The sequence below is a fragment of the Serratia sp. root2 genome (assembly GCF_031931805.1).
GTDB classification, from domain to species: Bacteria; Pseudomonadota; Gammaproteobacteria; order Enterobacterales; family Enterobacteriaceae; genus Serratia; species Serratia inhibens.
Map to the genome: position 1 here is coordinate 114,249 of NZ_JAUJXB010000004.1, position 113,487 is coordinate 227,735.

Annotated in this window: 109 protein-coding genes, 1 tRNA gene and 1 other RNA gene (1 of these 111 cut by a window edge); 60 read left to right on the plus strand and 51 right to left on the minus strand. The window is 56.9% G+C overall.

Features of this window, described 5'->3' with window-relative positions; translation table 11 throughout:
* A protein-coding gene (gene msrP / locus QZQ97_RS18365; protein WP_311994620.1) for a protein-methionine-sulfoxide reductase catalytic subunit MsrP crosses the window boundary here: on the minus strand, positions 1-356 show its 5' portion. 646 nt of this gene lie to the left of the window's left edge; the window shows 356 of its 1,002 coding nt (coding positions 1-356); the start codon lies at positions 354-356; its stop codon lies off the left edge, out of view.
* A 250-nt stretch (positions 357-606) separates the two neighbouring features.
* Positions 607-1,584 carry an acrylyl-CoA reductase (NADPH) gene (acuI, locus tag QZQ97_RS18370; RefSeq protein WP_311994621.1) on the minus strand — a complete coding sequence of 326 codons (978 nt, stop codon included), beginning with the start codon at positions 1,582-1,584 and terminating at the stop codon, positions 607-609.
* A gap of 306 nt (positions 1,585-1,890) precedes the next feature.
* On the opposite strand from acuI, the gene csrD reads away from it, so the two are divergent.
* The 9 genes from csrD (at position 1,891) to tldD (ending at position 15,181) form a co-directional block, all read left to right on the plus strand.
* A complete protein-coding gene (gene csrD, locus QZQ97_RS18375) occupies positions 1,891-3,822 on the plus strand; it encodes an RNase E specificity factor CsrD (RefSeq protein WP_311994622.1) in 1,932 nt (643 codons plus the stop codon).
* A gap of 412 nt (positions 3,823-4,234) precedes the next feature.
* A complete protein-coding gene (gene mreB, locus QZQ97_RS18380) occupies positions 4,235-5,278 on the plus strand; it encodes a rod shape-determining protein MreB (RefSeq protein ID WP_126485560.1) in 1,044 nt (347 codons plus the stop codon).
* A 94-nt stretch (positions 5,279-5,372) separates the two neighbouring features.
* A complete protein-coding gene (gene mreC / locus QZQ97_RS18385; protein WP_311994623.1) occupies positions 5,373-6,377 on the plus strand; it encodes a rod shape-determining protein MreC in 1,005 nt (334 codons plus the stop codon).
* Complete coding sequence (mreD, locus tag QZQ97_RS18390) at positions 6,374-6,862, plus strand: rod shape-determining protein MreD (RefSeq protein ID WP_065506653.1); 489 nt, start codon at positions 6,374-6,376, stop codon at positions 6,860-6,862. Before mreC ends, mreD begins: the two co-directional genes overlap by 4 nt.
* An 8-nt stretch (positions 6,863-6,870) precedes the next feature.
* Positions 6,871-7,455 (plus strand): Maf family protein, encoded by a 585-nt coding sequence (locus QZQ97_RS18395; RefSeq protein WP_311994624.1) that lies wholly within the window; start codon positions 6,871-6,873, stop codon positions 7,453-7,455.
* Between the two features lie 38 nt (positions 7,456-7,493).
* Positions 7,494-8,963: a ribonuclease G gene (gene rng / locus QZQ97_RS18400; protein ID WP_311994625.1), complete on the plus strand. Its 1,470-nt coding sequence runs from the start codon at positions 7,494-7,496 to the stop codon at positions 8,961-8,963.
* Positions 8,964-9,058: 95 nt separating this feature from the next.
* Positions 9,059-12,871: an AsmA2 domain-containing protein YhdP gene (gene yhdP / locus QZQ97_RS18405; RefSeq protein WP_311994626.1), complete on the plus strand. Its 3,813-nt coding sequence runs from the start codon at positions 9,059-9,061 to the stop codon at positions 12,869-12,871.
* Positions 12,868-13,728 (plus strand): deaminated glutathione amidase, encoded by an 861-nt coding sequence (gene nit1, locus QZQ97_RS18410; protein WP_311994627.1) that lies wholly within the window; start codon positions 12,868-12,870, stop codon positions 13,726-13,728. The genes yhdP and nit1 overlap by 4 nt, the downstream gene beginning before the upstream one ends.
* Positions 13,729-13,735: 7 nt before the next feature.
* Complete coding sequence (gene tldD / locus QZQ97_RS18415; protein WP_311994628.1) at positions 13,736-15,181, plus strand: metalloprotease TldD; 1,446 nt, start codon at positions 13,736-13,738, stop codon at positions 15,179-15,181.
* A 385-nt stretch (positions 15,182-15,566) separates the two neighbouring features.
* Here tldD and uriH read toward each other — a convergent pair whose 3' ends face one another.
* The gene (gene uriH / locus QZQ97_RS18420; RefSeq protein ID WP_311994629.1) at positions 15,567-16,511 is read right to left on the minus strand and encodes a uridine-preferring nucleoside hydrolase UriH; all 945 of its coding nucleotides are present in this window, start codon (positions 16,509-16,511) and stop codon (positions 15,567-15,569) included.
* Between the two features lie 205 nt (positions 16,512-16,716).
* Here uriH and QZQ97_RS18425 point away from each other — a divergent pair, with 205 nt between their 5' ends.
* Positions 16,717-17,094, plus strand: coding sequence for a hypothetical protein (locus QZQ97_RS18425; protein ID WP_311994630.1), 378 nt, complete (start codon positions 16,717-16,719; stop codon positions 17,092-17,094).
* Here QZQ97_RS18425 and aaeR read toward each other — a convergent pair.
* On the minus strand, positions 17,057-17,968 hold the full coding sequence (aaeR, locus tag QZQ97_RS18430) for an HTH-type transcriptional activator AaeR (RefSeq protein WP_311994631.1): 912 nt from the start codon (positions 17,966-17,968) through the stop codon (positions 17,057-17,059). The genes QZQ97_RS18425 and aaeR overlap by 38 nt on opposite strands.
* 308 nt (positions 17,969-18,276) lie before the next feature.
* On the opposite strand from aaeR, the gene aaeX reads away from it, so the two are divergent.
* The 5 genes from aaeX to QZQ97_RS18455 all read left to right on the plus strand — a co-directional run bounded on the left by aaeX (position 18,277) and on the right by QZQ97_RS18455 (position 22,398).
* A complete protein-coding gene (gene aaeX, locus QZQ97_RS18435) occupies positions 18,277-18,480 on the plus strand; it encodes a p-hydroxybenzoic acid efflux pump operon protein AaeX (RefSeq protein ID WP_004948617.1) in 204 nt (67 codons plus the stop codon).
* Between the two features lie 7 nt (positions 18,481-18,487).
* Positions 18,488-19,423 (plus strand): p-hydroxybenzoic acid efflux pump subunit AaeA, encoded by a 936-nt coding sequence (gene aaeA / locus QZQ97_RS18440; protein WP_311994632.1) that lies wholly within the window; start codon positions 18,488-18,490, stop codon positions 19,421-19,423.
* Positions 19,423-21,390, plus strand: a complete 1,968-nt coding sequence (gene aaeB / locus QZQ97_RS18445) for a p-hydroxybenzoic acid efflux pump subunit AaeB (RefSeq protein WP_311994633.1) — start codon at positions 19,423-19,425, stop codon at positions 21,388-21,390. The genes aaeA and aaeB overlap by 1 nt, the downstream gene beginning before the upstream one ends.
* Before the next feature lie 253 nt (positions 21,391-21,643).
* Positions 21,644-22,093 carry a ribonuclease gene (locus QZQ97_RS18450; RefSeq protein WP_311994634.1) on the plus strand — a complete coding sequence of 150 codons (450 nt, stop codon included), beginning with the start codon at positions 21,644-21,646 and terminating at the stop codon, positions 22,091-22,093.
* Positions 22,094-22,098: 5 nt separating this feature from the next.
* Positions 22,099-22,398 carry a barstar family protein gene (locus QZQ97_RS18455; RefSeq protein ID WP_311994635.1) on the plus strand — a complete coding sequence of 100 codons (300 nt, stop codon included), beginning with the start codon at positions 22,099-22,101 and terminating at the stop codon, positions 22,396-22,398.
* Positions 22,399-22,428: 30 nt separating this feature from the next.
* On the opposite strand, the gene yjgA is transcribed toward QZQ97_RS18455, so the two are convergent.
* Complete coding sequence (yjgA, locus tag QZQ97_RS18460) at positions 22,429-22,977, minus strand: ribosome biogenesis factor YjgA (protein ID WP_004948607.1); 549 nt, start codon at positions 22,975-22,977, stop codon at positions 22,429-22,431.
* Positions 22,978-23,154: 177 nt separating this feature from the next.
* Between yjgA and pmbA the strand changes: the two genes are divergently transcribed.
* Together pmbA and cybC are read left to right on the plus strand one after the other, a co-directional pair.
* Complete coding sequence (gene pmbA / locus QZQ97_RS18465) at positions 23,155-24,495, plus strand: metalloprotease PmbA (protein WP_126485530.1); 1,341 nt, start codon at positions 23,155-23,157, stop codon at positions 24,493-24,495.
* Between the two features lie 211 nt (positions 24,496-24,706).
* Positions 24,707-25,093 (plus strand): cytochrome b562, encoded by a 387-nt coding sequence (gene cybC, locus QZQ97_RS18470; protein ID WP_311994636.1) that lies wholly within the window; start codon positions 24,707-24,709, stop codon positions 25,091-25,093.
* Here the strand turns inward: cybC and QZQ97_RS18475 are convergent.
* Positions 25,090-25,875, minus strand: a complete 786-nt coding sequence (locus QZQ97_RS18475; protein ID WP_311994637.1) for an AraC family transcriptional regulator — start codon at positions 25,873-25,875, stop codon at positions 25,090-25,092. The two genes, cybC and QZQ97_RS18475, sit on opposite strands and share 4 nt — an antisense overlap.
* Before the next feature lie 275 nt (positions 25,876-26,150).
* Here QZQ97_RS18475 and QZQ97_RS18480 point away from each other — a divergent pair, with 275 nt between their 5' ends.
* Genes QZQ97_RS18480 through QZQ97_RS18490 form a run of 3 tightly spaced genes read left to right on the plus strand, consistent with a single transcriptional unit; the run spans position 26,151 to position 29,264 of the window.
* A complete protein-coding gene (locus QZQ97_RS18480) occupies positions 26,151-27,605 on the plus strand; it encodes an FAD/NAD(P)-binding protein (RefSeq protein ID WP_311994638.1) in 1,455 nt (484 codons plus the stop codon).
* Complete coding sequence (locus QZQ97_RS18485; RefSeq protein WP_311994639.1) at positions 27,602-28,483, plus strand: formyltransferase family protein; 882 nt, start codon at positions 27,602-27,604, stop codon at positions 28,481-28,483. The genes QZQ97_RS18480 and QZQ97_RS18485 overlap by 4 nt, the downstream gene beginning before the upstream one ends.
* Positions 28,476-29,264 (plus strand): sulfite exporter TauE/SafE family protein, encoded by a 789-nt coding sequence (locus tag QZQ97_RS18490; RefSeq protein ID WP_311994640.1) that lies wholly within the window; start codon positions 28,476-28,478, stop codon positions 29,262-29,264. Before QZQ97_RS18485 ends, QZQ97_RS18490 begins: the two co-directional genes overlap by 8 nt.
* A gap of 41 nt (positions 29,265-29,305) precedes the next feature.
* On the opposite strand, the gene rnk is transcribed toward QZQ97_RS18490, so the two are convergent.
* The gene (gene rnk / locus QZQ97_RS18495; RefSeq protein WP_004948590.1) at positions 29,306-29,716 is read right to left on the minus strand and encodes a nucleoside diphosphate kinase regulator; all 411 of its coding nucleotides are present in this window, start codon (positions 29,714-29,716) and stop codon (positions 29,306-29,308) included.
* A 502-nt stretch (positions 29,717-30,218) separates the two neighbouring features.
* Here rnk and QZQ97_RS18500 point away from each other — a divergent pair.
* From QZQ97_RS18500 to QZQ97_RS18545, 10 genes are all read left to right on the plus strand, one after another.
* Positions 30,219-30,545, plus strand: a complete 327-nt coding sequence (locus QZQ97_RS18500) for a glycine dehydrogenase (RefSeq protein ID WP_442995296.1) — start codon at positions 30,219-30,221, stop codon at positions 30,543-30,545.
* Between the two features lie 35 nt (positions 30,546-30,580).
* The gene (locus QZQ97_RS18505) at positions 30,581-30,946 is read left to right on the plus strand and encodes a glycine-rich SFCGS family protein (protein ID WP_006317119.1); all 366 of its coding nucleotides are present in this window, start codon (positions 30,581-30,583) and stop codon (positions 30,944-30,946) included.
* Positions 30,946-31,242, plus strand: a complete 297-nt coding sequence (locus QZQ97_RS18510; RefSeq protein ID WP_311994642.1) for a DUF4312 family protein — start codon at positions 30,946-30,948, stop codon at positions 31,240-31,242. The genes QZQ97_RS18505 and QZQ97_RS18510 overlap by 1 nt, the downstream gene beginning before the upstream one ends.
* Before the next feature lie 30 nt (positions 31,243-31,272).
* The gene (locus QZQ97_RS18515) at positions 31,273-32,049 is read left to right on the plus strand and encodes a DUF4311 domain-containing protein (protein ID WP_006317117.1); all 777 of its coding nucleotides are present in this window, start codon (positions 31,273-31,275) and stop codon (positions 32,047-32,049) included.
* An 11-nt stretch (positions 32,050-32,060) separates the two neighbouring features.
* Entirely contained in the window at positions 32,061-32,711 is a 651-nt protein-coding gene (locus tag QZQ97_RS18520; RefSeq protein ID WP_311994643.1) for a DUF4310 family protein, read from the plus strand.
* 69 nt (positions 32,712-32,780) lie between these two features.
* Complete coding sequence (locus QZQ97_RS18525) at positions 32,781-33,920, plus strand: amidohydrolase/deacetylase family metallohydrolase (RefSeq protein ID WP_311994644.1); 1,140 nt, start codon at positions 32,781-32,783, stop codon at positions 33,918-33,920.
* The gene (locus QZQ97_RS18530) at positions 33,904-35,022 is read left to right on the plus strand and encodes a DgaE family pyridoxal phosphate-dependent ammonia lyase (RefSeq protein WP_311994645.1); all 1,119 of its coding nucleotides are present in this window, start codon (positions 33,904-33,906) and stop codon (positions 35,020-35,022) included. Before QZQ97_RS18525 ends, QZQ97_RS18530 begins: the two co-directional genes overlap by 17 nt.
* Positions 35,019-35,759 carry a 2-dehydro-3-deoxy-phosphogluconate aldolase gene (gene dagF / locus QZQ97_RS18535; protein WP_311994646.1) on the plus strand — a complete coding sequence of 247 codons (741 nt, stop codon included), beginning with the start codon at positions 35,019-35,021 and terminating at the stop codon, positions 35,757-35,759. Before QZQ97_RS18530 ends, dagF begins: the two co-directional genes overlap by 4 nt.
* Before the next feature lie 147 nt (positions 35,760-35,906).
* Complete coding sequence (locus tag QZQ97_RS18540) at positions 35,907-37,121, plus strand: lactonase family protein (RefSeq protein ID WP_311994647.1); 1,215 nt, start codon at positions 35,907-35,909, stop codon at positions 37,119-37,121.
* Positions 37,122-37,173: 52 nt separating this feature from the next.
* Positions 37,174-39,090, plus strand: coding sequence for a BglG family transcription antiterminator (locus QZQ97_RS18545; RefSeq protein WP_311994648.1), 1,917 nt, complete (start codon positions 37,174-37,176; stop codon positions 39,088-39,090).
* 185 nt (positions 39,091-39,275) lie between these two features.
* Here QZQ97_RS18545 and npr read toward each other — a convergent pair whose 3' ends face one another.
* The 11 genes from npr to QZQ97_RS18600 all read right to left on the minus strand — a co-directional run bounded on the left by npr (position 39,276) and on the right by QZQ97_RS18600 (position 47,637).
* Positions 39,276-39,548, minus strand: a complete 273-nt coding sequence (gene npr / locus QZQ97_RS18550; protein ID WP_004948556.1) for a PTS phosphocarrier protein NPr — start codon at positions 39,546-39,548, stop codon at positions 39,276-39,278.
* Positions 39,545-40,399, minus strand: coding sequence for an RNase adapter RapZ (gene rapZ, locus QZQ97_RS18555; RefSeq protein WP_004948553.1), 855 nt, complete (start codon positions 40,397-40,399; stop codon positions 39,545-39,547). Before rapZ ends, npr begins: the two co-directional genes overlap by 4 nt.
* 131 nt (positions 40,400-40,530) lie before the next feature.
* The gene (gene ptsN, locus QZQ97_RS18560) at positions 40,531-40,992 is read right to left on the minus strand and encodes a PTS IIA-like nitrogen regulatory protein PtsN (protein ID WP_004948550.1); all 462 of its coding nucleotides are present in this window, start codon (positions 40,990-40,992) and stop codon (positions 40,531-40,533) included.
* 282 nt (positions 40,993-41,274) lie between these two features.
* Positions 41,275-41,562, minus strand: a complete 288-nt coding sequence (gene hpf, locus QZQ97_RS18565; protein ID WP_004948547.1) for a ribosome hibernation promoting factor — start codon at positions 41,560-41,562, stop codon at positions 41,275-41,277.
* Between the two features lie 23 nt (positions 41,563-41,585).
* Positions 41,586-43,019: an RNA polymerase factor sigma-54 gene (gene rpoN, locus QZQ97_RS18570; protein WP_311994649.1), complete on the minus strand. Its 1,434-nt coding sequence runs from the start codon at positions 43,017-43,019 to the stop codon at positions 41,586-41,588.
* Positions 43,020-43,069: 50 nt separating this feature from the next.
* Positions 43,070-43,795 carry an LPS export ABC transporter ATP-binding protein gene (lptB, locus tag QZQ97_RS18575; RefSeq protein WP_006317106.1) on the minus strand — a complete coding sequence of 242 codons (726 nt, stop codon included), beginning with the start codon at positions 43,793-43,795 and terminating at the stop codon, positions 43,070-43,072.
* Between the two features lie 6 nt (positions 43,796-43,801).
* Positions 43,802-44,341 (minus strand): lipopolysaccharide ABC transporter substrate-binding protein LptA, encoded by a 540-nt coding sequence (lptA, locus tag QZQ97_RS18580; RefSeq protein WP_311994650.1) that lies wholly within the window; start codon positions 44,339-44,341, stop codon positions 43,802-43,804.
* Positions 44,310-44,888 (minus strand): LPS export ABC transporter periplasmic protein LptC, encoded by a 579-nt coding sequence (lptC, locus tag QZQ97_RS18585; protein WP_311994651.1) that lies wholly within the window; start codon positions 44,886-44,888, stop codon positions 44,310-44,312. Before lptC ends, lptA begins: the two co-directional genes overlap by 32 nt.
* A complete protein-coding gene (kdsC, locus tag QZQ97_RS18590; protein WP_311994652.1) occupies positions 44,885-45,439 on the minus strand; it encodes a 3-deoxy-manno-octulosonate-8-phosphatase KdsC in 555 nt (184 codons plus the stop codon). The genes lptC and kdsC overlap by 4 nt, the downstream gene beginning before the upstream one ends.
* Positions 45,440-45,456: 17 nt before the next feature.
* Positions 45,457-46,443 carry an arabinose-5-phosphate isomerase KdsD gene (kdsD, locus tag QZQ97_RS18595; RefSeq protein WP_311994653.1) on the minus strand — a complete coding sequence of 329 codons (987 nt, stop codon included), beginning with the start codon at positions 46,441-46,443 and terminating at the stop codon, positions 45,457-45,459.
* 207 nt (positions 46,444-46,650) lie between these two features.
* Positions 46,651-47,637 (minus strand): calcium/sodium antiporter, encoded by a 987-nt coding sequence (locus tag QZQ97_RS18600; RefSeq protein ID WP_311994654.1) that lies wholly within the window; start codon positions 47,635-47,637, stop codon positions 46,651-46,653.
* Between the two features lie 302 nt (positions 47,638-47,939).
* On the opposite strand from QZQ97_RS18600, the gene mlaF reads away from it, so the two are divergent.
* From mlaF to murA, 7 genes are all read left to right on the plus strand, one after another.
* Positions 47,940-48,755 carry a phospholipid ABC transporter ATP-binding protein MlaF gene (gene mlaF, locus QZQ97_RS18605; protein ID WP_311994655.1) on the plus strand — a complete coding sequence of 272 codons (816 nt, stop codon included), beginning with the start codon at positions 47,940-47,942 and terminating at the stop codon, positions 48,753-48,755.
* A 4-nt stretch (positions 48,756-48,759) separates the two neighbouring features.
* Positions 48,760-49,542, plus strand: a complete 783-nt coding sequence (gene mlaE / locus QZQ97_RS18610) for a lipid asymmetry maintenance ABC transporter permease subunit MlaE (RefSeq protein ID WP_311994656.1) — start codon at positions 48,760-48,762, stop codon at positions 49,540-49,542.
* Between the two features lie 4 nt (positions 49,543-49,546).
* Positions 49,547-50,098 carry an outer membrane lipid asymmetry maintenance protein MlaD gene (gene mlaD, locus QZQ97_RS18615; RefSeq protein WP_006317101.1) on the plus strand — a complete coding sequence of 184 codons (552 nt, stop codon included), beginning with the start codon at positions 49,547-49,549 and terminating at the stop codon, positions 50,096-50,098.
* Positions 50,099-50,112: 14 nt separating this feature from the next.
* Positions 50,113-50,742, plus strand: coding sequence for a phospholipid-binding protein MlaC (gene mlaC, locus QZQ97_RS18620; RefSeq protein WP_311994657.1), 630 nt, complete (start codon positions 50,113-50,115; stop codon positions 50,740-50,742).
* Complete coding sequence (gene mlaB / locus QZQ97_RS18625) at positions 50,742-51,044, plus strand: lipid asymmetry maintenance protein MlaB (protein ID WP_311994658.1); 303 nt, start codon at positions 50,742-50,744, stop codon at positions 51,042-51,044. The genes mlaC and mlaB overlap by 1 nt, the downstream gene beginning before the upstream one ends.
* A gap of 140 nt (positions 51,045-51,184) precedes the next feature.
* On the plus strand, positions 51,185-51,439 hold the full coding sequence (ibaG, locus tag QZQ97_RS18630; protein WP_126485490.1) for a BolA family iron metabolism protein IbaG: 255 nt from the start codon (positions 51,185-51,187) through the stop codon (positions 51,437-51,439).
* A gap of 55 nt (positions 51,440-51,494) precedes the next feature.
* Positions 51,495-52,754, plus strand: a complete 1,260-nt coding sequence (murA, locus tag QZQ97_RS18635; protein WP_006317097.1) for a UDP-N-acetylglucosamine 1-carboxyvinyltransferase — start codon at positions 51,495-51,497, stop codon at positions 52,752-52,754.
* Between the two features lie 74 nt (positions 52,755-52,828).
* Here the strand turns inward: murA and degS are convergent, their stop codons facing one another.
* From degS to zapG, 3 genes are all read right to left on the minus strand, one after another.
* A complete protein-coding gene (gene degS, locus QZQ97_RS18640; protein ID WP_311994659.1) occupies positions 52,829-53,887 on the minus strand; it encodes an outer membrane-stress sensor serine endopeptidase DegS in 1,059 nt (352 codons plus the stop codon).
* 89 nt (positions 53,888-53,976) lie between these two features.
* Positions 53,977-55,347: a serine endoprotease DegQ gene (gene degQ, locus QZQ97_RS18645; RefSeq protein ID WP_311994660.1), complete on the minus strand. Its 1,371-nt coding sequence runs from the start codon at positions 55,345-55,347 to the stop codon at positions 53,977-53,979.
* Between the two features lie 191 nt (positions 55,348-55,538).
* A complete protein-coding gene (gene zapG / locus QZQ97_RS18650; protein WP_006317094.1) occupies positions 55,539-55,940 on the minus strand; it encodes a Z-ring associated protein ZapG in 402 nt (133 codons plus the stop codon).
* Positions 55,941-56,172: 232 nt separating this feature from the next.
* On the opposite strand from zapG, the gene zapE reads away from it, so the two are divergent.
* From zapE to sspB, 5 genes are all read left to right on the plus strand, one after another.
* Positions 56,173-57,300: a cell division protein ZapE gene (gene zapE, locus QZQ97_RS18655; protein WP_311994661.1), complete on the plus strand. Its 1,128-nt coding sequence runs from the start codon at positions 56,173-56,175 to the stop codon at positions 57,298-57,300.
* 275 nt (positions 57,301-57,575) lie between these two features.
* Complete coding sequence (gene rplM, locus QZQ97_RS18660; RefSeq protein WP_004948491.1) at positions 57,576-58,004, plus strand: 50S ribosomal protein L13; 429 nt, start codon at positions 57,576-57,578, stop codon at positions 58,002-58,004.
* Between the two features lie 15 nt (positions 58,005-58,019).
* Positions 58,020-58,412 carry a 30S ribosomal protein S9 gene (gene rpsI / locus QZQ97_RS18665; RefSeq protein ID WP_006317091.1) on the plus strand — a complete coding sequence of 131 codons (393 nt, stop codon included), beginning with the start codon at positions 58,020-58,022 and terminating at the stop codon, positions 58,410-58,412.
* Between the two features lie 335 nt (positions 58,413-58,747).
* Positions 58,748-59,389 (plus strand): stringent starvation protein SspA, encoded by a 642-nt coding sequence (gene sspA / locus QZQ97_RS18670; protein WP_006317088.1) that lies wholly within the window; start codon positions 58,748-58,750, stop codon positions 59,387-59,389.
* Positions 59,390-59,394: 5 nt separating this feature from the next.
* The gene (gene sspB / locus QZQ97_RS18675) at positions 59,395-59,892 is read left to right on the plus strand and encodes a ClpXP protease specificity-enhancing factor (protein WP_126485480.1); all 498 of its coding nucleotides are present in this window, start codon (positions 59,395-59,397) and stop codon (positions 59,890-59,892) included.
* 191 nt (positions 59,893-60,083) lie between these two features.
* Here sspB and QZQ97_RS18680 read toward each other — a convergent pair whose 3' ends face one another.
* Both QZQ97_RS18680 and gltB read right to left on the minus strand, forming a co-directional pair.
* Entirely contained in the window at positions 60,084-61,502 is a 1,419-nt protein-coding gene (locus QZQ97_RS18680; RefSeq protein ID WP_311994662.1) for a glutamate synthase small subunit, read from the minus strand.
* A gap of 10 nt (positions 61,503-61,512) precedes the next feature.
* Positions 61,513-65,973, minus strand: a complete 4,461-nt coding sequence (gltB, locus tag QZQ97_RS18685) for a glutamate synthase large subunit (protein ID WP_311994663.1) — start codon at positions 65,971-65,973, stop codon at positions 61,513-61,515.
* A 694-nt stretch (positions 65,974-66,667) separates the two neighbouring features.
* Between gltB and QZQ97_RS18690 the strand changes: the two genes are divergently transcribed.
* The 4 genes from QZQ97_RS18690 to mtgA all read left to right on the plus strand — a co-directional run bounded on the left by QZQ97_RS18690 (position 66,668) and on the right by mtgA (position 71,658).
* Positions 66,668-67,594: a TIGR01212 family radical SAM protein gene (locus tag QZQ97_RS18690; RefSeq protein WP_311994664.1), complete on the plus strand. Its 927-nt coding sequence runs from the start codon at positions 66,668-66,670 to the stop codon at positions 67,592-67,594.
* A 104-nt stretch (positions 67,595-67,698) separates the two neighbouring features.
* Positions 67,699-70,038, plus strand: coding sequence for an aerobic respiration two-component sensor histidine kinase ArcB (arcB, locus tag QZQ97_RS18695; RefSeq protein WP_311994665.1), 2,340 nt, complete (start codon positions 67,699-67,701; stop codon positions 70,036-70,038).
* A gap of 238 nt (positions 70,039-70,276) precedes the next feature.
* Entirely contained in the window at positions 70,277-70,930 is a 654-nt protein-coding gene (gene elbB, locus QZQ97_RS18700; protein ID WP_311994666.1) for an isoprenoid biosynthesis glyoxalase ElbB, read from the plus strand.
* Positions 70,927-71,658 (plus strand): monofunctional biosynthetic peptidoglycan transglycosylase, encoded by a 732-nt coding sequence (mtgA, locus tag QZQ97_RS18705; protein ID WP_311994667.1) that lies wholly within the window; start codon positions 70,927-70,929, stop codon positions 71,656-71,658. The genes elbB and mtgA overlap by 4 nt, the downstream gene beginning before the upstream one ends.
* A gap of 42 nt (positions 71,659-71,700) precedes the next feature.
* Here mtgA and dolP read toward each other — a convergent pair whose 3' ends face one another.
* From dolP to QZQ97_RS18725, 4 genes are read right to left on the minus strand one after another with little or no spacing between them, the layout of a single operon-like run.
* Positions 71,701-72,276: a division/outer membrane stress-associated lipid-binding lipoprotein gene (gene dolP / locus QZQ97_RS18710; RefSeq protein WP_311994668.1), complete on the minus strand. Its 576-nt coding sequence runs from the start codon at positions 72,274-72,276 to the stop codon at positions 71,701-71,703.
* 9 nt (positions 72,277-72,285) lie between these two features.
* On the minus strand, positions 72,286-72,876 hold the full coding sequence (gene diaA / locus QZQ97_RS18715) for a DnaA initiator-associating protein DiaA (protein ID WP_020831820.1): 591 nt from the start codon (positions 72,874-72,876) through the stop codon (positions 72,286-72,288).
* A gap of 51 nt (positions 72,877-72,927) precedes the next feature.
* Positions 72,928-73,281 carry a YraN family protein gene (locus tag QZQ97_RS18720; RefSeq protein WP_193395162.1) on the minus strand — a complete coding sequence of 118 codons (354 nt, stop codon included), beginning with the start codon at positions 73,279-73,281 and terminating at the stop codon, positions 72,928-72,930.
* Positions 73,278-75,308 (minus strand): penicillin-binding protein activator, encoded by a 2,031-nt coding sequence (locus QZQ97_RS18725; protein WP_311994669.1) that lies wholly within the window; start codon positions 75,306-75,308, stop codon positions 73,278-73,280. The genes QZQ97_RS18720 and QZQ97_RS18725 overlap by 4 nt, the downstream gene beginning before the upstream one ends.
* Before the next feature lie 62 nt (positions 75,309-75,370).
* On the opposite strand from QZQ97_RS18725, the gene rsmI reads away from it, so the two are divergent.
* Both rsmI and rnpB read left to right on the plus strand, forming a co-directional pair.
* Entirely contained in the window at positions 75,371-76,234 is an 864-nt protein-coding gene (gene rsmI, locus QZQ97_RS18730) for a 16S rRNA (cytidine(1402)-2'-O)-methyltransferase (protein ID WP_065506634.1), read from the plus strand.
* Between the two features lie 41 nt (positions 76,235-76,275).
* An RNA gene (rnpB, locus tag QZQ97_RS18735) (RNase P RNA component class A) lies at positions 76,276-76,654 on the plus strand.
* An 84-nt stretch (positions 76,655-76,738) separates the two neighbouring features.
* On the opposite strand, the gene QZQ97_RS18740 is transcribed toward rnpB, so the two are convergent.
* The gene (locus QZQ97_RS18740) at positions 76,739-77,440 is read right to left on the minus strand and encodes a pirin family protein (RefSeq protein ID WP_065506633.1); all 702 of its coding nucleotides are present in this window, start codon (positions 77,438-77,440) and stop codon (positions 76,739-76,741) included.
* Between the two features lie 107 nt (positions 77,441-77,547).
* On the opposite strand from QZQ97_RS18740, the gene QZQ97_RS18745 reads away from it, so the two are divergent.
* Complete coding sequence (locus QZQ97_RS18745) at positions 77,548-78,453, plus strand: LysR family transcriptional regulator (RefSeq protein ID WP_065506632.1); 906 nt, start codon at positions 77,548-77,550, stop codon at positions 78,451-78,453.
* Positions 78,454-78,550: 97 nt separating this feature from the next.
* Here QZQ97_RS18745 and QZQ97_RS18750 read toward each other — a convergent pair whose 3' ends face one another.
* The 11 genes from QZQ97_RS18750 to QZQ97_RS18800 form a co-directional block, all read right to left on the minus strand.
* A complete protein-coding gene (locus tag QZQ97_RS18750; protein WP_311994670.1) occupies positions 78,551-79,537 on the minus strand; it encodes a glutathione S-transferase family protein in 987 nt (328 codons plus the stop codon).
* A 73-nt stretch (positions 79,538-79,610) separates the two neighbouring features.
* Positions 79,611-80,006 carry a DoxX family protein gene (locus QZQ97_RS18755; protein WP_311994793.1) on the minus strand — a complete coding sequence of 132 codons (396 nt, stop codon included), beginning with the start codon at positions 80,004-80,006 and terminating at the stop codon, positions 79,611-79,613.
* A 297-nt stretch (positions 80,007-80,303) separates the two neighbouring features.
* Positions 80,304-80,591, minus strand: coding sequence for a YqjK-like family protein (locus QZQ97_RS18760; protein WP_311994671.1), 288 nt, complete (start codon positions 80,589-80,591; stop codon positions 80,304-80,306).
* Positions 80,588-80,989, minus strand: a complete 402-nt coding sequence (locus QZQ97_RS18765; protein WP_311994672.1) for a phage holin family protein — start codon at positions 80,987-80,989, stop codon at positions 80,588-80,590. The genes QZQ97_RS18760 and QZQ97_RS18765 overlap by 4 nt, the downstream gene beginning before the upstream one ends.
* Positions 80,990-80,991: 2 nt before the next feature.
* Positions 80,992-81,297: a DUF883 family protein gene (locus tag QZQ97_RS18770; protein ID WP_004948431.1), complete on the minus strand. Its 306-nt coding sequence runs from the start codon at positions 81,295-81,297 to the stop codon at positions 80,992-80,994.
* Positions 81,298-81,461: 164 nt separating this feature from the next.
* The gene (locus QZQ97_RS18775) at positions 81,462-81,833 is read right to left on the minus strand and encodes a DUF1090 domain-containing protein (RefSeq protein ID WP_311994673.1); all 372 of its coding nucleotides are present in this window, start codon (positions 81,831-81,833) and stop codon (positions 81,462-81,464) included.
* 212 nt (positions 81,834-82,045) lie between these two features.
* On the minus strand, positions 82,046-82,417 hold the full coding sequence (gene mzrA, locus QZQ97_RS18780) for an EnvZ/OmpR regulon moderator MzrA (RefSeq protein WP_006320501.1): 372 nt from the start codon (positions 82,415-82,417) through the stop codon (positions 82,046-82,048).
* Entirely contained in the window at positions 82,417-83,097 is a 681-nt protein-coding gene (locus QZQ97_RS18785) for a DedA family protein (protein WP_004948426.1), read from the minus strand. The genes mzrA and QZQ97_RS18785 overlap by 1 nt, the downstream gene beginning before the upstream one ends.
* Positions 83,098-83,237: 140 nt before the next feature.
* A complete protein-coding gene (locus tag QZQ97_RS18790; RefSeq protein WP_311994674.1) occupies positions 83,238-83,684 on the minus strand; it encodes a hypothetical protein in 447 nt (148 codons plus the stop codon).
* A gap of 186 nt (positions 83,685-83,870) precedes the next feature.
* Complete coding sequence (exuR, locus tag QZQ97_RS18795; RefSeq protein WP_311994675.1) at positions 83,871-84,647, minus strand: transcriptional regulator ExuR; 777 nt, start codon at positions 84,645-84,647, stop codon at positions 83,871-83,873.
* A 111-nt stretch (positions 84,648-84,758) separates the two neighbouring features.
* Positions 84,759-86,057: an MFS transporter gene (locus QZQ97_RS18800; protein WP_311994676.1), complete on the minus strand. Its 1,299-nt coding sequence runs from the start codon at positions 86,055-86,057 to the stop codon at positions 84,759-84,761.
* A gap of 385 nt (positions 86,058-86,442) precedes the next feature.
* Between QZQ97_RS18800 and uxaC the strand changes: the two genes are divergently transcribed.
* The 3 genes from uxaC to QZQ97_RS18815 all read left to right on the plus strand — a co-directional run bounded on the left by uxaC (position 86,443) and on the right by QZQ97_RS18815 (position 89,998).
* Entirely contained in the window at positions 86,443-87,855 is a 1,413-nt protein-coding gene (gene uxaC / locus QZQ97_RS18805; RefSeq protein WP_311994677.1) for a glucuronate isomerase, read from the plus strand.
* 20 nt (positions 87,856-87,875) lie between these two features.
* The gene (locus QZQ97_RS18810; RefSeq protein WP_311994678.1) at positions 87,876-89,366 is read left to right on the plus strand and encodes a UxaA family hydrolase; all 1,491 of its coding nucleotides are present in this window, start codon (positions 87,876-87,878) and stop codon (positions 89,364-89,366) included.
* A 74-nt stretch (positions 89,367-89,440) separates the two neighbouring features.
* Entirely contained in the window at positions 89,441-89,998 is a 558-nt protein-coding gene (locus tag QZQ97_RS18815) for a YgjV family protein (RefSeq protein WP_311994679.1), read from the plus strand.
* 4 nt (positions 89,999-90,002) lie between these two features.
* Here the strand turns inward: QZQ97_RS18815 and sstT are convergent, their stop codons facing one another.
* The 5 genes from sstT to QZQ97_RS18840 form a co-directional block, all read right to left on the minus strand.
* Entirely contained in the window at positions 90,003-91,238 is a 1,236-nt protein-coding gene (sstT, locus tag QZQ97_RS18820; protein ID WP_311994680.1) for a serine/threonine transporter SstT, read from the minus strand.
* 268 nt (positions 91,239-91,506) lie between these two features.
* Entirely contained in the window at positions 91,507-92,481 is a 975-nt protein-coding gene (locus QZQ97_RS18825) for a TerC family protein (RefSeq protein WP_006320513.1), read from the minus strand.
* A 257-nt stretch (positions 92,482-92,738) separates the two neighbouring features.
* Complete coding sequence (locus tag QZQ97_RS18830; RefSeq protein WP_311994681.1) at positions 92,739-93,470, minus strand: glutamine amidotransferase; 732 nt, start codon at positions 93,468-93,470, stop codon at positions 92,739-92,741.
* A 1-nt stretch (position 93,471) separates the two neighbouring features.
* Entirely contained in the window at positions 93,472-94,452 is a 981-nt protein-coding gene (locus QZQ97_RS18835; RefSeq protein WP_311994682.1) for a Gfo/Idh/MocA family protein, read from the minus strand.
* A gap of 100 nt (positions 94,453-94,552) precedes the next feature.
* Complete coding sequence (locus QZQ97_RS18840; protein WP_004948389.1) at positions 94,553-95,059, minus strand: M48 metallopeptidase family protein; 507 nt, start codon at positions 95,057-95,059, stop codon at positions 94,553-94,555.
* 149 nt (positions 95,060-95,208) lie between these two features.
* Between QZQ97_RS18840 and rlmG the strand changes: the two genes are divergently transcribed.
* Positions 95,209-96,348 (plus strand): 23S rRNA (guanine(1835)-N(2))-methyltransferase RlmG, encoded by a 1,140-nt coding sequence (gene rlmG / locus QZQ97_RS18845; protein ID WP_311994683.1) that lies wholly within the window; start codon positions 95,209-95,211, stop codon positions 96,346-96,348.
* A gap of 42 nt (positions 96,349-96,390) precedes the next feature.
* Here rlmG and QZQ97_RS18850 read toward each other — a convergent pair whose 3' ends face one another.
* Positions 96,391-98,412 carry an NADPH-dependent 2,4-dienoyl-CoA reductase gene (locus QZQ97_RS18850; protein ID WP_311994684.1) on the minus strand — a complete coding sequence of 674 codons (2,022 nt, stop codon included), beginning with the start codon at positions 98,410-98,412 and terminating at the stop codon, positions 96,391-96,393.
* A gap of 427 nt (positions 98,413-98,839) precedes the next feature.
* Between QZQ97_RS18850 and QZQ97_RS18855 the strand changes: the two genes are divergently transcribed.
* The gene (locus QZQ97_RS18855) at positions 98,840-100,459 is read left to right on the plus strand and encodes an ABC-F family ATP-binding cassette domain-containing protein (protein WP_311994685.1); all 1,620 of its coding nucleotides are present in this window, start codon (positions 98,840-98,842) and stop codon (positions 100,457-100,459) included.
* Here the strand turns inward: QZQ97_RS18855 and pdxR are convergent.
* Positions 100,446-101,915: a MocR-like pyridoxine biosynthesis transcription factor PdxR gene (gene pdxR / locus QZQ97_RS18860; protein WP_311994686.1), complete on the minus strand. Its 1,470-nt coding sequence runs from the start codon at positions 101,913-101,915 to the stop codon at positions 100,446-100,448. The two genes, QZQ97_RS18855 and pdxR, sit on opposite strands and share 14 nt — an antisense overlap.
* Before the next feature lie 121 nt (positions 101,916-102,036).
* Between pdxR and QZQ97_RS18865 the strand changes: the two genes are divergently transcribed.
* From QZQ97_RS18865 to QZQ97_RS18875, 3 genes are read left to right on the plus strand one after another with little or no spacing between them, the layout of a single operon-like run.
* Positions 102,037-103,302: a 4-aminobutyrate--2-oxoglutarate transaminase gene (locus QZQ97_RS18865; protein ID WP_311994687.1), complete on the plus strand. Its 1,266-nt coding sequence runs from the start codon at positions 102,037-102,039 to the stop codon at positions 103,300-103,302.
* A 13-nt stretch (positions 103,303-103,315) separates the two neighbouring features.
* On the plus strand, positions 103,316-104,770 hold the full coding sequence (locus tag QZQ97_RS18870) for an NAD-dependent succinate-semialdehyde dehydrogenase (protein WP_311994688.1): 1,455 nt from the start codon (positions 103,316-103,318) through the stop codon (positions 104,768-104,770).
* A gap of 58 nt (positions 104,771-104,828) precedes the next feature.
* Positions 104,829-106,073, plus strand: a complete 1,245-nt coding sequence (locus tag QZQ97_RS18875; protein ID WP_311994689.1) for an amino acid permease — start codon at positions 104,829-104,831, stop codon at positions 106,071-106,073.
* A 69-nt stretch (positions 106,074-106,142) separates the two neighbouring features.
* Here the strand turns inward: QZQ97_RS18875 and yfcF are convergent, their stop codons facing one another.
* A complete protein-coding gene (gene yfcF / locus QZQ97_RS18880) occupies positions 106,143-106,778 on the minus strand; it encodes a glutathione transferase (RefSeq protein WP_311994690.1) in 636 nt (211 codons plus the stop codon).
* A 173-nt stretch (positions 106,779-106,951) separates the two neighbouring features.
* On the opposite strand from yfcF, the gene QZQ97_RS18885 reads away from it, so the two are divergent.
* Both QZQ97_RS18885 and QZQ97_RS18890 read left to right on the plus strand, forming a co-directional pair.
* Complete coding sequence (locus QZQ97_RS18885) at positions 106,952-107,668, plus strand: HPP family protein (RefSeq protein WP_311994691.1); 717 nt, start codon at positions 106,952-106,954, stop codon at positions 107,666-107,668.
* A 348-nt stretch (positions 107,669-108,016) separates the two neighbouring features.
* On the plus strand, positions 108,017-108,481 hold the full coding sequence (locus QZQ97_RS18890; protein WP_311994692.1) for a Fic/DOC family protein: 465 nt from the start codon (positions 108,017-108,019) through the stop codon (positions 108,479-108,481).
* Here QZQ97_RS18890 and QZQ97_RS18895 read toward each other — a convergent pair.
* Both QZQ97_RS18895 and QZQ97_RS18900 read right to left on the minus strand, forming a co-directional pair.
* Entirely contained in the window at positions 108,478-108,636 is a 159-nt protein-coding gene (locus QZQ97_RS18895) for a hypothetical protein (protein ID WP_311994693.1), read from the minus strand. The two genes, QZQ97_RS18890 and QZQ97_RS18895, sit on opposite strands and share 4 nt — an antisense overlap.
* Positions 108,637-108,943: 307 nt before the next feature.
* Positions 108,944-109,020 (minus strand) — tRNA-Ile (locus tag QZQ97_RS18900).
* A 148-nt stretch (positions 109,021-109,168) separates the two neighbouring features.
* Here QZQ97_RS18900 and mug point away from each other — a divergent pair.
* Positions 109,169-109,657: a G/U mismatch-specific DNA glycosylase gene (mug, locus tag QZQ97_RS18905; protein WP_311994694.1), complete on the plus strand. Its 489-nt coding sequence runs from the start codon at positions 109,169-109,171 to the stop codon at positions 109,655-109,657.
* A 68-nt stretch (positions 109,658-109,725) separates the two neighbouring features.
* Here mug and rpoD read toward each other — a convergent pair whose 3' ends face one another.
* A complete protein-coding gene (gene rpoD, locus QZQ97_RS18910) occupies positions 109,726-111,564 on the minus strand; it encodes an RNA polymerase sigma factor RpoD (RefSeq protein ID WP_311994695.1) in 1,839 nt (612 codons plus the stop codon).
* Positions 111,565-111,721: 157 nt separating this feature from the next.
* A complete protein-coding gene (gene dnaG / locus QZQ97_RS18915; RefSeq protein ID WP_311994696.1) occupies positions 111,722-113,470 on the minus strand; it encodes a DNA primase in 1,749 nt (582 codons plus the stop codon).
* Positions 113,471-113,487 lie beyond the last annotated feature (17 nt).

The following is a 113,487-nucleotide window of genomic DNA, read 5'->3' on the forward strand; positions in this document are numbered from 1 at the left end:
ACTTCACCGTCGATGCGTACCTTCCAGCCTTCGGTTTTCAATCCCCCGGCATTGGCGGCGGGATCGGCCTTATCGAGGCCGAATTCGTAGAAATTGTTGTAACCGGAAACCTTGTCTTCGGGTGTCATGGCCAGTTGCGCCTGCCAGGCGGCCGGCTTGCTGAATTCCAGCGGCTTGCCGGCCGGGGCTTTGGGCCGATCGTTACCTTTGAACCATGACAGCACATCGGCCTGCGCGTTGAGCGGCAGGGCCAGCGACGCGGCGGTGATGCCCAACGCCTGCAGCACTTTGCGCCGCTGATGAAATACGCTCTCGGGCGTGACATCGGCCTCGGTCAGTTTAGGGAATTTGCTCATGGTGTTTTTCTCCGCATTTTTACCCGTCGCCTTGCAAAATAGGGTGTTCAAATCGGCTCCGGTCAGACTGACCGGAGTGGGCGAACATATTCGCCCCCGATTAACGCGGGCGCAGCATGCTGTGCCCCTGCAACGCTCTGAGGTATATAGATGTAAGCATGGCGTGAAAGCAGGGCTTATGCGAGAGGTGGCAGGAAAATATGAAATTTCGTAGAGCGGGTTTCCCCCCGTTGCCAGGGGGCGAGCAGATTTAGCGGATTTTCACCAGCGTGCGGCCGGTGACCCGGTTATCCAGTAGCGCCGCGGCAGTGGCCGGCGCCTGTTCCAGCGTAATTTCCTGCGTGGCCTGCTGGTAGAAGCTGTCCGGCAGAATACCGGCCAGGCGTTCCCAGGCGGTTTGGCGGCGGTGCAGCGGGGTATGCACCGAGTCCACTCCCTGTAGGCGCACGTTGCGCAGAATAAACGGCATCACCGTGGTTGGCAGGTGGTAACCACCGGCCAGTCCGCAGGCGGCGACGACGCCGTTATAGTTCATCTGCGCCAGTACTCGCGCCAGCAAGGTGTCGCCAACGGTATCAACCGCGCCGGCCCACAGCTGTTTCTCCAGCGGACGCGGCGCCTCCAGATAACCGCTGCGCGACAGCACCTCTTTGGCCCCCAGCGCTTTCAGGTAGTCGGTGTTGCTTTCGCGGCCGCTGATCGCGGTCACGTGATAGCCCAACGCCGTCAGAATGGCGATCGCTGCGCTGCCAACGCCGCCGCTGGCGCCGGTCACCAGAATGTCGCCGTCATCCGGTCGTACGCCGCCTTCTTCCAGCGCCATCACGCATAACATGGCGGTAAACCCCGCAGTGCCGAGGATCATCGCTTTGCGTTCATCCAACCCATGCGGCAGCGGCACCAGCCATTCTCCGGATACCCGCGCCTGCTCTGCCAGGCCGCCCCAGTGATTTTCGCCGACGCCCCAGCCGGTGAGCACCACGCTCTGGCCTTCCTTAAAGCGCGGGTCTCTGCTGTCACGTACCGTGCCGGCGAAGTCGATGCCGGGTACCATAGGGAATTGGCGGATGATCTTGCCTTTGCCGGTGATCGCCAGTGCATCTTTATAGTTAAGGCTGGACCAGTTGACGTCGATCGTCACATCGCCATCGGGCAGTTGATCGCTGCTGATGTCTTTGATGTGAGCCAGAGTTTGATCGTCTTGTTGTTCCAATAACAGTGCGCGCATGTCACTCTTCCTCGCGTTTTCATTTTTGCCATAGATGGCTGAATCAGATTTATTTGACTATATGCATAATAAGAAATTTATGTCCTGATAAAGGACAAATAATGACGTTTTAAGGTTTTCTTCGTTGGCTATGCTTGATAGGTTGATCGGCATGGTTTGCTGCTTTACGTTGGCGGAATGAGCGAAGCAAAAGGTTAGTTATTAATTAAAAATCAAGGTATTGAGTTGCATTCATTTGAGCGGATTAGGGGCCTTTATACCTCCAAAGGTGAAAATTTACGTAACCATAACGGACAGGGCACAGGGATGCGATTTACCACGAAGCTGTCTACGTTGATCACCCTGCTTGTTGCACTGGCGATGTTTTTGATGCTGATGGGGTGTTCATACAGTTTTTTCTACGTTACTCAGGATCGCCTGGAGCGCCGCTTCGATTCGCTGGTGACGTCGCTCGATCAGTCAATGCTGCAGGGACCCCCAGATGAACAGCAACAATGGTTGCCGCTGGTGATGCGTCCGCTCGGTATCGTGGCCGTCAGCGTCGATAGCGGCCGCACCAATCTCCTCACCTATAAACTGCCGACTTTGAAGCTGCCCTGGGATTCGCTGAACGGCTACCGTCAGGTCTCCCGGCCTCTGCTGCAGCACCCCGGCAGTTCGCTTAACATCACCTATATCGATCCGTTCGCCAGCGACGTGCGTTCGTTGCAGTCCACCGGCGTCGTCACGCTGTCGATCGTCGTGATGCTGGTGATTTTGCTGTTCAGCCTGCGCTGGCTGCGTGAACAGGCCGAGGGAGAGGATCGGCTGGAACGCCGTGCGCGGCGCATTCTGAACGGCGAACGAGAGAGTGTGATGCAGGGCGATGTGCGCGAATGGCCGGCGAACGTCAGCGGTGCGCTTGATCGCCTGCTGGCGGATCTGGCGGAAGCGCGCGAAGAGCGTAGCCGGGTCGATACGCTGATCCGTGCCTTTGCCGCGCAGGACGCCAAAACCGGGCTGAACAACCGATTGTTTTTTGATAACCAACTGGCGACTCAGTTGGAGGAGGAAGGCTCGCACGGTATTGTCATGATGGTGCGGTTACCCGACTTCGATACGCTGCGGGAAACCCACGGCAACAACGCGGTGCAGGAACTGATGTACTCGCTGGTCAATCTGCTGTCGACTTTCGTGATGCGCTATCCGGCAGCGTTGCTGGCGCGTTATTTCCACAGCGACTTCACCGTATTGTTGCCGCACCGTACGCTGAAAGAGGCGGACGGCATCGCCACGCAGCTGGTGAATGCCATTGACGCACTGCCTTCAACGGCGCTAATCGATCGCGAGGCGTTCTTGCATATCGGCATCGTGGCGTATCGCAGCGGACAAACCCCGGAACAGGTGATTGATTACGCGGAGCAGGCAACGCGACACGCCACGTTACAGGGAGGAAACGGCTGGTACGTTTACGACAGCCAGGTGCCTGAAAAGGGGCGCGGCAGCGTCAAATGGCGCACCCTGCTGGAGCAGGTGCTGGTGCGGGGTGGTCCGCGCCTGTATCAAAAACCGGCGGTAACGGTGGAGGGGGATGTTCATCACCGTGAGATCATGAGTCGGATTTATGATGGAACCCAAGAGCTGTTGCCATCTGAATATATGCCGCTGGTACAGCAGTTGGGGCTGGCTGAAAGTTACGATCGCCAGCATATCAGCCGTATCCTTCCCCTGCTGGCGCTGTGGCCGGAAGAGACGCTGGCATTTACGCTGTGTGTAGATTCATTATTGCAGCGCAGTTTCCAGCGCTGGTTGCGCGATACCCTGCTCCAATGTGAAAAAAGTCACCGTCGACGAATTCTGATTGAACTTGCAGAGGCAGATGTGTGTCAACATATCGACCGTTTGCGCCCGGTGCTGAGATTGCTTTCAGGATTGGGGTGCCGTCTTGCCGTTTCTCAGGCGGGATTAACCGTGGTCAGTGCCTCCTATATCAAGTCCTTACCGGTGGAGATCGTCAAACTCCACCCTGGTTTAGTGCGTGGGATTGATAAGCGTGATGAAAATCAGCTGTTCGTGCAGAGCCTGACCGGCGCCTGCGAAGGCACCAGCGCCAAGGTGTTTGCCGCCAGCGTGCGGACGAACAACGAATGGCAGACGCTGAAAGAACGTGGGATTCTTGGCGGGCAGGGCGACTTTTTTGCGCCGCCGGAGCCGATAGACGTGGGGCGTAAAAAATATTCGCGCCGTTATCGTGTTTAACCTGAATGCCGGGCAAAAATTGACGTAGAATGAGCGCCAATTCATCTGGGCTATTTTATCTGTCATTTTGGGATTATCCTCAAACTGCCTGCGACAAGAACGCCTATTTGATATAGGCTCTTGTCAGCCCTTTTCTGTTGTACGTTGGTGGGTGCTTACCACCCGCGTCAATCAGGGAATATGTTAGATTTTATGAGCTGTGTTACGCCGTTTCGTGCGCTGACAGGGTGGTAAACTGAGCCTTTGTTCAGGGAATTCAGGCCTCATCCAATTTTCGTGCATTCGAGCAGAAACAATACAGACTATTTTTCACCGAAGTAGAACATTTTTGCGCCTTGTCGCTGCTTCGTGTGGTTGGTAAAGTAGGCGGATTTTATTTTCCGCCCCCAGCTTGCAGGATTATCCTTTAGTTATGTTTAAGAAATTTCGTGGCATGTTTTCCAATGACTTGTCCATCGACTTGGGTACCGCCAATACCCTGATTTATGTTAAAGGGCAAGGCATTGTACTGAACGAACCGTCGGTGGTTGCCATTCGCCAGGATCGTGCCGGTTCACCCAAGAGCGTTGCGGCCGTGGGTCATGACGCCAAACAGATGCTGGGCCGTACGCCTGGCAATATCGCGGCTATTCGCCCGATGAAAGACGGCGTGATCGCCGATTTCTTCGTGACCGAAAAAATGCTGCAGCACTTTATCAAACAGGTTCACAGCAACAGCTTCATGCGACCAAGTCCGCGTGTGCTGGTGTGCGTACCGGTTGGCGCAACTCAGGTTGAACGCCGCGCCATTCGCGAATCCGCCCAAGGGGCCGGTGCGCGTGAGGTGTTTCTGATTGAAGAACCGATGGCTGCGGCAATCGGTGCAGGCTTGCCGGTATCGGAAGCGACCGGTTCAATGGTTGTGGATATCGGTGGCGGTACTACTGAAGTGGCGGTGATCTCACTGAACGGTGTGGTGTACTCCTCTTCCGTACGTATCGGTGGCGATCGTTTCGACGAAGCCATCATTAATTATGTGCGTCGTAACTATGGCTCGCTGATTGGTGAAGCCACTGCTGAACGCATCAAGCACGAAATCGGCTCAGCTTATCCAGGCGATGAAGTGCTGGAAATCGAAGTTCGCGGCCGTAATCTGGCTGAGGGCGTGCCACGCGGCTTTACCCTGAACTCCAATGAAATCCTCGAAGCGCTGCAGGAGCCGTTGACCGGCATCGTCAGCGCGGTGATGGTGGCGCTGGAACAGTGTCCGCCGGAGCTGGCCTCTGACATTTCCGAACGCGGCATGGTGTTGACCGGTGGTGGCGCACTGCTGCGCAATCTGGATCGCCTGCTGATGGAAGAAACCGGCATTCCGGTAGTCGTGGCAGAAGATCCGCTGACCTGCGTAGCCCGCGGCGGCGGCAAGGCGTTGGAAATGATCGACATGCATGGCGGCGATTTGTTCAGCGAAGAATAGTCAGCCCCAGGAAGGAGGAATCGTATCGGATGACTGCGCAAAGCGAAAATCAGGTACGGTTCCTCTTTCTGTTGTCGAGGAACTCGCATAATTTATGAAGCCGATTTTTAGCAGGGGGCCTTCCCTGCAACTCCGACTTTTTTTGGCGGTGATTGCGGCCATTGGCCTGATCGTTGCCGATAGCCGTCTCGGTACGTTCGTGAAAATTCGCACCTACATGGACACGGCCGTCAGCCCTTTCTATTTTTTGGCCAATGGGCCACGTAAAGTTTTGGACGGCGTTTCAGAAACGCTGGCTACCCGCCAACAGCTGGAGCTGGAAAACCGAGCTCTGCGGCAGGAACTGCTGCTGAAAAACAGCGATATTCTTCTTCTTGGCCAATTCAAGCAGGAAAACGCCCGCTTGCGTGAGCTGTTAGGCTCGCCGCTGCGCCAGGATGAACACAAAATGGTCACCCAGGTGATCTCCACCGGCTCCGACCCTTATAGCGATCAAGTGGTGATCGACAAAGGCTCGGACAACGGGGTTTATGAAGGCCAGCCGGTGATCAGCGATAAAGGCGTGGTCGGCCAGGTGGTGGCGGTGGCGAAGGTCACCAGCCGCGTGCTGCTGATTTGCGACGCCTCTCACGCGCTGCCGATTCAGGTGCTGCGCAACGATATCCGCGTGATTGCCGCAGGCAGCGGTTGCGCCGACGATTTACAGCTCGAGCATCTGCCGAACAATACCGACATCCGCGCAGGGGACGTGCTGGTGACTTCAGGCCTGGGCGGCCGTTTCCCGGAAGGGTATCCGGTAGCGGTGGTCTCCTCGGTTAAAGTGGATAACCAGCGCGCCTATACCGTGATCCAGGCGCGGCCAACCGCGGGTCTGCAACGTTTGCGCTACCTGCTGCTGCTTTGGGGCGCCGATCGCAATGGCGATATGCCGCTGCCGCCCGATGAAGTTCACCGTGTCGCCAATGAGCGCCTGATGCAGATGATGCCGCAGGTGCTGCCGCCGGCAGACGCCATGGGGCCGCAACCGTCGCTGCCTGCAGCGGCAACCGGCGCCGCTGCGCCGCAGGCCACCGCACCGGCTGCGGGAGTCGCACAATGAACCGCTACCGCAGCAACGGGCGCTGGATAATCTGGCTATCATTTTTGGTGGCGCTGGTGCTGCAAATCATGCCGTGGCCGGAGCAAATTTATATGTTCCGGCCGTCCTGGCTGGCGTTGATCCTGATTTACTGGGTGATGGCGTTGCCACACCGGGTGAACGTCGGCACCGGCTTCGTGCTGGGGCTGGTTATGGATCTGATCCTCGGCTCCACGCTGGGCGTGCGCGCGCTGGCGTTGGGCATCATCGCCTACCTGGTGGCGTTCAAATTCCAGCTGTTCCGCAACATGGCGCTATGGCAACAGGCGCTGATCGTCGTGCTGTTATCCCTGGCGATGGACGTTGTGGTGTTCTGGGCCGAGTTTTTAGTGATCAACGTCTCTTTCCGCCCAGAGGTGTTCTGGAGTAGTGTGGTTAACGGCATTCTGTGGCCGTGGTTGTTCCTGCTGATGCGCAAAATCCGCCGTCAGTTCGCCGTACAATGAGGATTGCAATGACTTCGCTTTATCTGGCCTCCGGCTCTCCGCGTCGACGTGAATTACTGACCCTGCTGGGCGTTCCGTTTGAAATTATCCTGACGGATACCGAAGAGCAGCGTCAGGAAGGGGAAGCCGCAGAAGCCTATGTGCGCCGTCTGGCGCAGGACAAGGCCAAAGCCGGCGTGGCGCTGGCGCAGCAGGATTGGCCGGTGCTGGGCGCGGATACCATTGTGGTACTCAATGGCCGAGTGTTGGAAAAACCGCGCGACGCAGCGCATGCGGCAGAAATGCTGGCGGTGCTTTCGGGCAAGCAGCATCAGGTGATGACCGCAGTGGCGATCGCCGATAGCCAGGACGTTTTGTGCCAGCTGGTGGTGACAGACGTGACGTTCCGCAACCTGTCACACCAGGATATCTGCGACTATATTGCAACGGGCGAGCCGATGGATAAAGCGGGCGCCTACGGAATTCAAGGAAAGGGTGGTTGTTTCGTCAGAACGATAACCGGGAGTTATCACGCGGTGATGGGCTTGCCGCTGGTCGAAACACATGAGCTGCTCAGTCATTTTGTCGCATTACGTGATGTAAGAACCGGTTGATGGGCGCTGCCATTATCGACCGGCTCTGAGGAGAAGGCATGACAGCTGAGCTACTGGTTAATATCACACCGTCTGAAACGCGGGTTGCCTATATTGATGGCGGCATCCTGCAAGAGATCCACATCGAGCGCGAATCCAAACGCGGCATCGTCGGCAATATTTATAAAGGGCGCGTAAGCCGCGTCTTGCCCGGCATGCAGGCAGCATTCGTCGATATCGGCCTGGACAAGGCCGCCTTCCTGCACGCCTCCGATATCATGCCGCACACCGAATGCGTCGCCGGTGACGAGCAGAAGAATTTCCACGTGCGCGATATCGCCGAACTGGTGCGCCAGGGGCAGGATCTGATGGTGCAGGTGGTGAAAGATCCCCTTGGCACCAAAGGCGCGCGCCTGACCACCGATATTACCCTGCCTTCGCGTTATCTGGTGTTCATGCCGGGGGCGGCGCACGTTGGCGTTTCACAGCGCATTGAAAGCGAAGCCGAGCGCGAGCGGTTGAAAAAGGCCGTAGCCGCCTACTGCGACGAGCTGGGCGGTTTTATCATCCGCACGGCGGCGGAAGGCATCGGCGAAGAAGAGCTGTCGCAAGACGCCGCATTCCTCAAGCGCCTGTGGATCAAGGTCATGGAGCGCAAAAAGCGCAATCAGACCAAATACAAATTGTACGGTGAACTGGCGTTGGCGCACCGCATTCTGCGCGATTTCGCCGGTGCGGCGTTGGATCGGATCCGCATTGATTCGCGCCAGACTCACGATCAACTGGTGGAATTTACCGGCGAATACATTCCGGACATCACCGACAAGCTGGAGTTGTACACCGGCAGCCAACCGATCTTCGACCTGTACGATGTCGAAAACGAAGTCCAGCGGGCGCTGGAGCGCAAGGTGGAGCTGAAATCCGGCGGTTACCTGATCATCGATCAGACCGAGGCGATGACCACAGTGGATATCAACACCGGCGCCTTTGTCGGCCACCGCAACCTCGACGAAACCATTTTCAATACCAATGTCGAAGCGACGCAGGCCATTGCCCGCCAGCTGCGGTTGCGCAACCTGGGCGGTATTATCATCATTGACTTCATCGACATGAACAATGACGAGCATCGCCGCCGGGTACTGCATTCGCTGGAGCAGGCGTTGAGTAAAGATCGGGTAAAAACCACGATCAACGGCTTCTCTCAGCTAGGCTTAGTGGAAATGACGCGTAAACGCACGCGCGAAAGCATTGAACATGTGCTGTGTCACGATTGTCCTACCTGTAATGGGCGCGGCACCGTGAAAACGGTGGAAACCGTCTGCTACGAAATTTTGCGTGAAATTGTGCGTGTACACCATGCTTACGATTCCGATCGTTTCCTGGTATACGCCTCTGCGGCGGTTGGCGAAGCGCTGAAAAGCGAAGAATCGCATGCGCTGGCCGAAGTGGAAATCTTCGTTGGCAAACAAGTCAAGGTGCAGATCGAACCCTTGTACAGCCAGGAACAGTTTGACGTTGTCATGATGTGATCGTTGGCCCTCACTCCATACCTCACCCCGAGGTAGGGTGAGGACGAACAGTCGAGATATTCCCGTTGCCAGGCAGCGGAAGCAAGGAGAACTGCGTGAGGCGACTGCCTGGGATTTTGTTAGCAACAGGCGCCACTCTGGTTGTTGTTGTGGCGTTACTGATCAGCGGGCTGCGTCTGGCACTGCCTGAGCTGAACAAGTACCGCCCTCAAGTGCTGGAAAAAGTGGCAAGCCTCACCGGCGTGCCTGTCCAGGTCGATTTCATGCAAGGGAGTTGGGAAACCTTCGGCCCGCAGCTTGAAATGCGTAACGTGCGCGCCACTCTGCCCAAGAGCAATTTGCACATCGAACGCGTTACGCTGGCGCTGGACGTGTGGCAGTCGTTGCTGCATTGGCGCTGGCAGTTTCGCGATCTCACCTTTTATCAATTCCAGCTCGATATGAACACCACGCTGGGTGGCGATGATCATAAGGGCAACACCATCGAACCGGGCAAAATCAGCGATCTGATGCTGCACCAACTCGATCATTTTGATCTGCGCGACAGCCGGGTCTCTTTTCTCACGCCTTCCGGCGCACGCGCCGAATTCGAAATCCCACAGCTCACCTGGCTTAATGGCCGCGATCGCCACCGTGCCGAAGGGCAACTTAGCCTGTCGACGCTGAATGGCCAGCACGGTGTGGTGCAGCTGCGTATGGATCTGCGCGATAACCAGGGGTTATTAAATACCGGTACGATCTATATGCAGGCCGACAACATTGACATGAAGCCGTGGTTTACCCGCTGGCTGCGCGCCAATACCGGCCTGGAGAGCGCGGATTTCAGCCTGGCGGCCTGGCTGCAGATTAAAAACGGCGATATAGCCGGCGGCAACGCATTGCTGAAACAAGGCGCGGCTAACTGGAACGTGGGAACAGAACAGCACCGGTTGGACGTGGATAACCTGGCACTGGCGCTCAACCGTCAGGGCAATGGCTGGCGGGTTGACGTGCCACAGCTCAGGTTGCAAACCGACGGCAAGGTCTGGCCGCAGGGCAGGCTTTCTGCGCTGTGGTTGCCGGAAAATACCGAATTTATGGGGCCGGGGCAGAACGAAGAATTGCGCGTTCGCGCCACCGATATTCAGCTTGAGCGGCTGGCGGCGTTGTTGCCCACGTTCTCATTCCTCAGCCCGGACGTATTGGAGCGCTGGAACGATTTACAGCCGCAGGGCAAACTCAATGCGCTGGCGCTCGACATCCCGCTGAAGCAACCGGAAAAAACCCGCTTCCAGGCCCGCTGGCAGGATGTCAGTTGGCAACACTGGAAACTGTTGCCGGGGGTTAATCACTTCTCCGGTGCGCTGAGCGGCGGCGTGGAGAATGGCCGCCTGACATTGGGTCTCAACGACAGCACCTTGCCTTACGGCGACATGTTCCGCGCACCGCTGGAAGTCAGCAGCGCACGCGGGGCCCTGACTTGGCTTTACAACGATCAGGGCTGGGAATTGGCCAGCAAGAACCTGGATGTGAAGGCAAAATCGCTGTGGGTTAACGGCGATTTCCGCTACCAGCAGCCGGCGAAAGGCGACCCCTGGCTGAGCATTTTGGCCGGTATTCGTTTGTATGATGGGGCGGACGCCTGGCGTTACTTCCCCGAACCGCTGATGGGCAAGCACCTGGTGGATTATCTTGGCGGTGCCATTCAGGGCGGCCAGGTGGATAACGCCACGCTGATTTACGCCGGCGATCCGCAACATTTCCCTTATCGCAAGAACGAAGGGCAGTTTGAAGTGTTTGTGCCGCTGCGTCATTCTACCTTCCAGTTCCAGCCAGGCTGGCCGGCGCTGACCGATCTGGCGATTGATCTCGACTTTGCCAACCAGGGGTTGTGGATGAATGCTCCGCAAACCAAATTGGGCAAGGTGGACGGCAAGAATATTACGGCGGTCATTCCGGACTACCTGAAAGAACGCTTGCTGATTGACGCCGACGTGGCGGGCGAAGGCGCAGAGATCCATAACTATTTTAACCAGACTCCGTTGCATGATTCGCTCGGTTCCGCCCTGGATGAGCTGCAGATTGGCGGCAATGTCAGTGGGCGCTTACATCTCGATATTCCCTTGAACGGCGAGCAGGTGCGTGCGCAGGGTGAGGTCGCGCTGAACAACAATTCGCTGCTGGTGAAGCCGATTGAAAGCGAACTGAAGAAGGTCAGCGGCAAATTCCGCTTCGATAACGGCAACCTGACAAGCGACACGCTGTCGGCTAACTGGTTCGGGCAGCCAGTGGCGGTGAATTTCACCACCCAAGAGGGCAAAAGTGACTATAAGGTCAATGTTGGTCTGAAAGCTGATTGGTTGCCGGCCAAATTCCCCGGCATACCGCAGGAAGTGAGTGACGCGCTGAGCGGCAGCGCGCCCTGGCAGAGCCAGATTGCGATCGTCCTGCCACATCAGGGCGCGGCCAGCTATGACATCGGGCTCGATGCCGACCTCAGAAAAGTAAGCAGTCACTTACCGTCACCGCTGGATAAACCGGCGGGTGAGCCTTTGCCATTGAGCGTTAAGGTGAAGGGCGGCCTGAATGGCTTCATGTTGACCGGTAGCGCAGGCAAGCAAAACCGGTTCAACAGCGAATGGATCTTTGCCAAAAAGCAGGTGACGCTGGCGCGCGCCGCATGGCAAACCGACGCCGGCGCTACGCCGCCGTTGCCGGGCAGCCCCTCGTTGACGCTGAACCTGCCGCCGTTGGACGGTGAGAAATGGCTGGCGCTGTTGGCGCCTGCGATAAAACAAGGCGGTGGTTCAGGCCAGGTGGGCGGTTTTAATTTCCCGACCACCGTGGCGCTGAAAACGCCGCAATTGATGTTGGGCGGCCAGGCATGGCACAAGCTGCAACTGACGGCGGAGAAACAGCTGGGTGGCACGCTGGTCAGCGCCAAGGGCGATGAAGTTGACGGCAGCCTGCGGGTCGCGGATCGCGGACCATGGCGTGCGGACATCAACTACCTCTATTACAACCCGCAGTTTGGCGCGGACAAGAGCGCCCCGGCGGCGACCAACCCGTTGGCCGCTGCGGATAAAGTGTCCTTCCGTGACTGGCCGTCGTTGATGTTGCGCTGCAAGTCGTGTTGGGTGATGGGGCAGAACCTCGGCAAGGTCGAAGCCGATCTGGCCAATCAGGGCGATACCCTTCTGCTTACGCATGGGCTGATCGATACCGGCAAAGGGCGCATGACCGCCAGCGGCCTGTGGAAGCAAAACGCGCAGGAAGAGCGCAGTTCGCTGAAAGGCAAGTTGCTGGGCGGCAAAATCGACGAAACCGCCGCCTTCTTTGGTATCACCACCCCGCTGAAGGGAGCGCCTTACGATGTCGATTTCGACCTGTACTGGCGTGGCCAGCCGTGGAAACCTCAGGTGGACACGCTCAGCGGTGCGTTGACGATTAAAATGGGCAAGGGTGAGATCGACAGCATCGGCGGCGGTCGTGCCGGCCAGTTGCTGCGTTTGGTGAGTTTCGATGCGCTGTTACGCAAGCTGCAGTTTGATTTCAGTGATACCTTCGGTAAGGGCTTCTACTTTGACTCCATCCGCAGTACCGCGTGGATGAAAGATGGCATAATGCATACCGACAATCTTTTGGTTGACGGGCTGGCGGCGGACATCGCCATGAATGGCCAGATTGATCTGGCGCGTCGGCGTATTGATATGGAAGCGGTGGTGGCGCCGGAGATCTCAGCCACGGTCGGCGTGGCGACGGCGTTCGTGATCAACCCGATCGTCGGTGCGGCGGTATTTGCCGCCTCCAAAGTGTTGGCGCCGCTGTGGAACAAGATCTCGCTGATTCGCTATCACATCAGCGGCAGCCTGGATCAGCCGAAAATTAACGAGGTGTTGCGTAAGCCAAAGGAGAATAAGGCGTCATGAGAAATGCTAACGTTGCGTTGTTACAGTTGTGCAGTGGCGATCGGGTGCGCGATAACCTGGCCCAGATTGAACAGCAGATCAAGCAGCTCAATGCCGGGGTAAAACTGGTCATGACACCGGAGAACGCGCTGCTGTTCGCCAACTCTGCCGCTTATCGCCAGCATGCGGAAGCGCAGGGCGATGGCCCGTTGCAGCAGGCGGTGCGTGAGCTGGCGCGGCGCTATGGCGTATGGTTGCTGGTCGGCTCGATGCCGTTGATCAGCCGCGAAAATCCTGCGCTGATCACCACCAGCAGCCTGCTGTTTGACGACCAGGGTGAAATCCGGGCGCGCTACGACAAGCTGCATATGTTCGACGTGGACATTAACGACTCCCACGGCCATTATCGGGAATCAGACACTTACCAACATGGCCAGCAGTTGACCGTGGTGGATACGCCGGTCGGCCGTCTTGGCATGACGATATGCTACGATCTGCGCTTCCCGGCCCTGTACCAGGCGCTGCGCGCACAGGGTGCGGAACTGATTTCCGTGCCGGCCGCCTTTACCCGCGTGACCGGCGAGGCGCATTGGGAAATTCTGCTGCGCGCAAGGGCGATTGAAAACCAGTGCGTGATCCTGGCGCCGGCGCAGGTTGGCAGCCACGGCCCGACCCGCCGCACCTGGGGCCACTCGTTGGCGGTGGACGGTTGGGGTAAGGTGCTGGCCGAAAACCCGGATGCGGTTTCGGCGTTGAAAGTACGGGTCGACACTGCCGGCCTCAACACCATTCGTGCGCAAATGCCGGTATTGCAACACAACAGATTCCAGACGTCGCTGACGGCGCCGTTTGAAAAAACCTCCTCCAATAAAGAGTGAAAAAATTATGAGCCTGACGTTTGTCAGTGAGCAGTTACTTGCTGCGAATAAGTTGAACCACCAGGACTTGTTCTCTGTCTTGGGGCAACTGGCCGAACGCCGCCTCGATTACGCCGATCTCTATTTTCAGTCCAGCTACCACGAAGCCTGGGTGATTGAAGACAGCATCATCAAGGACGGTTCTTATAATATCGACCAGGGCGTTGGGGTGCGCGCCGTCAGCGGCGAGAAAACCGGTTTCGCCTATGCCGATCAGATAACCCTGAACGCCCTGCATCAAAGCGCCCAGGCGGCGCGCAGCATCGTGCGCGACAGCGGTGACGGCCGGGTGCATACGCTTGGTGAAATCAGCCACAAGGCGCTGTATCCGCTGCTCGATCCGCTGCAAAGCCTGCCGCGCGAAGAGAAAATTGCCCTGCTGCACCGCGTCGACAAGGTTGCCCGTGCGGCCGATAAGCGGGTGCAGGAAGTGAGCGCCAGCATCACCGGCGTGTATGAACAAATCCTGGTGGCCGCGACCGACGGCACCCTGGCGGCGGACGTTCGCCCGCTGGTGCGTCTTTCCGTCAGCGTGCTGGTGGAAGAGGACGGCAAGCGTGAACGCGGCTCCAGCGGCGGCGGCGGCCGTTTCGGTTATGACTATTTCCTGGAAATCGTCGATGGCGACGTTCGCGCGGACGCCTACGCCAAAGAAGCGGTGCGCATGGCGTTGATTAACCTTTCCGCCGTAGCGGCTCCGGCCGGCAATATGCCGGTAGTGCTGGGGGCCGGCTGGCCTGGCGTGCTGCTGCATGAAGCGGTAGGTCACGGCCTGGAAGGCGATTTCAACCGTCGCGGTACTTCGGTGTTCAGCGGCCAGATGGGCCAACTGGTGGCTTCCGAGCTTTGCACCGTGGTGGATGACGGCACCCTGCAGGGGCGCCGCGGTTCGCTGGCCATCGATGATGAAGGCGTGCCGGGCCAGTACAATGTGCTGATCGAAAACGGCATCCTGAAAGGCTACATGCAGGACAAGCTGAATGCGCGCCTGATGGGCGTTGCGCCGACCGGCAACGGCCGTCGCGAGTCCTATGCGCATCTGCCGATGCCACGCATGACCAACACTTACATGCTGGCGGGCCAGTCTACGCCGGAAGAGATCATCGCCAGTGTGGAGTACGGTCTGTATGCGCCGAACTTTGGCGGCGGCCAGGTGGACATCACCTCCGGCAAGTTTGTGTTCTCCACCACCGAAGCCTATCTGATCGAAAAAGGCCGCATCACCAAGCCGGTGAAGGGCGCGACGCTGATCGGCTCCGGCATTGAGGCGATGCAGCAGATTTCGATGGTCGGCAACGATCTGGCGTTGGATAAAGGCGTGGGCGTCTGCGGCAAAGAAGGGCAAAGCCTGCCGGTGGGCGTCGGCCAGCCGACCCTGAAACTGGATATGCTGACCGTTGGCGGTACCGCCTAGTCCTTTTCTGGGGCCGGTTCACGGCCCCAATAAATCCGTTTTTTGTGGCGCTTATCGCATTAGCCATAATTAATACGGATTCGCTGCTTTTTCCGATTAGAGAAAACCAATAAGCCATTTTTAAGTGTAAAAACCGAGCTTATGGGGTTTTTGTTTGAGATTTTTCTTGTTGGTTAGGCTGTCTAACGTTTACCCGCTAATTATGCCTTGTTACTTGCCCTCGCGTAGCCTTTAGAATGCCGAAAAATCATACGGGCGGCCTTCTGAATGGATTCAGTAACCCGGCGGTTCTCAGCCGCTTTACTCTGTATTTTCTTTTCCACCACCGCTGGTGCTGGCCTGCTTAGCCCGGCGGATCGCGACAGTATTCAACAAGCTCTGCACTCTAAACCCGCACTTCCCCAATCCTCTCCAGCGCATCCACCACCAAATCCCAGAACCTGTCTTGATCCAGCGTTACCGCCACCTGCGTATGGCAGTCCGGCGGCGGCGGGGCGCGAAAATCGGCCACCGTCATGCCCAGCGTCAGGGTACCGGTCAGTTCGATATCCACCGGCGCCTTACGCACCGTCATCACTTCGGGATCGATCACGTAGGCCACCGCGCAAGGGTCATGTACCGGCGGTGCGCTAAAGCCCTGCGCCTGTTGGTACATCTTGCCGAAGAATTCGAGCAGTTCGCCGACGAAGTGCGCCGGCCCGGTGCCGATGGCGGCAATGCGTTCGCACACCTCCGGCGTGGCGAGCGCCTGATGGGTCAAATCCAACCCGACCATGGTCAGCGGCCACTTTTCATTAAATACGATGTGCGCCGCTTCGGGGTCTATCTTGATATTGAATTCCGCCACCGCGCTCCAGTTGCCTATGTGATAGCCGCCACCCATCAGCACCACTTCCTTTACCCGCTCGGCGATGCGCGGTTCTTTGCGCACCGCCATGGCAATATTGGTCAGGCCGCCGGTCGGCACCAGCGTCACGCTGCCCGGCGGATGCGCCATCAGTGTATCGATGATCAAGTCCACCGCATGGCGAGGTTCCAGCGTCAGGGTCGGCTCCGGCAGCGCCGGGCCGTCAATGCCGGACTCGCCGTGAATATCGGGCGCCACCTCAATCTGCCGCACCAACGGGCGCGGGCAGCCGGCGGCAAAGGGGACGCCGGTAATATTGGCGATACGCGCGACGGCCAGCGCGTTGCGGGTGACCTTATCCAGCGTCTGGTTACCGACCACGGTGGTCACCGCCAGCAGGTCGATCTGCGGGTTGCCCCAGGCCAGCAGCAAGGCAATGGCGTCGTCATGCCCAGGGTCGCAATCCAGTATGATTTTTTTCATTTTATTCCCGATGCAGAGGAGAGGTGCTCGCAGCATAGCGCAGCGGTGCAGAGCGGAGTAATGCCAATGGTGCTTTTGTTAATTGCATCAAAGCATTGCCAATGTCGCGGTGTAATTAAACGTAAATCCCCATGCTGGCGCTTTACCCTGGAGTGGAGTCCATGGTTTACATTGCTGCTTAGTGCAACACAGAAAGGAGCGGATCATGACAAAGAACGGATGGGCGCTGGCAGCCGTGCTGGCGGCAATGGGGTTATGGACGCTGCTGGCCTGGGGCGTCTCCGGTGTGCTGGGCTGGTTACCTGCACTGGTGGGCCTGGCGGAAAACGGCTCGGCGCAGCTGGCGCCCCAGTTTACCGGCTTGCTCAGCTTGGTACCGCAGACGTTGCTGGAGGGCTGGTTGCCGATGCTGCAACAACTGGGGCGTTGGCTGGCCGGCTCTTTCCCGCTGTTGCTCACCTGGGCGGGTTACGCCGTTTGGTTAATCTGGGGGCTGGGCATGCTGGCGCTGTTGCTGCTTGGTGCCCTGGCGCGCCGTTTTTTGCTCAGCGGTAGCCCTGATAGACTTCCGCCACGCGCTTGAAGTACTCGGTCAGGTAGTTGATGCACACCTGCACCTTAAGCGGCAGTTTGTCTTTCTCGGTGTACAGGGCGTACACCGGGCGAGGATCCGAGTGATAGCTTTTGAACAGGATCTCGATCTCGCCGCGTTTGATCTCTTCGATCACCCACATCAGCGGTGCATAGGCGATGCCTGCCCCGGCTTTCAGCCAGCGGATCATGGTTTGCGAATCGTTGGTGACAAAGCGCCCTTGCGGCGAGATGCGTGTGGTGATGCCTTCGGGGGCTATCAATTCGAATTCGCTGTCCGGCCGCACGCTGTATTCCAGCCAGGAAAAGTTGACCATGTCGCTGGGTTTTTGCGGCGTGCCGTGCTGGCTGAGGTAACTTTTAGCAGCGCACACCACCATAGGCATTGAACCGAGGCGTTTGGAGAACAGGCTGGAATCTTGCAGCGCGCCGGTGCGGATCACCACATCCAGTCCGTCGGCAATCAGATCCGGCGCCGGAATACCGGTCACCAGGTTTACCGTCAGGCCGGGATATTCCTTCAACATGTCGGCAGTCATGATCGCCAGCACGTTTTGCGCCATGGTGGACGAACTGCCGATACGCAGCGTGCCGGTCGGCGTATTGTTAAACGCGTACAGCTGCTCGTGCACTTCGCTCACTTCCTGCAGCATGCGCCGGCAACCCTGATAGTAAATTTTCCCGGCTTCCGTCAGGCCAATGCGGCGCGTGCTGCGGTTGAGCAACTTGACCTGCAATTCATTCTCCAGTTTGGAGACGGTCTGGCTGATAGACGAAACGCTCATATCAAGCTGGCGCGCAGCCGCCGTAAACGACCCGCATTCAACGACTTTAGCGAATACCGACATCCGTTTTAGTCTTTCCATTATTCACTCTGGCTTAAAAGTGATTTAGATCACAGATTGTTGATGAGTTGATAGTAAGCACGCTAATATAAACCGGTCGGGTGGAAAGACCTTCCCAACGCGTGAGTGCAATCGGCAATGCAGCCTTGGCCGATCCCTCCGGTATCCTCGCAATCCCTATCGCGGATGTATGCCCCTGAGTTTATCCTTTTTTCAGGTTCCTGACCTGTCTGGGCCTAAATTTGTGGTGCGCGTCAGCTAACATGTAAAGAGAATGTGAATGAGAAGAAAGGGTAACACCCGGTGCAGTAAACAATAAGGAAAAATGGATGAGTTTGCTTCCGGTTATGGTCATCTTTGGACTTTCGTTTCCCCCGGTATTTTTTGAATTGCTGGTTTCGCTGGCGCTGTTTTTTTTGCTGCGCCGCCTGTTGCAGCCTACCGGGATTTACGATTTTGTCTGGCATCCGGCGTTGTTTAATACTGCGCTGTATTGCTGTCTGTTCTATCTGATTTCACGTCTTTTCGTTTGAGGTCGCTGTGAAAAATTTCTCAATAAAAATAGTTCGAATCGCGATCACTTTGTTTCTGGTCCTGTTAGCGATCGTCGCCATATTCAAAGCCTGGGTGTTCTACACCGAATCCCCCTGGACGCGTGATGCCAAGTTTACCGCTGACGTCGTGGCGATAGCGCCGGACGTCACCGGCCTGTTGACCGACGTGCCGGTGGTGGATAACCAACTGGTGCAGAAAGGGCAGGTGTTATTTGTTATCGACCGGCCGCGCTACCAGCAGGCTCTGGCGGAAGCCAGCGCCGACGTCGCCTATTATCAGACGCTGGCGGCGGAGAAAAAACGTGAAGCCGGCCGCCGGGTACGTTTGGGTGTGCAGGCGATGTCGCAAGAAGAGATCGACCAGGCGAACAACGTGCTGCAAACCGTGCAGCATCAGTTGGCAAAAGCCGTGGCGACCCGAGAACTGGCGCAGCTGGATCTGGAACGCACCACGGTGCGTGCACCGGCCGACGGCTGGGTTACCAACCTGAATGTCCACAGCGGCGAATACATCACCCGCGGTTCAGTCGCCGTGGCGCTGGTGAAGAAAAATACCTTCTACATTCTGGCCTATCTGGAAGAAACCAAGCTGAATGGCCTGAACAAGGGCGACCGTGTGGAAATCACCCCACTGGGCAGCAACCGCATCATGCACGGCACCGTCGATAGCGTGGCTGCCGCCGTCAACAACAGTAGCAGCACCGTGAACAGCAAAGGGTTGGCGTCTATCGACAGTAACCTGGAGTGGGTGCGTCTGGCGCAGCGCGTACCGGTTAAAATCCTATTGGACGACAAAGACCAGTTGCATCCGTACCCGGCTGGTACCACCGCGACCGTGGTGATCACCGGCAAGAACGATCGCAAGGCCGACAGCGGTTCGCCTTTTGTTCGCCTGATGCATCGGCTACGTGAGTTTGGCTAATGAATAGCCCAACGTTTATTCGGCTGAGATTTGCTTTCAAGCTCAGCTTCGCGATTGTGTTTGCTCTGTTTGTCGGTTTCCATCTCAATTTGGAAACCCCGCGCTGGTCGGCGATGACCGCCGCCATCGTGGCCGCCGGCCCGGCTTTTGCGGCGGGTGGCGAGCCGTTCTCCGGCGCTATTCGTCACCGCGGCTGGTTGCGCATTATCGGTACCTTTATCGGCTGCTTCGTCGGCTTGGTGATTATCGTCTCCACCGCACGCGCACCGGTGGTGATGCTGCTGTTGTGCTGCATCTGGGCCGGATTTTGTACCTGGCTCTCTTCACTGATCAAGGTTGAAAACTCTTACGCCTGGGGCCTGGCCGGGTATACCGCGCTGATCATCATCGTGACGACCTCCACCAGTGAAACCAACTTGCTGGAAGCGCCGCAATTCGCCGTGGAGCGTTGCAGCGAGATTGTGCTGGGGATCGTCAGCGCGGTGCTGGCGGATCTGCTGTTCTCGCCGCGTTCGATCAAAATGGATATCGATCGGGCGGTGGACAAATTGTTGGTGGATCAGTACCTGCTGATGCAGATGTGCGTCAGTAACGCCGAGAAAGAAGACATCGATCGCGCCTGGAGCAACCTGGTCAAGAGCACCACCGCGCTGAACGGCATGCGCAGCAACCTGATGATGGAGTCATCGCGCTGGCAAAAGGTCAACCGGCGCGTTCGGGCGCTGCACACCCTGTCGCTGACGCTGATTACCCAGTCTTGCGAAACGTATCTGATCCTGCTGAATCATCCGGATGCGGTGAAGGAAAATATTCGTGAACTGCTGATGGTGCCGGCGGAAACGCCGCAGGAGATCCACAAGCGCATGAAGCTGCTGCGCCAGGTGCTGACCACCAACCGCACCGACGAGACGCTGTTGACCATCACCAGTTGGGTGGGCGCGGCCACGCGTTACCTGCTGTTGGCCAAAGGCGTGCATACCAACAGCAGCATCAGCGCAGTGGAAGAAGATGTGCTGAGCAGTGAAGTGGTGGTCAAACCAGTCTCGGCGGAAGGGCATCACGCCATGATTAACGGCCTGCGCACCTTTGTGGCGACGGCGTTTGGCAGCCTGCTGTGGCTGTGGACCGGCTGGACGTCCGGCAGCGGTTTTATGGTGATCATCGCGGTGATCACTTCGCTGGCGATGCGCACCCCGGCGCCGCGCATGGTGGCGATGGACTTTGTGCTGGGTATGCTGGCGGCGATCCCGGTCGGTTCGCTGTTCTTTATGGTGATCTTGCCGGCGACCCAGCAGAGCATTTTATTGTTGTGCCTCAGCCTTGGCCTGCTGGCGTTTTTCATCGGCATCGAGGTGCAAAAGCGGCGGCTGGGTTCGCTCGGTCTGCTGGCGGGGACCATCAATATTCTGGTGTTGAGCAACCCGATGACCTTTAACGTCACGCAGTTTCTCGATGGTGCGCTCGGCCAGTTCCTTGGCAGCTGCGTGGGGTTGATGGTGCTGCTGTTGATCCGTGACAACTCGCGTGAGCGCACCGGTCGCACGCTGCTGAACCAGTTTGTCGGCAGCGCGGTTTCGGCGTTGACCACCAAGGCGTCGCGCCGTCGGCAGAACCACCTGCCGGCGCTTTATCAGCAGCTTAATCAGCTGTTGATGATGTTCCCGAACGACATTGCCAAGTACCGGCTGGCGCTGAACCTGATCATCGCTCACCAGCGCATGCAGCGGGCGGAAATTCCGGCCAGCGAGGAGCTTTCTGCCTTCCATAAGCAGATCCGCAATACTGCCGACCACGTGGTTTCAGCCAAGAATGACGTGAAACGCGCCTATTATTACGATCGGCTGCTGAGCGAGATGAACGACTATCAGCAGAAGTTGGTGGACTATCAGGCACCGCTCAGCGTCACCGGCCCGGTAAAACGCCTGGCCGACATGCTGCACCGCTATCGCCATGCGTTGATCGACTGATGCGCTGAGGCTCCTGATGCGGTCATCCGGGGCTATACTTGCCTGAGACAGCCTTGTTTCAGAGTTGCACTGAGTGTCAGGCTCACGGGAAAATGGCATGATAAGCATGAATGGGTGATGCAGATTGTTAAGGCATGGGTTCCCTGAAGTGAAAATGTTACCTGCCGGTCATCTTTGATTCATTCTTTTCATCTATAAATCCAACGGGCATGGGTGCTGATGCGCCCCTGCCGGCACTCAGTCAGGGACAGTAATGAACAAGCGGATCCTCGTGGCGATCGTCATCGCCGTTGTGATAGCCGGTTTTAGCGCTTTGCGCGGTAACGATCGGGTGATTGCCAACGTACCTGCGGTGGCCGAAGGCCAGAGCATCGACCAACTGACGCAGCAAAAAAGGGTGGTGAGCTACCTGCAGCAGCATCAGCGGTTGCCGGACTATTACATCACCAAAAAGCAGGCGCGTGAGCAGGGGTGGGATGCGCGCAACGGCAACCTGTGTTCGGTTCTGCCGGGCAAAGCGATTGGCGGCGATCGTTTCTCGAACCGTGAAGGGCAACTGCCTACCGCACGCAGCCGGGTATGGCGCGAGGCGGACATTAATTATCAATGCGGCCGGCGCGGGGCCGATCGCCTGTTGTATTCCAGCGACGGCCTGATTTTTATCACGCGTGACCATTATAAAAACTTCATTCGGGTGGAGTGAGTTTGATGGCAAAAGTAGAGTTCGATTTTAATCAGATCCACGATTTGCCGGCGTTCTATCGCGATTTTGCGCGTAAGTTTGCGCTCGGTGAAGCCTTCGGCGCCAATCTGGACGCGTTGTGGGATGTGGTGACCGTCGATATCGGGTTACCGGTCGAGATTGAGTTTACCCATCTCGACGCCCGTAGCAAACGCCGTTTCGGCGCGATTATCCTGCTGTTTGAAGAGGCGGAGGAAGAGCTGGAAGGCAGCCTGCGTTTCAATATTCGTGAAAGCAGCGGTGAACCTGCACATCACCGGGGATGAAACGGGTTCATCCCATGGTGACGGCGGCGATCATTCGGCGGTCTCGGCCAGATCGCGCAGGTACTGGAAGATTTGACGGTAGGCTTTCGGCGGCTTGTTAGCGGCCTTTTCTTTCTGCGCGTTACGCACCAGTGCGCGCAACTGCTGGCGATCGGCTTCCGGGTACAGGGCCAGGATAGACGGGATCGCGTCATCGCCTTCTTCCACCAAACGGTCACGCAGCGCTTCCAGCTTGTGGAACAGCGAAACCTGCTGGTTGTGGCGGTTCTTCAGCTTGTCGAGCGCGGTTTGAATCGGCTCTACGTCGCGGGCGCGCAGCATCTTGCCAATCAGTTGCAACTGACGGCGGCGGCCTTCTTTCTTGATCTTCTGCGCCAGTTCAATGGCGGCACGCAAATCTTCGTCCAGCGGGATACGTTCCAGCGCGTTCTTACCCAGTTCGACCAGTTCGGTCCCCAGGTCTTTCAGTGCTTCGGCATCACGTTTAATTTCACTTTTACTGACCCAGATAATCTCGTCATCGTCCTCGTCTTTGTTTTCCGGGACATCGTCGAGCCAGTCTTCAGGCTGTTTGTTCATGGTAGGCTCCGTTAAAAAGAGGCTAATCCTAACAGGTTGCCGGCTTTATGCGAAATTCCACGCGGTTCCTGTTAGACTCAAAAGCATAAATCACATGATTTTTGCGCGTGACTCCGCGCGCAACCACGCCGCCACGGCACTTTTCTCAACGATTTTCTGATTAATTATGGCAGATTGATGAAAGTAGTCACTCAAGTTGCAGAACAGCGCAAGGCGCTGGAACAGGCCGTTTCACAGGCTCTGGAGCTGGCGCGCGCCGGTTCCGATGCGGCAGAAGTTGCCGTAACCAAATCTACCGGTATCAGCGTCAGCACCCGCTTTGGCGAGGTGGAAAACGTCGAGTTCAACAGCGATGGCGCGTTGGGCATTACCGTGTATCACCAGCAGCGTAAAGGCAGCGCATCTTCCACCGATCTCAGCCCGGACGCCATTGCTCGCACCGTGCAGGCGGCGCTGGATATCGCCCGTTATACCTCTGCGGATCCGAACGCCGGCCCGGCGGAAAAAGACCTGCTGGCGTTTGAAGCGCCGGATCTTGATCTGTTCCACCCGGCGGAACTGGACGCGGAGCGGGGCATCGAACTGGCGGCCCGCGCCGAGCAGGCATCGCTGGCGGCGGACAAACGCATCACCAATACCGAAGGCGGCAGCTTTAACAGCCACTACGGCATCAAGGTTTTCGGCAACAGCCACGGCATGTTGCAAAGCTACTGTTCAAGCCGTCATTCTCTGTCGAGCTGCGTGATCGCCGAACACAATGGCGATATGGAGCGTGATTACGCCTATACCATTGGCCGCGCCATGGGTGATTTGGCAAGCCCTGAATGGGTGGGCGAGGAATGTGCCCGCCGCACGTTGTCGCGCCTGGGGCCGCGCAAGCTGTCAACCATGACTGCCCCGGTGCTGTTTGCCTCTGAAGTGGCGACCGGTCTGTTCGGGCACCTGGTTGGCGCCATCAGCGGCAGCAGCGTCTACCGTAAATCCACCTTCCTGCTGGACTCTCTGGGCAAGCAGATCCTGCCGGACTGGCTGACCATCGAAGAGCACCCGCACCTGTTGAAAGGGCTGGCTTCCACGCCGTTCGACAGCGAAGGCGTACGTACCCAGCGGCGTGACATTGTTAAAGATGGCGTGCTGCAAACCTGGCTGCTGACCAGCTACTCGGCGCGCAAGCTCGGAATGCACAGCACCGGCCATGCGGGCGGCATCCACAACTGGCGCATTGCCGGGCAGGGCCATGATTTTGCCGGCATGCTTAAGCAACTGGGTACCGGCCTGGTAGTGACTGAGTTGATGGGCCAGGGCGTTAGCGGCATTACCGGCGACTACTCGCGCGGCGCCGCCGGTTTCTGGGTAGAAAATGGCGAGATCCAGTATCCGGTCAGCGAGATCACCATCGCCGGCAACCTGAAAGACATGCTGCGCAATATTGTCAGCGTGGGCAGCGATATCGAAACCCGCAGCAATATCCAGTGCGGTTCCGTACTGCTGCCGGACATGAAAATCGCCGGCCAGTAATACCGCCAAGGCTGGCCGCTTCGGCTGCCAGCCTCTCTCCTTTCCCCCCGCTATAACCTTGCTTACAAATCTCTTGTTCCGGTTTTCAGCGCCCTTGCCTATGTTTAGGTTGAACAAAAGCTTATACCCTATGAATGTCGAGTGGCAGCCAACAATGCTGCAGCTTGAAAGGCGACGGGTAGATAAAATAATAACTGGAAGGTGAGCAAGCATGTCGAACAAACTGAAAGCATTGATGGCGTTGGCGCTGCTGGGTGCCAGTTCATTGGCGATCGCAGCCGATCTGGCCGATGATATGGACACTATCGCCGGCAATTACAAAACGGTGCTGAATACTGACTCAACGGATACTCTGAAGCAGAGCCTGCAGAACATGCGCGCCGCCGCGCTGGATGCGAAGCAATCCACGCCACCGAAGCTGGAGGATAAAGCGGCCGACAGCCCGGAGATAAAAGATTTTCAGCATGGGCTGGATACGCTTATCGGCCAGATAGACCAATCGCTGGCGTTGGCCAATCAGGGCAAGCTGGCCGAAGCCAAGCAGGTTGCACAGAGTTTCAAGCAAACTCGCGACGTTAACCACAAGAAGTTCCGCTAAGCCTTTTCGCGCCGTTCCGATCCCAGATAGCAGGACGGCGCCTGCCCCAACACGCGGCGAAACATGGTGGCAAAAGCCGCGCTGCTTTCATACCCCAACTCCAGAGCGACCTGCGTTACGCTGCTGCCTTCCGTCAACTGAGCCAGCGCCAGCACTACGCAGGCCCGTTGCCGCCATTGTGAAAATGACATACCCGTTTGCGCGCGAAAGAACCGGCTGAAGGTGCGGATGCTCATATACAGGCGCGTCGCCCATATCTGCGGCGAGTCGTGTGCATCCGGCTGGCGCAGGAACAGCTGGCATAACTCGCCCAATCGCCGATCGGCGGGCAGGGGGATGTGCAGCGGCAGGGATTGCAGTTGGGCAAGCTCATGCAGCAGCAGGAAAACCAGCGCCCCGTCCCGGCCGTCCGGATCGTACTCCAGCGGCATATCTACCGCCGCCATCAAGAGTTGGCGCATCAGCGGCGTAACGCTGACCACCTGACAAACCTGCGGCTGAGAGGCCAGCAGCGCGGCCGGTTCAATGTACAGGCTGCGGGTGGTGACGCCGACCATTCTCACTTCGTGCGGCATCTGCGGCGGCAACCACACCGCTCTCTGCGGCGGCACAATCCAGTTCCCCTGCCGGGTAAATACGTGCATTACGCCAGTGGCCCCATAGAGCAGCTGAGCGCGGCGGTGGCTGTGCATGGGCAGTAAATGGCCCGACGGGTAGTCGGTGCCGATGGCAATCACCGACCTTGGCACATTGTCGATGTCATCAATGCGTACGTTGCGCATAATCCTTATCACTGAGCAATTTGGCCGAAATGCAATGATAGTTGGCCTTTCATATAAAGCAAGCCACTGGTCATAGCTCTACTATCAGGGCAGAAAAATAACGCTGCTCTGGCAGCGAGGTATTTTATTTTTATTTAAACCCTCTTGAATTTAAACGCCGGGGCGGAGCGAGCTATCTCGCCTGCATCATACAAGAAGTTTATAAGGAATTATTTTATTCCAACACCTGAAGCAATAGTTCTTCTTTTAATGCTGTGACTATAAGGTGATATTTCATGTATAAGATCGGTGTGATTGGTGGTGGGGCGGCAGGTATTTCTTTCGCTTATAACTTTATCAAGAATAAGTCTGTTAATAATTGCAATAAGCATCTGTCCCTGAAGGTGTTTGACAAGCAGGGTTTCAATGGCGGTATGGCCTACAGCAGCGATTTTGACAGCCATATTTTAAATATGGCGCCAGAGAACATGTCGGCGGATATTTTTGACGGCGCACATTTTTCCGATTGGATCACGACGCATTTTCGGCGATACAGTAAAGACCGCTACCCACCCCGCTGGCTTTATAAAGAGTATCTCGATTTTATTCGCGACAGGGCGGTGCTTATGGCGGCTGATAGCAACGTCACGTTGAATTTCGTGACTGCCGAAGTTGAGGAGATAGGTTCGCATCCTGGAGGATATTGGCTGACAACGGCCTGTGGGGCCGCGGAGCAGATGAATGCGGTAGTGCTGTGCTCGGGGCATAATGAGCCGGCGAGCCTCTATCCGGTTGACGGGGTGATTGCCTATCAGGCCAATCGGGATCTTCCCGCCATCAACCCGGCATCGGCAGTCGGCGTGATTGGCTGCAGTCTGACGGCGATCGACGCCATCATTGAGCTGATCGAGCGGGTGGGGGCGAGCAATATTTCCGCCCTGTCGCGTTCCGGGTTGTTCCCCAGCGTACAGCCTGCTCTGATGCGCGCACCACCGTCAGAATTCAGGCAACGGCTGAGCCGCTTTGTCGCCGACAATCATTATATTGATGCGCACCAACTGGTTCATGTGATTAACGCGGCACTCGAGGAATATTACCCAGGGCAGGAGCGGATAACGGTGCTGTCTGCAATGGGGGCCGAAAGGGATTGCTATCGTGACCTGGCCGAAAGCCTTGATCGGGCACGCTTTGCCCGTGAGCATATCTGTAGCTATCTGGCAGCGATTCACCCGGCCGTATGTGAAGCCTGGGTAAAAATGGATGAAAACAACAGACAGATCTTTATGCGCTTCTATAATTCCTCCTGGATGCGCAATCGGCACGCCATGCCATTAAAAAATGCTTATAAAATTATTACGGCGCTAGAAAGCCAACGCCTGCGCGCTTTTGGTGGCGTGGTAAATATTGAGAAAGAGGGGCAGGGTTTTAAAACTATTTGCCACAATGTGGAAGTGTATAGCCAATATTTGCTTAATTGCACCACCCCTTCATATCAACTGAAGCCAAGTCGGCTAAATACAAAGATGCTGCAGGGAGGTCTGGTGCAGGAAAATATATTCGGCGGCGTAAAATGCAATCCATTTACGTTAAAAGTGTCGGATGAACAAGGTAAGGAGCAGGATCTTTATTCTCTTGGCGCACCTGCCAAAGGCGAGCTTTTTTATACGTCAGCGATGGAGTCCATTACCCGAGATATCAGCAAAATAGTTTTCAATAACAGTCTGTTTAATGTAAAGAAGGCGGAAGCATGAAGAACGTAGCGCTATTTGTTGGCAACGATATTTTTTCCTGGCTGGCATGTCAGGATGTTATTAGCGCCTTAAACAAGGAATGCTCCTTTACGGTTTACTTTCCACTGGCGAAAGCCGGCGGTCGTCAGCAGGAGCCGGAGGTTCGGCAGCTTGCCTTGTATGAGCGTGAAGTGCTGAATGACTTCGTTTTCCCCTTTGTCAGCAGAAATGCCGATACCTGCGAGGGCGCTTATCAAGCGCCACAGGTTTTCCTGGCCGGCGCAGGCGTCACGGCGCACCGTATTGCAGACATCAATGACGCCACGTTTATCAGCAGTCTGGGTAATATGGACGCGGTAGTCTCTTTGCGTTGCTACCAGAAGTTTTCCGCTGATTACGTCCGGGCCTTCAGCCAGCGCGGCAAGCTGCTGTGGAACCTGCACCCGGGCGACTTACCGCATTACCGTGGCGTGATGACGCTGTTTCGCGCCATGATGAACGGCGAGAAAAACGGCGCGTTGACGTTGCATGAGATGGATGAGCACTGGGATGCCGGGCCGGTGCTTGCCCGCTTGCCGGTCGAATTGCGTTACGAGCTGTCGTTTTTGGAAAACATGATGCTGGCGGGCATGCGGTCCGGTGCATTTTTAGCGGGGCAGCTAATGCGTGCGGGCGAACGCAAGTCTCTTGTTGTCGAGCGGCAGGGCAACTATCGGTATTGGGGATTTCCGGATGCGCTGACTCTGGCGCAGGCGGCGGAAGCCGGGATTGAGCTTATCGATCATGATGCCATTCGCCGGCATTATCTGGCGCTGTTTGTCGGCGACGAGTTCCATCCACTTGCCGGCCAGTTTTCTGCCGGTTTCGACGATTTCATCCGGGCACATAGCCATGATTGAAACGTTGATTGTTCTCGGTGCCGGTTTTATTACCGGCATCACCACCATTTTGTTTGGCTTTGGCGGCGGCTTTGTGGTGGTGCCCTTTGTCTATCATCTGGTGTCTTCCTCTGGCGAACAGCCGGGACAGGCGATGCATATCGCCGTAGCGACCTCGACGGCGGTGATGATCCTCAATTCGGGTTACGCCACCCTAACCAACTGGCGCAGCGGCAACCTGCTGCGTGAAACCATCATCCCGCTGATCTTTTTTATCAGCATTGGCGCGGCATTGGGCGCTTTTGCCTCGACGCTGTTGGCGGACAATGTGGTCAGGCTGCTGTTTGTGATTTATATGCTGGTGACGATTGCGGATTGCCTGTTCAGACAGGGATTTTTGGTCAAACCGGCACGCGCGGCGCTGTCAAAGATGACGTTGTGGGTCGGTGGCCCGCTGATTGGGGTGATAGCCACCCTGCTCGGGGTGGGGGGGAGCGTGATGACGGTGCCTTTATTGCGTCGGCATGGCTATGAAATGAAGCACTGCGTCAGCGCGGCCAATCCCTTGTCGATTCCGGTCGCTGTCATCGGCGCACTGATGTATATCGGTTTGGGCTGGCAGGAAATGAGCGGACCGCACTATCTTGGCTACGTTAATTTGACCATTCTTGGGCTGCTGGTGGCTGCCGGCATTGCAGGAATCGTCTTTGCCAAAAGGGCCTTGCCGAAGGTTAATGACAAGCTGCACGCCAGAGTTTACGTGCTGCTGCTGGTGGTGGTACTGATCGCCATCAGCCTGTAAGGCTCAGAAAGGGCGGCATGAACACCGCCCTGAATTACCGCTTAGCGGTGGTATTCACCCGCCGCTTCCGGCTGGTACAGCAGTTCCAGCACTTCGATCCGCGCTTCTTCACCGTTCGGCAACTGCCAGGTAATCTGGTTGCCTACATGCATGCCCAGCAGCGCTGCGCCCAGCGGCGCCATCACCGACAGCTGTTCGTGGCTGTCCTTCAGCGAGGCCGGGTACACCAGCGTGCGCACGTGCTCTTCTGCGGTATGCAGATCGCGAAAACGCACGCGGCTGTTCATGGTCACCACGTTGGCCGGGATTTGGGCCGGCGGCAGGATTTCGGCGCGATCCAGTTCGTCGTTCAGCGCGATGGCGACGTCGGTGTTGGCAAAGGCCGGTTGTTCCAATAGCGCATCCAGGCGTTCCGCATCCAGCTCATTAATAGTAATGGTTGGTTTGGTCATTCCACTCTCCAGTCAAATCAAAGGGCGCCCGTTTTCGCGCCCATAAATTCGGAAAAACAGCACAAAAGCAACGCCCCCGCGCCAGAGGAGCGGGGGCGTTGCAGATGTCGAATTGTCTTACCGATAGTAGGCGGTTAAGCGGTGAAAAGAAAGAGATCCCGATCACGAAGCTTTTCACCGCCCCAGGGAGAAAGGGAACCCCGTTGTGGCATTATCTTTTTGTAATTTAATTAAATTATCTTAATCGCGCTTATTTTGCGAAATGGATCCCTGCCAATCATTGAATTTCCACTTTAAACTGGAAAAAAAACGGCTACACAGAAATTCTCCCCGGGGTTAGGGTAAGACATCAAAGAAAGCGGGTAATACCCGTCGCCTTTCAAGCCGCAGCACTGTTGCCTGCAACTTGAAATTCATAGGGTATATTCAAATGATGCATTGTGCGACTTACGAATAATGTTGGAAGCAGGGGTATTGAAAAGTGAATGAAGGATCTGTTGCGATGGAAAAAAATGAAGGGTCTGACATCAGCGAGGCTGGGGCGATCACCGATCAGGTGCTGGCCGATATTACCGCTATGCTGAATGCAGAAGGCATTTATACCAATGCGGTGCAGCAACAGATGCTGGAATCGCATATTCGCGCCATGGTACTGCGTTCAATCACCGGCGAGCCATTGCCGGAAGTCGATAAATCGCTGTTTGACGAGATTTCAGAAGAGTCGATGAAAATGGCGGAGCGGGTGGTCGATACGTTTTCGACGTTACCTATCGAAGAAGCTTATTTGCTTTCTGTGCACTTTGAAGTGGCAAAAGATAATAACCAATAGCGTTTAACGCATTCATATCATCAGGAGAAAATACCATGGGTCAAATTACCGTAGTGATTGGCGATCGTTTGGGGAAAGGCCAGAAAGTCGGCCAGGGCATTGAAACAGCAGGCGGAAAAGCCATCGTTATCCCTGGCGTAGCGGCGGATATGAAGCTGGGTGACGTAATGAAAGCCGAAGGTGCGCAGTTGGGTATTTCCTTCTGCGGTAGCGGCGGCGCCGGGGCAATTACCGCGCAAACCAAATATGGCTACAAAGCAAAATACGGCATGCGCTCCATTGATGAAGGCGTGACGGCAATCAATGAAGGTTATACCGTGCTAGGTTTTGGCTTTATGGATAAAGAAGAACTGGGCCAAAGACTGGTGGAAGCTTACATCAAAAAACACGGCAATCCGTAATGAAAGAACAATATACCACATCGGTAAAGGTGGAGGGCAAAGGGGATAGCAAAGCGAAAGCTTTTGCTTCCGCTTTGGCTAATGTGCAGGGCACGGTATTAAAATCCACCAGCAATATTCTGCTGCGCATTGAACCCCAGGATGTCAGCATATTAAAAGCGGAAGAGAAAATAACAAAAGAGAAATTTCTTTTTTTCTTTTTACCGCGAGAAAGAAAAGTCTACACCGTGACTCTGGAAATAACCGTGAGCGTGACAATGATCAATACAGAAAAGGTTGTCTTCGTCACGAAATAAAAACGTTAGCATAAATCAAAGGGTATACTGATGTTTTTAATCATCTTATTTAAGTCGCTTATTATTGGCGGACTGGTGGGGGTTGGCGTAGGGGCCGGCGCTGCACGCATGTTCCATGCTCCGACGACGCAAGGCATGGGGGCTTTCCGCACCCTGGGCGAGCTGAACTCCTGCGAAGGCGATCCGGCATCCCACTTCTCATTCGGCCTGGGTTTCTTCTTCAACGCCTGGGCGTCTTCCGTGGCGGCGGGCGCCTTCACGCAGGACGTTGACCACCGCATCATCCCTCATTGGGGCGCAGCAGCCTTGATGGTCAAGAACCGCAACCTGGCGCAAACGCTGCACGACCCGAAAAAAATGGCCATCGCATGCGGCGTTATCGGCATGCTGGTGGTGGCGTTCCTCAATACCACCGCTTCCGCAGTGCCCGCTGCGTTGCAGGTTACCGCAATCAAAGTGCTGGTGCCGGCGGCCAACCTGCTGGTGAACACCGTGATGCCGGTGATCTTCTGGCTGGCGGCGATCGACGCCGGGCGTCGCTCAGGTTTCTGGGGCACCATTTTCGGCGGCCTGGCGCAGCTGATCATGGGTAACGCCGTACCGGGTTTGGTACTGGGTATCCTGATCGGTAAAGGCGTGGAAGAGAGCGGTTGGAACAAAATCACCAAGATCATGATGGCGGTGATCGTGCTGCTGTTCGTGCTGAGCGGTTTCTTCCGTGGCTTCGATATGAAAGTCCTCGAGTCCTTCAGCCTCGGCGTGCCGGGCTGGCTGGACACCATTCACAACACCCTGAGCGGTAAATAAGGAGCGGGATAATGGAAGAACAAACCCAAAAAGGCTTCTGGTACGCCGACTGGTCATTCCCGATTTTTGTCGGCCTGCTCTCGTCCGGCGTGTTCGCCGGGACGCACATGTACTACCTGTATGGCATCGGTGCGTTTAACGAAGTGGCCTTCGTTTCCATGCTCCGCGCCGGGATGGACACCGGTGTTTACGGTGCGGTGGCGGCATTCGGCGCCAGCTTCCTGTTTGCGCGCATCATTGAAGGTTCGCTGGTGGGTATCCTGGATATCGGCGGCGCGATCCAGACCGGTGTGGGGTTGGGCGTCCCGGCGCTGTTGCTGGGCGCGGGGATTGTCTTCCCGGTCGCCAATTTTGCCGCCTCGCTGGTGACCGGCCTGGTGATTGGCCTGGCGATTGGCTACCTGATTATTCTGGCGCGTAAATTTACCATCAACCAGAGCAACTCCACTTACGGCGCAGACGTGATGATGGGGGCAGGTAACTCCTCCGGCCGTTTCCTGGGGCCATTGATCATCCTGTCGGCGATGACCGCATCCATTCCGATTGGCATAGGTTCGCTGCTTGGCGCGCTGTTGTTCTATATCTGGGGCAAGCCAATCACGGGCGGAGCGATCCTTGGCGCAATGCTGTTAGGGGCCATTTTCCCGGTAGCCATTGCTTAATCACTGTTCCAGAGCTGTGTGAGAGTGGGGGCGGTGCGCCGCCCCCTGCTGGAAAAGGAGTAGCGCAGTATGTATGACTTAGTAATCCGACGCGCCAGGTTGGCGGATGACCGGTTGGTCGATCTGGCGGTTCAGGACGGCAAGATTGTCGTCGTTGGGCAGTTGGCCGATGACGTCAACGCCCGCAGGCAGCTGGATCTGGCGGGCAACTGCCGCCTGAGTGCCGGCTGGATAGACTCCCACGTGCATTGTTATCCCTCTTCGCCAATTTACTATGACGAACCGGATTTGGTTGGCGTAGCCAGCGGCGTGACCTCGGTCGTTGACGCCGGCAGCACCGGCACCGACGATGTTGACGAATTCTATGCTCTGACGCGCCGCGCCAAAACCAACGTGTTCGCTTTCCTGAATATCTCGCGTATCGGGCTATTACGCCAAAATGAGCTGGCCGATCTGGCGGACATCGACCCGCCGACGGTGAAAAAATCCATCGATGCGTACCCCGGTTTTATCATCGGCATCAAGGCGCGCATGAGCAGCAGCGTGGTGGGGCAAAATGGCATTGTGCCGCTGGTGCGCGCCAAGCAGATCCAGCAGGAAAACAACCGCTTGCCGCTGATGGTGCATATCGGCAATAACCCGCCGAATCTGGACGACATCGCCGATCTGCTGACCCGCGGCGATATTATTACCCACTGCTATAACGGCAAGCCGAACCGCATTCTGACCCCGGCGGGTACGCTGCGCGAGTCTATCCAGCGAGCGCTGAAACGCGGCGTGTTGCTCGACGTGGGCCACGGTACCGCCAGTTTCAGCTTTGACGTGGCGCGCCAGGCGATCGGGCTGGGCATTCTCCCGCACACCATCAGTTCCGATATCTACTGCCGCAACCGCATGGCCGGGCCGGTACACAGCCTGGCGACGGTGATGTCCAAATTCTTCAGCATCGGCCTGTCGCTGCCGCAGGTGATTGCCTGCGTGACGGAAAATGCCGCTTCGGCGCTGTACCTGACCAATAAAGGCCGGCTGGAGCCGGGTTATGACGCCGATTTCACCCTGTTCGATCTCCGTCAGGGGCCGCAGGTATTTGCCGACTCGGAAGGGCAATCGGTCGGCGGCGAACAGTTGTTGGTTCCGTTGGCTGCAGTGGTAGCCGGGGAAATTCTATTAACCGACGAAGGGAAAGCCCATCATGTCTTCGATTTATGAAAAATATAATTTAAAGCAGGTTATTAATACTTCCGGCCGCATGACTCTGCTCGGCGTGTCCACGCCGCGTCAGGACGTGATTGACGCCGTTGACTACGGCCTGAATCACTACTTTGAAATCAAGGATCTGGTTAACAAGACCGGCGCTTATATCGCCGAACTGTTGAATGTGGAAGATGCCGTGATCGTGTCCTGCGCCTCGGCGGGTATAGCCCAGTCGGTGGCGGCGGTGATCGTCAAAGACAACGCCAACCTGCTGGTGAACCTGCATTCGGCCCCGATCACCGTACCGCGCGAGATTGTGTTGCCGCGCGGTCACAACGTGAACTTCGGCGCCCCGGTCGACACCATGGTTGCCCTCGGCGGTGGCAAGGTGGTTGAGGCGGGTTATGCCAACGAATGCTCAGCGGAGCAGCTGGAGGCCTGCATCACGCCGCAAACGGCGGCGATCCTCTACATCAAATCGCACCACTGCGTGCAGAAAAGCATTCTTTCGGTCGAGCAAGCGGTGGTGGTGGCGCGTAAGCATAATCTGCCGCTGATCGTCGACGCCGCGGCAGAAGAAGACCTGATGTGCTACTACCAGATGGGGGCCGACCTGGTTATCTACAGCGGTGCCAAGGCCATCGAAGGCCCAACCAGCGGCCTGGTGGTGGGCAAGCGGCAATACGTTGAGTGGGTGAAGCTGCAATCCGGCGGTATTGGCCGGGCTATGAAAGTCGGCAAAGAGGGTATCCTCGGCCTGACGCAGGCGATTGAAAGCTACCTGAAGCTGGAAAAAACCACCGGTGAGCAGATGGTGGCACGAATGACGCCGTTTATCACCAACCTGAACTCGCTGACCGGTATCAGCGCCAAAACCGTCTGGGACAGCGCCGGCCGTGATATCGCCCGTGCTGAAATCACCTTTGACGAAGCGGTGCTGGGGCGCTCTACCACCGACATCGTCCAGGCGCTGAAAACCGGCGAGATCGCCATCTACTTCCGGGGTTATAAGGCCAATGAAGGCAAGATCGAAGTGGATGTGCGTAGCGTCGACGAGCAGCAACTGATGACCGTCTTTACCTGTATTAAAAATCTGTTCACGGAGAAACAAGCATGAAGCTGCAGCCAAATTATTATCGCGACCGTCTGTGCCTCAACGTACTGGCCGGCTCAAAAGACAATGCGCAGGCTATTTATGCGGCGGCGGAAGGGCATGTGCTGGTTGGCGTTCTCTCCAAGAACTATCCGGATGTCGACAGCGCGGTGGCGGATATGCAGCACTATGCGCAGCTGATCGAGAATGCGCTGTCGGTGGGCCTGGGGGCGGGCGATCCCAAACAATCCGCTATGGTCAGCCTGATCGCCCAGCGCGTTCAGCCGCAGCACGTCAATCAGGTGTTTACCGGCGTGGGCGCCAGCCGTGCGTTGTTAGGCCAGAGTGACAGCGTGGTGAACGGCCTGGTTTCTCCGACCGGTCGCGTCGGCTTTGTGAAGATCTCAACCGGCCCGCTGAGTGCTGCCGCGCCAGACGGCATCGTACCGGTCGAAACGGCCATCGCCCTGTTGAAAGATATGGGCGGCAGCTCCATCAAGTATTTCCCGATGGGCGGGTTGGCTTGTAAAGAAGAATACCAGTATGTGGCTAAAGCCTGCGCCGAGCATGATTTTATGCTGGAGCCGACTGGCGGTATCGATCTGGAAAACTTCGAACAGATCGTTGAGATCGCGTTGGCCGCCGGCGTGAAGCGGATTATTCCCCATATCTACAGTTCCATTATTGATTCTGCCACCGGTGATACCCGCCCGCAGGATGTGAAAACCCTGCTGGCGATGAGCAAAAAGCTGGTGGGCTAAGCGCAATACCCAAATTAATTGAAGCTGCAGCCAACAACGCTGCAGCTTCAAGTAAGAAAGGTATACCGGATGACGCAAGGCAGGGAGGCTACAGGTTTTGTCTTTACGGGCGCGGCATGCCGCGCCGTTACCTCTCTAAGGATAATTATGCGAAACTGGCAAACTTCCCCCTTACGTACTGCGTTAACTCTGGCGCTGCTGGCTATCGCCAGCCCGGCGCTGCATGCTGAGGATGCAATGAACTCCACGTCATCTCATTTTGCTTATATCGGTACTTACAACCCTAACGGCGAAGGCGTTTACCGGGTGCAGGTTGATCCGGCCAGCGGCGCGCTGAGCGCTAAAACGCTGGTCAGCAACCAGCCTAATCCGGCGCAGCTTACCCTGGATGCCCAGGGCCGGACACTGTATGTCGCCAGCGAAGTGGCCGATTTTAACGGCAGCAAGCACGGCGGTATCATCGCTTATCGCATCAACCCGGTTGATGGCGGGCTGACGCAGCTGAATCAGGTTGATTCGCAGGGCGCGGGGCCGGTTTATCTTTCCCTGACGCCGGACGGCCGCCATCTGCTGGTGGCGAACTACGTCAGCGGCTCCGTGGCGGTGTTCCCGGTTGAAAATGACGGTAAATTGGGTAACGCCAGTTCAGTGCAACAGGATCAGGGACCGGCAGGTGCGGGTAAACCTGCGGGGGCGGTGGCAGGCAGTTTTGCCGTCAGCGACCATAATGGCCCGCACGCGCATATGATCGCCAGCGATCCGAGCGGCAAGTTTGTGTTTTCTACCGATCTGGGGCTGGATCGCCTCTACCAGTGGCGCTTTGACGGCGCAAGCGGCCAACTGTCGCCGAACGATCCGCCGTGGATCGCCGCCTCTTCCGCCGGTGCCGGCCCGCGTCACTTCGTGTTCCATCCGGATGGCAAGACGGTGCTGTTGGTGAACGAAGAGGCTTCTACGCTGACCAGCTACCGTTTCGACAACCAAAAAGGTACTCTGAAACAGTTACATGCCGTCTCTTCGCTGCCAGCCGATTATAAGGGCACCAGCTTTGCCTCGGGGCTGCTCCTGAGCGAGGACGGGAAGAATCTGTACGTCGCCAACCGGCTGCATAACAGCATCGCGCAGTTTAGCGTAGGCGCCGACGGCGAACTGAAGCCGGTGGCGGAGATCTGGACGCGCGGTGACTATCCGCGGTCGTTGACGTTGAGCCCGGACGGGCATTATCTCTATGCGATGAATCAGCGCAGCGATAATGTCACCCGTTTCAGCCTGGACAAGGCCACCGGCAAACTCAGCTTTGTTGAAGGGTATACGCCGGTGGGCAGCCCCTCGCAAATGGTGTTCCTGCCGGTAGCGAAGTAACTCGTTGCCCGCCTGATTTCCCCTGGCGGGCACCTTAATTGACGGAAAGAGAATGGTACGATTTCCCTACCCGCGTTTGGCCTATCTGTTCGACGCTTTGCAGTCCGAAACTTTGCCGCAGGATGAGCTGGCGAAGCGCTTTGCGGTATCCACCCGTACCGTACGTGCCGACATCACCGCGTTGAACGATATTCTGGAAAAATACGGCGCTCGTTTTGTGCATAGCCGTGGGGCGGGCTATCGCCTGCAGGTGGACGATGCCGTGCTGTTCAGCGCTCTGCAGCACCGGGAGCGCAAAAAGCACGCTACGCCACGCAGTGCGCAGGAGCGGGTACACTATCTGCTGATTCGTTTTTTGACCTCAGCTTTTTCCCTGAAATTGGAAGATTTGGCCGATGAATGGTTTGTCAGCCGCGGAACGCTGCAAAACGACATGGCTGAGGTGAGAGAGCGCCTGGCGAACTACCAGTTAACCATTGAAACCAAACCGCGCTACGGCATGAAGCTGTTCGGCTCGGAGATGGCGATCCGCGCTTGCCTGACCGATCTGTTATTCCAACTGCATCTGGCCGATGCCGAAAACCCGTTGCTCAGCAATGAAATCCTGCTACAACCGCAGGTGGCGACTTTCGCCGGGCTGCTGCATCCGCTGCTGTCGCAATACGCCATCCGCCTGACGGACGAAGGTGAACAGTATTTGATTTTCTACTGTGCGGTGGCGCTACGGCGCATCAGCGATGGCTACCCGCTGTCTGACTTTGACGTTGAAGACGGCGATGACGCGGTGCGCAAGGTCTCCACCTGGCTGTCGGGGGAACTGCGCAAGGCCAGCGGCAAAGAGGTGTCGATGGCGGAAGAGGCTTATTTAAGGGTGAATATTGCCGCGCGCCGGGTACAGGACGTGCAACCGACCAAGATCAACGCCGACGACGAAGAAGCGCTGGTGGACTACATCCTGTCGTACATCAACGCACACTATAACTACAACCTGCAGGGTGACCGCCAACTGCGGGCCGATTTGCTCACCCATATCAAGACCATGATTACGCGGGTGAAATACCAGATTAATATTCCCAACCCGCTGTTGGCCAATATCAAACAACACTATCCGATGGCTTATGACGTGACGCTGGCGGCGGTATCGAGCTGGGGAAAATACACGCCTTATACCCTGAGCGAAAACGAAATCGGCTATCTGGTGCTGCATATAGGCGTTGGGCTGGAACGGCACTACAACATCGGTTACGAGCGTCATCCGCAGGTGATGCTGGTGTGCGATACCGGTAATTCAACGGTACGCATGATCCAGGCTCAGATTGCACGCAAGTATCCACAGCTGGTGATGACGCGCATTGTGTCGCTGCGCGATTATGAGGTGCTTACTCATATCGACGAAGATTTTGTCATTTCCAACGCGCGGGTCAGCGAAAAGAACAAGCCGGTGGTGGTGATGTCACCGTTTCCTACCGAATACCAGTTGGAACAGCTGGGTAAACTGGTGCTGGTGGATCGTACCAAGCCCTACATGCTGGAGAAGTTCTTCGACGCCGCGCATTTCAGGGTGGTGAACGAGCCGCTGACGCAGGCGGAGCTGTTCAGGAAAGTGTGCGTTCAACTGGAGCAGGAAGGGTATGTCGGGGACGATTTTTACCCATCGGTAGTGGAGCGCGAAGCTATAGTATCGACCATGCTGGGCGAGGGGATTGCATTGCCGCATTCGTTGGGATTGCTGGCGAAAAAAACCGTGGTGATGACGCTGTTGGCACCGCAGGGCGTGGTGTGGGGCGACGGTGAGATCGCCCACGTGATTTTCCTGCTGGCGATCAGCAAAAGCGACTATGAGGAGGCAATGGCGATTTACGATTTGTTCGTCACCTTTGTTCGCGAACGTTCGATGAGCCGTCTGTTGGGCAGCGATAATTTCGACAGCTTCAAGGCGGTGGCGCTGGACTGTTTGAGCCGGATTTAAGCCGTGTGAGCACCCCAAGGGCGAATATAGTCGTGGGTGGATTTACAGGGAGTTGACGCAGTATCTGGAATCCGGCCCACAAAGCTGCATGAAGCCTTTATATTGCCGAGGGCAACATGGCATGGGTTACGGTGGGTATTAACGCGCCACGAAAGGCGCGTTTATCAGTTCGTTACAGGTTAAGACTAGTCTTCATCAAACCCGGAATTAATCAGTTCAATCACCGCATTCAGCGCTTTCACCTCATCCGGGCCGGTGGCTTCCACTTCGATGTGCCGCCCCTGTGCGGAATCCAGCATCAGCAGCGCAATCACGCTGCTGGCTTCGGCCTCGGTGCCGCTGTCGTTACGCAGCATCACTTCGGCGTCAAAACTCTGCACCAGCTCGAACAGTTTCATCGCCGGACGAGCGTGCATACCGAGTTTGTTTTTGATTTCAACCGTTTGCTTGACCGTCATTGTTTACGTTTTTCCAGCGTCCGGTGGCGCGATTGCACGTTCTTGCCGCGTGAGCGGAAGTAGTCGGCCAGTTGTTCGGCTACGTAGACGGAACGGTGTTTACCGCCGGTACAGCCAATCGCCACCGTCAGGTAGCTGCGGTTGTTGGTTTCCAGCATCGGCAGCCACTGTTCCAGATAGCTGCGCGTCTGGTAGATAAAGTTGTGCACTTCAGTGTGACGATCGAGGAACGAGGCGACCGGTTTATCCAGGCCGGTCATCGGGCGCAGTTTCGGGTCCCAGTGCGGGTTCGGCAGGAAGCGTACGTCGAATACGTAATCGGCGTCGATCGGGATGCCGTGCTTAAAGCCGAAGGATTCGAACACCATGGTCAGTTCGCGCTCGCGTTTACCCAGCAGGCGGGTACGCAGCATTTCGGCCAGCTCATGCACCGACATTTCCGACGTGTCGATGAGCAGGTCGGCCCTTGAACGCAACGGCTCAAGCAGGTCGCTCTCTTCATCGATCGCGCTTTCCAGCGACAGGTTCTTGGTGGAGAGCGGATGCAGGCGGCGGGTATCACTGTAGCGGCGAATCAGGGTATTGCGGTCGGCGTCGAGGAACAGCAACTGCGGCGAAAAGCAGTCCGGCAATTGGGTCATCGCATATTCAAACACTTCCGGCGATTCCGGCATGTTACGCACGTCGATGCTTACCGCTGCGGAGATGTTGCGTTCCGCCAGCGTATTGGCAAGCTGCGGCAGCAGTACCACGGGCAGGTTATCAACGCAGTAAAAACCCATGTCTTCCAGCGCCCTCAAGGCGACGGATTTCCCTGAACCGGAACGGCCGCTGACAATCATCAGCACCATGTGGCAACTCCCCCTGGCATCTCAGTGGCGTTCACCGCCACCGTTAGAAACTTTATTATTCCGGCCTGAGCCGGAACCCATCGTAGCTAAACAGTATCGTTATCCCGGCTGGAAGTCACGCCAGCCGGGCGTTACTCGGTGATGATCTGGTAAAGCTCTTCGTCACTTTGCGCCGAGCGCAGGCGGCGGCATACGGTTTTGTCGGCCAGGCGCTTGGCGACCAGCGACAGGGTATGCAAATGGGTTTTACATTGGTCGGCCGGCACCAGCAAGGCGAACAGCAAATCGACAGGCTGGTTGTCAATGGCGTCAAAGGCAATAGGTTGGTCGAGACGGATAAACACGCCAACGGCCCGCAGTGTGTCCTCTTCCAGTTTGCCATGGGGAATGGCGATACCGTTGCCGATACCGGTACTGCCCATGCGCTCCCGGGTGAGAACTGCGTCAAACACCACCTGCGACGGCAGGTTGAGCTGTTTTGCAGCCAGTTCGCTGATAATCTCCAAAGCCCGTTTCTTGCTGGTGCAGTGTACCGAGCTTTTGGTGCACTCGATGTTTAACACCGAGCTTAATTGCATTGTTTCGTTGTTCATCTCATCTTCACTTAAAACCACACCATCAAGTTGCCTTGTGAGGTGATTTTTCGCCTTGTTTAACCCTGATGGCTTATCGGCGCGGTACCCATACCCGTCATACTTGACGCTGCCTCTGTGTTGGCTGAGTCTACTTACCCGAATCACTTACCTGTGTAAGCTCGCGGGATAAGCGCTCATGCCACCTCGATGCAACGCCAATTATCCAGGGTAATACAGGTAACGCGCCGACGACCTGGGCTATGTTTGAGCCGTGCCCGCGGACGGAGACGGCCCAGAATGTCAGTGTTGTTTCAGTTTGTCTTTATGTTTGTTCAATTGACGCGCCAGTTTGTCGATCAGGGTGTCAATTGCGGCATACATGTTCTCGTCTTCCGAGGTGGCATGCAACTCGCCTCCATTCACGTGCACCGTCGCTTCCGCAATCTGCTGCACTTTTTCCACGCTAAGCACGACATACACCTGATTTATGCGGTCAAAATACTGTTCGAGCTTGGCGAACTTGGTGTTCACGAACTCGCGCAATGGTTCGGTGATTTCGATGTGGTGTCCGGTAATGTTGAGCTGCATAGTGTCTTCCTTCTCTATTGAGGTCAAACCAACTGTTTACGCTGGTTGGACGGCGGGATGGACAAAGACTCTCGGTACTTGGCGACGGTACGCCGCGCCACGATGATCCCCTGATCGGAGAGCAGGGTGGCCAGCTTGCTGTCGCTGAGCGGTTTGGCGGGGTTTTCCGCCGCAATCAATTTCTTCACCAAAGCGCGGATCGCCGTAGAGGAGGCTTCGCCCCCGCTGTCAGTATTCACGTGGCTGGAGAAGAAATATTTCAACTCGAAAATGCCGCGCGGACTGTGCAGAAATTTCTGCGTGGTGACGCGTGAGATTGTCGATTCATGCATCTCCACGGCCTGGGCGATATCCGCCAGTACCATGGGCTTCATAAATTCGGCGCCCTGTTCAAAAAACGCTTGTTGCTGCTCGACGATGCAGCGCGTGACTTTCAGCAAGGTGTCGTTACGGCTTTCCAGGCTCTTGATCAGCCATTTCGCTTCCTGCAGATTACTGCGAATATACTGGCCGTCACTGTCGTTGCGCGCGCTGCTGCCCATGGCGGCGTATTGCTGGTTGATCTTCAGCCGCGGAATGCTGTCGGCGTTGAGCTCTACCGTCCAACTGTCCTGCACCTTGCGTACCAGCACGTCCGGGATCACGTATTCTGACTCGCCGGTGTTGATCGACTGGCCCGGGCGCGGATCAAGAGACTGGATCAGCAGCATCGCTTCTTTCAGTGTATCTTCTTTTAGCCGCGTTGTTCGCATCAGGCTGCGAAAGTCGTGATTCGCCAACAGAGCAAGATGTTCGCTGATGATCAGGCGTGCTTCAGCCAGGTAGGGCGTATCTTTTGCGTACTGGGAAAGCTGGATCAGCAGACAGTCGCGCAGATCGCGCGCGGCGACGCCAACCGGGTCAAAACGCTGCACGCGCTTCAACACCGCTTCCACTTCGTCCATTGTCACATTCTCGTCACCCATGCTCTCCAGAATATCTTCCAGCGGCACGGTGAGATAGCCGGTGTCATCGACGGCGTCGACTATCGAGGTGGCAATGGCGACATCGGTATCAGAGAAGGGTGTGAGATCCACCTGCCACATCAGGTAATCCTGCAGCGTCTGGGTGGTTTCGCCCTGATAGACCGGCAACTCATCATCGCTGTAATCGGTGCCGGTGCCGGACGGCGTGCCTGCGGTATAGATTTCGTCCCAGGTGGCGTCCAGCGGCAGTTCTTCGGGCATGTCCTTTTGTTCCAGCGCCTCGCGGGTATCCAGCCCTTCGGTCTCGGTCGTCTCTTTGGCGTCGATTTCTTCGTGCAGATCGGTCTGCTCAAGCAGGGGATTGCTCTCTAACGCCAGCTGTATCTCCTGCTGGAGCTCAAGCGTGGACAACTGCAGCAGGCGAATAGCCTGCTGGAGCTGGGGGGTCATGGCCAGTTGTTGGCTGAGCCTGAGTTGCAAACCTTGCTTCATAATCTTCAGTCTACTTCCGTTAACAGTCGTCCATCAGGACGCGCCGGCACTCAGAGGCGGAATTCTTCGCCCAGATAAACGCGTTTCACCTGCTCATCAGCCAAAATGGCATCCGGCGTGCCGTGAGCAATCAATTTGCCCTGGCTGACGATATAGGCGCGTTCACACACGTCCAGCGTTTCGCGCACGTTATGGTCGGTGATCAGCACGCCGAGGCCGCTGTCACGCAAGTGCTCGATAATTTTTTTAATGTCGATAACGGAAATGGGATCAACCCCGGCGAAAGGCTCATCCAGCAGGATGAATTTCGGGTTAGCCGCCAGAGCACGGGCAATCTCCACGCGGCGGCGTTCACCACCGGACAGCGCCTGGCCCAGGTTGTCGCGCAGATGGGAGATGTGGAACTCTTCCATCAGCTCAACCGCACGGTCTGCACGCTGCTCGCTGCTGAGATCCTCGCGGATCTCCAGGACGGCCATCAGGTTGTCATACACGCTCAGACGACGGAAAATGGACGCTTCCTGCGGCAAATAACCAATGCCGCGACGCGCACGGGCGTGCAGCGGCAGCAGGCTGATGTCTTCTTCGTCAATCACGATACGCCCGGCATCACGCTGGACGATACCGACCACCATGTAAAAGGTAGTGGTCTTGCCGGCGCCGTTTGGCCCCAGCAGGCCGACGATCTCGCCGGATTTCACTTTCAGGCTGACGTCTTCAACAACTTTACGGCCCTTGTAGGCTTTCGCCAGGTTTTCTGCGATGAGTGTAGCCATAAGTGATTAGTTACTCTTCTTTTGCCCGTTTTTGTCTTGCAACTGCGACGGTACCAGAACCGTAGTCACGCGTTTGCCTTTATCGCTGAACGCCTGCATTTGCTGCTGTTGCACCAGGTAGGTGATGCGATCGCCCTTCACGTTGCTGTCTAGCTGCTCCAGATAGGCATTCCCGGTCAGGGTCACCAACTGCGACGCCACATCGTAACGGACCTTCTGCGCATGGCCTTTTACCGGTTTGCCGCTGTCTTGCATCTGGTAGAAGGTGACCGGATTGCCGAAAGCTTCGATGTACGTTTTGTTTTGATCGCCGCCAGGGCGGGTAACGACCACTTTATCCGCTTTGATGTCGATGGTGCCTTGTTTGATCACCACGTTATCGGTAAAGGTGCTGACGTTGCTCTGCATATCCAGAGACTGTTTCAGCGAGTCGATACTTACCGGTTGGTTGGAGTCAGATTTCAGTGCCCATGCGGGTGCGCTGGCGGCCAAAACGAGGCTTCCGATCAACAGATTACGGCGTTGTTTTTTGGTTCTGAATTTCATAGTTGGTCTTAACCTTATCAATCAGCTCAGCGGTTTTGGCCCGCAGGTTCCCACGCATTTTCATGCCGTTAGAGGTAAAGTTTGTCCCGTAGAGGGTCACTTCATCATCCGAAGCGACATCCTGGGTCACCAGATTCACCTGAGCATTGTCCGTTTTAATTTTTTCCAGCTGCGAGGTGGTGGTCAGGCTGTTCACCTCAACGTGGCCGTAAAGATACAGCATTCGGTCTTTAGTCAGTTTGGCGCGATCGGCGCGAACTGACCAGGTGGCCACCGCGTTTTCATCAAACAGCGTCATCACCGGCTGGGTAAACCAGCTTAATTCATCGGCGGTATAATATTTCACGTCTTCCGCCACCAGCTTGTAACTCAGCTTCCCGGTCGGATTGTACACTATGGTGACCGTGTGCTGGCTCTGATAAGTCGGGTCCTGATCATTGACGGGGCCTGGAATCGCATCATCATTGAAATCAGTCATGTTCCAGCCAATCAGCGCCAGGGCAATCACCGCAAGAAGAAGGGTGATCCAAAGTTTGGTTTTGCTCATATCGACAGCCCCTTGGCGTCCTCCAGCTTATTCTGTGCCAAAAGAATAATGTCGCACAGTTCGCGCACCGCGCCGCGGCCACCGGCAATACGGGTAACGTAGTGGGCTCTTGGCGTCAGCAACGGATGCGCATCCGCCACGGCGACCGCCAGGCCAACCTCAGCCATCACCGGCCAGTCGATCAGATCATCACCGATATAGGCCACCTGATCCGCGTTTAACGACAGTGTATCCAACAGTTCGCGGAAGGCCAAAAGCTTATCGGACTGCCCCTGATACAGATGGGTGATACCGAGGGTTTTCGCCCGATCTTCCAGCAGTTTGGCTGAACGTCCGGTGATAATCGCCACGTCGATATCCGATGTTTTCAGGCAGCGAATGCCGTAACCGTCGCGCACGTTGAACGCTTTTAATTCTTCGCCGTTGTTGCCCATAAAAATCAGGCCGTCTGACAGCACGCCGTCGACATCGCAAATCAGCAGGCGGATTTTGCCGGCACGCGCCATGACGTCTTGTTCTACAGGCCCGTAGCAGGTTTCAACCAGACTCATTGAGTTCTATTCCTTAATTAAACGACGCCGGCGCGCAGCATGTCATGCATATGTACCACACCCAGCAATTGGTCGCCATCGGCAACCAGCAGCGCGGTGATATGGCGCTGCTGCATCAGGTTCAACGCATCGACCGCCAGCAGGTTCGGGCGTACCCGCACGCCGCCGAGCGTCATGACATCGACGATCCGGGCTTCGTTGAGGTTGATGCCCATATCAAATATCCGCCGCAGGTCACCATCGGTAAAGATGCCGGCGATTTTCATCAGATCGTCGCAGATGACCGTCATGCCCAGGTTTTTGCGCGTGATTTCCAGCAACGCGTCGCGCAGCGATGCATCGGCGCTGACGCGCGGGATTTCCTCGCCGCTGTGCATGATGTCGCAAACGCGCAGCAACAACCTGCGGCCCAGGGCGCCACCCGGGTGTGACAGCGCAAAATCTTCCGGCGTGAAACCGCGGGCTTTCAGCAACGCCACTGCCAGCGCATCGCCCATCACCAGGGTGGCGGTGGTGCTGGTGGTCGGTGCCAGGCCGAGCGGGCAGGCTTCCTGCGGCACCTTGATGCACAGGTGAATATCCGCCGCTTTGCCCATTGAGCTTTCCGGGTTGTTGGTCATGCAGATCAGCGGGATTTGCTGACGCTTCAGGACCGGGATGAGCGCCTGGATTTCATTGGACTCGCCGGAATTGGAAATGGCGAGCACGATATCTTGTGCCGTCACCATGCCAAGATCGCCGTGGCTGGCCTCGGCCGGGTGAACAAAAAAGGATGGCGTGCCGGTGCTGGCGAAGGTGGCGGCAATCTTGCAGCCAATGTGCCCGGATTTACCCATGCCCATCACGACCACTTTACCGCAGCAGCCGGCGATCAATTCGCAGGCGCGGGTAAAATCTGCATTGATGTACCGATCGAGCTGGGCCAGCCCGTCACGCTCAATCTGCAGCACTTCTTTGCCTGCCTGTTGAAAATCAAAGCCCGGTTGCAACTGAATGTTCGACATGTTCATTCCCGTCGGTCATACCCGTCATCTTTCAAGCTACAGCGTTGTTACCTGCACTCAATTATGTGGCCCGTCCATGGGCCACACCCCTGTGGGGCCGCTGCTAGCAGCGTTCAAATCTGCTCCCTGCAGATCTGTCACCCCAGTTACTTACCTGAGTAAGCGCCTGGGGAAGAGTGAGCTTGCCGCCTAGCTGCAACTTGAAAGCTATAGGCTATAGCTAAATGAATTGAAAGGGTTAAAAAACAGCACCGCAAGATACGCAATAAAACCACATAATAACAGAGCGCCCGCCAGATGACCGATGCGATGTTTTCGCCCGATGCACAGGGCGCTGAGCACAATGCTGACCGCCAACATGACCCAATAATCGCGGTGGAAGGCGGCAGGGTCGACGCTGCCAGGCGACAACAGGGCAGGAACGCCCAGTACGATTACCGTGTTGAAAATGTTGGAGCCGATGATATTACCAATCGCCATATCATCCTCACCCTTTAGTGCCCCGGCGATGGTCGTGGCCAACTCCGGCAGGCTGGTGCCGATGGCGATGAGGGTCAAACCGACCACCAGTTCACTCATGCCAAAATAGTGCGCAATCACCGTGGCGTTATCGACCACCATTTTGGACGATAACGGCAGAATAATGAATGCCAGCACCAGCCACAGCACCGCCACGGTGTTGCTGCTGTCTTGCGGCAGTTCGGCGATTTGTTCCACGGTCAGGCTGTCGCTGCCTTCGCGCTGCGCCAGCCTGGCGATTTTCAGCATCAATAAAATAAAGGCGGCAGCGGCGGCCAATAACACCACGCCATCCAGGCGGCTCAGGGTGCCGTCCATCAACACAAAACCGCACAATACTGTGACCGCCAACATCAGCGGCAGTTCGCGGCGCAGCACCTCGGATCGCGCCGCCAGCGGGTGAATCAGCGCAGCCACGCCAAGGATCAATAATATATTCGCAATGTTGGAACCTAATACGTTCCCCACGGCCATATCTATCTGCCCATTCAGCGCGGCGGTGGTCGACACGAACAGTTCCGGCAGTGAAGTGCCGATACCGACGATGGTCATGCCGATGATTAACGGCGGCACGCCAAGCGAACGGGAAATCACCGCAGCACCGTAAACTAAGCGGTCTGCGCCATACACCAGTAAAAATAAACCAACGATGAGTAAAGCTATCGCGAGAAACATGCAGGGTCCTTTGTTGGGTATCATCCCGGTTCGTTGGTTAAAAGCCGAAATTCGGCTATCTTGCTTTGCCCTCCGTTGTGCAGGCTAAAGCCGCAGCAACGGGTTTTCCCGGCTAATATATGAGCAGTTTCGTTTTTTTCGTTATGGCGCCAATTTTGACCGGGTGGCGCGTAAAAGTAAAACCTATGGCACCATTGGTAGCGAAATGCCGGTAAGTTTTTGTAAAGATGAGACGCGTTGCGCCCGTTGCTTTAACATCGCGGGTAGATTTGGCAAAAATGAGCCGTAAAGGATCCATTAACATGCACCAAAATGCAGAGAATCTGGTCGAAGTGCGCGACATGACTTTCTCGCGCGGCGATCGACTGATATTCGAAGACATCAACCTGACGGTTCCCCGCGGCAAGGTCACGGCGATCATGGGGCCGTCCGGTATTGGTAAAACCACGCTGTTGCGCCTGATTGGCGGCCAACTGGCACCGGACCGCGGCGAGATCTGGTTCGATGGCGATAATATTCCCGCGCTATCCCGCCATCAGCTGTATGAGGCGCGCAAGAAAATGAGCATGTTGTTCCAGTCTGGCGCGCTGTTCACCGATCTTACGGTGTTTGAAAACGTGGCCTACCCGCTGCGTGAGCACAGCCGTTTGCCGGAGCCGATTTTGCGCAGCACGGTGATGATGAAACTGGAAGCGGTCGGGTTGCGCGGTGCGGCTGAGCTGATGCCCAACGAACTGTCCGGCGGCATGGCGCGGCGAGCCGCGCTGGCGCGGGCGATCGCGCTCGACCCGGAGTTGATCATGTTCGACGAACCTTTCGTCGGCCAGGATCCGATCACCATGGGCGTATTGGTGAAGCTGATCGATGAGCTGAATCATGCGCTGGGTATCACCTGTATCGTGGTTTCGCACGACGTGCCTGAAGTGCTGAGCATCGCCGACTACGCGTATATCGTTGCCGATCATCGAGTGATTGCCGAAGGGACGACGCCGCAATTACAGAACAATCCTGATGCGCGCGTGCGCCAGTTCCTGGATGGTATTGCCGATGGGCCGGTACCCTTCCGTTATCCGGCCGGGGATTACCAGGCCGAGCTGTTAGGCTTAGGGAGTAAATAAGCTCATGTTATTACAGGCGTTAGCGTCTTTAGGGCGCCGTGGCATCAATACCAGCGCCAGCTTTGGGCGCGCGGGGTTGATGCTGTTCAACGCACTGGTCGGGCGGCCGGAGCCGCGCAAACAGTGGCCGCTGTTGCTAAAGCAAATGCACAGCGTGGGTGTGCAATCGCTGCTGATCATCATGGTTTCCGGGCTGTTTATCGGCATGGTGCTGGGTCTGCAAGGTTATCTGGTACTGACCACTTACAGCGCCGAGGCCAGCCTGGGCATGATGGTGGCGCTGTCGCTGCTGCGTGAACTGGGGCCGGTGGTCACTGCGCTGCTGTTTGCCGGCCGCGCAGGTTCTGCGTTGACGGCAGAAATCGGCCTGATGAAGGCGACCGAACAAATTTCCAGCCTGGAAATGATGGCCGTCGATCCGCTGCGGCGGATTGTCGCGCCGCGCTTTTGGGCCGGTTTGATCAGCATGCCTCTGCTGACGATTATCTTCGTCGCCGTGGGCATCTGGGGAGGAGCGATAGTCGGCGTGGATTGGAAGGGCATCGACAGCGGCTTCTTCTGGTCGGCGATGCAGGGCGCAGTGGAGTGGAGAAAAGACTTGCTCAACTGTCTGCTCAAGAGCGTGGTATTCGCCATCACCGTGACCTGGATTGCCATTTTCAACGGGTATGATGCGGTGCCGACCTCTGAAGGGATTAGCCGGGCAACGACTCGTACCGTGGTACATTCGTCACTGGCGGTGTTGGGATTGGATTTCGTGCTGACAGCACTGATGTTTGGGAATTGATTCGATGCAAACGAAGAAGAGTGAAATTTGGGTTGGGGCATTTATGCTGATTGCGCTGTGCGCCATCGTCTTTCTCTGCCTGCAGGTAGCGAACATTAAGTCGATCGGTAACGAGCCGACGTACCGCATCTATGCGACCTTCGATAATATCGGTGGTCTGAAAGCGCGCTCGCCGGTGAAAATAGGCGGCGTGATGATTGGCCGTGTGGCCGATATCTCGCTCGATCCTAAAACCTATACGCCGCGCGTAGCCTTGGACATTCAGGACAAATATAACCAAATCCCGGACACCAGCTCACTGGCGATCCGCACTTCCGGCCTGCTGGGGGAACAGTATCTGGCACTGAACGTCGGTTTTGAAGATCCTGATATGGGCACTACTATTCTGAAGGATGGCGGCACTATTCAGGACACCAAATCAGCCATGGTTCTGGAAGATCTGATCGGCCAGTTCCTGTATAAAAGCGGCGGCCAGGATAATGCAGCCAAACCGGGAGACGCGGCCGCTGAGCCGGCTGCCGGTACTGCGCCGCAATCTGTCGCCCCAAGTCATTAAGAGAGGAAACCTGAATGTTTAAACGTCTACTTATGGTGGCCCTGCTGGTGGTTGCTCCGCTGGCGAATGCGGTCGATCAAACCAACCCGTACAGCCTGATGCAAGACGCGGCTGAGAAGACTTTTACCCGGCTGAAAACCGAGCAGCCAAAAATCAAGCAGGACCCTAACTACCTGCGTTCGGTGGTGCATCAGGAGCTGATGCCGTTCGTGCAGGTCAAATACGCCGGTGCGTTGGTGCTGGGCCGTTATTACAAAGAAGCGACGCCGGCGCAGCGTGATGCCTATTTCACCGCATTCCAGGCTTATCTGGAGCAGGCTTATGGCCAGGCGCTGGCGATGTACCACGGTCAGACCTACCAGATCGCCCCTGAGCAGCCGCTGGGCGATGCCGACATTGTCGCCATCCGCGTGACCATCATTGATAAAGACGGCCGTCCACCGGTGCGTCTGGATTTCCAATGGCGTAAAAACAGCAAAACCGGCCACTGGCAGGCGTATGACATGATCGCCGAAGGCGTCAGCATGATCACCACCAAGCAGAACGAGTGGGCGTCGACCCTGCGTACTCAGGGCATTGACGGTCTGACCAAACAGCTGCAGGCCGCGGCGCAACGGCCTATCACGCTGGATCAGAAAAACTGATGTCGGCCGCACTCAGCTTTGAATCGCAGCAGCAGACCTTGATCCTGCGCGGCGAGCTGGACCGGGAAACGCTGCTGCCGTTGTGGGATCAACGGGAAACGTTGCTGGCGGATAAAACCGCTCTCGACGTCTCGCAACTGCAACGTGTGGACTCTTCCGGGTTGGCGCTGCTGGTGCATTTGCGTGAGCAGCAGCGCCAGCACGGGGTTGAATTAAAAATTTCCGGTGCCACCGATCGCTTGAAAACGCTGATAGCGTTGTACAACCTGCAAGAAATAATGCCTGTCGATACCGCTGGTTAGCGATATTTTCAGCTGGCTGAAGATGGTCTTACCCCAAAAAGCCCCTGTGTAATAGGGGCTTTTTCTTTAGTTTAAGAAAACGTCGTATTCCACTAAGATGTCAGGCTGATTATGATCCTTTTGCTGCAGAACTGGATACTATGGAAAATAACGAGATTAAAGACGTGCTGATGCAAGCCTTGGCACTGGATGAAGTACATGTCACGGGCGACGGCAGCCACTTCCAGGCGATCGTGGTCGGCGAGCTGTTTGCCGGCATGAGCCGCGTCAAAAAACAACAGACGGTCTACGCACCGTTGATGGAATACATTGCGGACAACCGCATTCATGCCTTATCGATCAAGGCGTACACCCCTGAAGAGTGGCAGCGAGACCGCAAACTCAACGGATTTTAAGGCTGTTTGCCCTCCGGGGCGGGCAGCTCCAGATTAGATAACAGAGAGTAGTCAGATGGATAAATTTCGTGTGCAGGGCCGGACCCGCCTCAGCGGTGAAGTTGCTATTTCCGGGGCGAAAAACGCCGCCCTGCCGATCCTGTTCGCCGCATTATTAGCGGAAGAGCCGGTCGAGCTGCAGAATGTCCCGAAGCTGAAGGACATCGACACCACCATTAAGCTACTCAGCCAGTTAGGCACCAAGATCGAGCGCAACGGCTCTGTGTATGTTGACGCCAGCGGCGTGAACGAGTTCTGTGCGCCGTACGACCTGGTGAAAACCATGCGTGCTTCGATCTGGGCGCTGGGGCCGCTGGTCGCGCGTTTTGGCCGCGGTCAGGTCTCCCTGCCGGGCGGCTGTGCGATCGGCGCGCGTCCGGTCGATCTGCACATCACCGGTCTGGAACAACTCGGTGCGGAGATCAAACTGGAAGAAGGTTACGTTAAAGCTTCCGTTGAAGGCCGCCTGAAAGGCGCGCACATCGTGATGGACAAGGTGAGCGTTGGCGCAACCGTGACTATCATGAGCGCAGCGACCTTGGCGACCGGCACCACCGTGATCGAAAACGCCGCGCGCGAGCCGGAAATTGTCGATACTGCCAACTTCCTTAATACGCTGGGCGCGAAAATCAGCGGCGCCGGCAGTGACCGCATCACCATCGAAGGCGTTGAGCGCCTGGGCGGCGGTGTTTATCGCGTTCTGCCTGACCGTATCGAGACCGGCACCTTCCTGATTGCCGCTGCGGTTTCCGGTGGCAAAGTGATGTGCCGCGACACCCGTCCGGATACGCTGGACGCCGTGTTGGCCAAACTGCGTGAAGCCGGCGCGGATATCGAAGTGGGCGAAGACTGGATCAGCCTGGACATGCACGGCAATCGCCCTAAAGCGGTTACCATTCGTACCGCGCCGCATCCTGGTTTCCCGACCGATATGCAGGCCCAGTTCAGCTTGCTGAACCTGGTGGCGGAAGGGACCGGCGTGATAACCGAGACCATTTTCGAAAACCGCTTCATGCACGTGCCGGAGCTGATCCGCATGGGTGCACATGCCGAGATCGAGAGCAACACCGTGATTTGTCATGGCGTTGAGCAGCTTTCCGGTGCCCAGGTGATGGCGACCGATCTGCGCGCTTCTGCCAGCCTGGTGATCGCCGGCTGCATCGCCGACGGTGTGACCGTCGTCGATCGTATCTATCATATCGACCGTGGCTATGAGCGTATTGAAGACAAGCTGCGTGCGCTGGGTGCGAATATCGAGCGTGTGAAAGGCGAGTAATCTGTCAGATGTCGGGGCGATGCCCCGACGGAAATACCCTATTGAGGGTCCGGCTCACTTTGGCCGGGCCCTTTTTAATTGCTGTCTTCCGGAAATTCGCCTACCGTCATCTTCAGCGTAATGCGTTTGCCGTCACGCAGCACGACTACCGGTATTTCCGTACCCGGGCGTATCTCTGCCACCTGGTCCATGGTCTCCAGCACCGATATCGCCGCTTTGTTGTCTACGTTGATGATCACGTCGTTGATATGGAAGCCTGCGTTACCCGCCGGTCCGTTCGGCGTAATTTCGGTCACGATAATGCCTTGCAGGCGATCGATGCCGGAATTGGACGAACGCAAAGGAATAATCTCTTTGCCTTGAATGCCGAAGTAACCGCGGATAACGCGGCCATCACGGATCAGTTTGTCCATGATTTTGGTGGCAAGTTCAATGGGAATGGCGAAACCCAGGCCTTCCGGCGTTTCACCGTCGGTGATTTTGTCGTAGGTCAGGGTATTGATGCCGATTAACTCACCCAGTGAGTTGACCAAAGCGCCGCCGGAGTTGCCACGGTTAATCGAGGCATCGGTTTGCAGGAAGGTCTGACGGCCGGTGGTGCTCATACTGATGCGGCCCGTGGCGCTGAGGATCCCCTGAGTGACGGTCTGGCCGAGATTATAGGGATTGCCTATCGCCAGGACCACATCGCCCACGTGCGCAGCCCGGGCATTATTAATGGGGATAACCGGCAGATTACCCGGATCTATCTTCAGCACGGCCAGATCGGTCAGACTGTCGGAGCCGACCAGCAGCGCTTCGTAGCGGCGGCCGTCCTGCAGCACGACGGTAATTTGTTGGGCATCCTTGATAACGTGGCGGTTGGTCAGAATATAACCGCGCTCGTTCATGATCACGCCGGAACCCAGCGACAGCACGTTGGCGGTACCGCTCATATTGCGATTGTAGATATTTACCACGGCGGGTGCAGCGCGTCGCACGGCCTTGTTGTAGCTGACCGGCGTTTCGTCACTGGTATTGTCATGTTTTTCTGCGAACAGAGTATTGGAAGAACGCAGCACAGGCAGCGCAACCAGCAGCAGGCCGGCAACGATTAAACCAATAACGACAGAACGCAAGAGCTTAGCAAACATGGAGTTTTAGTACGTGAGATGAAGGATGCACGGAGGATAACATGAGAATACCGGGCGCAGTATGTCACCGAGCCCGGTTTTTAAACAAATTAACGCAGCAGCAGATAAAGGGTTTCAGTGCCGCGCACGATGTTCAGCGCCATGACCGGTGGTTTGGCTTCCAAGACTTTGCGCAACGCCGTGATGTTCTCAACGCGCTGGCGGTTGACGCCAATAATCACATCGTCTTTCTGCAGCCCAATTTGTGCCGCCGTTGAGCCTTTATCCACCTTATCGATTTTCACGCCTTTGTCACCGCTGGCGAGGGCGCCATTACTGAGGGAAACCCCCTGCAGGGCCGGTGACAGCGTTTCGGCATTGGTGGAGGCGCCATCGCTGTTATCCAGCGTAACGGCAACTTCCTGCGGTTTGCCATCGCGCAACAGCCCGACCTTGATGGTTTTACCCGGTGCGGTAGTGCCTACTTTGGCGCGCAGTTCGGCGAAGCTGCTGACCGGCTTGCCGTCGACGGAAACCAAAATGTCGCCGGCCTTGATACCTGCCTTGGCGGCGGCGGATTTCGGCAGCACTTCGCTGACGAAGGCGCCGCGTTGAGCGTCAGTATTAAACGCCTTGGCCATATCGGCGGTCATTTCACTGCCTTTAATGCCAAGCAGGCCGCGTTTCACCTCGCCAAATTCGATCAGCTGCCGGCTGAGGTTCTGCGCCATGTTGCTCGGAATGGCAAAGCCGATGCCGACGTTGCCGCCGCCCGGCGCCAGAATGGCCGTGTTGATGCCTATCAGCTCGCCGTTAAGATTAACCAGCGCGCCGCCGGAGTTACCGCGGTTGATGGAGGCGTCCGTCTGGATAAAGTTTTCCAGCCCTTCCAGGTTCAGGCCGCTGCGGCCCAGCGCGGAGATAATGCCGGAGGTGGCGGTCTGGCCGAGGCCAAACGGGTTGCCGACGGCAACGGCGAAATCGCCGACCCGCAACGCATCGGAGTCCGCCATTTTTATCGCGGTCAGGTTTTTCACGTCGCTAAGCTGCAGCAGGGCAATATCGGACTGCTCGTCGCGGCCAACCAGTTTGGCGTCCACTTCGCGGCCGTCATTCAGCTGTACGCTGATTTTGTCGGCGTTGTTGATGACGTGGTTATTGGTCAGCACATAGCCTTTGGCGGCGTCGATGATTACGCCGGATCCCAGCCCTTCGAACGGGCGTGAGCTTTGTTGCTGCCCGGGAGCGTCGGGGCCGAAGAAGCGTTTGAATTCCTCTGGAACTTGCTGGCGCTGCACCTGAGTCCCTTCAACATGCACGCTGACTACTGCGGGCAAGACTTTTTCCAGCATCGGCGCCAGGCTTGGCAGCGATTGCCCCTGAACGGCGACGGGCAATGCCGCGCTGACTGCCGGTACGGAGGTGAGCGTGAGGCCAATACTCATTGCCAATGCACTAAGAATTAACGACTTTTTCTTCATTGATAATAACTCTCTCAATACCTGCCGGTGAAATAGTGATGATAAAGCAGCAGCAATACCATAGTGAAGGGTAAGACCGTGAATTTGCGTGAAAAGTTCACTCAAGCGCCAGCGTTAAGGATAGCTCAGGCGGGGGGATCAAGCGGGGCAAGATGAAAACCCGTGGGGCAGGCCCACGGGCAGGGCGAGGATCAGTCGCGGCGCGGACGTTCGCCACGCAGCAGGCCGGAGGCGCCTTCAGAGTAGTCGCGTGGCATTTCTACCGGTGCCTGATCGTTATCGGCTTCGGCTTCGGTCAGGCGATATCGGAACGGATTTTCCTGCATCGGCAGATCCGGCAGCAGGTTGTTGGAGCTTTTCGCCATATGTTGATACAGCTGGCGATAGTCTCGCGCCATGTTATCCAGCAGCTCGGCGCTGCGGGCAAAATGGCCGACCAGCTCCTGACGATACTCTTCCAGCTCGGTTTTGCTCTTGTCCAACTCGTTTTGCAACACTTGTTGTTGACGTAATTTACGGTTACCAAAACGCATCGCTACCGCACCAATGGCGATGCCGACGACTAAACCAATCAGCGCATACTCCCAGGTCATGATGACTCCTATTTTGACTTCGTTGTTCCGCAGGGATTTTTCACTTAATAATATCCACTATAACCGTTAACCTTGTCCGAGTGGAATCCTGATAAGCCATAACCTGGCGTTTACGGGGTTTTTCAAGACGTCGCGACGCGGGCATATGTGGCGATAACGGTGCGAAGCAGCATCAACATGCCGCGAAAATTTGCTAAATAATTTCTACGGGTTCTAAGGGAACATCGAACAGATGCAGGCATTATCACCGTTATCACGCTACCAGCAGGCGCTGGAGGCGGGGGAATATCAGGCCGATGAGGTACAACGCCAGGCGGTTATCCGGCTGGAAGGCATTTACCTGGCATTGCAGCAAATACCTGCGGCAAGCGTGCCGGCCGGTGGATTGCGCGGCAAGTTCAGCCGCTGGCTTGGCAAGGGCGATGAAACGGCCAGCCGACGTCCGGTGCAGGGGCTGTACATGTGGGGCGGGGTCGGGCGCGGTAAAACCTGGCTGATGGACATGTTTTTCCACAGCCTGCCGGGAGAGCGCAAACTGCGACTGCACTTCCACCGCTTTATGTTGCGGGTACATGAAGAGTTGACCGAGTTGCAGGGGCAGGAGAACCCGCTGGAGATCATCGCCGACGGTTTCAAGGCGCAGACCGACGTAGTGTGTTTTGACGAATTCTTCGTTTCCGACATCACCGACGCGATGCTGCTGGCCACGTTGTTGCAGGCGCTGTTTGCACGCGGCATCACGCTGGTGGCAACGTCGAATATTCCGCCGGACGATCTGTACCGCAACGGCTTGCAACGCGCGCGTTTCCTGCCGGCGATTGCCCTGATTAACGACTACTGCGATGTGATGAACGTCGATGCCGGCATCGATTACCGTTTGCGTACTCTGACTCAGGCGCATTTGTACCTGACGCCGCTCGACAGTCAAACCCGAGACACCATGGACCGGATGTTCATCAAGTTGGCGGGGAAGGCGGGGGAAGCAGCGCCGGTGCTGCAGGTCAATCACCGGCCACTGCAGGCGATCCGCGCGGTGGACGGGGTGTTGGCGGTGGATTTCCATACTTTGTGCGAAGAGCCGCGCAGCCAACTGGACTATATTGCGCTGTCGAAGCTGTATCACAGCGTCATGCTGTACAATGTGCAGGTAATGGGGCCGTTGAAGGAGAACACCGCCCGCCGCTTCCTGGCGCTGGTGGACGAATTCTACGAGCGGCACGTCAAGTTGGTGATTGCCGCCGAAGCGTCGATGTTCGATATCTACCAGGGTGAGCGGTTGAAGTTTGAGTATCAGCGCTGTCTGTCGCGCCTGCAGGAGATGCAAAGCGAAGAGTATCTGAAGCTGCCGCATCTGCCTTGATGGTCCGGGGATCTGGCCGCCAGGATCCCCCGTTTTCCTCTCTCTGGCGCTAAATTGCTTTTCCATTCAAAAAGCGTTCGATCTTTGTGAGCGACTTCTCTATAATCTTGCGACCCCACGTTACAACAAAGTTTTTTTCCCAAAAACTTTATAGTGCCGGCAATGGCTATTCGAAGGGGTAGGTTTGCTGGACTTGTATGGTCGTGTGAGCCTCAACTGTTTTCGAGCGTTTGGGTGTTCACCAACGTGTAACTAATTATTGGGTAAGCTTTCTAATGAAAACTTTTACAGCTAAACCAGAAACCGTAAAACGCGACTGGTTCGTTGTTGATGCAGATGGTAAAACTTTAGGCCGTCTCGCTACTGAACTCGCTCGTCGTTTGCGCGGCAAGCATAAAGCGGAATACACCCCGCACGTTGATACCGGTGACTACATCATCGTTCTGAACGCAGAAAAAGTTGCTGTAACCGGCAACAAGCGTACAGACAAGGTGTATTACCGCCACACCGGCCACATCGGTGGTATCAAGCAAGCGACCTTTGAAGAGATGATTGCCCGCAATCCTGAGCGCGTGATTGAAATCGCGGTTAAAGGCATGCTGCCAAAGGGTCCGTTGGGTCGTGCAATGTTCCGTAAACTGAAAGTTTACGCGGGCAACGAGCACACTCACGCGGCACAGCAACCGCAAGTTCTTGACATCTAATCGGGATTATAGGCAATGGCTGAAAATCAATACTACGGCACTGGTCGCCGCAAAAGCTCCGCCGCTCGCGTCTTCATCAAGCCGGGCAACGGTAACATCGTAATTAACCAGCGCAGCCTGGAACAGTACTTCGGTCGCGAAACTGCCCGCATGGTAGTTCGTCAGCCGCTGGAACTGGTCGACATGGTTGGCAAATTTGACCTGTACATCACTGTTAAAGGTGGTGGTATCTCTGGTCAAGCTGGCGCTATCCGTCACGGTATCACCCGTGCACTGATGGAATATGACGAGACTCTGCGTGGTGAGCTGCGTAAAGCTGGCTTCGTTACTCGTGACGCTCGTCAGGTTGAACGTAAGAAAGTCGGCCTGCGTAAAGCACGTCGTCGTCCGCAGTTCTCCAAGCGTTAATTTTTACTGCTTCGGCAGTGGAGTTTACGCCAAAAACCCGGTGCTTCACCGGGTTTTTTTATGCCTGAAAATCACCTTCGCTCGACTAAAATCTGTGGTATATCAGACAATTCAACACGAAATCACCGCACAGTCCCCACAAAACAAGCAAAATCTGGTAAACTATCATCCACTTTTGCGCCTGTTCGCCATGCAGCTGTCGTCAGTCTACCTCCGCGTCCTGTTTTAGACCCAAGGTTTATCTGTGTGCTGCTGGCCAGCGGTCAAGATCATTCAGGATAGCAGCCTGTCAGTTGGCTATTCGCAGTATTTTCTAGATAAACTTGGAGGTTTTCATGGCTGTCGCTGCCAACAAACGTTCGGTAATGACGCTGTTTTCTGGCCCGACCGACATTTTTAGCCATCAAGTACGTATCGTACTGGCGGAGAAAGGTGTCAGCGTCGAGATTGAGCAGGTTGAGTTGGATAACCTGCCGCAGGATCTGATTGACCTCAACCCGTACCAGACGGTGCCTACGCTGGTTGATCGCGAGCTGACCCTGTATGAATCCCGTATCATCATGGAATACCTGGATGAGCGCTTCCCGCACCCGCCGCTGATGCCGGTTTACCCGGTCGCTCGTGGTGAAAGCCGCCTGATGATGCTGCGTATCGAGAAGAACTGGTACTCGCTGATGTACAAAATCGAGAAGAGCAATGGCCAGGAAGCAGAATCGGCCCGCCGTCAGCTGCGCGAAGAACTGTTGGCGATTGCCCCGATCTTTGGTCAGACCCCTTACTTCATGAGCGAAGAGTTTAGCCTGGTGGATTGCTACCTGGCGCCGCTGCTGTGGCGTTTGCCGCAGTTGGGCATTGAACTGAGCGGTGCCGGTTCCAAAGAGCTGAAAGGCTACATGACCCGCGTGTTCGAGCGTGACGCCTTCCTGGCCTCCCTGACTGAAGCCGAGCGCGAAATGCGCCTGCAGACCCGGGGCTAAGCGTCATGGATATGTCTCAGATGACCCCGCGCCGTCCGTACCTGCTGAGGGCGTTCTATGACTGGTTGCTTGATAATCAGTTGACTCCGCATCTGGTGGTGGATGTAACGCGCCCTGACGTACAGGTGCCGATGGAGTTTGCCCGCGATGGTCAGATCGTACTGAATATTGCGCCACGTGCGGTAGGTAGCCTGGAGTTAGGCAACGACGAAGTGCATTTCAACGCGCGTTTCGGTGGTGTGCCACGTCAGGTTTCGGTGCCAATGGCAGCGGTACTGGCGATTTATGCGCGTGAAAATGGCGCAGGCACCATGTTTGAACCGGAAGCCGCCTATGAGGCGGAAGGCACCTTTGAAGGCATGGACAATGAGACGATCCCATCGGAAAGCCTGATGTCGGTGATTGATGGCGATCGCCCGGACGTGAGTGATGACAACGAGCCGGACGATGAACCGCCACAGCCGCCGCGCGGTGGCCGTCCAGCGCTGCGCGTGGTGAAATAATCCCGCAGCAATGAACAGCAAAGGTCGCTCAGGCGGCCTTTTTTATTGCCCCGATCCTGCCGAACAAACCGTTTTTCACTGATGCATGCAATCGTTCTATCGGGCGCAGAAGGGCGGCGGGTGCTGCGTGTGCGGAAAAACAAGGGGCCCGGTATTGAACCGGGCCCCTGAGGCATGAAGCAGAAGGGATATTACACTTCCAGATAGCTCATGATGCCATCGGCAGCTTTACGGCCTTCGGCAATCGCCGTGACGACCAGATCTGAACCGCGCACCGCATCGCCACCGGCGAAGATTTTCGGGTTGCTGGTCTGGAAGGCGTTATCGGTGCTTTCCGGCGCCACAATGCGGCCCTGCTTGTCGAGTTGAACGTCATGTGCCGCCAGCCAATCCATCTTGTGCGGGCGGAAACCAAACGCCAACACTACGGCATCGGCATCGATCACGTGCTCGGAACCCGGCACTTGCTCAGCAACCTGACGGCCATTGGCATCCGGCTCACCCAACTGAGTGCGAACCATTTTCACGCCGGCGACGCGGCCGGCGCTGTTCAGTTCGATGCTCAGCGGCTGCAGGTTGAATTTGAATTCAACCCCTTCCTCACGCGCATTTTTCACTTCGCGTTTGGAACCCGGCATGTTGGCCTCATCACGACGGTAGGCGCAGATAACCTGAGTTGCGCCCTGACGGATAGAAGTACGCACGCAGTCCATCGCGGTATCGCCACCGCCCAGAACCACCACGCGCTTGCCTTCCATGCTGACATACGGCTCGTGCTGCTCGGCTTCATAGCCCATCAGCTGCTTGGTGTTGGCGATCAAGAATGGCAGTGCGTCATAGACGCCAGGCGCTTCCTCGTTCTCCAATCCGCCGCGCATCGACTGATAGGTGCCGACGCCAAGGAACACGGCGTCAAACTCGTTCAGCAGCGCATCCATGGTGATGTCCTTGCCCACTTCGGTATTCAGCTGGAACTCAATACCCATCTCGCTGAAGATGCCACGGCGTTTCACCATCACTTCTTTTTCCAGCTTGAAGGCCGGAATACCGAAGGTCAGCAGCCCGCCGATCTCCGGATGACGATCGTAAACTACCGCTTTCACGCCGTTACGGGTCAACACATCGGCACAAGCCAAACCGGCTGGGCCGGCACCAATCACCGCTACACGCTTGCCGGTGGGCTGCACGTGGGACATGTCCGGCTTCCAGCCCATTTCGATCGCTTTATCGCTGATATAACGTTCGATGTTACCGATGGTCACCGCACCAAACTCGTCGTTCAGTGTACAGGAACCTTCACACAGGCGATCCTGCGGGCAGACGCGGCCGCACACTTCGGGCAGGCTGTTGGTCTGGTGCGCCAGATCCGCCGCCTCCATGATGCGGCCTTCGTTCGCCAGCTTCAGCCAGTTCGGTATGTAGTTGTGAACCGGGCATTTCCATTCGCAATAAGGGTTACCACAGGAAAGACAACGGTCTGCCTGCGCTTTCGCCTGAGTTTCCGAAAACGGCTCGTAAATCTCTACAAACTCAATTTTACGGATCTTCAGCGGTTTTTTTGGCGGATCAACGCGCTGCAGGTCGATAAATTGATAAACATTCTGACTCATTAATGACCTCTTACTGCGCCTGAACCCGCAGCTCGGCTGCGGAACGACTACGGTGACCCAACAATGCTTTGACATCACTGGACTTCGGCTTGACCAGAGCGAACTTCGGCGCCCATTCCGGCCAGTTGGCCAGAATCTCTTCCCCGCGCGCAGAACCGGTCGCTTGCACGTGTTCGGTAATCAAACCGCGCAGGTGCTCCTCATGAATGGCCAGTTGGTCGACATCCAATACCTCCACCAGCTCCGGGTTCACACGTTTGCGGAATTCGCCATCTTCATCCAGCACGTAAGCGAAGCCACCGGTCATGCCCGCACCAAAGTTGATGCCGGTTTTACCCAGCACACAGACGATGCCGCCGGTCATATATTCACAACCGTTATCACCAATGCCTTCAACTACGGTGATGGCGCCGGAGTTACGCACCGCGAAGCGCTCACCCGCACGGCCTGCTGCGAACAGTTTGCCGCCGGTGGCACCGTACAGACAGGTGTTGCCGATAATGCTCGCTTCATGGCTGCGGAAGGCAGAACCAATCGGTGGGCGTACGGCGATACGGCCGCCGGCCATACCTTTGCCAACATAGTCGTTGGCGTCGCCGGTCAGGGTCAGCTCAACGCCGCCCGCATTCCATACGCCGAAGCTCTGGCCTGCGGTACCCGAGAAATGGGCCTTGATCGGGTCGGCTGCCATGCCCTGATCGCCATGTACGGTGGCAATAGCGCCGGACAGGGTGGCACCTACCGAACGGTCGGTGTTACGGATATCGAAGTAGAAGGTCTTGCTGTGCTTCGCTTCGATATGCGGCTCCGCCTGCGCCAGCAGATCTTTGTTCATCAACCCTTTGTCGAACGGCGGGTTGCTGCTTTCGGTGCAGTACAGCGCCTTGCCTGGATGAGGCGTTGCGGTTTTCAGCAGCGGCGACAGATCCAGCTTGTTCTGCTTGGCGGAGATGCCATCCAGCTCGGTCAGGAACTCAGTGCGGCCAATCAGATCAACCAATTGGCTGACACCCAGTTGCGCCATAATCTCGCGGGTTTCACGCGCGATGAACTGGAAGTAGTTGGTTACGCGTTCCGGCAGGCCGTGATAGTGATCGCGGCGCAGTTTTTCATCCTGAGTCGCCACGCCGGTTGCGCAGTTGTTCAGGTGACAGATACGCAGGTATTTACAACCCAGCGCTACCATCGGGCCAGTACCAAAGCCGAAGCTTTCTGCACCGAGGATCGCCGCTTTGACGATATCCACACCGGTTTTCAGGCCGCCATCCACCTGCAGGCGGATTTTGTGGCGCAGGCCGTTAGCCACCAGCGCTTGCTGCGTTTCCACCAGGCCCAGTTCCCACGGGCAACCGGCGTATTTCACTGAAGACAGAGGGCTGGCGCCGGTACCGCCGTCGTAACCGGCGATGGTGATCAGATCGGCATAGGCTTTCGCCACGCCGGTAGCGATGGTGCCGACGCCCGGTTCGGAAACCAGTTTCACCGAGATCATCGCTTTCGGGTTGACCTGTTTCAGGTCGAAAATCAGCTGCGCCAGATCTTCGATCGAATAGATGTCATGGTGCGGCGGTGGAGAAATCAGGGTTACGCCCGGCACCGAATAACGCAGCTTGGCGATATAAGGCGTCACTTTGTCGCCAGGCAACTGACCGCCTTCACCCGGTTTTGCCCCTTGCGCCACCTTAATTTGGATCACGTCGGCATTCACCAGGTAGGCCGGCGTCACGCCGAAACGGCCGGATGCCACCTGCTTGATGCGTGAAACCTTGTTGGTGCCGTAACGGGCAGGGTCTTCGCCGCCTTCACCGGAGTTGGAGAAACCGCCGAGGCTGTTCATGGCGATGGCCAGCGATTCGTGGGCCTCCGGGCTCAGTGCGCCGATAGACATTGCTGCAGTATCGAAGCGTTTGAACAGCGATTCCGCCGGTTCAACCTGGTCGACCGGAATCGGCGTGCCTTGCGGCGTAATGGCCAGCAGGTCGCGCAGCATGGCGACCGGGCGTTCATTCACCAGTTTGGCGTAAGCCTGATAGTCGCTGTATTTGCCGCTGTGCACTGCAGTTTGCAAGGTGCTCACCACGTCAGGGTTGTACGCATGGTACTCGCCGCCGTGGACGAACTTCAGCAGGCCGCCCTGTTCCAGCGGTTTGCGCTTCAGCCAGGCGCGCTTGGAGAGGTTCTGCAAATCCTGCTGGAAGTCGCTGAAGCTGGCGCCGCCGATGCGGCTGACTGCACCCTGGAAACAGAGATCGGACAAATCACGGTGCAGACCGACCGCTTCAAACAGTTTGGCGCAGCGGTAAGAGGCGATAGTCGAGATGCCCATTTTGGACATGATCTTGTACAGGCCTTTATTGATGCCGTTACGGTAGTTCAGCATCACTTCGCGGTATTTCTTGTCGATCGCCTGGGTATCTACCAGTTTGGCCAGCGTTTCGTAGGCCAGGTACGGATAGATCGCGGTCGCGCCGAAGCCCAACAGCACGGCGAAGTGGTGCGGATCGCGGGCGCTGGCGGTTTCAACGATGATGTTGGCGTCGCAGCGCAGGCTTTTCTCTACCAAACGGGTCTGGATCGCGCCTACTGCCATCGGCGCAGGCACCGGCAGACGGTTGGCGGCGATGGCGCGATCGGACAGTACCAGCAGCACGGCGCCGTCGCGGACTTTACGTTCCGCTTCGTCGCACAGGGCGCGGATGGTCTGCTCCAGATCCTGAACTGCAGGATCGAAGGTCAGATCGAGCGTGTCAGCGCGATAATATTCGCCTTCCAGCGTGGTGAGCTGCTTGAAGTCGGAGTAGAGCAGGATCGGCGATTTGAAACTCAGGCGGTGCGCCTGGCCTTCGGCCTCGCAGAACACGTTCATTTCACGGCCGATGCTGGTCGCCAGCGACATCACATGCGCTTCGCGCAGCGGGTCGATTGGCGGGTTGGTCACCTGCGCGAACTGCTGGCGGAAATAATCATAAACGATGCGCGGACGGCTGGAGAGCACGGCGAACGGGGTGTCGTCACCCATTGAGCCGGTGGCTTCCTGGCCGATCTCGCCCAGCACGCGGATCACCTGATCCAGCTCTTCGCTGCTGTAGCCGAACTGTTTCTGATAGGTCTCGAGCTGCGAGTCGTCGAGTTCACGGCTACCGACCTGATCTTCAGGCAGATCCTCGAACGGCACCAGGCGCTTGACGTTCTTTTCCATCCACTCTTTATACGGATGGCGGCTTTTCAGATCGTCGTCGGTTTCGGCGGAGTGCAGGATCTTGCCGCTGCGGGTGTCGATCACCATCAACTCGCCAGGGCCGACGCGGCCTTTTTCCACCACTTCATCCGGCTGGTAATCCCAGATGCCGACTTCGGAGGCGCAGGTGATCAGTTTATCCTTGGTTATCACATAACGCGCCGGGCGCAGACCGTTACGGTCCAGGTTACAGGCGGCGTAGCGGCCATCGGACATCACGATGCCCGCCGGGCCGTCCCACGGCTCCATGTGCATCGAGTTGAAGTCGAAGAAGGCGCGCAGGTCGGTGTCCATGTCCGGGTTGTTCTGCCAGGCCGGCGGCACCAGCAAACGCATGGCGCGGATCAGGTCCATGCCCCCGGCCAGCAGCAGCTCCAGCATGTTGTCCAGCGAGCTGGAGTCGGAACCGGTTTCGTTAACGAAGGGGGCGGCGGTTTGCAAATCCGGGATCAGCGGCGTCTGGAATTTATAAGTACGCGCGCGCGCCCATTGGCGGTTGCCGGTGATGGTGTTGATCTCACCGTTGTGCGCCAAATAACGGAACGGCTGCGCGAGCGGCCAGCGCGGCACGGTGTTGGTGGAGAAACGCTGGTGGAACAGGCAGATGGCCGATTCCAGGCGCAGGTCCGCCAGATCGAGATAGAAACGCGGCAGATCCGCAGGCATGCACAGGCCTTTATAGATCGTGACCAGATTCGAGAAGCTGCAGACATAGAAGCTGTCGTCCTGAACGCGTTTTTCGATACGGCGACGCGCCACAAACAGGCGGCGTTCCATATCGCGTGGGCGCCAGCCTGCCGGGGCGTTAACGAAAATCTGTTCAATGCGCGGCAGGGAAGAGAGGGCGATCTCGCCCAAAACGTCCGGATTGGTCGGCACTTCACGCCAGCCCACGACCGACAGCGTTTCATTTTGCAGCTCTTCTTCCACAATGCGGCGGCTGGCACGGGCTTCCTCTTCGTTCTGGCTGAGGAACATCATGCCAACGGCGTAGTTCTTGGCCAAACGCCAGCCGCGCTCTTCCCCAACCATGCGGAAAAAGCGATCGGGCTTTTGCAATAACAGGCCGCAACCGTCGCCAGTCTTGCCGTCAGCAAGGATTGCGCCACGGTGCTGCATACGGGCCAGCGCGTGAATAGCAGTTCGCACCACCTTGTGGCTAGGTTCGCCTTCTATGTGGGCGATTAGGCCGAAACCACAGTTGTCCCTCTCAAGGGATTTATCGTACAACATATCAGTGAACCTCCCCAGGCTCTGCGTGACTCTTACAACCAACTGCGAGGGGGCTTCCCAACGTCAGGCGGAAGTCCAATCAGCAAGGTTACTATCGCCGATCTGCTTTTCCGCCCTCCATCAATGGCCTCTCGTGACGGTTCTCACAAGTGGTGAATGACTTGTTTTAAGAGGGAGTCTTAAATAACTGCATAAATATGACGAGACGTTTGCCCGTCCAGAAAGCTTCCAGCGGACTTCCAACTTAGCGAGAAAGAATACGCAGGTCAAATATAGGCTTAAGAGTGTTTTTTATTGAATTAATGTAGGTTATCTTTTTGAATTTCAATGTTTTTTACATGAATTTACGGTGATGGCGAGGAGCGTCCGGCTCCGAGGAAATGTGAGCTGTCTCACTATAGTGCAACCTCTGAATCTCTGCACCATGCTAGTGCGGGTGGGAATGTCAGAATTTTATTCTATTAAGTTATGCTTTCTTGTTATTTGTAACTATTTTTCATCGCTTTGTCATACAGGCGTTAACGGTTGCGTGAGAATAAGAAAAATTCATCGTGGCTCGTGTGATTTTATTTGCATTTATAATGAATAGTTATGCCTGGTGAAGCCTTGCGGGGAAAGCGTTGATCTCTGTCATCGCGGGAAAAGCCGTTTCTTATTAGCATCACGGGCTTTGGGCACAGAGAAAGACAAGATTATGCAGTTGCCGCAATTAGTCAATATGTTTGGCGCCGATCTCCAGCGCCGGTACGGCGAAAAGATCCATAAACTCACGCTGCACGGCGGTTTCAGCTGCCCAAATCGTGACGGTACCCTGGGACGCGGCGGCTGTACCTTCTGCAACGTGGCCTCCTTTGCGGACGAACAGATGCAGCGGCAGGGCATTGCCGAACAACTGACGGTACAGGCCGGCAGGGTCAACCGCGCAAAACGTTACCTGGCCTACTTTCAGGCTTATACCAGTACTTATGCAGAAGTGAGCCTGTTGGCGGACATGTATCGGCAAGCGCTGGCGCAGGCCGATATGGTCGGGATCTGCGTTGGTACGCGGCCGGACTGCGTACCCACCGCCGCGCTGGATCTGCTGGCGGGCTACCTTGAACAAGGGTATGAGGTTTGGCTCGAGCTGGGTCTGCAGACTGCGCACGATAAAACGCTGAAGCGCATTAATCGCGGCCACGATTTCTCCTGTTATCAGCGCACCGCCCGGCTGGCGCGCGAACGCGGGTTGAAGGTGTGCTGCCACCTGATCGTCGGGTTGCCGGGAGAAACTGCGGCCGATCATCTGGCTACGCTGCGGCAGGTAGTGGACAGCGGCGTGGATGGCATCAAGCTGCACCCGCTGCATATTGTTGCCGGCAGCACCCTGGCGCGGGCCTGGCAGGCTGGGCGGATGCCTGAACTGGCACTTGCGGAGTACGCTGCCAGCGCCGGGGAGATGATCCGCCATACGCCGAAAGAGATTGTTTATCACCGCATCTCCGCCAACGCCCGTCGACCGACGCTGTTGGCACCATTATGGTGCGAAAACCGCTGGAATGGCATGCAGGCGGTCGGCGGTTACCTGCAGCGATATGGCGGGCAGGGCAGCGGGTTGGACGAAAAGCGGCAATATCGCCCTTGATCGCTGTTTTGATTTGCAAACTTTCCCACACTTCGGTGTTTGCTTCCTTATCTCACCGAGGTTTTACGGTATGATTTAACCGATTCTGTCTGATGGGAGCCGCTATGAAGCAAATCCGGGTGTTAGCCCAGTACTACGTTGATTTAATGGTGAAACTGGGGCTGGTACGCTTTTCGCTGCTGCTGGCTTCGGCGCTGGTGGTACTGGCGATGGTGGTGCAGATGGCGGTGACCATGCTGCTGCGCGGCGAAGTGGAAAGCATCGACGTGGTGCGTTCGATCTTCTTCGGCCTGCTGATTACGCCGTGGGCGGTGTATTTTCTGTCGGTGGTGGTCGAGCAACTGGAAGAATCTCGCCAGCGCCTGGCGCGGCTGGTCGATAAACTGGAAGAAATGCGCCACCGCGATCTGGAGCTGAACCAGCAGCTTAAAGACAATATCAGCCAGTTGAATCAGGAAATCGCCGACCGTATCAAAGCGGAGGAAGAGCGCCAGCAGGTGATGGACAAGCTGACGGAAGAGATGGAGCAGCGCGAGCTGGCGCAGATTGAACTGGGGCAACAATCGGCGCTGTTGCGTTCGTTCCTCGATGCTTCCCCTGACCTGGTGTATTACCGCAACGAAGACAAAGAATTCTCCGGCTGTAACCGGGCGATGGAGCTGCTGACCGGCAAAAGCGAAAAACAGCTGATCGGCCTGACGCCGTTTGACGTCTATAGCCAGGAAATCGCCGAAAAGGTGATAGAAACCGACGAGAAGGTCTTTCGCCATAACGTCTCCCTGACCTACGAACAGTGGCTGGTTTACCCGGATGGCCGCAAGGCCTGTTTCGAGCTGCGCAAGGTGCCGTTTTACGATCGCGTGGGCAAACGTCATGGGCTGATGGGCTTTGGGCGCGATATAACCGAGCGTAAGCGCTACCAGGACGCGCTGGAGAACGCCAGCAGGGACAAGACCACCTTCATATCAACGATCAGCCACGAGCTTCGTACACCGCTTAACGGCATAGTCGGGCTGAGCCGCATTCTGCTCGATACCGATTTGAACGATGAACAACTGAAATACCTGAAGACCATCCATGTCAGCGCGATCACGCTGGGCAATATCTTCAATGACATTATCGAGATGGACAAACTCGAGCGGCGAAAAGTGCAGCTCGACAACCAGCCGGTGGATTTTACCGGCTTCCTGGCGGATCTGGAAAACCTCTCCGGCCTGCTGGCGCAGCCAAAGGGCCTGCAATTCGTGATGGAGCCACAACCGCCGCTGCCCCAACAAATCATTACGGACGGCACCCGCCTGCGGCAGATCCTGTGGAACCTGATCGGCAATGCCGTGAAGTTCACCCCGCAGGGGCAGATTGTGGTGCGCGTGCGGCGTGAGGAGCAGGATCGGCTGGTGTTTGAAGTGGAAGACTCCGGTATGGGTATTCCGCAGGACGAACAGGACAAGATCTTCGCCATGTATTATCAGGTGAAAGATCAGCACGGCGGCCGCCCGGCGACCGGGACCGGCATTGGGCTGGCCGTTTCCAAGCGGCTGGCGCAGAGCATGGGCGGCGATATCTCCGTCAGCAGCGTGCAGGGGCACGGTTCTTGCTTCACTTTGACCATCAACGCGCCGGCGGTGCAGGAAGCGGAAAGTGAGACGCAGGCCGAAGAGGACCTGCCGTTGCCGGCACTGCATATCCTGCTGGTGGAAGATATCGAACTGAACGTGATTGTGGCGCGTTCGGTGCTGGAAAAGCTCGGCAACAGCGTGGACGTGGCGATGAACGGCGCCGACGCGCTGGCGATGTTCGATCCGGACGAGTTTGATCTGGTGCTGCTGGACATCCAACTGCCGGACATGACGGGGCTGGATATCGCCCGGGTGCTGCGTGAACGTTATGCCGGGCAAGCGCTGCCGCCGCTGGTTGCCTTGACCGCCAACGTACTGAAAGACAAAAAAGAGTATCTCGACGCGGGGATGGACGATGTACTGAGCAAACCGCTTTCGGTACCGGCGTTGACCAAAGTCATTAAACATTACTGGGATCATCAACCCTCTCATACCACTAAGAAAACGGAGCAAAAGGCGATGCAGATTAATGAGTCGTTACTGGATACCACAATGCTGGAACAGTACATGGACCTGGTGGGACCACAACTGATTCATCAGAGCCTGGAGATGTTTGAGCAGATGATGCCGGGCTATCTGGCGGTGCTGGATTCCAATATGACGGCGCGTGACCAGAAAGGCATCACCGAAGAAGGGCACAAAATCAAGGGCGCATGCGGTTCGGTTGGCCTGCGCCATCTGCAGCAGCTTGCACAGCAAATTCAAACCCCGACGCTGCCGGCCTGGTGGGATAACGTGCAGGATTGGGTTGATGAGCTGAAGCAGGAATGGCGCAACGACGTGCAGGTACTGCGTGAGTGGGTTGCGAACGCTGAAAAAAAATGACCCCGACCTAGGCCGGGGTGCGCGAATATTGCGCCAACACCAGGGAAATTGTGAACCTGCGTATTGGTATTCAGTGTTCTGGTCGAGCAGGTTGTAGAGAATTCCTAAACATCATACAGCCAACAACATAGCAAATGTAAGCGCTCTTGTTAGAAGATTCATTAAAATGTGTGATGTAGATTAGTGTTTGTTAACTCCGAGCACTAACCAGTTGACAGTCTCAAAAGGAGTAAGGGTGATGAAAAACGTTGGCGTTGTGCTAAGCGGCTGCGGAGTTTATGACGGTGCGGAGATCCATGAGGCCGTCCTGACGCTGCTTGCGTTGGACCGTGCGGGGGCACAGGCGGTGTGTTTTGCACCGGATAAATCTCAACTTCATGTTATTAATCACTTAACTGGCGATGAAATGCCGGAAGAACGCAATGTTTTGGTCGAGTCGGCGCGTATTGCCAGAGGGAACATTCAGCCGCTTTCACAGGCCGATGCCAGCCAGTTGGACGCGCTGATTGTACCCGGTGGATTTGGCGCGGCGAAGAACCTCAGCAGCTTTGCCAGTGAAGGGGCAGAATGCTGGATTGATAAAGATTTAGCTAAGTTAACGCAGCAAATGTATAAGGCAAATAAACCAATTGGTTTTATGTGTATTAGCCCCGCATTGCTGCCGAAACTGTTGGATCAACAAGTGCGGCTGACCATTGGCAACGATCCGGACTTGGGTGAAGTGATTGATGCCATGGGCGGCGAACCGGTTATTTGCCCGGTTGATGACATCGTGGTTGATATTGAGAACAAAGTGGTGACCACGCCGGCCTATATGTTGGCGAAATCTATCGGCGAGGCGGCCGACGGGATTGATAAGCTGGTTTCACGGGTACTGGATTTAGCTGAATGAGAAAGTCCGCGGGCAAATCGATTTTTTCCCGACCCTGGTTTTGGCTGAAGCGTGGAGTTATTGCACTTGTTGGCCTGTGGCTGCTTGGGATCGCGGTTTTTGCTTTCTTGCCGGTGCCTTTTTCTGCGGTGATGGTTGAGCGGCAGGTCGGCGCCTGGCTGAGCGGTGATTTTGGCTATGTGGCGCACTCCGACTGGGTATCGATGGACGCTATTTCCCCGCAAATGGCGCTGGCGGTCATGGCGGCGGAGGACCAGAAGTTCCCTGAACATTGGGGGTTCGACGTGGCGGCGATCGAAAAGGCGCTCAGCCACAACGAACGTCGCCCCACACGCATTCGCGGCGCCTCCACGCTGTCGCAGCAAACGGCGAAGAACCTGTTTCTGTGGGATGGCCGCAGTTGGCTGCGCAAGGGGCTGGAGGCCGGGCTGACATCGGGGATTGAGCTGGTGTGGACCAAACGGCGCATCCTGACGGTTTACCTGAATATCGTTGAGTTTGGCGATGGGGTATTCGGTGTGGAAGAGGCGTCGCAACGCTTTTTCAATAAGCCGGCTAAACGTCTGACCGCTTCTGAAGCGGCGCTGCTGGCGGCGGTGTTGCCTAACCCGCATCGTTTTAAGGCCGGTGCGCCTTCCGGCTATGTGATTCAACGGCAGCAGTGGATTATGCGCCAGATGCGGCAACTGGGTGGGGAAGGTTTTCTGAAAGAAAATAACCTGGATTAGCACGCCGGGATAAAGCTTTTAGGCCCATCCCGGCGCAGCAGGTTATTTCACCAGAGTAAAGGCGGTAGTGACGTGCTTCACGCCGCTCACCTGGCTGGCGATCTGCGCGGCCGATTGCGCTTCCTGTTGTGTGACCAGACCCAGCAAGAATACCTCACCGTTTTCGGTGGTGACTTTCACGTTAGAGGATTTCACCGTGTCGCTGGTCAGCAACTGTGAACGGACCTTGGTGGTGATCCAGGTATCCGAGGACGCGGTACTCAGGCTGACCGGCGTTCCCTGACGGATCTCGTTATACACTTCGGCCGTGCCTTCAACGCCCATCGCTATTTGCTTGGCGCGGGCGGCGAGGTCGGTGCTCGGCGACTGGCCGGTCAGCAAGACTTTACCCTGATAGGCGGTAGCAACCACCCGGGCGTCTTTCTTCAGTTGCTGATCTTTACTCATGGCGTTTTCGACCCGGGCTTCCAATGTGCCGTCGTCTACCTGAGTACCTACGCTGCGCGGATCGGTGGCGCTCTTGGTGGCGACAGCCGCGCTGCCGACGACAACGCCGGCAATACAGCCTTGTAACAGCAGGGCGCTGGACAGCACTGCAAATGTGGCTTTTAGCTTCATCTCAGTTCCTTAATCGTCCTGGTGGGGAAACAACGTATTATCTATCAGGTCGCACAGGCAATTTACTGTAAGCATATGCATTTCCTGAATGCGAGCACTGCGATGCGATGGGATACGGATCTCGACATCCTGTTGGCCGAGCAAACCGGCCAGTTCCCCGCCGTCGTAACCGGTGAGTGCGACAATCGTCATATCGCGCGTCACTGCGGCTTCGACCGCTTTCACAATATCACGGCTGTTGCCGCGGGTGGAAATTGCCAGCAAGACGTCGCCGGCATGGCCGAGGGCGCGCACCTGCTTGGCATAGACTTCATCGTGCAGACGATCGTTGGTGATCGCCGTCAGCACCACGTTATCGGCGTTCAGGGCAATAGCCGGCAGGCTTGGGCGCTCGGTTTCAAAGCGATTGATCATGCTGGCGGCGAAATGCTGCGCGTTGGCCGCCGAGGTACCGTTGCCGCAGCACAGAATTTTATTACCGTTAAGTAAGGATTGAACCAGCGTCATCGCTGCACGCGAGATGGCGTCGGGCAAGGCTTCCGCCGCCGCAATCTGGGTTTGGATGCTTTCGGTAAAACAGGCTTTAATTCTATCCAGCACGTTGTATTAATCCACTAAGTCAAAGGGCCGGTCTGCACCGGTAAACCATGATTAATCCGCATTGAAGGCATTGGGTATCCATTCTAACTGGCTACCGGTCATGGCCAAAACATCAAAACGGCAAGACGATGTGTCAAAACTGGCTCCGCGCCCCGCCAACCAAACGGCGGCGGCATGCAGCAACCGCTGCTGTTTACGGTAAGTCACACTGGCGGCCGCACCGCCAAAGGCGTCGCTGCGGCGGTAGCGGACTTCAACAAACACCCAGGTTTGGCCATCGCGCATGATGAGATCGAGCTCACCGCCGCGCAGCGTAACGTTGGCGGCGAAGAAGGTGAGCCCGGCGCGTTCCAGATAGCGGCGGGCTTGTAACTCATAGCCCGCCCCCTTGGCGCGTTGACTCAAGAGACCGGAACGACCATTCCCTGACGGTATTGCAGCCAAGGCAGTTTCCTGTTGATCACACAGCTCGGTGAGGCGGTCAGCATGCCGGTGGTGCCGGACACCTGGAAACCGGGGAGCTGGCGCATTTCAGCAAAGTGATTGGCCAATGTCCAGGCATCCATCCCCATTGCGTACAGACGCACCAGCGAATAGTCGTTGCGGAACCGGCTGCTCGCCTGCTGCAACAGCTGCGGGTTGGCCCCGGCCAGCAGCGGGATATCGCTGAACTGCAGGCCTTCCATTTCCAGGCGGAAGTCCGGGCCTGCACCGGCCTGATAGCTGCGTGAGCTGGCGTACATTGCCGGTTTGCTGCGCGAGGTGGTGGCCATGTCGATCATCGGTTTGATCAGCGTCAACTGGGACTGGGTCGCCACGATATAGACCGCGTCCACGTTACCGCCGGACTCGGCAGGCACATCGCTTGGCGGCGCCGGAATGGTCAGCCCGGCAATGGTTACGGCCTGCGGAGCCGGTGCTGCGGAGATCGGCGTACCGGTCATGCGGATGCCACCGCTGTTCACCGATTGACGCAGTTCGCCGGCAGAGCCGATGCCTTGTTGCAGCACGGTCTGACCGCCCAGTTTTTGCCATTCCTGGTTAAAGGCTTTGGCAATGCGATCGCCGAACGAACCGCGCGGGATCAGCAACAGCGGCTGGCGCTTTTGTTGTTCCCACATGTGACGGGCTGCGTCGCGCGCTTCGTCTTCCGGCGACAAGGCGAAGTAACAGATGTTCGGATTGTCTTTCGGCGTTCCCGGCTGATTGAGCGCCAGCACATTCAACGTGGTGGTGCTGCCGGACAGCTGATCGACGTTCTCTTTCAGCAGCGGGCCTACCACCAGAGTTGCGCCGTCCTGCTGCGCCTGCGTCAGTAACGCGGCCAGCGGTTGGCTGGTGGTATCATACACTTTAATTTGCGCATTGGTGGCCTGCGGCGGCGTAATCGGCGCATTGGACGGCGTAGAAGGCTGAGCCGCAGTCACGGGCGCGGTATCTGCAGACGGTGCCGAGGTACTTACCGCACCGTTGGCATTGACGTCCGCAGAGGCTGAAGCCTGATCGGGATTGCTGGCAGGTTCAGATTGCTGTTGCTGTACCTGCGCCGGTGCGGCCATGCCGTTTTTCGCCGCTTCAAAACCTTGTTGGATCGCATCGGCGAACACTTTTGCCTGGCCGTTCATCGGCAGCAGCAGGGCGATTTTGGACGTGGAAGCCTGGGTAAAGTTCAGCACCTGATTCAGCTGCGCCGGCAACGTTTTCGCCGCCGGGTTCTGCGGGTAACGGTTTTGCCAGTCTTTGATTCCGGCTTTCAGCAGGTCGGGATCTTGCTTGTTTTCTTGATAAACGCGCAGCAAATCCAGCCAGCCTTGCAACACATTCTCATTAGCGTTGATCACCAGGCTGTTCATGTCCTGCGGCGTCAACTGCAGCAGCGCCAGCCAGGTTTGATCCAGATTGGTTTGATGAGCCTTGCCGGTCAGCAGCGGTTCCTGCGCAACGTAGGCGCGGATCAGCGGCAGAGACGGTTTGCCCTGGTTGGCGGCGATCTGTGCCTGGTAGAAGCGCACCAATTGGTTGGCTGACAGCGAACCGTTATCCAGATGGCCCAGCGTGCTGCGGGCGCTCACGTAACTTTTGTTCGCCACCTGCAATTCTGCGGTCAACAACTGGCGTTCAACCTGCTGAACGCTGCTGAGGTTTTTCGGCAGTTGCTTCAGTTGTTCACCGGCCTGTGGCAGTTTTCCTTCACGTAACAGCGCGCGAATAGCAAGTAATTGCCAGTCAGCCTTGTTATCATCGCTGCTTTGTTGCAACTGCTTCAGATAGTAATCGGAGCTGGCGCTCGCTTCGTCCTGTATATTGGCGGGCGGCGTCTGTGGGGCCTGACCAGGACAGCCTGCAAGGAACAGGGCTGCCGCGATAACTGCGGTAAGTCGGACAGGCTTTGAACGCCCTGCTTTGGTACGAACGAATGTTGAGGAAAGCATACTGTATCCAGTGATGTTTTTTTCAAGATGCTCAATATTAAATCGGCAACCCGGATGAAACAATGAATCAACACCAACAATCAGTCATTTCTGCATCAACGCTGTATGTGGTGCCCACCCCCATCGGCAATTTGGGGGATATTACCCACCGCGCGTTAGAGGTACTGAAAAGCGTTGATCTGATTGCGGCCGAGGACACGCGCCACACCGGGCTGCTGTTGCAACACTTTGCGATTAGCGCGCGGCTGTTTGCGCTGCATGACCATAACGAACAACAAAAGGCGGACCAACTGCTGGCGAAACTGCAGGAAGGCCAGAGCATTGCGCTGGTTTCCGATGCCGGCACGCCGTTGATCAACGATCCCGGTTATCACCTGGTACGCCGTTGCCGCGAAGCCGGCATTCGCGTGGTACCGTTGCCGGGCGCGTGTGCGGCAACCACCGCACTGTGTGCCGCCGGTGTTGCTTCAGACCGCTTCTGTTACGAAGGGTTCCTGCCGGCGAAAACCAAGGGGCGTAAGGATACGCTGATGGCGCTGGCAGAGGAACCGCGCACGTTGATTTTCTACGAATCGACCCACCGGTTGCTGGAAAGTTTGCAGGACATGGTCACCGTGTGGGGGCCGCAGCGCTATGTGGTGCTGGCGCGTGAGCTGACCAAAACCTGGGAGTCCATCACGGGGGCGCCGGTGGGGGAACTGTTGGCCTGGGTGCAGGAAGACGAAGTGCGCCGCCGCGGTGAAATGGTGCTGATCGTCGAAGGCCATAAGGCGCAGGATGACGCATTGCCGCTGGAAGCGTTGCGCACGCTGGCGCTGTTGCAAAAAGAATTGCCGCTGAAAAAGGCGGCGGCGCTGGCGGCGGAAATCCACGGCGTGAAGAAAAATGCGTTATATAAATACGCGTTAGAGCAACAAGAACAGTAAAGCGGTTGACCTGCCGTGAGCGCAACGCTACTATCCGCGCCGGAGTTGACCAGACAGTCGCCGCTTCACTGCCGTCCCTTTCGGGGGAGACAGGTGGAGGGGAGGAAAGTCCGGGCTCCATAGGGCAGGGTGCCAGGTAACGCCTGGGAGGCGCAAGCCTACGACTAGTGCAACAGAGAGCAAACCGCCGATGGCCCGCGCAAGCGGGATCAGGTAAGGGTGAAAGGGTGCGGTAAGAGCGCACCGCGCGGCTGGCAACAGTTCGTGGCACGGTAAACTCCACCCGGAGCAAGGCCAAATAGGGGTTCACATGGTACGGCCCGTACTGAACCCGGGTAGGCTGCTTGAGCCAGTGAGCGATTGCTGGCCTAGAGGAATGACTGTCCACGACAGAACCCGGCTTACCGGTCAACTCCCTCTATAAAGGAAACCCCGCGTGACGCAAGTTACGCGGGGTTTTTTCAATTTGTACTCAATGGGGTCGGCATGCCGTGCCCGCTTGATTCACACCGGTAAATCAATCAGCAGCGCGCGCAGCGGCGTTTCGGCGCGGATCGTCAGGCGGTTCTCTTCATGGATAAACGCCCCGTCGCCACAGGTCAACCGTTGGCCTTCGTTACGGTCGCCATTGGCTTCAATGGTGCCGTGGATCGACTGCAGGTAAGCCCGCTGCCCGTTCAGCGCAAACGTCTGCTGTTCGCCCGGCTGTAAATCCAAATGATGGATCCATACCTGCTGTCGCAGTTGCAGGCTGCCTTGCGCACCGTCCGGCGACGCCAGCAATGTCGAACCGTTATCCGGCAGGGTCAGGCGCTGCACTCGTTCGTTGTTGCGCTCCGGGCAGGCGTCCAACCACAGTTGCAGACGGGTCAGCGGCGTATCGCTGCTGACGTTTTGTTCGCTGTAGCTCAGCCCGGGCTGCGTGGCCAACAACAAGGCTTCACCGGTCTTGGCGCGCACGGTATTGCCGTCGTTGTCGCGGTATTCGGCTTCCCCCTGCAAGATCAGATTCAGGATATCCACGCTGGGATAGGTGCGTGGTTGGAATGATGCACCCGGCGCCAGCACCTCCTGATTCAGCACCCGCAACGAGGCGTAGCCCATCAGCTTGGGATCGAAGTAATGTCCAAAAGAAAAGGTGTAGCGAGCCTGCAGCCAACCAAAGTCAGCTTGCCCGCATTGTTGTGCTGTTCTGCATGTAATCATGGCAATCGGCTCTCTAAATTCATTATCCAAATGGTAAGCATCTGGACGCCGGATTGTTAGCCAGTTAATCTGGTCGGCATATTCAAATTTCCTGACAGAGAGATTCGATGGCCAGAGATCGGGCGTTAACGCTTGAAGCGTTAAGGGTTATGGATGCGATCGACCGACGTGGCAGCTTTGCTGCGGCAGCCGATGAGCTGGGGCGGGTGCCCTCGGCGCTCAGCTACACCATGCAAAAATTGGAAGAAGAATTGGACGTGGTGCTGTTCGATCGCTCCGGCCACCGTACCAAGTTCACCAACGTCGGGCGCATGTTGCTGGAACGCGGACGAGTGCTGCTGGAGGCGGCGGACAAGCTGACCACGGATGCCGAAGCGCTGGCGCGCGGTTGGGAAACCCATCTGACCATCGTCAGTGAAGCGCTGTCGCCGGCGAGCAAACTGTTTCCGCTGGTCGACAAGCTGGCGCTGAAGGCCAATACCCAGGTATCGATCTTCACCGAAGTGCTGGCCGGTGCCTGGGAGCGGCTGGAACAAGGGCGCGCCGATATCGTTATCGCGCCGGACATGCATTTCCGCGCCTCGTCGGAAATCAACACCCGTAAACTGTACAAAGTGATGAGCGTGTATGTCGCAGCACCGGATCACCCCATTCATCTGGAGCCGGAACCCTTGTCCGAACTGACGCGCGTAAAGTACCGCGGCATTGCGGTGGCGGATACCGCCCGCGAGCGGCCGGTATTGACCGTACAGCTGTTGGACAAGCAGCAACGCCTGACGGTCAGCACCATTGGCGACAAGCGTCTGGCGCTGCTGGCCGGCCTGGGCGTGGCGACCATGCCTTATCCGCTGGTGGAAAAAGACATTGAAGAAGGGCGACTGAGGGTGGTGGGCCCGGAATACAGCCGTGAGGCCGATATCATCATGGCCTGGCGGCGCGACAGCATGGGGGAGGCGAAAGCCTGGTTCCTGCGCGAAATCCCACGGCTCTTCGCTCAGCAGGAACGGCAGTAACCGGGCCGTGTTCTGCCATTGATCGCCAACGGCCCGCGCGTGCAAGCACGGCGGGCCGTTAACTGTTTTCCCCTCCGCTAAGAAAGAGAAAAACGGGCTAACCGAAACGGTTGTCGCGGCCGTGCGGCTCGTCCAGATCCTGCACCGGCCCGATGGAAATAATGCCGTGCGGATTGATAGTGGCGTGGCTACGGTAATAATGGTTGCGGATGTGCGGCAGGCTAACCGTTTCGGCGATGCCCGGCATCTGGTAGATGTCGCGCAGGAATCCGTACAGGTTGAGATAATCGCTGATACGGTGTTTATCGCATTTAAAATGGGTGACATACACCGGATCGAAGCGCACCAACGTGGTCCACAGGCGCAAGTCGGCCTCGGTCAGGCGATCGCCGGTCAGATAACGGTGTTGGCCCAGGATCTGCTCCAACCGCGCCAACGCGTCAAACAACGCATTCACCGCTTCGTCATAGGCTTCCTGGCTGGTGGCGAAACCGGCCTTGTACACGCCGTTATTCACCTGATCATAAATCCAGCCGTTCAGCTCATCGATTTTGCCGCGCAGGTCGTTGGGATAATAATCCCCTGCGCGAGCGCCGGCACCGTCAAATGCACTGTTGAACATGCGGATGATATCGGCGGATTCATTGCTGACGATAGTCTGCTGCTGTTTGTCCCACAGTACCGGCACCGTTACGCGACCGGTATAGTGTTCATCGGCGCGCAGGTAAAGCTGATAGAGAAAGTCCGAGTGATAGAGGCTGTCGCCGGTAGTTTCAGGAAAGTCCTGGCCGAAGGTCCAGCCGCTTTCCAGCATCAGCGGGTGTACCACGGAAACCGGGATGATCTGCTCCAACCCTTTCAGCTTGCGCATCAGCAAAGTGCGGTGCGCCCAGGGGCAGGCGAGCGAAACATACAGGTGATAACGATCTTTCTCCGCTTTAAAACCGCCGGTGCCGTGTTCGCCCGGTTGGCCGTCTGCGGTCACCCAGTTGCGGAACTGGGAGGTTGAGCGTTTGAAACGGCCTCCGGTGGACGATGTGTCATACCAGATGTCTTGCCAAACGCCATCGACGAGTTGTCCCATGATGATCTCCTTGGTGTCCGAGTGAAAAGCAGAAGGGTCCGGCATGCCGGACCCCTGAGTCAGTATTAGAAGCTTACCACTTTTTGTTCAGAATACGGTCGATGCTGAAACCGCCCGGGCCGGCAATGGCCAGTACGATGAAGCCACCGGCGATGGTCAGGTTCTTCATGAACATCAGCTGGTTTACGCCGTCCGCAAAGTTAGTATGGAACAGTAACGCGGTCAAAAGGGTAAAACCGGCAGTGAACAGCGCCACGGTACGGGTCAGGAAACCGAACAAAATCGCCAGGCCGCCACCAAACTCCAGCAAGATGGTCAGCGGCAGCAAGAAGCCAGGTACGCCCATCGATTGCATGTACTGCTGGGTGCCGGCATAGGCATCACCCATTTTGCCGTAACCTGCCACGATAAACAGGATTGGCATCAGAATACGAGCAACCAGCAAACCTGCATCTTCTAATTTTTTCATCATCTACTCCAAAGTGATTTTAGTTCGCCAGTCTTGGCATTTACCATGTCAGCGGGCGGTATGTCGGGTCTGTGACCCTGTCCTGCCCGTTATGCGTTTGATGGAGTGAATGTTAATCGGGAAGCGATTCAGTTGTTAGCAAGTAAAACTGTCGTATTTTTTCAAAAAAACTGAATTTGTAGCCTGCTAACAAATGATGGGGAATCAAAAAGTTGCCCAGTCTTTATCCGCAGAAAGAATGAGTTTCTGTGAAAAAGCGGGCGTAACTACGGAAGTAGTTGAATAAAGCAGGGGGATTTACTTGGAAGAAAAGGTTTTCTGGATCAATCGGATAGTACCAAAGACGCCAAAAGCGCGGCGTGACCAGCGAATCAGTTTGCTTGGGTGGCGGATGCCGTAAAGCGCCATCACGCTGGAACCGACAACCAGGTATTTGCGCAGGCCGAAAAGGGTTTGCCAGCCGCGATCGATGCGTTCGGTTTTTTCCAGCCACAGGGTTTTGTTTTCGGCCAGATCCAGCCGTTGTTGCTGGATCTGCCGAATCAGTTTCTCTTTTCTCCATTCCAGGTAGCGACGGCGATTCATTTTTCGCCCTCCAGCTCAGAACGGTCGATCTCCAACTGTTTGCGCGTAGCGCCCAACAGGGTGGAACGGCGTGCTTTGACCAGCGTCCAGATGGCGCCGAAAATGGCCAGGAACAGCAGTACGCCCGTGGTGGCACCTAACGCCATCAGGCGGTAGATAGGGTCAATGGCCCAGAAAATCAGAATCAGCAGGCTCATCAGGCCGAATGCGGTGAACAGCAGGGTCATGCCGGCCATGATCAGCAACTGAATGAGATTGGCTTTCTCCTCTTCCAGCTCGACAACCGCCAGGCGCACCCGGGTTTCCACCATACTCACCAGAATGGTGATGATGCGCTGGGCGACATCCAGGACCCCTTTGGCGGGGCCCTGCGCACGAACTTGTGGTTGTTCTGCCATAATTAGCGGCGCGCTAACAGAACGCCCAGCACCACGCCAACCGCAGCGCCGATACCGATACCTGTCCACGGATTATCACGTACGTAATCATCCGCCTGACCGGCGATTTGCTTGGTCTGGGAAGCAATTTTGTCCCCGGCGTCGCTCAGGCGAACGCGGGTATCTTTCAAGGCGCTTTCGGCTTTGGATCGCAGCTTTTCCAGCTCGGCTTTTGGTTTATCGGTGGAAGAGTTCAACACTTCTTCCAGCGTATCGGCTAAGGATTTAAGTTCAGCGCGTAAGTTTTCTGCATTTGAATCATGTGCCATGTGATTATTCCTTAACGTTAACTTCGACAGACTTTCAACATAGCGGATTTTTTCGCCGGAGCAAAGGGTGAATAGGTAGCTGATATCACTAGACACCCATTCCATATGCAGTAAAAATCCCGTGTGATGCGGCTCTCAGCGATAAATCCGCTGGTGTAAAAAAATTATTCCGCTTGGGCCTGCTCAAGCTCGGCCTGTGCTTCCGTCAGCTTTTTCTGCTTCTTGGCGACTTTATCCAGGTTGCCGGTCTGCTGAGCTTCTTTCAGCTCTTGCTGACGTTCAGCGACTTTATGTCGTTTCTCTTCGATTTTTTTCTGGCGATCGGCCTGCAGGCCAGCTTCCGTACAGTTCGCCTGTACTTCGCTCAGCGCCTTTTTCAACCCGGCTATACGGTTATGATTGCCATGTTGGGTGGCATAATCAATCTGCTGTTGAATGTTTTGGGCTTTGGCCGCACAACCGCCTTCGGCGGCAAACGACAGGGCCGGCAATGCACATAACGGGAGGGCCAGTAAGAGTGAGTGGCGTAATTTCATGCTATCGGTTCCTTGTTAACTGGGATGCATTGGAACACATCCGCTTTTCCTGACTGCTTGCAAAAGCAGTGCGACAGGAGTCTACGCAGCCAGCTTTCAGCATAGCCGTGAATTGCGCAGACCCCCAAAGAATCAGCCGCAGTTCGATGGTGATTGATGATTAATTGAACGGGGCGTAAAAACGAAAGGAAAACCCTTCATTCGAAGGGGTATTATCCCAGATTGAGTGGGGCGCGTGCAAATTCACGCACCCAATGGGTCGGAACAGGGGATTCGCTCAGAGCGATGATGTAACCCGGCGGTAAAATCGTTTGCAGCGCTTCGCGCGCCAACAACTGCTGCTCCGGTGAATCCAGGCGGATCACCAGGCCATCACCTTCGGGGGTGATGCTTTTGATGCGAATACCGCGCTCATCCAGCCGCTGATAGACAAAAAAGCCGTCGGGCAGCGAAAGGCCTTGCTGACCGGCGCGGATGCGTAGCTCGCTTTCGGTGCGCACCATACAGGGAACCAGCAGCGTCGCCAGCGCCAACAAGGCGAGTGCAATCAGCAAAACATACTGCCAGCGCGGGCGCTTTGCCATCACGCCCCTTTCCCCTGATTCTGGCTGTCGGCGCGTTTCTTGCGCCACAGCACGATCAGCGATCCCACCAATCCAACTACCAGCAGCACCAGCGGCAACAGCATCAGGCAGAACATCAGTTGGTCTTCATATTTGCGGAACACCGGGGTTTTGCCCAAAGCAAAGCCCAGTGATGTCAGGATGACTACCCACAGCAGGCCGCTCATCCAGTTAAAGAATTGGAAGCGGGCATTACTCAGGCCGGAGAGGCCGGCAATGGTAGGCAGCAGGGTGCGGACAAACGCCAGAAAACGACCGACCAGCAGAGCGGAAAGCCCGTGGCGGTGGAACAGTTGGTGCGCGCGCTGGTGATAGTGCGCCGGCAGATGCGACAGCCAGCCTTGCACCGTTCGCGTATTGCCCAGCCATTTGCCCTGTATGTAACTGACCCAGCACCCCAGGCTGGCGGCGACGGTCAGGATCAGGATGGTGAGAGGGAAATTCATGGTGCCTTTGGCGATCAATACGCCCACCAGGATCAGCAGACTGTCGCCGGGTAAAAACGCGGCCGGCAGCAGGCCGTTTTCCAGAAATAAAATCAGAAACAGCAGGACGTAGAGCGTCCAGACCAGCGAAGGGTTCGCCAGCGTCTCAAAATCCTGCTGCCATAGGGCATGTAACAGTTCTTTAATGATGTCCATCCGGTGTTCCTAAAACGTCATTGTTTGTCTTTATCTCAGCGGCGGATCAGGAGTGGGCTGAAAGCGCGCGGGCGATCCTGGCTGCTGATAACGATGAAACGGCGTTGCTTTTTAGTGAGTTCTCGTCGGTGCGACACCGGTCATGAGTGGTAAGTCAGCGTGCCACGATAAAGCATATTACTTTCTTTCCAGCCGCCGAGTCTGTTTTGCTGCTGCGGGGTATGCAGCATCCAGTTGGCCTGGACAAGCCGGTTGGGCACAGATAAATGCTGACGCGGAAATCTGGCGTTATGGCCCAGTTCAGCGGCCAACGCATAGACCGGCTGCAATTGGGTGGAGGCTGGCAGCGAACCGGGGTAAGAATGCACACGCGGCAACAGCAGCGGTAATTTGCCGGGCGCTTTGCGCCGTAACTCTGCCGGAGACCGATAAACCTGGTCATAAGGGGACAGCGCCGGGTTATCGAGCGATGGCAGGCTGCTCAGTGCCGTGGGGGTTGCTTTGGAGGACGCCGCGCATAGTTTTTGGCCGGAGACCGAGCCGGTCCAGCAAAAAAGAGCAATAAGCATGGCAAACAACCAGCGCATGTATTCGCGTTCCGCCCCGCAGCAAAGGGTAAAAAAAGTGGCCTAACTTTACCAAAATAGCACGATTGGCAACAGGGAAATCTACGTTGCCACCGGTGAAATACTACACGGCAATCGGCGGTTCAGGCATCGATTCAGCGGATTTTACATTACCTGACATAACCCAACGGTTTTTGACCGCGTGCGCTATTTGTTTTCGGTGGTCACGCCGTCCAGATGCACCACCGGGTTTTCGGCGAACAGATAGCGGTCGGCGTTATATTCGAAATCGTCGCTGGTGGCGTTGAACAGCATTTGCTTGGTGTTTTCCAGGTGCTGCCACATCGCCAGTTTGGCGGCGTAAGGGTCTTTACGTATCAACGCCTTGAGGATCTGATCGTGGTCGTCACACCAACTGGCGATAGATCGCTCGTCGATATGCTCGTGCAGTTTGATCCAGTAAGGATTATTCACCCGCTGGCTCCACATTTTTTCCACGATGGTGGCCATCGCGGTATTTTGCGTAGCCAGCGCCACCTGCACGTGGAATTTCAGATCCCATTGCGAATCGCGGAAGCGATCTTCCTTGCGTGCATGCTCCTGGATTTCCATCAACTGGACAATATCTTGCTTGGTGACCTGGGTAGCAGCGAATTCGGCGATATTGCTTTCAATCAACTGGCGTGCCTGCAGCAGTTCGAACGGCCCGGCGGTGGAGAATTCAATGCTGTCGCCCGGTACCACCAGATGTTTTTGCTGGTTGGACATCACGTGGATCCCGGACCCCTTGCGCACGTCAACGTAGCCTTCCACTTCCAGCATGATGATGGCTTCGCGCACCACGGTGCGGCTGACGTTCATCTCTTCAGCAATATAGCGCTCGGCCGGCAGCTTATCGCCCACCGGATAGCGGCCACTTTCAATGCGCTGCTTAAGCTCGGCGGCCAGTTGCTGATACAGGCGTCTGGTTTCGGTGAATTCCATAATGAATGCTCTTAGGGTCAGAAGGGGCGTGGCTGTCAGATTTGTTATACCACTTATTCGGCAGGGCTGCCAGTGGCCGCAGGGGCGCCCGGCGCGTGGCCGGGCGGTGGGTTAACTGCGCGCCGAGGCCGGCTGCAGGGGGTCTGCCGTCGCCGGCAAGGCCGGCCTGTTTTGCAGGACGGTCCAGATAACGATGGCACCGAGAATATCGAATACCGACAGCGCGGCGAACAGCGGGCTGAAGCCCAGAGTATCCGCCAATGCGCCGACCACCAGCGCAAACAGGGTGCTGGCGGTCCAGGCTGCCATGCCGGTAAGGCCGTTGGCGGTCGCAACCTCGTTACGGCCAAATACGTCCGAAGACAGGGTGATAAGCGCGCCTGACAGCGCCTGGTGAGCAAAGCCACCGACGCACAGCAGCGCGATGGCGGCATAGGGGCTGGCGAACAGGCCAATCATGCCGGGACCAATCATCAGCACCGCGCCCATCGTGACCACCAGCTTGCGTGAAACGATCAAATTCACCTTGAAGTGTTTTTGGAAAAACGGCGGCAGATACCCGCCAACGATGCAACCGAGATCGGCGAACAGCATCGGCATCCAGGCGAACATGGCGATCTCTTTCAGGTTAAAACCATAGGCTTTGAACATGAATAACGGGATCCAGGCATTAAAAGTACCCCAGGCTGGCTCTGCCAGAAAACGCGGCAGCGCGATGCCCCAGAACTGGCGGTTGCGTACGATCTGCCAGGCGGACATTTTCTTGGCGTTGCTGGTTTGGTGCTGCGCTTCCTGACCTTCAAGGATGTAATCCCGTTCTTCCAGGCTGAGTTTTTTCTGATCTTTCGGGTGTTTGTAGAAGATCAGCCAGCAGATGGCCCAGATCAGGCTCAATACGCCGGTAATGATAAACGCCATTTCCCAGCTGTGGGCGACGATGGCCCAGACCACCAGCGGCGGGGCGATCATCCCGCCTATCGACGAACCCACATTGAAGTACCCCACGGCAATGGAGCGTTCTTTGGCCGGGAACCACTCGCTGCTGGCCTTCAGGCCGGCGGGGATCATTGCCGCTTCGGCCATGCCCACGGCGCCGCGCGCCAGCGCCAGCCCGCCCCAACTGTTAGCCAGCGCGGTAGCCATGCAAAACAGCGCCCACAGGATGGCGAACATGGCGTAGCCCACCTTGGTGCCCAAGACGTCCAGCACGTATCCCGCCACCGGTTGCATCAGGGTGTAGCAGGCGGAATAAGCGGCGACGATGTAAGAATACTGCTGCGTGGTGATATGTAAGGTGCCTTCCAGCGTCGGTGCCGCCACGGCAATGGCGTTGCGGGTCAGGTAACCCAGCACGGTGCCGATGGTTACCAGTCCAATCATGTACCAGCGTAACCCTTTAATTTTACGCATCCGAAATATCTCCCAGTCTTGAATATGCGCGGCCGAGGTGGCGGCGTGTAGGGTGTGATTCCTTTTCGTTGCTCTGCACCGGCCCTTCCATCACCGTCGCATTCCCGACGTACCAGCGACGGGGTGGCGAGACAATAACTTGTCATACAGATTTAAAAGTTGAGTGATATCACAAAAGCCGAGATTCAATTTGGCAATACGATTTTGCCCGTAATCGCGTGATTCAGGCCGTATTTCGCCGTGGTATTGTGCATTTTATGCCCTTTATCGAGAGAAATAGCCCGCCTAATGGGGGAATATTTTGCTGGACGCCCCGTATAATTGGTGTGATAACTTTGTCATGTTGAACATTGTGCCGAACGGCCAGCAAGGTGAGGAGCCTGATATGGCGACGTTTTTAAATGAAGATTTCTTGTTGGGCAGCGAATTTGCCCGGCGTTTGTATCATGACTATGCGGCGGATCAGCCGATCTTTGACTACCACTGTCATTTACCGCCGGAACAGATCGCCGAGAATACCCGCTTCAAGAACTTATATGACATCTGGTTAAAGGGTGACCACTACAAGTGGCGGGCTATGCGCACCAACGGCGTGGCCGAACGTCTGTGCACCGGCGATGCCGGCGACCGCGAGAAGTTTGACGCCTGGGCTGCCACCGTGCCCCATACCATCGGTAATCCGCTGTATCACTGGACCCATCTCGAACTGCGCCGTCCGTTCGGCATCACCGGCACGCTGCTTTCACCGACGACGGCGGACGATATCTGGCATCGCGGTAACGCGCTGTTGGCGCAAGACGATTTCAGGGCGCGCGGCATCATGCAGCAGATGAAGGTGAAAATGGTCGGCACCACTGACGATCCGATCGACGATCTGCGCCACCATAAAGCGATCGCCGCCGATGACAGTTTCGACATCAAGGTGCTGCCAAGCTGGCGGCCGGATAAGGCGTTCAATATCGATGCGCCGGGATTTAACGATTACCTGAAAAAGCTGGAAGCGGCAGCGGATATCAATATCGGCCGCTTCACCTCGCTGTGCGACGCGCTGAAAAAACGTATGGATCACTTTGCCGCCCACGGCTGCAAAGTGGCTGACCATGCGCTGGACGTGGTGGTGTATGGCGAAGCTAACGAAGCCGAGTTGGACGCCATTCTGGCCCAACGCCTGAGCGGCAAGCTGCCTGGGCCGGAGCAGAGCGCCCAGTTCAAAAGCGCGGTGCTGCTGTTCCTGGCCGCTGAATATCAACGTCGTGAATGGGTACAGCAGTATCATATAGGCGCATTGCGCAATAACAACAGCCGGATGCTGGCAAGCGTTGGCCCGGATATCGGCTTCGACTCCATTAACGACCGGCCGCTGGCAGAGCCGCTTTCCCGCTTGCTGGATGCACAGTCCCGGCAGGGAGGATTACCGAAAACCATCCTGTATTGCCTCAACCCGCGCGACAACGAAGTGATCGGCACCATGGTGGGTAATTTTCAGGGGGAAGGCACGCCAGGCAAAATGCAGTTCGGTTCAGGCTGGTGGTTCAACGATCAGAAAGACGGCATGCAACGTCAGATGACGCAGTTGGCACAGCTTGGCCTGCTGAGCCGTTTTGTCGGCATGTTGACCGACAGCCGCAGCTTCTTGTCGTATACCCGCCATGAATATTTCCGCCGCATTCTCTGCCAGATGATGGGGCGCTGGGTGGAAGAGGGCGAAGCGCCGGCAGATATCGCTCTGCTTGGCGAGATGGTGAAAAACATCTGTTTCGACAATGCCAAAAATTATTTCGCCATTGAACTGGCGTAGCCGCTGCCCGAGGTTGGTTTATGCAAAGCATCGTAAGAATTCATTCGCAGGATAATGTGGCGGTGGCGCTGCGCGATCTGGGTGACGGCGAAACGCTGGCGCTGGAAGCGCTGACTGTTCGGCTTTCGCAGCCGGTGGCGCGTGGGCACAAGTTTGCGCTGCAGCCGATCGCTGCCGGTGAGGCGATCATCAAGTACGGACTGCCGATCGGCCATGCATTGGTAGCCATAGAGCCGGGCGTGCACATCCACTCGCAAAATGCCAAAACCAACCTGAGCGATCTGGACAGTTATCAGTACCAACCGGAATTTCCCGCGCTGCAGCCGCAGGCTGCCGATCGTGAAGTTCAGCTCTATCGCCGCAGCAGCGGCGAGGTGGGGATCCGCAACGAACTGTGGATCGTGCCGACCGTCGGCTGCGTCAACGGCATTGCCCGGCAGATCCAGCAGCGTTTTCTGAAGGAAACTCGGGATGCGCAGGGGATCGATGGCGTACACCTGTTCAGTCATCCTTTCGGCTGTTCGCAATTGGGGCAGGATCATGAAAACACCCGTACCATGCTGCAAAATATGGTGCGCCATCCGAATGCCGGCGCGGTGCTGGTGATTGGTCTGGGATGCGAGAACAATCAGGTAGACGTTTTCCGCAGCACGCTGGGGACGACGGATGAGCAGCGGGTGCGCTTTATGGTATGCCAGCAGCAGGACGATGAGGTGGAGGCCGGGCTGGAGCAACTGCATGAGTTGTACCGGACCATGCGCGACGATCGTCGCGAGCCGGGCAAATTGAGCGAGTTGAGGTTCGGCCTGGAGTGCGGCGGATCGGACGGGCTATCCGGCATTACCGCCAACCCGCTGCTGGGGCGGTTTTCCGACTATGTGATCGCCAACGGCGGCACCACGGTGCTGACCGAGGTGCCGGAGATGTTTGGTGCAGAACGGATCTTGATGAGCCGCTGTCGCGATCGGGCGACCTTCGAGAAGACCGTCAGCATGGTCAACGATTTCAAACAGTACTTTATCGCCCATAACCAGCCGATTTATGAAAACCCTTCGCCGGGCAACAAGGCGGGCGGTATTACCACGCTGGAGGAAAAATCCCTCGGTTGCACGCAGAAAGCAGGGCAGAGCCGGGTAGTGGACGTGCTCAAATACGGCGAGCGGCTACGGCAGCCTGGGCTAAACCTGCTCAGTGCGCCCGGCAATGACGCGGTGGCGACCAGCGCGCTGGCCGGCGCCGGCTGCCATATGGTGTTGTTCAGTACCGGACGTGGCACGCCTTATGGCGGCTTCGTCCCTACGGTAAAACTGGCTACCAACAGCGAACTGGCGGCGAAAAAACCGCACTGGATCGACTTCGACGCCGGGCAATTGATCCACGGCACGCCGATGGATCGCCTGTTGGAACAGTTTGTCGATCTGATTGTGGCGATCGCCGATGGCAAAGCGGCGCGCAACGAAGCGAACGATTTCCGCGAGTTGGCGATTTTTAAAAGCGGAGTGACATTGTAAAGTACCGGCAGCGGGAGTAGCATAAAACAGCGTTTCACTTTTAACGCCATTGTCTCCCGCTGCAGGATCCCCTAATGACGTTTTATTGGTTTGCCCAGGCCGTGGGCGTGCTGGCTTTTCTGGTAGGCATCACCAGTTTTTTCAATCGCGACGACCAGCGTTTCAAGCTGCAACTATCAGGATACAGTCTGATTATCGGTATCCACTTCTTCCTGATGGGGGCGAGCGCCGCCGGCAGCAGCGCGTTGCTCAGCGCCTGCCGTAACCTGGTTTCAATGCGTACCCGCAGCCTGTGGGTGATGTGGTTGTTTATCAGTTTGACGCTGACCATCGGCCTGACGCACTTCCAACATCCCATCGAGCTGCTGCCGATCTTCGGTACTTCGATCAGCACCTGGGCGCTGTTTCGCACCCGTGGACTGACGACCCGTTGCGTGATGTGGTGTTCCACAGCCTGCTGGGTCACGCATAACGTTTGGCTCGGGTCGATAGGCGGTTCGTTGATAGAAGGCAGCTTCCTGCTGATGAACGGCTTCAATATTATCCGTTTCCGCCGCCTGCAACTGCGCGGTATCGATCCTTTTGCGGTAGAAAAAAAGGCGCCCATTGGGCGCCTCGCTGACGATCGTTAACCGCTTAACGCACCTTCAACGGGTCTTCATCCGCCAGGCGTTGATCTTCCGCCTGGCAGGCCGCAGCGGTGAACAGCACGTCGGTAGAAGAGTTCAGTGCAGTCTCTGCGGAGTCCTGCAACACGCCGATGATAAAGCCCACCGCCACGACCTGCATGGCGACATCGTTCGGGATGCCGAACATGTTGCACGCCAGTGGGATCAGCAACAGCGAACCGCCGGCCACGCCGGAAGCGCCGCAGGCACAGATCGCCGCCACCACGCTCAGCAGCAGCGCGGTCGGGACGTCAACCGGAATGCCCAGAGTATGCACCGCCGCCAGCGTCAGCACGGTAATGGTGATCGCCGCGCCGGCCATATTGATGGTTGCGCCCAACGGGATAGAAACCGAATAGGTGTCTTCGTTCAGATTCAGCTTCTTGCACAACTCCATATTCACCGGAATGTTGGCGGCCGAGCTGCGGGTGAAGAACGCGGTCACGCCGCTTTCACGCAGGCAGGCGAACACCAGAGGATAAGGGTTGCGGCGGATTTTCCAGTAAACGATCAGCGGGTTCAGCACCAGCGCGACCAGCAGCATGCAGCCGATCAACACCATCAGCAGTTGCGCGTAGCCCCATAGTGCGCCGAAGCCGGTTTCCGCCAACGTCGAAGCCACCAGGCCGAAGATGCCGAGCGGCGCACAGCGGATCACCGCGCGCACCACCAGAGTTACCGCATCCGACATGTCGTTAATCAGCGATTTGGTGGTTTCCGAAGCGTGGCGCAGCGCCAGCCCCAGGCCAATCGCCCAGGCCAGGATGCCGATATAATTGGCGTTAATCAGCGCATGGAACGGGTTGGCGACCACGCTCATCAGCAGGCTTTTCAACACTTCAATAATGCCGCCCGGCGGGTTGATGTCCGCATTGCCGGTAACCAGCGCCAGATTGGACGGGAACATAAAGCTGACCACCACCGCCACCAGCGCCGCAGCGAAAGTCCCCAGCAGATAGAGGAACAGGATCGGACGAATATTGGTCTTCTGCCCGTGCTTGTGATTGGCGATCGAGGCCATGACCAGTACCAGAACCAACAGCGGCGCCACGGCCTTTAATGCGCCGACGAACAGCGCGCCAAGCAGCCCGACGGCGGAGGCTGTCGCCGGTGAAACCAGCGCTACGATAATACCGGCCACCAGGCCGACCATAATTTGCTTAACCAGGCTGCCCTGTGTGATCCGTTTTAACAGTTTTTGCATAATGCTTTTCTTCCCGGAGAGGTTGCGCACAGACTGACCGCCTCGACAGAAACGTTGCCGGGCAATTTTTATTTCTATCTGTAACTAAGTGTGTTTGCCAAATCAGTATTCAGTAAACAAATGGGGTTGGAAAGGGGAGGAAGTGAAATTCTGAGGGCGGATCAACTCTTGATAACATACTGGTTACATTTGTGTGATCGCAATAACGTTTGGCGTTTTGACCGAATTGCCAAACAATCACGGGGCGGCTAGCGCCCCGGATAACAGATTATGGCGCTTTATTCGCCAGGCGATCGTTGCGACGGTTGACCCAGGCATTGATCAACAACGTTAATGTCAGAATACCGGCTACCACGCCGAGCGAAACGCCGATCGGGATATGGAAGAAGTCGATAATCAACATCTTGACGCCGATAAACATCAGGATGATCGACAGACCGTATTTCAGCATCGAGAAGCGCTCCGCCACGTTGGCCAGCAGGAAATACATGGCGCGCAGGCCCATGATGGCAAACAGGTTAGAGGTCAGGACGATAAACGGATCGGTAGTGACGGCAAAGATGGCCGGAATGCTGTCGACCGCGAAAATCACGTCGCTCAGTTCCACCAGGATCAATACCAGCACCAGCGGCGTAGCGAACAGCAGCCCGTTGCGGCGCACGAAGAAACGCTCGCCTTCGAGGTTGTCGGTCATGCGCAGATGGCTTCGCAGCCACCTGACCAGCGGTTTGTCGCCAATCGCCGAATCGTCTTCCTTCGCCAGCGCCATCTTGATGCCGGTGAACAGCAAGAAGGCACCGAACAGATACAGCAGCCACTGGAACTGAGTTACCAGCCAGCTACCGGCGAAGATCATGATGGTACGCAGCACGATCGCGCCCAACACGCCAAAAATCAGCACGCGTCGTTGCAGGTTAGCCGGAACGGCGAAGTAGCTGAACAGCATCAGCCAGACGAAGACGTTATCGACTGCCAGCGCTTTTTCGATCAGGTAACCGGTGAGGAAGGCGAGCGCCTGCGTATCGGCAACGGCGCGCCCGGCGGTTTGGTTCAGGTAGTACCAGAAACCCAGGTTGAACAGCAGGGAAAGGCTGACCCACACCAACGACCAGCTGGCGGCCTGCTTCAGCGTCATGGTGTGCGCGCCTTTGCGGCCCTGCAGCAGTAAGTCGATTGCGAGCATCACAACTATGATGGCGGCGAAACTGCCCCATAACCAAGGTGTGCCAACGGTATTCATCATCAGAGATATCCTTCAAAAACAAAAACGGCCAACGTCGGAAGACGCCAGCCGCTCTGTGAACGCTGCAAGCAAACCTCGCCTTCCGGCAAGGTCTCACTTACAACGTTGATGAAGGTGCACCTGCAGTGCCCGTCACATCATGTTGCCCGGTAACCGGATGCTTGCGCACCGTAATGACGATTAACCGGCAATGAAGTTACTCCCCTTTGCACCGCAGAAAGTAATGCAAAATGTGTCAGCGGTCAACGTTTATCACGCTAGCCGGCCAGAGCCTTTTGCGCGCCGAGGCTGACGACGAAACCTTGCAGCAGCAGCCGACTGAAGGGCGTATCGCTAACCTGCTGTTGCTTAAGCTGATACTCCGTCTGCTGCCCGGGGTACAGTTCGCCGAGCCAGCTCAGGTATTGATGCATTACCGCGCCGTCAAATTCCGGATGGAACTGAGTGGTCAGTGCGTGATCGCCATAACTGAGGATCTGACAGGCATCCTGCTGCGAGCGAGCCAGCACCTTCGCGCCGACAGGCGGCGTCAGTACGCTTTGAGAGTGGATCAGATTGGCCTTGAAATGCGGCGGCAGCATCGCCAGGCGGCGATCGTTGGCGGCGGCGGGCAGCAATTCAATATCCAGCGTACCGACCTCCATGCCTTGCGGGTGATAGCCCACTTCACCGCCGAGCGCATAGGCCAGCAACTGGTGTCCGTAACAGGCGCCGAAAATCGGCAGCTTGATTTGCATCGCCTGACGCAGCCACTCGGCGGCCTGTTCGCTCCACGGCAATTGTTCGGTGACCATCGCCGCCGATCCGGTAATCACCACGCCGGCGTAATTTTGCGGCGCCGGCAGCTGTTCGCCTGAAGGAAGATGCACGATCTGCACGCGATCGGCGGCGATGTTACCCTGTTGCAGGAACATTCCGTCGAAGTTGCCCTTATCCCGACGTATTGCCTCCGGCGCATCGCCGGTTTGCATCAACAATAACGGTTTCACGTCATTCTCCATCGGCAGGGAATGTCACGCCGGTCTGGCGACGGATTTCGGTCAGCAGCTGGGCGACGATCAGCGAGTTTTCTAACCCTGGATGTTCCACCTGCCGTTTTTCAACCAGTTCGGCGAACGCTTGCGCCTCATACAGCATGGTATTGATATGCTGCGGTTGGGTCAGATCCTGACGATTGCCACCGCGCGGCGTCAGCGCCACCCCCTGACACTCCGAGATTTTATCAATGATCAGCGTCCCTTCTTCACCCTGGATCTCGCTCGGAATATCTGAATTGCTGACCTTGGAATGAGAAATGGTTACGTCAAAATCCCCGTAATTGAGGCAGGCGGTTCCGTGTGCATCAACGCCGGTGTCCAGCAGCGCGGCGCTGGCGATCACGGATTTTGGTGCGCCAAACAGCGCCACGGCACTGGCCAGACAATAGTAGCCAATGTCCATGATAGAGCCATTGGAAAACTGCGGGTTAAAGGTGTTTGGGTTCTCGCCGGCCAGATAGCGCGGATAGCGTGAAGAGTATTGGCAGTAGTTGATGAAGGCTTTGCGCAGCCGGCCGATTTTCGGCAGCGTCTGCTTCAGGGTCAGGAAATTCGGCAAATGAGCGCTTTTGAAGGCTTCGAACAGCACCACCTGGTTTTCCCGCGCGCAGGCGACCAGTTGTTCTGCTTCGCGCAGGTTGGAGGCCAGCGGCTTTTCGCAGATCACGTGCTTTTTATGGCTGAGGAACAGCAGCGATTGCTGACAATGCAGGGAATTGGGGCTGGCGATGTATACCGCATCGATGGCGTCGGATTGGGCCAGCGCCTCCAGGGAATCGAAAAACAGGCTGACGTGATAGTTGGCGCCAAACGCCTGTGCCTGCTCGAGCTTGCGTGAGTAGATGGCGGTCAGCTTCAGCTTGCCGCTTTCATGTGCGGCGTCGATAAAGCGTTCCGTAATCCAGTTGGTGCCAACAACGGCAAAGCGAATCATAGATATCTCCGGTTCCCAAGCCCTATACCCCATGAATTTCAAGTGCTGCACAGGGTAGAAAGAACCAGATTATCACGGCAATTACCGAAGGCGAATCCCGCTATGCATACAGATCGCCAAATACGGAGAGGTGGGTCAGGTACAGTCGGGTGTCGAATTCCAGCTGATGGTAATTCGGCTCCATATGGCAGCACAGGCTGTAGAAGGCTTTGTTGTGATCCTTCTCTTTCAGGTGCGCCAGTTCATGCACCACGATCATGCGCAGGAACGGCTCCGGCGCCAGCTTGAATACCGTCGCTACACGGATTTCGGCCTTGGCCTTCAGCTTGCCACCCTGTACGCGTGAAATGGCGGTGTGCATCCCAAGCGCGTGTTTCATCACCTGGATTTTACCGTCGTAGGCCACTTTGCTCAGCGGCTGGGCGTTGCGCAGGTATTGGTTTTTCAGATCGACGGTATACTGATAAAGCGACTTGTCGGTGGTGCAATCATGCACCTGCGGATAGCGCTGCAACAGCACATCCCCCAGCCGCTGCTGGTCGATCAACTGCTGCACCTGGCTTTGCAGATGTTCAGGGTAACCCTGCAGGTAAGTCAGTTCGGACATCATCTTCCCGTATTGGCGGCAATTCAGCGGGCTATTCTATGACGTTTTTTCGCGCAAAGCCCGCAAAGGGCAATTTATCCGAAAAAACATTTTACTGATGGACGTTTTTAGGGGATAAACAGCCCAAATTTTATCAGTCAGGAGGGGCAATGAGCCAACTCGATCTGGGAACACAGCAACTTGAGCTGGAGCGTTATCCCCAACAGGAAGAATCCACCCAATTGCAGGCGTGGGAAGCGGCAGACGAATATCTGCTGCAACAGCTTGAAAATGTAGACATTGGCGGTCGTCCGGTGCTGATTTTCAACGACAACTTCGGCACGCTGGCCTGTGCGTTGCACGGCCATCAGCCCTACAGCATCAGCGATTCATACATGAGCCAGCTGGCTACGCGCCATAACCTGAAGCTCAATGAGCTGGATCCGGAGCAGGTTACGCTGCTGGACAGCCTCGCCGAACTGCCGGCGTCACCGGCAGTGGTGTTGATCCGCATACCCAAGGCGCTGGCGCTGCTGGAACAGCAACTGCGTTCGCTGCGCAATGTGGTGGCACCGGACACGGTGATTATCGCCGGAGCCAAGGCGCGCGACGTGCACACCTCAACCATGCAGCTGTTTGAAAAGGTGCTGGGGCCGACGCGCACCAGCCTGGCGTGGAAGAAAGCGCGTCTGATCCACTGCGAAGTGGCGGACATCGTGCCACCGGCGGCGCCGGAAACCACCAACTGGACGCTGGACGGCACCGATTGGCTGATCCACAACCATGCCAACGTGTTTTCACGCGGCAGCCTGGATATTGGCGCTCGTCTGTTCCTGGACAATCTGCCGCACGATCTGGATGGTCACATTGTCGATCTCGGCTGCGGTAACGGCGTTATTGGCCTGGCCGCGCTGGTACAGAACCCGCAGGCGCAGGTAAGCTTTGTCGATGAATCTTATATGGCGGTGGCGTCCAGCGAGTTGAACGTGGAGCACAACCTGCCGCAGGAGCTGGATCGCTGTCAGTTTGAAGTGAATAACTCGCTGGCGGGGATTGAGCGTGAAAGCGTGCAGGCGGTGCTGTGCAACCCACCTTTCCACCAGCAGCATGCGATCACCGATCATACCGCCTGGCAGATGTTCTGTGACGCCAAGCGTTGCCTGCAGGTGGGCGGCGAGCTGCGCATCGTCGGCAACCGTCACCTGGATTACCACCAGAAGCTGAAGCGTCTGTTTGGTAACTGCACCCTTGTGGCATCCAACAAGAAGTTTGTGATCCTGAAAGCGGTGAAATCCGGCGCACGTTACTGAGTCACCGGGGGCGCAATGCATGCGCCCCTTCATGGTTATTTTTTACAGCGCCATCGCCAGCCGCGTACCCTGATCGATTGCGCGGCGGGCATCCAGCTCGGCGGCAACGTCCGCGCCGCCAATCAAATGCACGGTTTTTCCCATCGCCAGCAGCGGCTGCTGCAGTTCGCGGCGTGGTTCCTGCCCGGCGCAGATAATCACCGTATCCACCGGCAGACAGCTTTCCTGCTCGGCGCGCGAGATGTGCAATCCTTCCTCATCAATACGTTGATAGTTCACGCTGTTGAGCATCTTGACGCCGCGCATTGCCAGGCTGGTGCGGTGGATCCAACCGGTGGTTTTCCCCAGGCCTTCACCCACTTTGCTGGTTTTGCGCTGCAGCAGATAGATTTGCCGCGGCCCGCGCTCCGTCACCGGCCCTTGCGCCGCCAGCCCGCCGCGTTGGCTGAGCTGGCCATCGATGCCCCATTCACGGTTAAATTCTGCCTGATCCAGACTGCTCGACACGCCGTGCTGGCTGAGGTACTCGGCGGTGTCGAAGCCGATGCCGCCGGCACCGATAATCGCCACCCGCTGGCCGACCGGTTTTTTGTCGCGCAATACGTCCAGGTAGGTCAGCACCTTGGCGTTATCAATCCCGGGAATTGCCGGCGTGCGCGGCACTATGCCGCAGGCGAGGATTACTTCGTCAAATTCCGCCAGATCGGCGGCTTCTACCTGCGTACCCAGTTTCAGCGTCACCTCAAGCAATGCCAACTGGCGGCGGAAGTAGCGCAGGGTCTCGTGGAATTCTTCTTTACCGGGGATCTGCTTGGCGATATTGAACTGCCCGCCAATCTGATCGGCGGCATCGAACAGCGTCACCCGGTGGCCGCGGCTGGCGGCGGTGGTGGCAAACGCCAGCCCGGCCGGCCCGGCGCCGATCACCGCCAGTTTTTTCGGCTTTTCGGCCATGGTCAGCGGCATTTCGGTTTCGCGGCAGGCGCGCGGATTCACCAGGCAGGAGGTGAGCTTGCCTTCAAAAATCTGATCGAGACAGGCCTGATTGCAGCCAATGCAGGTGTTTATCTCGTCGGCGCGCCCTTCGGCGGCTTTTTGCACAAAAGCGGCGTCGGCCAGGAACGGACGGGCCATCGACACCATGTCGGCGCAGCCATCCGCCAGCACTTGTTCGGCAACCGCCGGATCATTGATACGGTTGGTGGTGATCAGCGGAATGCGCACTTTACCCATCAGCTTGCGGGTCACCCAACTGAAACCGGCGCGCGGCACCATGGTGGCGATAGTCGGGATCCGCGCCTCATGCCAGCCGATGCCGGTGTTGATCAGGGTCGCGCCCGCCTGTTCTATCGCCAGCGCCAGCTGTTCGATCTCCTGCCAGCTGGAGCCGTCTTCCACCAGATCGAGCATCGACAGGCGGTAAATCAAAATGAACTCGCGGCCCACCGCCTGACGCACCGCCCGGACGATCTCCACGGCAAAACGCATGCGGTTGCTGAAGCTGCCTCCCCATGAGTCATCGCGCTGATTGGTGCGCGCCACCAGGAATTGGTTTATCAGATAGCCTTCGGAACCCATCACTTCTACGCCGTCATAACCGGCTTGCTGCGCCAGCAGCGCACAGTGGGCGAAGTCGGCGATGGTCTGTTCGATCTCCGCCTCGCTCAGCGCAGTCGGAGCGAAAGGATTGATCGGTGCCTGCAGGGCGGAAGGCGCCACCGGCTGCGGTTGATAGCTGTAGCGGCCGGCATGCAGGATCTGCAACGCAATTTTGCCCCCGGCCCGATGGACGGCATCGGTGACGATCCGGTGATGATCGACCTGATCCGGGTGGCTGAGAGTGGAACCGCCGCGGTACACCACGCCTTTTTCATTGGGGGCGATGCCGCCGGTAACGATCAGCGCCACGCCGGCCGCTGCACGTTCGGCATAGAAAGCGGCCATGCGTTCCGGGCCATCGGGAAGTTCTTCCAGACCGGTGTGCATCGATCCCATCAGCACCCGGTTTTTCAGGGTGGTGAAGCCGAGATCCAGCGGCGCCAGCAGGTGTGGGTAATTGCTCATTGCACTCTCCATCGTTCATCCCCTTCATCTTTCAAACCGCAGCGTTGTTGGCCGCGTTCGGTCACCCCAGTCACTTACTGGAGTAAGCTCCCGAGGATTCCCGAACTTGCCGCCTAGCGGCAGTCTGAAAGCTATTGGGTATGAGAAACCGTTATTATTATGTGCGACCCAAGTGGTCGGATGAGATAAATCTAGCCGTTGTCTGCGCCATTGGGAATCTGCGTTGCGCTGAATGTGATAGATGTCATGAATCTTTGTAGTTGTTTGCATAGTAGACAAGTAATCGGGTAACCTTTGTCTGCGGCATATCCATGCCTTCTCTGCGGAGCCATAACCGAAAATGAACAAACACGCCTGTTGATATCTTGTCCCATGCTGAGCACGCCTGTGCCGGATGGGGATGTTTTGATTTCATTCAGGAGTGCTTATGGCTCATTTTGCCCAATCCCCTTATTTTGTTTTACACCAACTGACCTGCCAGTTTGCTAACGGCGAAACGCTGTTCGGCCCGCTGGATCTCACTTTCGATCAACAACACTGTGGCCTGGTTGGGCGCAACGGCGTCGGCAAAACCCGTCTGCTGCGTCTGATCGCCGGCCTGGATCAACCGGGTGGCGGGCATGTGGAAACGCATGCTTCGCTGGCCTATGTGGCGCAACAGCCGGAGATCGCAGCTCAGATCACACTGGCTCAATTGCTGGGCTATGGTGAGGTGTTTGCCGCGATGGCCCGTATTGAGCAGGGGCGTCCGTTGGCGGACGATATCGATCGTCTGGAAGGGCAGTGGGATCTGAGCGATCGTCTGCACGCTGCCTTTGCCGCCGCCGGGCTGCCTGAGTTCGAGCCGCTGCGACCGGCCGCCTCCCTGAGTGGCGGGGAGCGAATGCGTGCGGCACTGTGTGGCGCGATGCTGAGCGGTGCGGATTTCTTGCTGTTGGATGAACCGACCAATCATCTTGATACCGACGGGCGCGACTGGCTGTACCTGCAGTTGGCGCAGTGGCGCGGTGGGTTGCTGGTTGCCAGCCACGATCGGCAACTGCTGGGGCGTATGGCGCGCATCGTCGAGCTGACGCCCGACGGGTTGCACAGCTATGGCGGCAACTACGATGACTATCGCCGGCAGCGCGATTTGGAACAGCAGGCGGCGCGAGCGGGGTGGGAACATGCGCGGCAGGAACGCAAACGCACCCGTGCCCGGCAGCAGAAAGAACACGACACCAGCCAGCGGCGCTCGGCCCAAACGCTGAGAACCGTCGACACGCTGAATATCGCCTCTTTCGAACGCGTGGCCTACAAAGCGGCGGCCAAAGAGAGCCTCGGCACGCTGCGTAAACAGCATCAGGACCAAAAAGGCAGCCTCGATGCCGCCGTGCGCGAGGCGTACCAGCGGGTGGAGGAAGACAGCCCGGTGATGTTGACCCTGCCAGGCAGCGCGGTGATGCCGGGCAAGCAGGTGCTGGTGATCGAGCAGCTGCAACTGCCTTTTGTCAGTGCGCCGCCGTTGGATATGCGCATCGACGGACCCATGCGCGTAGCGCTGACCGGCCCGAACGGTTGCGGAAAATCCACGTTGCTGAAGGTGATTCTCGGCCAACTGGCAGCGGTATCCGGTCACGTTCACTGTCCGCTGCCAATGGCTTACCTCGACCAAACCCTGTCTCAGTTCGATTCAAGGCTATCGGTGATGGCGCTGCTGGGGCTGCAGGATTCCCCGTTGGCCGAGGGAGCATTGCGCACCCAACTGGCGCAGTTGCAACTCGGTGCGGAACGGATCACGTTGCCGTTGGCGGCGCTTAGCGGCGGAGAAAGGCTGAAGGCGGCGCTGGCCTGTGCGCTTTGGCGTAAGGAGCCGGCGCAATTGCTGTTGCTGGACGAGCCGACCAACCATTTGGATCTGGCTTCGTCACTGGCCATTGAGGCCGCGCTGGCGGAGTTTCCCGGTGCGATGCTGGTGGTCTCGCACGACGAAGCCTTCCTGCGGGCGCTGAAACTGACTCATCGCCTGCATTGGCAGGACGAGGGCTGGCAGTTCAGGGCGTTGTAATGCATTGCAGCAGCAGGGTAAAGGCGGCGGCCATCTGTTCCTCCGGCACGCAGGCGAAGCCCATCAGCAAGCCGCGGCGGTGGTTGGGCAGCATGTAGTAACGCGACAGCGGCCGCACCAGCACGCCGCGTGCGCTGGCGGCGGCGGCGATCGCCACGTCGTCGGCTTCGTCCGGCAGGTTCAGGATCAGGTGCAGCCCGGCGTTGTTGTTGAATTCGCTCAACGCCTGCTTGCCCAGATGCTGCTCAATCAACGCGGTCAGAAACGCCCGCCGCCGGGCATACAGCAGCCGCATGCGGCGAATATGCGCGGTGTAGTGGCCTTCCTGAATAAACTGCGCCAGCGCGGTCTGGATCAGCAGGTGACCGCCGCGATACAGTTCGGCGTGCGCGGTTTTCAGCGCCGTCATCAAGGGTTTTGGCAGCACCACGTAACCCAGCCGCAGCGCCGGGTACAGCGTCTTGCTGAAGGTACCGATATAAATCACCGGCGCATCGGCTTCCAGCCCTTGCAGCGCCGGGATGGGCTGGCCCGAAAAGCGGAATTCGCTGTCGTAGTCATCTTCGACAATCCAGCTGCCGCCGTTGCGCGCCAACGCCAGCAATCGTTGCCGCCGCGCCAGACTCATCACCGATCCCAGCGGATACTGATGCGATGGGGTGACGAAAATCAGCCGTGGTGCGCCGGTTGGCTGCTCCGGCGGCACCATGCCGGCCTCATCGACCCCCAGCGGGCAGATATTCACGTCGTTCATCCGCAAAATATTGCGGATCCCCCAATAGCCCGGTTCTTCAATCCATGCGTCGTCACCCGGATTGCACAGCATGCGCGTCACCAGATCTATCGCCTGATGAATGCCTTCGGTAATCAAAATTTGCTCCGGTGAGCAGCGCACCGAACGCGCTACGCGCAGATAGTCCACCAATGCATGCTGCAACTCCGGGCTGCCGCCCTGGTTACTGTAGGTCAGCCGCTGCGGGGCCGGGCGGCGGCTGATGCGCGCCTGGATCTTGCTGAACAACTGGTGAGGAAAGGCGTTGACGTCGGGTACGCCGGGGATAAACGCGCCCCACTGTTTGGGGCTGGCGCTGGCGTGATGCAGCAGGGTGGAGCCACGCGCCGACAGCTCAATGCGCCGTTGTTCCCCGTCACTGCCTGCGGGGGCGCTGACGGTAGATAAACAGCTGTCCGGCACGGTTTCGGCGACGAATGTACCGCTGCCTGCGCGTGCCAAAACATAACCTTCTGCCAAGAGTTGTTCATAAACGGTTAACACAGTGTTGCGTGACAGCCTGAGTTCCTGCGCCAGATCGCGCGAGGCGGGCAGGCGGCTGGAGGGCGGCAAACTGCCGTCCAAAATGCTGGTGCGGATCGCGTTATACAGCCGCTTGTGCAGCTTATCATCGGGCTGTTCGCCGAGGCGCTGCAATAACAGGTCACCACTCAGTGAGCGCAATTGGATCCCTCAATTAATCGTAACTGGCACTCGATTATAGGGCCACATCCTGTGTAAATAAACGTCATTGTTTCACGAATGTGAACGAAACGTACAACGGACACCGACCGGAGAGAACAGCATGAAAAACGCAGAACTGAATCAACGTCGTCAGGATGCTACCCCACGCGGGATTGGCGTGATGTGCGGTTTTTACGCCGAGCGTGCGGAGAACGCCACGCTGTGGGACGTAGAAGGCAATGAGGTTATCGATTTCGCTTCCGGTATTGCCGTTCTGAATACCGGACACCGGCATCCAAAGGTGATCGCCGCCATTGAACGGCAACTGAAGGCCTTCACCCACACCGCTTACCAAATCGTTCCTTACGAAAGCTATGTCGCGTTGGCAGAGCGCATCAACCAGCGCGCACCGATCGAAGGCCCCTGTAAAACCGCCTTGTTCACCACCGGTGCAGAAGCGGTGGAAAACGCGGTCAAAATCGCCCGCGCTTATACCGGCCGGCCGGGCCTGATCACCTTTGGCGGCGGTTTCCATGGCCGCACTTACATGACCATGGCGCTGACCGGCAAAGTGGCGCCTTACAAGTTGGGCTTTGGGCCCTTCCCCGGTTCGGTGTTCCACGGCCAGTATCCGAATGCGCTGTATGGCGTGACCACCGAAGACGCGATGAACAGCCTGGAGCGCATCTTTAAGGCGGATATCGATCCCAAACAAGTGGCCGCCATCGTGCTGGAGCCGGTGCAGGGCGAGGGTGGTTTCAACATTGCGCCGGCCGATTTTATGCAGGAGCTGCGCGAACTGTGCGATCAGCACAGCATTTTGCTGATTGCCGACGAAGTGCAGACCGGTTTTGCCCGTACCGGCAAGCTGTTTGCCATGGAGCATTACGCGGTGAAACCGGATCTGATCACCATGGCGAAAAGCCTGGCGGGCGGTATGCCGCTGTCGGCGGTGGCCGGCCGTGCCGACGTGATGGACGCCCCGGCACCGGGCGGGTTGGGCGGTACTTATGCCGGCAACCCGCTGGCGGTGGCTGCGGCACTTGCGGTGCTGGACGTGATTGACGAAGAACAGCTGTGCCAGCGTTCCCAACGTTTGGGCCAGCATTTGGTAGAAGTGCTGCAACAGGCGCGCAAAACCAGCCCGGCGATCGCGGATATTCGCGCGCAGGGATCGATGGTGGCGGTGGAGTTCAAGGATCCGGCGACCGGCAAGCCTTCGGCGGAGATCACCCGTCAGGTGCAGCAGAAGGCGCTGGAAGAGGGCCTGCTGCTGCTGAGTTGCGGTGTGAACGGCAACGTGATCCGCTTCCTGTATCCGCTGACCATCCCTGAGGAGCAGTTCACCCAGGCGCTGGGCATTCTTTCCCGTGCGTTGGCCCAATAAGGAGTGACCGGCAATGAAACTGAATAATCCCGAGCTGCTGCGCAGCCAATGCCTGATTAACGGTGAGTGGTGCGACGCGTTGAGCGGCAAGCGTGAAGCGGTCATCAACCCGGCGAATGGCGCAGAGCTGGCAAGCATTCCGTTGGTCAGCGAAGAAGAAACGCAGCAGGCGATTAACGCGGCGCAGTTGGCGCAGCAGGGCTGGAAACAACTGACGGCCAAACAGCGCTCCTTGCTGCTGTTGGCCTGGGCCGGCAAGGTGCTGGCGGCCCAGGAGGATTTGGCGCAGCTGATGACCGCCGAGCAGGGTAAATCGCTGGCGGAAGCGCGCGGTGAGGTCGTCTATGCCGCTTCGTTTATTACCTGGTTCGCCGAAGAGGCCAAACGCGTCGACGGATCCGTGTTGCAGGCACCGCTGGCCTCGCAGCGCCTGGTGGTAGTGAAACAGCCGATCGGCGTTTGCGCGGCGATCACGCCGTGGAACTTCCCGGCGGCGATGATCACCCGCAAGGTGGCGCCGGCGCTGGCAGCGGGCTGCGCGATAATCGTCAAACCGGCCGAGCAGACGCCGCTGACCGCGTTGGCGTTGGCGAAACTGGCGCAGGATGCCGGCATTCCGCCGGGCGTGCTGCAGGTGGTGACCGGCGACGCGGCGCAGGTGGGCAAGGTGCTGTGCGACAGTCCGGTGGTGCGCAAACTGAGCTTTACCGGTTCGACCGAGGTCGGCCGCATTTTGATGGCGCAGTGCGCGCCGACGATTAAAAAACTGTCGCTGGAGCTGGGAGGCAACGCGCCGGTGATCGTTTTCGACGATGCCAATCTGGACGCGGCGGTGGCGGGCATTATGGCTTCAAAATTCCGTAACAGCGGCCAGACCTGCGTTTGCGCCAACCGCATTTACGTACAGGACGGCATCTACGACCGTTTGGTGGACAAACTGGTGGCGGCGGTCGAGCAACTGAAGGTCGGTGACGGCAGCCATGAAGGCACCACCCAGGGACCGCTGATCGATCAGGACGCAGTGGATAAAGTGCAGAGCCACATTGACGATGCACTGATCAAAGGCGCGCAGATTGCTATCGGCGGGCAGCCGCACGAGCTGGGCCGTACCTTCTTCCAACCGACGGTGGTGACCGGCGTGACGCAAAAAATGCGCTTTGCCCGGGAAGAAACCTTTGGCCCGGTGGCGCCGCTGTTCCGTTTCCATGATGAAGCGGAAGCGATCGCCATGGCCAACGACACCGAATTCGGTCTGGCAGCTTATCTGTTCACGCAAAGCGCCTCGCGCCAGTGGCGAGTGCCGGAAGCGCTGGAATACGGCATGGTCGGCATCAACACCGGGCTGATCTCCAATGAAGTCGCGCCGTTTGGCGGTGTGAAGCAGTCAGGGCTCGGACGTGAAGGATCGCGTTACGGGATTGAAGAATATCTGGAGCTGAAATACCTGTGTATCGATGTGAGCTGTTAACCACCGGGAAATTAACCTGTCCCGGTGGCCGGAGCCGCCGGGCAACAAAGGATGCTGTATGTCTGCTGATAACACCACTGTTTCTCCGGCGTTTGCCGCCGGGGTGCGAACGCCTGCACCCGCCAAATCACTGAGTTTCCTCGAAGGGGTGGCGATGATTGTCGGCACCAATATTGGCGCCGGCGTGTTGTCCATCGCCTATGCCTCCAGCAAAGCCGGTTTTTTACCGCTGCTGTTTTGGCTGGTGCTGGTGGGGAGTCTGACCACCATCACCATGCTGTACGTCGCCGAATCCACCCTGCGCACCCGCACACACTTGCAATTAAGCGGGCTGGCAAAACGCTATGTCGGCGGTATCGGCGCCTGGCTGATGTTTGCTTCGGTGTGTGTGAACAGCGTCGGGGCATTGACCGCATACATGACCGGCAGCGGCAAACTGCTGCAATCTCTGTTCGGTATCTCGCCGGCCATCGGCAGCCTGCTGTTTTTCGTTCCCGCAGCGGGGGTATTGTACCTGGGGCTGAAGGCGATCGGCCGCGGCGAGAAATTTATCAGCATCGGCATGGTGGTGATGTTGACCGCGCTGGTGGCGGCCACACTGCTGAAAGACACCACCCAGATGCGCAACCTGCTGGACGGTGACTGGCGCTTTATGGTGCCGGTATTCAATGTGGTGGTGTTTTGCTTCTCGGCGCAGTACATAGTGCCGGAAATGGCGCGCGGCTTCTCGGATAAGCCGGAACAGTTGCCGAAGGCGATTATGGTCGGCATGGCGGTAACCTTCGTGCTGCTGGCGGCGGTGCCGATGTCGGTGATTGCCCTCAGCGGGCTGAATAATATCTCCGACGTGGCGACCATTTCCTGGGGGCAGGCTCTTGGGCAGTGGGCGTTTTTCTCCGCCAATATCTTTGCGCTGTGCGCGATGCTGACCTCTTACTGGGGGCTGGGCGGCAGCTTCCTGACCAATATTTTCGACCAGTTCAGACTGGGCAATGACGAGCAACCGCTGCGTCGTTTCGGCGTGCTGTTGCTGGTGGTGCTACCGCCGTTCGCGCTGGCATACAGCGGCCTGGTATCGTTCGTTAACGCGCTGTATTTCGCCGGGGTATTCAGCGGGGTGATCCTGTCGATTATGCCGATGTTGATCCTGCGAGGGGCGCGCAAGCACGGTGACCAAACGCCGCGCTGGCAGTGCAACTGGATCACCCACCCGCTGCTGCAGATCAGCATTGTGCTGTTGTATCTGGCCAGTGCGGTATATGCCATTGCCTCGTTGTTAGGCTATCTGCCCTCTGGATGGTGACTTGTCTTCCCTCAGGAAGTGATGTTGTTTCTCAGTTGAGAACGGCGGCGTCGTGGCCGCCGATTTTTTTCAGCCGCGCATTTTCTCCGGCAGCGCCAGCCAAGCCTGCACCGAAGGGCGTTGCCACTGTTTTTGCGCGTAGTGGCGAAGGTTCTCCGGCACTTCATCTCCGTGCATCACCAGTCGGTTCAGCATCAACGCCAGATCGGTATCGGCAATGCACCACTCCCTGAACAAATTATCCTGGCCGTGGCCCAGCAATTTTTCGACTGCGGCGATCAGTTTGTTGGCGGCGGCCTCTGCGGCGGCAGACAGCGGTGGGAATTTTTCGTTGCCGAAAACCGCCTCGGTTGGCCGTTCTACGCGAATTGGCAACAGGTCGCTGCGCAGCCAGGCTTGAATTTCACGCGCTTTGGCCCGCAGCTTGACGTCGCGCGGGTAGACCGCATGAGCCGGATGGATATCCTCCAGATACTCGGTAATTGCCGTGGACTCGGACAACTGGAACTCACCGATCACCAGCGTAGGCACCCGACGGGTTAGCGACAGTGCCGCATAGGCAGCGCCTTTATTTTCTTCCTGCGCCAAATCGACCGGTTTCACGGTGAAGGGAATGCTTTTCTCCGTCAGCACAATAAATGCGGACATGGCATAAGGGCTGAAAAATTGGCTGTCGGTATAGAGCTCGGTAATCGGTTGAGACATCGGCTTTTCCTCAAGGCGAAGGGGAGAGAACATTGATCATTGCCGAGGGGTGGCGAAAGATCAATCTGTTAGCGGAAAGTAGTTGCCGAATGCCGGCGGGGCAGCGGTTATTCCGCCAGGCATGGTGTGATATATTTGTTGCTATTACGTTGAATTTGGCAGTGCGAAGTAACATGAAGAACCCGTTAGTAACAAGACTCAAGATTGGTTGCGCGCGTCTGTGGCCGCATCCGTTGGCCATGGGCAAAAAAGAGATTTTGCTTTCCAGCATCGGCGCCGGGTTGGGGTTGATGATTACCGGCTGGATCAGCCATTTTGTTTTGGGGGAGGCGAACCTGTGGTTTATCGCCCCGATGGGGGCCTCCGCCGTCTTGCTGTTTGGCGTGCCGAACAGCCCGTTGGCGCAACCCTGGTCAATTGTGGGCGGCAATATGTCGGCTGCATTGGTGGGAGTCAGCACCAGCTTGCTGATTGCCGATCCCGGGCTGGCTTGTGGAGTGGCGGCCGCAGTGGCCATTGGATTGATGTTCAAACTGCGTTGCCTGCATCCGCCCGGCGGCGCGGTGGCGCTGACCGCGATCCTCGGCGGGCCGGGCATTCACCAACTGGGTTACAGCTTTGTACTGTACCCGGTGCTGCTTAACTCGGTGTTGCTGGCGGTACTGGCGATTATCTTCAATAACCTGGCCGGGCGCCGTTACCCGCACCAACTGGCACCGGCGGAGGCCAAGCCTGCCGGCCTGCCGATTGATGCGGTGTCGATAACCCGGGCGGATCTGCATGAAGTGCTGATGCAGGGTGAGCTGTTTGACATCGACGAGGACGATTTGCAGGAGATCCTGCAACGTGCGGAGCAGGTCGCTCATCGGCGGCAGAACGGCGCAGCCTGATGATGTCGGCGATCGGCAAGACGGCAACCGGTACACAAACCCCCTGTTTTAACCATACAGAATCACAGAACGTCGATCTGTGTGGTTTTGATTGTTAGTCGTTGAATCTGTCTTGTGTTTGTGACCTGAGTCACCCTATTACTTTGCGTGTAATTGGGGTGACGTGATGGAAAAGACACTAGATTTACCCGCTGACCGCGCAGGCTTGTGGCGCAAATTATGCCGGTATTGCCGCCGTGTTTTTTTTGCGTATGGTCGTAAAAAGGCTTTGCACTCAATGAGTCGTTGTCAGTTGCGTGACATCGGGCTGCGGCGTTGCGATGTGCATCAGGAAGGCCGCGATTCGCTTTGGCAGCGTTGAGTGAGGGCCATCTGGCTTTTGGACACATCAGTGAGTGGCATCGCCAATGGTTGGGGAATGTGTACGACTGGGCAGGGAGGCTGCGTAACGCTAACCTGGCTAAGGACGGCTTCCAGTTTGCCGCTGCCGACAGGATCCCGTTGCTGATCGCTGGTTTTGATAAGCAGTTTCTTTCCCGGTCTGGTGGGCTGAAATCCTTTGCTCACCGGGAGCTGGTTCGCTATCTGGCTGAATGCCATGTGGAGTTTATTTTAATCCATCCATTCAGAGAAGGTAACGGGCGTCTGTCGCGGCTACTTTGCGATGTACTGTCGGTTCAGGCGGGAAAGGGCTTACTCGATTACAGCTTATGGGACGAGCATAAGGCGTTTTACTTTAAAGCGATTCAGGCGGGTGTCTCAGGTAACTACAGCCCCATGATGCAACTGGTGAGCGATATTTTGCCAGATTAACGGGCGAGACCAACGGCTTTGGCTTGGGCCTGATATTGTTTGAGTTGCTGCTCAATTTTTTGCACGGAAACGCCTGTCTCAATAGCGGTTAAGCTGGCAACTGAGCGGTAGATTTGAGCGTTGGTAATCTGACGATGTGCCGTTTTTTTTGTCATGCTGAAAGCCTCGTTGTTTAAGCTCTGATTCTAGTTCGGATAGGAATTGGCCCGCAAGGCTGTTATCTGTCGGTAATTTACCAAGAGGAAACTTAGGTTTTTCACGGTATTAACTTTCAGAAGAGGAGCGCGAGCAGTACTTTCAAGCGGTGTGGTCTGACAGAAAAATGAACGATATTGTGGCGAAGCACTATCCGGGAATGTTGGCAGCGAGCTTGAAGACGGTTGGAATGAATTCCTTGCCTGGCACGATTCGGATAAAAAGAAAAAGAGTGAAACGATTTCTCATCTCACTCCTTGTTTTGTTTGGTGGCCCCTACTGGACTTGAACCAGTGACCAAGCGATTATGAGTCGCGTGCTCTAACCAACTGAGCTAAGGGGCCAAGCGGCGAGATTATACGGTAATCCTTCGGTGCAGGTCTACTGTTTGCCGCCTGTATGTTGTTTTTCTGCGCAGTTGTAGTCTGTTGTAATTGCTGGCGGATTTTGCGATAACCGATGTAAATCCCTTTTATCGGACCTCACAGACCCATGAATCTTTTGGCGCCAAACTTGCGGGTGGTGTTTTGCGGCATCAATCCCGGCCTTTCCTCCGCCCATCAGGGCTATCCCTTTGCCAATGGCAGCAACCGTTTCTGGAAGGTGCTGCATCAGGCCGGTTTCACCCAGCGCCAACTGGCACCGGAGCATTGGCAGCAGTTGCAGGACACCGGCTGTGGCATCACCGCGTTGGTGGCGCGCCCGACGGTCGCAGCCAGCGAAGTGACGCGTGAAGAGTTGCGCAGCGGCGGGGAGGCGTTAAAAGACAAAATCCTGCAATTCCAGCCGCGTGCATTGGCGGTTCTGGGCAAGCAGGCGTTCAGCAGTGCCTTCGGGGTGAAAAATGCGCCCTGGGGGCGGCAGGAGATGACGATCGGCAAAACCGAGGTGTGGGTATTGCCTAATCCCAGCGGGCTGAACCGCGCCACGCTGGAGCAGCTTACCGAGAGCTACCGCGAGCTGTTCCTGGCGCTGGAGTGATTCCAGGATTTCAGGCAATAAAAAACCCCGGCAGGCCGGGGTTTTTTGTTTGCAACTAACCGCTGGCCTTAGTCGTCCAGGAAGCTGCGCAGCACTTCGGAACGGCTTGGGTGGCGCAGTTTACGCAGGGCTTTGGCTTCGATCTGACGAATACGCTCACGGGTAACGTCGAACTGTTTGCCCACTTCTTCCAGCGTATGGTCAGTGTTCATATCGATGCCGAAACGCATGCGCAGCACTTTCGCTTCACGGGCGGTCAGGCCGGCCAATACGTCGTGCGTTGCAGAACGCAGGCTTTCCGAGGTGGCAGAATCCAGCGGCAGCTCGAGGGTGGTATCCTCGATGAAATCGCCCAGATGTGAATCTTCATCATCACCGATCGGCGTTTCCATGGAGATCGGCTCTTTGGCGATCTTCAGCACTTTGCGGATTTTGTCTTCCGGCATCAGCATGCGTTCAGCCAGCTCTTCCGGCGTCGGTTCGCGGCCCATCTCTTGCAGCATCTGGCGCGAAATACGGTTGAGTTTGTTGATGGTCTCAATCATGTGCACCGGAATACGGATGGTACGCGCCTGGTCGGCGATAGAGCGGGTGATGGCCTGACGGATCCACCAGGTGGCGTAAGTTGAGAACTTATAACCACGGCGGTATTCGAACTTGTCTACCGCTTTCATCAAACCGATGTTGCCTTCCTGAATCAGGTCCAGGAACTGCAGACCGCGGTTGGTGTATTTCTTGGCGATAGAAATAACCAGACGCAAGTTGGCTTCAACCATCTCTTTCTTCGCGCGGCGGGCTTTCGCTTCGCCGATAGACATGCGACGGTTGATGTCCTTCACTTGCTCGATGGTCAGGCCGGTCTCTTCTTCGATCTGACGCAGTTTCTGCAGGCTGCGCTGTACGTCATCCGTTACGTCTTTCAGCTTCTCTGACCATGGCTTGGCCATCGCCAGCGCCGCTTCGAACCAGGAGTCGCTGGTTTCGTTGCCGGCGAACAAAGTGACGAAGTTTTTCTTCGGCATTTTGCACTGTTCAACGCACAGCTTCATGATGATACGTTCCTGAGTACGAACGCGGTCCATCATGATGCGCATGCTGTTGACCAGGAAGTCGAACTGTTTTGGCACCAGGCGGAACTGCTTGAACACCTCAGACAGCTTCAGAATCTCTTCTGCTGCGCTGGCGTGGCTACGGCCGTTCTTTTTGATGACCAGACGGGTCGCTTCATACTGATCGCGCAGGTCGGTGAATTTCTGACGTGCCAGCTCCGGATCGATGCTGTTGTCGTCTTCAGCGTCGTCGTCTTCCTCTTCGTCTTCTTCGTCGTCGTTCTGCTCTTCGGTGGACAGCTCAGAACCGACGTGCGTTGCGGTTGGGGCGATGTCCTCTTCCGCATTAGGATCGACGAAACCGGTGATCAGGTCGGACAGGCGGGCTTCGCCGGCTTCAACGCGATCGTACTGCTCCAGCAGGTAGGTAATGGCTTCCGGGTATTCGGCAACCGAGCACTGAACCTGGTTGATACCGTCTTCAATACGCTTGGCGATGTCGATTTCGCCTTCGCGCGTCAGCAGTTCAACGGTACCCATTTCACGCATGTACATGCGCACCGGGTCGGTGGTCCGGCCAATTTCAGATTCAACGCTGGACAGGACTTGTGCGGCAGCTTCTTCCGCATCTTCGTCTGTGCTGTTTGAGTTTTCAGCCAGCAACAGGTCATCGGCGTCCGGGGCTTCTTCCATCACCTGGATGCCCATGTCGTTAATCATCTGGATGATGTCTTCGATCTGATCGGAGTCGACGATATCTTCCGGCAGATGGTCATTGACCTCAGCATAGGTCAGATAGCCTTGCTCCTTACCACGTTGGACAAGAAGTTTAAGCTGTGACTGCGGGTTTTGCTCCATAAGACGGTATCCACACTTCAGAGTATTTAGGTTGGTGTCGGTCGGCGAAACCGCCAACAATAGCATTTGGGGCGTTTTTGTTGTTGCCGCGGCCCACTGTGGCGGCATATTGCAGGGCTCTGCCCTCGCATTTATCGGCACTTAAGCCGTTTGGTATTCAGTTTTTCTTCGCTAAAACCTGATTGAGAGAACGGACTTCTTCACGTTCTTCCGGGCTCAGGCCGTGCGTTCTGGCCTGCGCGATCAATGTCTCCAGCCGCTGCTCCAGTACGGAGTCGTACAGGCTGGCCAAGGTATCCAAAAATGTCTGCTCGACCCTGTCCTCAACGATCATATGGTTCCATGTCGCCAAGGTTTCAAGCTGCTGGCTCAATTTGTTGTCGCGATATTGCTCCAACAATTGGCCGGTTGTCAGCCCCGGCTGGGCCAGGCAGGTCTGCACCAGCTCGACAAACAGCGGTAAACCCGCCTGTTTGGTCTGCTCCAATCCCTCGAGTGAAGGGATAAGTGTAGCCAGTTGCGGATTTTGTACCAGTAACCCTATTAGTATACGCATGGTTGTGCGTTTTAGCTGGGGCGCCTGATAAGTATTCGCATTTTCAGCCTGTTTGGGCATCAGCTTGTCTAGCTGGCTGTCATCGAGCAGGCCAAGCTTGCTGCCGAGCTGTTGGCGCAGGTACAAGCGCAACGTTTCGCCCGGCACCTGAGTAATCAGTGGCAGTGCCAGCGTACTCAGCTTGGCGCGGCCGTCCGGGCTGCTCAAATCTACCTGCGGCATCAGCGTTTCGAACAGGAAAGTGGAAAGCGGCTGCGCCAGCTCCATTCGCTGTTCGAAGGCATCTTTGCCTTCTTTTCGGACCAATGTGTCCGGGTCTTCGCCGTCGGGCAAAAACATAAACCGCAGTTGGCGCCCGTCGTTAAGATAGGGCAGCGCGGTTTCCAGTGCACGCCAGGCCGCTTCGCGACCGGCTCTGTCACCGTCATAGCAGCAGACAACGTTATCGGTGGCGCGGAACAGCAGTTGAATATGTTCAGCCGTCGTTGAGGTTCCGAGCGAGGCGACGGCATAATCGATGCCGTATTGCGCCAGTGCCACCACGTCCATATAGCCTTCCACTACCAGCAAACGTTGCGGGGTAGGGTGGTTCTGCTGCGCTTCATACAGGCCGTACAGCTGACGACCTTTGTGGAATACTTCGGTTTCCGGCGAGTTCAGGTATTTCGGCATGCCGTCACCCAATACGCGTCCGCCAAAGGCGATCACTCGCCCGCGTTTGTCGCGAATTGGGAACATCACGCGCTCACGGAAACGATCGTACGTGCGGCCTTGATCGTTAGTCACCAGCATGCCGGCATCGTTCAATGCGAGACGCGTGTCGGCGTCACGACCAAAACGTTTCAATGCGTTATCCCAACCGGCAGGTGCGAAGCCGATGGCAAAATGGCGGATAACGTCGTCACTGAGCCCGCGCTGTTGCAGATAATTACGCGCCGGCGTGCCGGAAGGCTGATGCAGTGACTGTTGATAGAACGTACTGAGCTGTTCCATCAGTTGATACAGGCTTTGACGCTGATGACGCTCGATCTGGGTTGGCCCGGTTCCTGCCTCGTAAGGCACTTCCAGCCCGTGCATGGTCGCCAGTTCTTCGATGGTTTCGACAAACTCCAGTCTGTCGTAATTCATCAGAAAGTCGACGGCGTTACCGTGCGCACCACAACCAAAACAGTGGTAAAACTGCTTTTCGCCATTAACGGTAAATGAAGGCGTTTTTTCGTGATGGAACGGACAGCACGCGTGATAGTTCTTGCCTTGCTTCTTGAGCTTTACACGCGCGTCGATCAGATCGACGATGTCGGTGCGAGCCAGCAAGTCATTGATAAATACACGCGGAATTCGTCCAGCCATAAGCCCTTACTTTACTA

Coding starts and splice junctions, on each gene's coding strand:
- acuI (WP_311994621.1), bottom strand. CDS start 1,584: ATGCGCGCACTGTTATTGGAACAACAAGACGATCAAACTCTGGCTCAC.
- csrD (WP_311994622.1), top strand. CDS start 1,891: ATGCGATTTACCACGAAGCTGTCTACGTTGATCACCCTGCTTGTTGCA.
- mreB (WP_126485560.1), top strand. CDS start 4,235: ATGTTTAAGAAATTTCGTGGCATGTTTTCCAATGACTTGTCCATCGAC.
- mreC (WP_311994623.1), top strand. CDS start 5,373: ATGAAGCCGATTTTTAGCAGGGGGCCTTCCCTGCAACTCCGACTTTTT.
- mreD (WP_065506653.1), top strand. CDS start 6,374: ATGAACCGCTACCGCAGCAACGGGCGCTGGATAATCTGGCTATCATTT.
- QZQ97_RS18395 (WP_311994624.1), top strand. CDS start 6,871: ATGACTTCGCTTTATCTGGCCTCCGGCTCTCCGCGTCGACGTGAATTA.
- rng (WP_311994625.1), top strand. CDS start 7,494: ATGACAGCTGAGCTACTGGTTAATATCACACCGTCTGAAACGCGGGTT.
- nit1 (WP_311994627.1), top strand. CDS start 12,868: ATGAGAAATGCTAACGTTGCGTTGTTACAGTTGTGCAGTGGCGATCGG.
- tldD (WP_311994628.1), top strand. CDS start 13,736: ATGAGCCTGACGTTTGTCAGTGAGCAGTTACTTGCTGCGAATAAGTTG.
- uriH (WP_311994629.1), bottom strand. CDS start 16,511: ATGAAAAAAATCATACTGGATTGCGACCCTGGGCATGACGACGCCATT.
- QZQ97_RS18425 (WP_311994630.1), top strand. CDS start 16,717: ATGACAAAGAACGGATGGGCGCTGGCAGCCGTGCTGGCGGCAATGGGG.
- aaeR (WP_311994631.1), bottom strand. CDS start 17,968: ATGGAAAGACTAAAACGGATGTCGGTATTCGCTAAAGTCGTTGAATGC.
- aaeX (WP_004948617.1), top strand. CDS start 18,277: ATGAGTTTGCTTCCGGTTATGGTCATCTTTGGACTTTCGTTTCCCCCG.
- aaeB (WP_311994633.1), top strand. CDS start 19,423: ATGAATAGCCCAACGTTTATTCGGCTGAGATTTGCTTTCAAGCTCAGC.
- QZQ97_RS18450 (WP_311994634.1), top strand. CDS start 21,644: ATGAACAAGCGGATCCTCGTGGCGATCGTCATCGCCGTTGTGATAGCC.
- QZQ97_RS18455 (WP_311994635.1), top strand. CDS start 22,099: ATGGCAAAAGTAGAGTTCGATTTTAATCAGATCCACGATTTGCCGGCG.
- yjgA (WP_004948607.1), bottom strand. CDS start 22,977: ATGAACAAACAGCCTGAAGACTGGCTCGACGATGTCCCGGAAAACAAA.
- pmbA (WP_126485530.1), top strand. CDS start 23,155: ATGAAAGTAGTCACTCAAGTTGCAGAACAGCGCAAGGCGCTGGAACAG.
- cybC (WP_311994636.1), top strand. CDS start 24,707: ATGTCGAACAAACTGAAAGCATTGATGGCGTTGGCGCTGCTGGGTGCC.
- QZQ97_RS18475 (WP_311994637.1), bottom strand. CDS start 25,875: ATGCGCAACGTACGCATTGATGACATCGACAATGTGCCAAGGTCGGTG.
- QZQ97_RS18480 (WP_311994638.1), top strand. CDS start 26,151: ATGTATAAGATCGGTGTGATTGGTGGTGGGGCGGCAGGTATTTCTTTC.
- QZQ97_RS18485 (WP_311994639.1), top strand. CDS start 27,602: ATGAAGAACGTAGCGCTATTTGTTGGCAACGATATTTTTTCCTGGCTG.
- QZQ97_RS18490 (WP_311994640.1), top strand. CDS start 28,476: ATGATTGAAACGTTGATTGTTCTCGGTGCCGGTTTTATTACCGGCATC.
- rnk (WP_004948590.1), bottom strand. CDS start 29,716: ATGACCAAACCAACCATTACTATTAATGAGCTGGATGCGGAACGCCTG.
- QZQ97_RS18500 (WP_442995296.1), top strand. CDS start 30,219: ATGGAAAAAAATGAAGGGTCTGACATCAGCGAGGCTGGGGCGATCACC.
- QZQ97_RS18505 (WP_006317119.1), top strand. CDS start 30,581: ATGGGTCAAATTACCGTAGTGATTGGCGATCGTTTGGGGAAAGGCCAG.
- QZQ97_RS18510 (WP_311994642.1), top strand. CDS start 30,946: ATGAAAGAACAATATACCACATCGGTAAAGGTGGAGGGCAAAGGGGAT.
- QZQ97_RS18515 (WP_006317117.1), top strand. CDS start 31,273: ATGTTTTTAATCATCTTATTTAAGTCGCTTATTATTGGCGGACTGGTG.
- QZQ97_RS18520 (WP_311994643.1), top strand. CDS start 32,061: ATGGAAGAACAAACCCAAAAAGGCTTCTGGTACGCCGACTGGTCATTC.
- QZQ97_RS18525 (WP_311994644.1), top strand. CDS start 32,781: ATGTATGACTTAGTAATCCGACGCGCCAGGTTGGCGGATGACCGGTTG.
- QZQ97_RS18530 (WP_311994645.1), top strand. CDS start 33,904: ATGTCTTCGATTTATGAAAAATATAATTTAAAGCAGGTTATTAATACT.
- dagF (WP_311994646.1), top strand. CDS start 35,019: ATGAAGCTGCAGCCAAATTATTATCGCGACCGTCTGTGCCTCAACGTA.
- QZQ97_RS18540 (WP_311994647.1), top strand. CDS start 35,907: ATGCGAAACTGGCAAACTTCCCCCTTACGTACTGCGTTAACTCTGGCG.
- QZQ97_RS18545 (WP_311994648.1), top strand. CDS start 37,174: ATGGTACGATTTCCCTACCCGCGTTTGGCCTATCTGTTCGACGCTTTG.
- npr (WP_004948556.1), bottom strand. CDS start 39,548: ATGACGGTCAAGCAAACGGTTGAAATCAAAAACAAACTCGGTATGCAC.
- rapZ (WP_004948553.1), bottom strand. CDS start 40,399: ATGGTGCTGATGATTGTCAGCGGCCGTTCCGGTTCAGGGAAATCCGTC.
- ptsN (WP_004948550.1), bottom strand. CDS start 40,992: ATGAACAACGAAACAATGCAATTAAGCTCGGTGTTAAACATCGAGTGC.
- hpf (WP_004948547.1), bottom strand. CDS start 41,562: ATGCAGCTCAACATTACCGGACACCACATCGAAATCACCGAACCATTG.
- rpoN (WP_311994649.1), bottom strand. CDS start 43,019: ATGAAGCAAGGTTTGCAACTCAGGCTCAGCCAACAACTGGCCATGACC.
- lptB (WP_006317106.1), bottom strand. CDS start 43,795: ATGGCTACACTCATCGCAGAAAACCTGGCGAAAGCCTACAAGGGCCGT.
- lptA (WP_311994650.1), bottom strand. CDS start 44,341: ATGAAATTCAGAACCAAAAAACAACGCCGTAATCTGTTGATCGGAAGC.
- lptC (WP_311994651.1), bottom strand. CDS start 44,888: ATGAGCAAAACCAAACTTTGGATCACCCTTCTTCTTGCGGTGATTGCC.
- kdsC (WP_311994652.1), bottom strand. CDS start 45,439: ATGAGTCTGGTTGAAACCTGCTACGGGCCTGTAGAACAAGACGTCATG.
- kdsD (WP_311994653.1), bottom strand. CDS start 46,443: ATGTCGAACATTCAGTTGCAACCGGGCTTTGATTTTCAACAGGCAGGC.
- QZQ97_RS18600 (WP_311994654.1), bottom strand. CDS start 47,637: ATGTTTCTCGCGATAGCTTTACTCATCGTTGGTTTATTTTTACTGGTG.
- mlaF (WP_311994655.1), top strand. CDS start 47,940: ATGCACCAAAATGCAGAGAATCTGGTCGAAGTGCGCGACATGACTTTC.
- mlaE (WP_311994656.1), top strand. CDS start 48,760: ATGTTATTACAGGCGTTAGCGTCTTTAGGGCGCCGTGGCATCAATACC.
- mlaD (WP_006317101.1), top strand. CDS start 49,547: ATGCAAACGAAGAAGAGTGAAATTTGGGTTGGGGCATTTATGCTGATT.
- mlaC (WP_311994657.1), top strand. CDS start 50,113: ATGTTTAAACGTCTACTTATGGTGGCCCTGCTGGTGGTTGCTCCGCTG.
- mlaB (WP_311994658.1), top strand. CDS start 50,742: ATGTCGGCCGCACTCAGCTTTGAATCGCAGCAGCAGACCTTGATCCTG.
- ibaG (WP_126485490.1), top strand. CDS start 51,185: ATGGAAAATAACGAGATTAAAGACGTGCTGATGCAAGCCTTGGCACTG.
- murA (WP_006317097.1), top strand. CDS start 51,495: ATGGATAAATTTCGTGTGCAGGGCCGGACCCGCCTCAGCGGTGAAGTT.
- degS (WP_311994659.1), bottom strand. CDS start 53,887: ATGTTTGCTAAGCTCTTGCGTTCTGTCGTTATTGGTTTAATCGTTGCC.
- degQ (WP_311994660.1), bottom strand. CDS start 55,347: ATGAAGAAAAAGTCGTTAATTCTTAGTGCATTGGCAATGAGTATTGGC.
- zapG (WP_006317094.1), bottom strand. CDS start 55,940: ATGACCTGGGAGTATGCGCTGATTGGTTTAGTCGTCGGCATCGCCATT.
- zapE (WP_311994661.1), top strand. CDS start 56,173: ATGCAGGCATTATCACCGTTATCACGCTACCAGCAGGCGCTGGAGGCG.
- rplM (WP_004948491.1), top strand. CDS start 57,576: ATGAAAACTTTTACAGCTAAACCAGAAACCGTAAAACGCGACTGGTTC.
- rpsI (WP_006317091.1), top strand. CDS start 58,020: ATGGCTGAAAATCAATACTACGGCACTGGTCGCCGCAAAAGCTCCGCC.
- sspA (WP_006317088.1), top strand. CDS start 58,748: ATGGCTGTCGCTGCCAACAAACGTTCGGTAATGACGCTGTTTTCTGGC.
- sspB (WP_126485480.1), top strand. CDS start 59,395: ATGGATATGTCTCAGATGACCCCGCGCCGTCCGTACCTGCTGAGGGCG.
- QZQ97_RS18680 (WP_311994662.1), bottom strand. CDS start 61,502: ATGAGTCAGAATGTTTATCAATTTATCGACCTGCAGCGCGTTGATCCG.
- gltB (WP_311994663.1), bottom strand. CDS start 65,973: ATGTTGTACGATAAATCCCTTGAGAGGGACAACTGTGGTTTCGGCCTA.
- QZQ97_RS18690 (WP_311994664.1), top strand. CDS start 66,668: ATGCAGTTGCCGCAATTAGTCAATATGTTTGGCGCCGATCTCCAGCGC.
- arcB (WP_311994665.1), top strand. CDS start 67,699: ATGAAGCAAATCCGGGTGTTAGCCCAGTACTACGTTGATTTAATGGTG.
- elbB (WP_311994666.1), top strand. CDS start 70,277: ATGAAAAACGTTGGCGTTGTGCTAAGCGGCTGCGGAGTTTATGACGGT.
- mtgA (WP_311994667.1), top strand. CDS start 70,927: ATGAGAAAGTCCGCGGGCAAATCGATTTTTTCCCGACCCTGGTTTTGG.
- dolP (WP_311994668.1), bottom strand. CDS start 72,276: ATGAAGCTAAAAGCCACATTTGCAGTGCTGTCCAGCGCCCTGCTGTTA.
- QZQ97_RS18725 (WP_311994669.1), bottom strand. CDS start 75,308: ATGCTTTCCTCAACATTCGTTCGTACCAAAGCAGGGCGTTCAAAGCCT.
- rsmI (WP_065506634.1), top strand. CDS start 75,371: ATGAATCAACACCAACAATCAGTCATTTCTGCATCAACGCTGTATGTG.
- QZQ97_RS18740 (WP_065506633.1), bottom strand. CDS start 77,440: ATGATTACATGCAGAACAGCACAACAATGCGGGCAAGCTGACTTTGGT.
- QZQ97_RS18745 (WP_065506632.1), top strand. CDS start 77,548: ATGGCCAGAGATCGGGCGTTAACGCTTGAAGCGTTAAGGGTTATGGAT.
- QZQ97_RS18750 (WP_311994670.1), bottom strand. CDS start 79,537: ATGGGACAACTCGTCGATGGCGTTTGGCAAGACATCTGGTATGACACA.
- QZQ97_RS18755 (WP_311994793.1), bottom strand. CDS start 80,006: ATGAAAAAATTAGAAGATGCAGGTTTGCTGGTTGCTCGTATTCTGATG.
- QZQ97_RS18760 (WP_311994671.1), bottom strand. CDS start 80,591: ATGAATCGCCGTCGCTACCTGGAATGGAGAAAAGAGAAACTGATTCGG.
- QZQ97_RS18765 (WP_311994672.1), bottom strand. CDS start 80,989: ATGGCAGAACAACCACAAGTTCGTGCGCAGGGCCCCGCCAAAGGGGTC.
- QZQ97_RS18770 (WP_004948431.1), bottom strand. CDS start 81,297: ATGGCACATGATTCAAATGCAGAAAACTTACGCGCTGAACTTAAATCC.
- QZQ97_RS18775 (WP_311994673.1), bottom strand. CDS start 81,833: ATGAAATTACGCCACTCACTCTTACTGGCCCTCCCGTTATGTGCATTG.
- mzrA (WP_006320501.1), bottom strand. CDS start 82,417: ATGGCAAAGCGCCCGCGCTGGCAGTATGTTTTGCTGATTGCACTCGCC.
- QZQ97_RS18785 (WP_004948426.1), bottom strand. CDS start 83,097: ATGGACATCATTAAAGAACTGTTACATGCCCTATGGCAGCAGGATTTT.
- QZQ97_RS18790 (WP_311994674.1), bottom strand. CDS start 83,684: ATGCGCTGGTTGTTTGCCATGCTTATTGCTCTTTTTTGCTGGACCGGC.
- exuR (WP_311994675.1), bottom strand. CDS start 84,647: ATGGAATTCACCGAAACCAGACGCCTGTATCAGCAACTGGCCGCCGAG.
- QZQ97_RS18800 (WP_311994676.1), bottom strand. CDS start 86,057: ATGCGTAAAATTAAAGGGTTACGCTGGTACATGATTGGACTGGTAACC.
- uxaC (WP_311994677.1), top strand. CDS start 86,443: ATGGCGACGTTTTTAAATGAAGATTTCTTGTTGGGCAGCGAATTTGCC.
- QZQ97_RS18810 (WP_311994678.1), top strand. CDS start 87,876: ATGCAAAGCATCGTAAGAATTCATTCGCAGGATAATGTGGCGGTGGCG.
- QZQ97_RS18815 (WP_311994679.1), top strand. CDS start 89,441: ATGACGTTTTATTGGTTTGCCCAGGCCGTGGGCGTGCTGGCTTTTCTG.
- sstT (WP_311994680.1), bottom strand. CDS start 91,238: ATGCAAAAACTGTTAAAACGGATCACACAGGGCAGCCTGGTTAAGCAA.
- QZQ97_RS18825 (WP_006320513.1), bottom strand. CDS start 92,481: ATGATGAATACCGTTGGCACACCTTGGTTATGGGGCAGTTTCGCCGCC.
- QZQ97_RS18835 (WP_311994682.1), bottom strand. CDS start 94,452: ATGATTCGCTTTGCCGTTGTTGGCACCAACTGGATTACGGAACGCTTT.
- QZQ97_RS18840 (WP_004948389.1), bottom strand. CDS start 95,059: ATGTCCGAACTGACTTACCTGCAGGGTTACCCTGAACATCTGCAAAGC.
- rlmG (WP_311994683.1), top strand. CDS start 95,209: ATGAGCCAACTCGATCTGGGAACACAGCAACTTGAGCTGGAGCGTTAT.
- QZQ97_RS18850 (WP_311994684.1), bottom strand. CDS start 98,412: ATGAGCAATTACCCACACCTGCTGGCGCCGCTGGATCTCGGCTTCACC.
- QZQ97_RS18855 (WP_311994685.1), top strand. CDS start 98,840: ATGGCTCATTTTGCCCAATCCCCTTATTTTGTTTTACACCAACTGACC.
- QZQ97_RS18865 (WP_311994687.1), top strand. CDS start 102,037: ATGAAAAACGCAGAACTGAATCAACGTCGTCAGGATGCTACCCCACGC.
- QZQ97_RS18870 (WP_311994688.1), top strand. CDS start 103,316: ATGAAACTGAATAATCCCGAGCTGCTGCGCAGCCAATGCCTGATTAAC.
- QZQ97_RS18875 (WP_311994689.1), top strand. CDS start 104,829: ATGTCTGCTGATAACACCACTGTTTCTCCGGCGTTTGCCGCCGGGGTG.
- yfcF (WP_311994690.1), bottom strand. CDS start 106,778: ATGTCTCAACCGATTACCGAGCTCTATACCGACAGCCAATTTTTCAGC.
- QZQ97_RS18885 (WP_311994691.1), top strand. CDS start 106,952: ATGAAGAACCCGTTAGTAACAAGACTCAAGATTGGTTGCGCGCGTCTG.
- QZQ97_RS18895 (WP_311994693.1), bottom strand. CDS start 108,636: ATGACAAAAAAAACGGCACATCGTCAGATTACCAACGCTCAAATCTAC.
- mug (WP_311994694.1), top strand. CDS start 109,169: ATGAATCTTTTGGCGCCAAACTTGCGGGTGGTGTTTTGCGGCATCAAT.
- rpoD (WP_311994695.1), bottom strand. CDS start 111,564: ATGGAGCAAAACCCGCAGTCACAGCTTAAACTTCTTGTCCAACGTGGT.
- dnaG (WP_311994696.1), bottom strand. CDS start 113,470: ATGGCTGGACGAATTCCGCGTGTATTTATCAATGACTTGCTGGCTCGC.